Genomic DNA, 114,256 nt, shown 5'->3' with positions numbered 1-114,256 from the left:
GGGAAGGGAACATGTCCAGGCGCGTGGGAGAACGGATGCCGTCCGTGGGTTCCGTTCTTCTGCTTGGAAAACGCCCAGTTCGCCGTTCCCTTTCTCCTGTCCCCTTCCCCCGCAACGCGGGGGAAGGTGCCGCAGGCGGATGGGGGCAAGGATCCGGGCGAAGAGCGCCCCCATCCGGCGCGGGCGCGCCACCTTCCCCCGCAGGCGGGGGAAGGGGACATGTCCAGGCGCGTGGAGGAACCTATGCCATCCATGGGTTCCGTTCTTCCGCTCGGAAAACGCTCAGCTCGCCGTTCCCTTTCTCCCGTCCCTTCCCCCGCAACGCGGGGGAAGGTGCCGAAGGCGGATGGGGGCAAGGATCCGTGCGAAGAGCGCCCCCATCCGGCGCGGGCGCGCGCCCTCCCCCCGCAGGCGGGGGAAGGGACCATCCGATTTGGAAACTGCGAGTTGCGCCTGATCCCTAGTCCGCCACAGGCAACTCAATCCGGATCACGGTGCCCGCACCGACAACGCTGTCCACACCGATGCGGCCACCGGCGCGCTGGATCAGATCGCGCGCCACCGACAGGCCCAGGCCGGTGCCCTCGCCGGCCGGCTTGGTGGTGAAGAACGGGTCGAACGCGCGCGCCTGCACCTCCGGCGTCATGCCGGTGCCGGTGTCGCGGAAGCCGATGGCGACACCGCTCGCGCTGGTGCCGGCGGTGACTTCGAACACGCCGCCGCCGGGCATCGCGTGGTTGGCGTTGGCGGCGATGTTCAGCACCATCAGTTCGAACTGGGTGCGATCAAAGCGGATCGGTCGCAATCCCTCCGCCACGTCCAGGCGGACATCGACCGTCGGGTCGAACAACTGGCGCAGCATCGGTCGCAACTCGCGCAGGCTTTCGCCCGCATCGAACGTCTGCAGATGGGTCTCGTCCTGTCGGGCGAACGCCAGCAGCTTGTGGGTCACCAGGGTCGCGCGGCGCGCGGCCGATTCCACCCCAGCCAGGGCTTCCTTGAGCGCGGCCGGATCGTCCTGCCGCTTGCCGCGCCCGGCATAACCGAGGATCAGCGACAGCAGGTTGCCGAAATCGTGGGCGACGCCGCTGGCCAGCCGGCCCACCGCCTCGACCTTCTGCGCGTGGATAAGCTGTTCCTGCGCGCGTTCGCGTTCGCGCGCCTCCTGCTCCAGCAGGCGGTTGCTCTCGGCCAGTGCATTGCCACGCTGGTTGGCCTCGCGCAGGCTTTCGCGCAGCGCCACGGAACTGCGATCCAGCACCACCGCGATCATCAGGAACATCGCGAAGCGCGCGGCCAGATCGACCAGCCGGTTGTAGACCTCGCCGTCGCGCGCGATCTCCAGCCACATGCCACCGCAGAACGCGACGGCGATGCAGGCGAACATCACCCACAAGGCGCGCCGGCCGATCACCAGGCCCGCGATGGCCATCCAGATCACCAGGATCGGTTGCTCGTAGACCTGCGCGTCGAATCCGGTGGACAGATAGCTGGGCACCACGGTGACCGCGAACACCGCCAGCAGCAGGTAGGACGCCGCACCGAACCTGCCGCGCCGGATCAGCCAGAAGCTGGCGCCGGCCGCGGCGCTCACCGCAAGGCTGAACACCATGCTGGCGATCTCGCCCGGCCGCCAGGGAATGTCCACCGAGGCGCGGTAGATCCAGGCCAGCGGCGGCAACATCGCCAGCAGCAGCGAGATCACCTGGATCATCGGCGCGTTGCGGCGATCCACCGGATCGGCAATCGGCACGTCGCGGAACCAGTCCAGCACGCCGCGCAGGAGCGGCCCGATCAGCGGAATGCGCGCGCCGCGCGTGGAAACGACCGATGGAGAGGGTTCGATCATGGGGGGTCCTCAGGGATGCCTAGCCGCCGACCGGGCGACTGGGACGGCCGCCCTCCCCGGCGCCGTCCGAACATCCCCGGACCGGCGGATTATAGGCCCGGCGCGGGCTTTTCCCCGGTCGCGCCCGCTTGCAGCCTGACTTCGACCCGGCGGTTCGGGATCAGGCATTCGCGCAGCGCCTCGCGCGGCTTCACGCCATCGCAGGCCTGCACCTGTTCGGTATCGCCGCGGAAGGTGTAGCGGATGGCTTCGGCGGGCACTCCTCGCTCGATCAGCCATTCCCGCACCGTGCGCGCGCGGCGCTCTGACAGGCCCTGGTTGTAGTCGTAGCCCCGGCCCTGCAGGCGATCGGCATGCCCCACCAGTTCCACCGACGCCAGGGTCAGGCCTTCCTCGCGCACCCGCGCCAGCTCCCGCTCCAGGCTCTGCAGCGAGTAGGCGCGGATGTCGCCGCGGCCGTCGCGATCGAACTCGAACAACACGTTGGCGGTCAGCACCGCCGGTGCGGCCGGCATGGCGGCCACACCGCACTGGCGCGCCAGCGCCTCGGCGTCGCTCACCATGTCCTCGGCTATCTGGATATAGGGCTTGGAATGGCGCCACTGCTGCTGGTTGAACTCGTTGCCGGCATGCACCAGTTCCACTTCGCCGCAGGCCACCGCCTGCTGCGCGCAGGCGAAACCCGGCGTGCCGTGGATCGCGCCCAGGCGCTTCCACAGGTCCTCGCGCACGCGGGCCGCGCCGTTGACCAGCGGGGTGTCGGTGGGCAGCGGCGAGACGCCCTGCTCCATCCCCACGATCAGCTTCTCCGATTCGGTCAGCGCTTCCTGCGGGAACGCGCTGCGATCGTTGCGGGTGTATTCGTGGAAGGACACGTCCAGCCAGCACTGGGCCTTGGACAGGTGGTAGTCGCGCACCGGGCGGCCGCCGTCGTTGAGCGCTTGGATACGCCCCTGGGTGGCGTCGTAGCCGGACAAATCGGCATGGATGGCCTCGTCGGTGATGCGATCGCGCGGCGGAACCAGTTGGGTCTGCTGCGCGGCGGCCGTGCCGGCCAGGGCGGCCAGGACGGCGGCGGTGATGAGCGTGGACTTGGTGATGGTCATATGGGGTTCCTCAGCGCACCGGATCGCGGTAGCGGGCGTCTTCCCTGCGGAAGAGGTCTTCGTCGAACTTGAAGCGCAGGCGGATGAAGGCGCCCTGCTGGGTGTACTCGTAGCCGGTCAGGTCCTCGTCGCCGCGGAAACCGGTGGCGTTGTAGCCGACCGACAGCCACAGGTTCTGCCGCAGCAGGCGCCCGACTTCCACGCCGAACGCGTACTGGTTGGCGCCGTACTGGCCACGGAAGGTCGAGGCCAGCACGCCGATGTCCCAGTTCTCGGTGATGTCGTAGACCACGCGGCCCGACAGCAGCACCGCGCGGAAATCGTCGTTGACCCGGCCGGTGTCGGCATAGAAGAAGCTGTCCTGCTGCCACTTCGCCGCCACCCGCCCGGTCAGCCACCACGGCCGCGATGGATGCCAGTCGGCGTGCGCGGACACGATGTGCGCGCTGGTGCGGATGTCCTGGCCGGTATCGGAACCGAAACCGGAACCGTCCATGCCGCTCTCGTCCTTCTCCAGCTTGTACTCGTAGCGCGCCAGCGCGTTGATGCGGTTGGTGTCGGTATCGCGGTAGGCCACACCGACCTGGAAGCGATCCTGCAGCACGTCGCCGCGCGCCGCGTAGACCGTGCGCAGCAGGTAGTTGCGTGCCAGCACGGTCCAGTCGCGGTTGAGCTTGCGCGCCGCGAGGAACTGCAACAGGGTGGTGTTGTAGGCCTCGTCCGTCGGGGTTTCGGCGACGTCGTCGGAAATCCGGTGTTCCAGCCGGATGTTGCCGCGCCACAGCGGATTGGCGCTGTAGTCCAGGGCGATGCCTATCCCGGTCGAATCGCCGACGTTGCCGGAGATCACGTTGGTATGCTCCAGCGAGGTGTCCAGGCGCAGTCCCTCGCGCAGGTCCCAGCGGTTGCGCATGCCCGAGGCCGCCTGGATGTCGCGGCCGGCGATGGCGTCGCGCAGTCGATATTCCGAGAACAGCTGGGTATCGCGCAGGAAGCTGGTATCCACGCCCAGTGCCACCGTATCGGCCTCGCGGCCGTCCTGGGTCAGGCCGTTGACACCGCTGATCCCGGTCTGTTTCTCGTAGCGGCCATACAGGCGGCTGCGCTCCCGCAACTGGAAGTCCACGCCGAGGGCGATTCGATTGCGATCCTCGCCATGGATGTCCTGTTCCACCTCGCCGCCCAGGTTCAGGCGATCGCTGGCGCGGTAGCCAACGCCGAAGCGCAGCATGTCCGAGGACAGCTCGGTGCCGACCGGCAGGCCGCTGGCGACATCGTTGGGGTTGCCATTACTGATGATCGGCAGGCCGGTCAACGGGTCCAGCGGCTGCTGGCCGTAGCCCAGCGCGCCGCCACCGGCGCCGGTGGCGTAGCCGCCGGACAGTCCGCCCAGGTTGCCGTAGCCGCTGTTGGTCGCCCAGGTGTAGTAGGCGCCGACGGTTTCGCGGATGGCGCGATAGCCGAAATCCAGGGTCAGCTTGTCGGTCACCTTGACGCGCGTGCCGACGCTGCCGGCGTTGCGCTCGCCGCCGTCGGGATTGCGGTCTTCGCTGCGCAATCCCTCCGCGTACAGCTCGAAGCGCTCGTTCAAGCGGTAACGCGTGGTCAGGCTGTACTCGCCCCGCCCGCCGTACAACGGCGAGGCCTGGTTGTTGAACTCCGGATCCGACTGTCCGGCGAACAGTTTCAGATCCGCCTTCTTGCCGGCATGCCCGAGCTCCACACGCCAGGCGTTGCCTTCCACCAACCCGCTCAGCCCCTGCAACGCGGGCGTGCCGTATTGGTTGATGGAGTTGGTGTTGACCTCGCTGCGCGTGCGCGCCGCCTCGGCCACCAGCCAGGTGTTTTCACCCAGGCGGTAGCCGACGTTGGCGCTGCCCATCTCGAAGCTGGCGAACGGATTGCGGTCGTCCACGTAGGATCCGCCGATCTCGCCGTTCTGGCCGACCCGCAGTTGCGCGTCGCCACCGACCACCCAGAACTTTTCGGTGCCCTGATCCAGTTCGTAGGTGATGCGCAGCGATACCGGATTCAGATCGCCATCGAACGAGGGCAGGAAGCTGTTGAGCAGGATGCGGCCGGAGAACGGCTCGAAGCTGTAGTCCACCAGCCGGGCCAGCGGACGCACCGAGACGATTCGCGAAGGCTGGTTGCGATCGCGCACCACCACCTCGACCCGCTCGCTGCCTTCCAGCACCGCGTTGTTGCGCAGGCCGTAGGGGCCGCTGCCCTGGCTGGGCAGTTCCTCGATGACCTGGCGCAGCGAGTCCTCGATGGCGAACACGTTGCCGCGCACGCGCGCGTTCTCGAAGTGCCAGCCCAGTCCGGTCGCGGTGCGGTTGTAGGTGCCCAGCACGCGCTGCGGCGCACGCTCGCCGAAGCCGACGCCGGTCTGGGTGGCGATGCTGTCGCCGGTCTGGAAATCACCGTACAGCAGGTAGTTGCGGCCATTGTCCACGCGCACGTACAGGCGCTCGGCCGAACGCGCGTCGAAACCGCGCAGCGACGCGTCGCCATACACCGGATAGAACTCCTCCGGCTGGATGTCGCGCAGCAGGCGGGCCCGCACTTCCTTGTCCGAGTCGTAGGCGGCGGTCAGCAGGTACTCGCCCTTGATCCGCCCCTTGACGAAGAACGCCGCGCGCGCCGCGCCATTGGCCTTGCCGTTGTTGAACTGCTTTTCCCAGCGGCGGATTTCCCGCTCGAAACCATCGCCGCGGGTGCTGCCGTCGATCAGGTTGTCGCCCTTGCGGCGAAAGTTGATCACGCCCTCGATGAGGCCGGTCGCGATCATCTCGCGCATTTCCGGCACGAAGCCGACCACGCCCTCGGCGGTCTCGCCGCCGGAGGTCACCCGCAGCAGCACGTCCTGCGGGTCGTGCGGCGCCAGCAGGTCGAACTCGGCGCGGCCGTCGCGCACCGGCACCTGCACGCCGGGCGTGACCTTGTCGGCGTCCAGGTGGCCGGGGCCGAGTTCGTCGGTACGGCCATCGGGCAGCTTGATGCGGCCGCCGGAGTTCTCGACGGTCGCGAAGGCCTCGCCGGCCAGCGGCTTGCCATCGGCGCCGAACAACTGGATCACCACGTGCACCGGCGACTGGCCGTCGGCCGGAACGCCGTCGCGATCCACCTCCACCACCACCCGCTGCACGCCGGCGTTGGCGCGGTAATCGACATTGCCCGGTTGCGCATACAACGGTTGCGAGGTGGCCTGCTGGCTTTGTGGCGATTGCGGGAACAGCGGCGTCGCCTGTCCCAGCACCGGGGTGAAGCGCTGGTCGCCGGAGACGTTCTGGGCCATCGCCATGGCCGGCATCAGCACCAGCGACAGCGCCAGGCTCAGCGGTTTGCGGGAGAAAGGTTGGGGACGCATGGTCTTCCTGGCCTGGCGGACGCGGGCGGGTCGCGGGGTGCGGCTCATGGCTGCACCTCCGTGCCGGCGGCGGGACTCGGGGCGGTCGCCCTCGGATCCACGATCGGGCGCTGGTTCGCCGAGTCGGTGCCCTGCTGCGGGCTGCGCAGCGGCTTGCTTTCGAAACGCAGCGGCGATTGGCCCGGTTCGGTTTCCGGCGCGCGGATCTCGCCCTGGGTGCGGCGTGCCTTGACCTGTTCGATCACCGGGTTGGAGCAACTGCCCTCGATGAAGTCGGCGCGATGCAACTCGCCGTTCTTGAGGTCGATGAACAGGCTGTCGGCGTCGCCCAGGTTGCGGTTGCTGCTGGTGGTCAGGCGCGAGCCGACCGGCAGCGTGGACGCGTCCACCTTCAGGGTGTGGCTCTTCGGCGGCAGGCCGCAGTAGCTGTACTTGCCTTCCGAATCGCTGATCAGCCAGGTGCCGTCCTCGAAGTACATGCGCACGCCGGGGATGCCCAGTTCTTCCTTGTCCTGCACGTGATTGACGTTGCAGTCAACGAACACCTTGCCCAGCACGCAGCCCTCGTCGGCGAACACGCCGCCGCTGACGATCACGCGGTACTCGGCCGGATTGGATGGCACGGTGCCGCCGTTCGGATACGGCGCCAGCGTGTTCGCATCCACGCAGCCGCCGGTGATCGAACAGCCCCAGGCGCGCGCGCGGTTGATGCCGTCGCCCTGCTGGCTGCCCACGCCCACGCGGACGCGGTAGCTCAGCACCTTCTGCGCGCCGACCGCCAGCGAACCGACGTCGAACACCAGGGTCGGTCCGGGCTTGCCGATCGGGTCGGCGATGCCGCTGCCGTCCACCCGCGCGGTACCGGCGATGAAGGTGAAGCCATGCGGCAGGCGGTCGATGACGTTCACCGTGCCCAGCGCGGCGCCCGCGGTCTGGCGGATGGTGATCGTGTAGACCAGGCTGTCGCCCACTTCCACGGTCTTGCGGTCGCCGGTCTTGGTGATGACCAGGCCGGGCGCCACCTGCGGATCCAGCGGGATGTGGTTGTGCACCGGCGCGGCCACGCCCGAACCCAGGTTGACCTCCAGGTAGTAGGTGGTCGCGGTGCCGGCCGGGCCGGTCGGCGCGGTCGCGTTCGTCTGCACCGGATAACCCAGGCCCGGCGTGGACGGCGGCGTCAGCGGCGAGTTTTCCGCCGGAATCATGCCGGACTCGAAGGTATAGCCGGCCGGCGGAGTCACCGCGATCTGGAACCGGCACGACGCCGGCGCGCCCGGCGCCATCAGGAACTGGTAGAAACCGTCGGCGCCGACCGTCATCGAGATCGCGTTGCCCTGCACGGTGTAGCCGCCCATGGCCGCGTTGAGCACGTGCTGTTCCGGCGCATAGGCCGGGCAGCTGCCGATCGGCGTCAGGGTCACCCGCGAGCCCGGGACCGGGCTGCGCGTCACCGCGTCGTAGATCACGCCGCCCGGATTCAGCGGCAGGCTCTGCTGCGGCAGGTTCGCGCCCGGGGCAAGCACCACCGACAGGCGGGTGACGCCGTCGGTGCTGCTCGGGCAGGAACTGGCGGTCCCACCGCCGATCGCGCCGGTGGCGTCGCACGGCGCGGGCGAACCGCCAGCGGTTTCGCCGCTGACCGGCCAACCCCACACCACGCCGGTGGCGGGGTCGCGGAAGCGGATGTCCAGCGGCACGCCGGGAATCTGGTCGGCAATCGAATAGGAACCGTCGACGCCGGTGGTGGCCGTACCCACCACTTGTCCATTGGCGTCCACGACTTCCACGGTCCAGCCACCCAGGCGGCGATCGCCACCGTCGATCAGGCCGAAGTCGCTGCCCTGGTCGAACCACACCGTGCCGGAGACCGACGCGGCCAGTTGCACCGGCGTGGGCAGGCGGCAGGCGTTCTGGGTGATCGCCGGGTCGCATACCGGCAGGTCGTCGACGTTGCCCTCGAAGTTGGCGCGTTCTTCCTGCGTTGGCGTGCGGAACTCGTTCTCGCCGCCGCCCTCGACCAGTACCGCGTTGTTCACCGGCGATGCCGCAGCGGCGGTCGCCGCGACACGCACGCGCGCCACGATGGTGTCGGTCGCGGTGGCGCCGGCGGCGATGACCGTGCTGCTGGCGCAGCGGAAACGGTTGTCGCCGATCGCGCCGGTGCAGTTCCAGCCGGACCCGGCCGGCGTGGCGTCCAGGGTCAGGCCGGCAGGTAGGCGATCCTCCACCACGTATTCGCCCGCGCTCGCCTGCTGGCCGATGTTGCGCACGCGGATGGTGTAGGTGCCCACGTTGTTGACGGTGAAGGTCGCCGGCGTGGCGGTCTTGCTGACCACCAGGTCGGGCGAATCGCCGACCTCGCCGAAGTTGTTGTCGATCGACTGGCCGCCCGGCGGCAGCACGATGCCGCTGATCGCCGACGGCGTGGTCGTCACCGGCGTGGCGGTGCCGGTCGGAGTGCCATCGATGGTGCCCGGCGTGGTGATGCCATTGAGCGTCTCGGCCGGTTGGGTCGGCTCGGTCACCGTGTAGGTGCCCGGACGCAGGTTCTCGAAGCGGTACCGGCCCTCGCTGTCGGTGGTGACGGTGACGTTGACGGTTTCGCCGAGATCGTTGGTGCCGGTCAGCACGACCTGCACGTTCGGGAAGCCGCCCTCGCCCGTGTCGATGACGCCGTTGTTGTTGCCGTCGTTGTAGACCCGGCCCGAGATGGTGCCGGCGGGAACCTCGCCGAAGTTGTTGTTGGCCGCTTCCTCGCCCACGCCCAGCGTGATGCCCTCGATCACCGACGGCGCGGTGGTCGGCGCGGTGGCGGTGCCACCGCCGGTGCCGGGCACGGTGATGCCGTTGAGCGTGCCGGCCGGCTGCTCGGGTTCGGTGACCGTGTAGGTGCCCGGCGGCAGCTCGGTGAACGCGTAGCCGCCGTCCGGCTGGGTGGTGACTTCGCGGGTGATGGTGTTGCCGGCCAGATCGGTACCGGTCAGGCGCACGACCACCGAACCGATGCCCTGCTCCGACGGATCGATGACGCCATCGTTGTCCAGATCGCGCCAGATGCGGCCGCTGATTGCGCTGTTGAGCGGAATCTCGCCGAACAGGTTGTCCTCCGAAGCGGCGCCCGGCGTGGTCAGGTCAATCGCGCTGATCGCACTCGGTACGGTGGTGATCGGCGTGGCGGTGCCGGACGGCGTGCCGCCGACGGTGCCGGCCAGGGTCTGGCCGTTGCTGGTGCCGGTGGGCTGCTGCGGTTCGGTCACGGTGTAGGTGCCCGGACGCAGGCCCTCGAAACGGAAATCGCCGTTGGCGTCCGTGGTCGTGGTCAGATCCACCGCCGCGCCGCTGTCGTCGGTGCCGGTGAGGCGAATGGTCACGCTCTCGATGCCGGTCTCGCTGGCGCCGGCCTGCGCGCCGTCGTTGTTGGCGTCGAAGAACACCCGGCCGGAGACCGACACGCCCAGGGTTTCGCCGAAGTCGTTGCGCACGGAGGACTCGCCCGCACCCAGCGCGATGCCGGCGATGGCGCTGGGCACGGTCGCGATCGGCGTGGCAGTGCCCGCGGGCGTGCCGCCGATATTGCCGGCCACCGTGGTGCCGTTGATCGTCGTCGCCCCGCCCACCACCGGCTGCGCGGCCTGTTCGGTCACGTTGTAGGTGCCGGCCGGCAGGTCGCCGAAGCGGTAGTCGCCGTTGGCATCGGTGACCGCCTCGGCCACCGGATTGCCGAGCGCGTCGCGCGTGCCCGCGGGCAGGCTCACCCGCACGCCACCGATGCCGTTCTCGCCCGGCTCGCGCACGCCGTTGTTGTTGGCGTCCAGCCACACGCTGCCGGACAGCGCGCCGGCCAGTTCGCCGAAGTCGTTGCCGCGCGAACCGGCCACCGGCAGGTTGGTCACCGGGATCTGGTTGAGGCCGTTTTCCTGCCCTTCGGCCAGGCCGGTCGGCTGGGTTTCGCTGATGAGATAGTTCTGGCCGGCGACCGCGCCACCGTAGCTGTAGTCGCCGTTGGCGTCGGTGGTCAGGGTGACCGGCGCCGGATCGTCCGCCGTGCCGAACTGGCCGTCCGGACCGGCGCCCTGGATCACCACGGTGACGCCGGGAATGCCGGCGTCGCCGCCATTGTTGTCACCATCGTCGTTGCGGTCCAGGTACACCGTGCCGCTGATGATGGCGTTGGCCAGTTCGCCGAACAGGTAGCCGGTGGCGTCCTGCCCGGCGGACAGCGCGATGCCGTCGATCACGTTGGCGGTGTTCGCATTGCCCGGGGTCGTCGCGTTGCCCGGCGTATGCCGGCCATCCAGGTAACCGGCCGGCTGCGTTTCGGTGAGCGTATAGCTGGTGCCCGCCTGCGGCGGCAGCAGGTCGGTGAAGCGGTAGGCGCCGCTGCCGTCGGTCTGCACGGTCATGTTCACCGGCTGCCCCAGCACGTCGGTGCCGGTCAGGGTCAGCGTGACATTGCCGATCGGATTTTCGCCGCTGTCGAAAGCGCCGTTGTTGTTGTTGCCGGCGGTGGCCGAGAAGTCCTCGAACACGCTGCCCGCCAGCGATCCCAGCACTTCGCCGAAATCGTTGCCGGCGGAACCGGCGATGGTCAGATTGTTGATCTCGATGACATTGCTCGGATGCTCGCTGCCTTCGCCGTAGCCATCCGGCTGGGTTTCGCTGACGCGATAGCTCTGGCCAACCACCAGGTCGGTGAACTGGTACGCGCCATTGGCATCGGTCTGCAGGATGACCGGCGCGGGATCGTCGCCATTGCCGAACACCCCGTCCGCGCCCGCACCGGTGAGCGTGACGGTGACGTCCTGCAGGCCGCCGTTGGGGCGGGAGTTGACCGTGCCCGCGTCGCCGGCGTCGAAATCGCCGTTGCGGTTGCGATCCAGGTACACGTTGCCGGAGATCGCCGAGATCGCATCCTCGCCGAAGTTGAACTGCACACCATCCAGTCCGGCGCCCAGATCGATGTCGCTGATCCGGTCGGTGGTCGCCGCATCACCGGCCACGCCGGTGGCCGCCGTACAACCGGTCGTGCAGGCCGCGCCACCGATCTGGCCGGGATTCACCGCGCCGGGCCGGTTGCGGTAGTTGCCCGCCGGCAGCGCCTCGCGCAGCGTGTAGGTGATCAGCGGATCGAGTCCGGTGAAGCTGTAGGCGCCGGTGCCATCGGTCGTGGTGGTGCCGATCACCGCGCCGGTCGCCGCATTCAGCAGTTCCACCGTGGCGCCGGCGATCGCGCCGTCGCCACCGTTGCGGGTGTTGTTGTAGTTGCCGTCCACGTAGACGAAGCCGGACAGCGAGGGCAGCCGGACTTCCGGGAAGTTGTAGCGCACGCCCGCCTGGCTGGCGCCGACCGCGATGCCGGTGAACACGGTGTCGGGCGAACCGGTGGCGTAGGCGCCGCCCAGCGACGGTTCGGCACCACCACTGGTCGGCGGGGCGACCGGTCCATCGACGAAGCCGGCCGGCTGCGTCTGGGTCAGCGTGTAGCCACCCGCGCCCGCGGGCGACAGATCGCCAAAGCTGTAACTGCCATCGGCGGCGGTGGTGGTGGTGAGGTTGACCGCGTTTCCGTAGGCGTCGGTACCGGTCAGGCGGATGCTGACGCCGCCGATGCCGGGTTCACCGGCAACGCCCTGATGGGTGCCGCCGTTGGCACCGGCGCGATCCCGATCCTGGAACACCACGCCCGCCAGCGACGAACGCGTGACCAGGATGTCCTCGTCGTCGATGTTGTTGCCCGGATTCGGATCCACCTGCTCGGTGGCGATGCGGGTGGTGTTGACCTGTGCCGCCGCACCGGGATACGAGGTCCAGCGCACCGGGATGATCACGCGCACCTTGCCGGTGACGGTCACGTCGCCCAGGTTGCAGGTCAGTGCCAGCCCGGCGGCCGTGCACGCGCCGGTCCCGTTGGGCTGCTCATCACCGCCCGGCGATGGACCTTTCTTCTGCCACTGGACCGGACCGGTGATCTCCAGCCCGTTCGGCAGGGTGTCGGTGATGACCGTGCCGGTGCCGTTCTGCGGGCTGGTGCCACTGCGATCGCGCGACAGGCTGGCGCCAGGACCGTCATTCGCGCCTTCCAGCACCCAATAGAACGGCTGGCGCAGCGCCACCGTCGTCGCCGGGGCCGCCGGCAGGGCGACATCCGGATCCAGATCGGGGGCGTCGGTGAACACGTGCTTGGCGACGCGCACATCGGCGCGCGCGCGAATCGTGGTCGGTTCGTCGGCCGCGTTGTTCGTCGGGTTGGTATCGGTCTCGGCCAGGGTCGCCTGGACCTGGTTGCGCACGGTGTCGCCGCCGCCGCCGGGCGCGGTCAGGTAGCGGTACTGGACGTATACATAGCTGGTCGCATTGACGCCCAGCGTGCCCAGCACGTTGCTGCCGCTGAAACCGGCGCCGGGCACGTCGCACTCGATGTTCAGCCCGGGGTCGGCGGGCGTGGTGCCCGCGCCGGTGAACGGATTGGCACTGTTGACGGTGCATCCGGCAGTGCTGAAGCCACCCGAGGGGGCGCCGCCGTTTCCGGGCGCGATGCCGACGAATTGGACCTGGCGCCCGTTCGGCGCGCGGAACGTATCGGTGATCCGCACACTGGTGGCCACCGACGGGCCGCGGTTGAGCACGGTGATGCGGTAGGTGATGAGGTTGGCCGCGGTGTTGACCGCGTCGTAGCCCAGCGGATCCACGCCGCCGGTGAAGCCCAGATCGTCCTTGTTGACGACCAGATCCGCCGCGCCCTGCTCGAAGGTCAGCGAGGCGTTCTTCTGGTCGTCGGCAGCGCTGGTGTTGGTGTTGTAGTCGAACGGACCATTGGCATCGCTGCCGCTGGCGCCACCGGTGATGTCGAAGCTGGCGACGTTGGTGAATTGGCGACCGGCCGGATTGTTGTTGCTGTTGACGTTCGGCCGGATCTGCACGCGCAGGCTCTCGGTCTGCTGGAACGCCAGGTTGACCGCCGGACAGGTGACGATCACCTGGGACGGCGAGCCGGTCGGGTTGGCATAGGACATGCCGCCGGCGGTCGCCGTGGCGGTGGTGCCGCCGGCGGCGCTGTGCGTGCACGCCACGGTGCCGGGGGTACGGGTGGCCGACACCAGCACGAAGCCCGTGTCGTTGGCCGGCAGGGTGAAGATGTCCTGGAAGATCACCCCGGGGACCGCCGACGGCCCCTCGTTGTAATAGCTCATCACATAGTTGCTGACCACGCCGACGCGGCCCACGTTGCCCGTGGTGATGTTCTTGGCGGTCGTTCTGACGTTGGCGCGGCGCTCGACCCGCACCCAGTCCCTGGCCTGATTGTTGGCGCCGTTGATTTCGCCCACGGAACTGGAGACATCCGGATCCACCGCCACGCCGGCGATGTTGCAGAACGCGCCGCTGGCCGGCGCGCCCGCGCCGCAGCTGCCCGGACTCTGGCCGATGCTGTCGAAGAACGGGAAGCCCACCGTGATGGTGATGTCGGCCGAGTCACCGACCGCCAGTGCGGTCGTGTCCGAGCGGCAGATCACCGAGGGCCCATCGACCACGCAGTTCCAGCCCGCCGGCGATGTCGTGCTTACGCTGGTGCGATCGACACCCGCGGTATTGCCGTTCACGAAACCCGGAATGGTGTCGTTGACGACGATGCCGCTGGCCGGTACCGCGTCGGTGATGGCGAGGTTGGTCACCCGCAGCGTGTAGCTGTAGCTGTTGGTGCCCAGCGGGATGACGTTGTCGGTGCCGCCGTCGTTGGCGCGGGTCCACTTCTCGATTTGCAGATCGACGCGATCGTTGGTGGTACGGGTGCCGTCGCCGGCGCAATCGTTGGTGGTATTGCGATCCTCGTTGATGCTGCCGGTGCTCGGCTCCAGCGAACCGCCGGAGCCGCCGGTGCAGGCATTGTTGGTCAGCGCCAGATCCGGAGTCCGGGCGCGGGTGACGATCCGCAGCCCCGGCGTGTCGGCATCGCGCGCCAGGTCGTAGCGCGAAGGATCCAGATCGCAGGTGACGACCTGTGCCGGACCGCCCGCGTTCCAGGCGGCCGGTGCCACCGAGCAGATCCATTCGCCGGCATTGCCGCCACTGATGTACTCCTCGCCCGCCGCCAACCGATCCACGACCTGCACGTTGCCGGTCGCCGCGCGCGGCCCGTAGTTGTGCACGTTGATGGTGGAGGTCATCAGGCTGTCGGCGTCTGGGCCGGTGCCCGGCCAGATCGCGACCAGTGCCGGCGTCTTGCGCTTGGCCAGCCCCAGATCCGCGCCATTCGGCATCACGCTGAACTGGACGCTGCCGCTGTTGTTGACGGATACCGGATCCGGGGTCTGCGACGTCACCGTCGCGGTGTTGGTCACATCTCCACTGCTGTTGGCGCCGTTGGAAGGCACCATCGCGGTGATGGTGAAGCTGGTGGACGCGCCCGGCGCCAGGTCACCGGCGTAGCTGCATCCGCGGGTGGTGCTCCCGGCCGTCGTCGAGCAGGTCCAACCCGCCGGCTCGTTGCCGCCGGTGATGGTGAAGCCGGCGGGCAGCACGTCCGTCCAGCTCGGATTGGTGGCCGCGCTGGGCCCCAGGTTGCTGACATTGACCGTGAAGGTGATCGGATCGCCGGAGATGGCCGGCGCGGGGTTGGCGCTCTTGCTGATCGCCATGTCCGCGCCGGGCGTGACCACGGTGGTGACGTCGTCGGTGTTGTTGGCCGGGTTCGGATCAGGCATCGAACCGGCGTTGACCACGGCGGAGTTGATGATGTTGCCGCCACCGACATTCACCTTCGCGCGGAAGGAGAAGGCGCTGCTGGCGCCCGCCGCCAGGGTGCCGGCGTGGGTCGCGGTCATCGTGGCCGGATTGAAACTCCACGCCGGATTGCTGAAGCTGCCGGCCACCAGGCTGACGCCCGCCGGCAGCGTGTCCCGCACGTTGAAACCCGACGACGCGCCCGGACCGTCATTGGTGACGGTCAGCGTGTAGGTCACTTCGTCGCCGCCGATCACCGAAGCCGACGAGGCGGTTTTTTCCAGCCGCAGATCGCCCGACTGGTCCAGCGTGGTCTGCTGGCTGAGCAGGTTGTTGCCGGGTTCGTCGTCGGCGGTGAAGAAACCGTGGCTCGTCGGCAGGTTCGCAAGGGGTTCGCCCGCGCCGGGCTCGGTGGCGCTGGCGCGTCCGACGGCGCCATGGATGAACACCGATCCCGGCGCCATGCCGGTGGTGAGCATCTGGATGTCGAAGCTCGCGGCGGGCTGACCCGCCGACAGCGGTTGCGGCAACGCGCAGCGGATCCGGACCGGGGAACCGCCCAGGTTGCTGCAGAAGGTCGGCAACGTGCCCGCAGCGGCCCCCGCCGGCAGATCGAACAGGACAACCGCGTCGTTGACCGTATCGACATCGCCGTTCTCGACCACGACGTGGTACACGACCGGTGCGCCGACCGGGCTCGGATCGTAGCCGGTGTCGGTCAGGCCGCTGATCTGCAGATCGGCCGCGCTCGCCAGCGTCGGCGGCAGCAGCGTGGCCAGCAGCAGCGCGGCCCTGCGAAGCCACTGCCCGCGTCGCCGCACGCCACGCGGAATGGCGGTGGCCTCGTCCACGTCATGATCAGAGACAGGCGCGCGCGCGCATTCGGCGCCAGGCGCCGCAACGACTTGGAGGACCACAGTTTTCCCCTGTTCCGTACACCGCCTTGCGGGCGGTCCTGGTAGCCGTCGGCGCGAAGAACGGTCCTGGCGGCAGTCGCCGCGATGAACCGGACTTCCCGAAAGACGGTGGCTCTCGCGCCGGAAACGACGCGGCCGCCAAGCGCAGGTTTTGTGCGCTGCAACGGCAGGGGAATCTTATTTTGTGATTCTTATCACCTCAATAACGGAACATCACTCACACTTTCAATCGCTCTCGAACACTCTCGCGCAACACCGCGCACGAACAGGAACGCGCGATGGACTGGGCCTGCTCAGCCGCCCTCGTGCAACCACAGATAGCCGATGCCGCGCACCGCGCGCAGTGGCAGCGCGTGTCCGCTCGCACCCCGTACGCGTTGGCGCAGGCGATGCAGCAGTACTTCGAGCCGATGCGGATCGAAATCAGCAGGCGACTCGGTCATGCCGGCGATCAAGCGTTCGCGTTCCACCGGTTCGCCAGGCTGTTCGAACAACATGCGCAGGAAAACCCGTTCCGCTTCGCCCAGGCTCAACTCCACGCCGTCGGGCGTGCGCAGCTTCCAGCCACCGGCGACCAGCGCCCAACGTGGCGCGGGCTCCGCCGGCACGCTCCGGTCGGAAGCGGACAGGCGACGCCGCAGGCTGGCGATACCCGCGGCCAGTACATCCATGTCCACGGGCTTGACCAGATACAGATCCGCGCCCGTGCTGAGCCCCCGCGCCATGTCGTCGCTCTTCCCGCGCGCGGTGAGCATCACGATGCCGACCGAAGCGATCTGGTGCAGGTGGCGGGCAACCGCGTAGCCGTCCTCGCCGGGAAGACCGATGTCCAGCAGCACGATGTCGCAGGGCTGCACGGCCAGGTGCCGGTAAAGCGCTTCGGCGCTGGCGAACCCCACGGCCTGGAAACCGCGCTCGGCAAGTTCCGACACGAGCAGTTCGCGAAGTTCGTCGTCGTCTTCCGTCACCGCGATGCGGGCGGGCGTCAGGGGGGCTTCGGGCATGGAGTCAAGCAGGTTGGATGCCTAGTGTTGTGATTCGCATTACGCTTTCAGCATATCGGATCCGTCGTGATAACGGTTACCGATCGTGCCCTCCGCCGCATCTGATTTTCCGATGCTCTCCCCTGCTCTCCCATGCTCTCCGAAACTGGCCCCATGCCCGCTCGGGTACGGCCCCGCGGGCAAAAAAAATGCCCGTCCTGGGGACGGGCATTCGGGTGCCGCGGCGATGAAGTCCGGACTCAGTCCTTCCAGGTCTTCCGGATCGGGTGGGCCTCGGTATTGAACACCACCGCGTCGAAGTCCAGCGCGGTCTTGGGCGCGAACAGCAGGTAGTAGTACTTGAAGGTCTCGGCGAACAGGAAGCTTTCCATCGAGTCGTTCTTCTCCTTGCTGCGCACGTCCTTCAGCGCTGCGAAGCCATGCTCGGTGCGGGTGTGGCGGACGAAGTCCTCGAAGAACTCCTTGCCCATGCCGCGATAGCGCGCATCGCCGGTGTAGTGATGCAGGTAGTACGCCGACTCGACGATCTCCGGACGCAGCGGATAGCCCGGCGAGGTCACTTCCATCTTGCCGTAGTCGATCGCTTCCGGCTCGATGCCGTGCAGGCGCCACATCTTCAGGCCGGATTCCTGCAGGCGCTTGGCGCGCTCGAGATCGCCACCGAACGCCAGCAGGCCCGGCATGAACGCGTCCAGCGCGCCGTAGGTGGTCTGGGTGCGCTTGCCGGTGTTCATGTCGGCATAGCCGTACCACAGGTCGCCCTCGCGCACTTCATCGGCCAGGTACTGGTTGATCGGACCGATGCTCTCGTCCCACATGCGCTTGCAGTCGGCATCGCCGAACAGCTTCCAGCACTTGAACAGGTACTCGTAGTACGAGTCGATGCCGCCGGCGATATGGCTGGTCGGATTGGTCCACTCGCCGGTTTCGACGTTGATGTTCAGACCGACCAGGCCGATCCTGGAGCGGCGGTTGAAGGTTTCGGTCAGCGCCCGCTTGGCCTTGTCGTAATAGATCGGATTTCCGGTCAGCTTGCTCAGCGCGCCGAACTCGATCAGCAGGGTGCCGGTCTCGGCCGGATTGCTGACGGTGCCGCGGACCTTGCCGGTGCGCAGGTTGACGTGGGTGTACGGCAGCCCGGTCTTGCTTTCGAACACCGGCAACAGGCGCTTGCCCAGATCCTCGGCCAGCTTGAGCAGGCGCTCGTCGCCGCTGAGCTGGTAGCCGGAGATCAGCCCGCCGAGCAGGCGGATGGTGATCTCGAAGTTCTGCACGTACATGTCGTGATCGAACGAGAGCTGGGTGGCGATCAGCTCGCGCGCTTCGGTCGCTTCCTTGTCCAGGCCCAGCAGGATCAGCGTATCCAGCGCGTCCACCGGCGACATCAGCAGCGACTTCTCGTACCAGTCGCGCGGCTGGCCGCTGATCGGTTTCAGATCATCGTGACCCTTGGCGAACTGCATGTAGCCCTGCCACGCATGGCGGGTTTCGGCCTTGACCTGTTCGGCCAGGCGTGCGGCCTCGGCCTCGTCCACCGCCGGCACGTCCGCGTTCGCGGCCTTGGCGGCCGGCGCCGGTGTTTCGGTGGTCGTGGGCGCGGCCGTTTCGGCCGCCGGCTTCTGATTGCAGGCGGTGCCCGTCACCAGGGTCAGCGCCATCACCACCGCGCCGGCCAGGCGCTGGCCACGCAGGGCGCGACGGGGGGAATTCGTCGGGTTCGATACGTCGTGCATGGGAGTTCCTCTTTGCGGAAAACGATCAGGGAGCCGGCGCGGACATCGCGTCGGCGAGGGATTGAAGGGTCAGCGCCTTGCGCAGCGCCGCCGCGTCGGTCTTCGAGGACACGCGCAGGCTGACGGCTTCGCCCGGCAGCAGGTCCAGCGCGTTGTCGGACAGCGTCGCGTCCAGATCGCCGAAGTCCAGCCACAACGCACGCACGAACACCGGCGAACGCAGGGTCAGCAGATAACCGTCACCGTCGCCATCGGCGGCCAGCTCGGTGTCGATGCGCGGCGCCGGCAGGCGCAGGTCCTTCGGCGCGGTGAAGTAGACCAGTCCGCGCGAAACCGTCTCGCCGCCGCGGACCAGATCGAACACCGCGAACGTGCGCGCGGGATCCGCGCCGCCCAGCAATTCAGCGTCGCCGAACTCGCCGGCCGGCGTGGCCGCCAGCGCCGCGAGCGTGGCCGATTGGCGGCGTTCCTTCAGCACGCGACCATCGAAATCCATCACACGCAGGCGCCATTCGGCCTCCGTCGCGGTGGTCAGGTCGGACAGCAGCGACAACCGGGTCACGCCCTCCTTGCGCAGCGCCGCGACCGCAAGCGGCGCAAAGAACCGGCGCGCGTGGAAGTTCAGCGGCTTCCAGCGTCCGTAGAAGTCCACGCTCGACCACGAGGCGCCCGGCCATACGTCGTTGAGCTGCCAGTACAGCGAACCCATCGTGTACGGCCGCGAGGCGCGGTGATGCAGCGCGGCCAGCCCGATGCCGTCGGCCTGCATCACCCGGCTCAGGTAGACGAAGCCGGGGAAGTCGCGCGGCTTGCCGTACTCGCGCTCGATGTAGAGCGACAGCCGGGTGTTGCCCTCGCCGGCCAGGAACTTCTGGTGCGCCTTGATCACCAGGCTGTCGACCGCCTGCTCTTCCGGCCTGGCGAAGCTGGCGATGGTGCGCATGTCCGGCCACGCCTGCAGGCCGAACTCGGACATGAAGCGCGGGGTTTCGTCCAGGTAGGCCTGCACCGGCTTGGAACCGGCCCAGACGTCCCAGTAATGCTTGTCGCCCTTGCGCGAATCGTTGGCCTTCTCGTCCAGATCGTTGCTGGGTGAACTGGACCAGTACGGCACGCCCAGTCCCTGCTCGCCCACCACCTGGCGCAGATCCTGGCCGAACAGCGCCACGTAGCCCTGCCAGACCTTGTCGGCGAACACCGGATCCGCCGCCACCAGCTGCTTGCGGTGGCCCCAGTCCTTCCACGCGGTCTCTTCCTCGTTGTTGCCGCACCAAAGCACGATGCTGGGGTGGTGGCGCAGGCGGCGGATGTTGTCGTGCGCCTCGGCGACCACGTTGGCCCGGAACGCCGGGTCGTAGCCCGGCTGCATGCCGCCGCCGAACATGAAGTCCTGCCAGACCAGCAGGCCGAGTTCGTCGGCGATCTCGAAGAACACATCGTCTTCGTAATAGCCGCCGCCCCAGTTGCGCAGCATGTTCATGTTGGCGTCGCGGGCGGCGGTCAACGCCGCGCGCACGCGCTTCTCGTCGGCTCGCGGCGGGAACGCGTCGAACGGGATGACGTTCGCACCCTTGGCGAACACCGGCACGCCGTTGATCACGAAGGCGAAGCCCTGGCCCTGCCCGTCCGCGTCGACATCGCGCCTGAGTTCGATCGTGCGCAGGCCGGTGCGGCGCTCGCTGCCCGCCTGCCCGCCCTTGGCCTTCACGGTGGCGCGGAAGGTGTAGCGCGCCTGTTCGCCGTAGCCCACCGGCCACCAGCGACGCGGCTTGGGCAGGGTCATTTCCACCGTCACCGGCTGGACACCGGCGGTCAGCGCGGCCTTGCGGCGCAGGACATCGACGCGGCGCCCATCCGGGTCCAGTACTTCGACCTCCACGTCCGCGGAACCGGCACGCGCGGCATCGACCTCCACCAGCACGGCCAGCCGCGCCTGGCGCTCGTCCAGCGCATCGGTGCGCACGGCCAGATCGGTGATGCGCAGGTCGTTCCAGCTCTCCAGCCGGATCGGCCGCCAGATGCCGGCGGTCACGTAGCGCGGGCCCCAGTCCCAGCCGAAGTGGTAACCGGGCTTGCGCACGAAGTTGCCGACCATCGCGTCCTTCGGCTCGTCGCCATAGGGCGAGGGATAGTTGCCGGCGATCTTGTGCGGCATCGCCTGCACCTTCGGCAGCAGCGTGCGGATGGGCGAACGGAACACCACCCGCAGCTCGTTGCCGCGGGCCTTCAGCCGCCCGTCCACGCGCGCGCGCCAGGTGCGGTGGCTATTGTCCGCCTTCAGCAACGGCTGGCCGTTGAGTTCGACCTCGGCGAAGGTATCCAGTCCCTCGAACACCAGTTCCGCGTGCGGGCGCGCCAGGGTCGCGGCATCGACATCGAAGCGGCCCAGGTACTCCCAATCGGCCAGCCCGATCCATTGCAGCCCGGCTTCCGGCGCGCCGACGTAGGGATCCGGAATCACCCCATTGGCGAACAGATCGGTGTGGACCGTGCCCGGCACCGCGGCCTTCGCCCATCCGGCGGCTTGCGGGTGCGCCGCGAGCTGGGCGTCGCCGGGCAATAGGCGGAAGCGCCAGTCGGCGCTGACCGCCTGTGACTGCGCGGCCGGCTGCGCGATCGCGGTGGTGCCCAGCAACAGCCACGCGACGCAGAGCATCGCGCGCATCCAGGCGGGAACCGTGGCGGCAATGGGTTGGACTCTCATGAACTCGCTCCTCCTCCTCGGCCGACGTGGCTCGGTGCCGTGATGGCACCCGCGTGGCCTGATCCTGCGCCGTTCCCGCCACGCACGCGCGTCGCGGGACCCCGTGCGTCCGTCCGCGACCCGGCATCCCGGATCCGGCCGGACCTCCTGCTTCAATGCCGCAGCTGCGTCGCGTCCAGCGGTTTCAGCGACGCCTCGCCCTTCGCCCAGCTCAGCCCGAGGCCGATATCGCCCGAACGCTGGTAGAAATCCAGCCGCAGCCGGTGCCAGCCGCGGCGCAGCGGCACGCTGCCTTCCACCGGCTGATCGTAGGTCTCGTTGCGCACTACCGCCTCGCCGTCGATGTACAGCGCGGAAGCATCGTCGGCCTGTGCGCGGAAACGGTACAGGCCGTCTTCGGGCACGTGCAGCCAGCCTTCGAACACCAGCCCGAAATGCTCGTGGCGGCCGTAGCCGCGCCAATCGAACGACTGCGCGCTGCCGCTGCGCACCGGCTTGGCCGCTTCCATCTCGGCGAACCGGTCGAAGGTGCCTTCGTAGTAACGGTAGGACACGCCGGAGGCGCGCGCTTCCTTCGGTTCCGGCTGCGCCGGCTTGTAGCGGCGGTTGCGCAGGATCGCGCGGTGGATGCCGCTCTCGCGCCCATCGGCGGTGATCGTCAGCGTGCGCACCGTGACCGCGCCGTCGGCCGGCACGGTGACGCTGACCGGTCCGGTCGCCCGCGGCGAGGCGGTGTTCGGGACGCTGCCGTCCAGGGTGTAGTGGATGCGGCTGCCGGGCACGCGTGGCCGCAGGTCCAGGGTGTACTGATCCTGTTCCACCGCCAGGCCGTCGCGCAGGCCCCAGGGCGCCGGAATGCGGTAACGCAGTCCGGCCTGTGCCAGGCGCGGATACTGGCCGGACAGGCGTCGATCGAAGGCGTCGAAATCGCGCTGCGCCTGCGGCGTCCACGCGATCTCGGCCAGCGCCAGCAGACGCGGGAACACCATGTATTCGACCACTTCCTCGCGCGGCATGCGCTCGGTCCACACGTTCGCCTGCACGCCGAGGATGTGGTGGCGCTTGTCGGCCTCCAGTTCCACCGGCACCGGGTCGTAGGCATAGACCGTCTCGATCGGCAGCTCGCCACCCTTCTGCCACAGTTCGGTGTCCTTGGGACCCTGGCCATAGTCGAGGTAGCAGCAGCGCGTCGGCGACATGATCACGTCGTTGCCGTGGCGCGCGGCGGCGATCCCGCCGGCCTCGCCGCGCCACGACATCACCGTCGCATCCGGGGCAAGGCCGCCTTCGAGGATTTCATCCCAGCCGATCAGGCGCTTGCCGCGCGAGTGCAGGAAGCGCTCCATCCGGCGGATGAACCAGCTCTGCAGTTCGTGTTCGTCCTTCAGGCCTTCGCGGCGGATGACTTCCTGCGCCGCCGCGCTCTGCTGCCAGCGCGTCTTCGGCGCTTCGTCGCCGCCGATGTGCACGTACGGCGCCGGGAACAGCGGGATGACCTCGTCCAGCACGTTCTCCAGGAAGGTGAAGGTCGGCTCGGTCGGGCAGAAAATGTCGTCGAACACGCCCCAGGTGGTGCCGGTCTCGAACGGTCCCGGCGTGCAGCCCAGTTCCGGATAGGCGGCCAAGGCGGCCAGCGCATGGCCCGGCATCTCGATTTCCGGAATCACCGTGATGTGCAGCGACGCCGCGTAGGCGACCACGTCGCGCACCTCGTCCTGGGTGTAGAAGCCGCCGTAGGGTTTGCCGTCGCCGTCGGTTTCCTTGCGCTGCCCGCCCACTTCGGTCAGGCGCGGATAGCGCTTGATCTCGATGCGCCAGCCCTGATCGTCGGTGAGATGCCAGTGGAAGCGGTTGAGCTTGTAGTGCGCCATCCGGTCCAGCAGCCGCTTGATGAAATCAACCGGGAACAGGTGGCGGCCCACGTCCAGGTGCATGCCGCGATAGGCGAAGCGCGGCGCGTCATCGATACGCTGCGCCGGCAGCTCCAGCCGCTGGGCGCGCTCGATGGGCAGCAGTTGCATCAGCGTCTGCACACCATAGAACTGGCCGGCGGCGTCGCCGCGCAGGCTGACGCCTTGCGGCTGCACATGCAGTTGGTAGGCCTCGGCGGCGATGTCCTTGCCGGCGGGCGCCAGCCGGATCACGTCGGCGGTTTTCGCCGATGCCTTGCCGCAATCGCGCAGCGCCCAGCCTTGCCGCTCGCGCAGCCAGGCATTGAACAGATCGGCATTCGCCTGCGCGTCCTTGCCTTCCGCGCACAGCCGCGTGGCAGGCGACAGCCCGAAGGTTCCGGTTTCCGGTTTGACCGATGCCGGCAACGGCACCAGCGAAGGCGCCGGTGCCTGTGCGGATGCCTGTGCGTGCGCGAATCCCGATGCCAGCAGGACCAGTCCTGCCGCCAGCCAACGTTGCATCGATCCAAAACTTGACGCGTGTGTTCCGTGCAAAGCCCTTCCCTCCTCGCTCGGTGTGGTGTCCCGGCTCAGCCGCGCGGGCGCACCACGTTCAGTACCTCATGGCATGCGCCCATGGTGTGGTAGTCCGTCTTGCCGGCCGGACTCTTCTCGTCGCTGTACTTGCGGTTGTCCGCATCCAGGATGCGGTACCACGCGCCGTACCGGTGATCGACGAAGTACTTCCAGGAGTAGTCCCACAGGCGGTCATACCACTGCCAGTAGGACGCATCGCCGGTGCCCTGCGCCAGCAGCGCGGCGGCGGCCAGCGATTCGGCCTGCACCCAGAAATACTTGTCGTCGTCGCACACCGCGCCGTCCGGGGCGAAGCCGTAGTACAGACCGCCACGCGTCTCGTCCCAGGAACGCGCCACCGCGACATCGAACAGGTGGCGTGCGGTCGGCACCAGCCAATCGGCGTCGACATGGCGATCCAGGATCATCAGCAGCTTGGCCCACTCGGTCTGGTGGCCGGGCTGGAATCCCCACGGGCGGAACAGGTGCTTGGGATTGTCGCGGTTGTAGTCCCAGTCGATGTTCCACTGGGTGTCGTAGTGTTCCCACACCAGTCCGTCGGCCTTGGCGGCCTGCCGGCGGGTCATGTGGTCGGCCAGTTGCAGGGCACGCTCGACATAGCGGCGCTCGCCGGTGGCCTCGAACGCCGCCAGCATCGCCTCGCACATATGCATGTTGGCGTTCTGGCCGCGATAGCCGGTGAAGTTCCACTGCGCGTCGGCCTCATCCTTGTACAAGCCGAATTCCGGTTCCCAGAACCGCTGCTCCAGCAGGTTCCAGGTTTCGTCCATCCAGCCACGCGCCTCTTCCACGCCGGCCTTCACGCCGCAGGAATAGGCCAGCAGGACGAAGGCCACGCCGTAGCAGTGGTTCATGTCGTCCTCGACCACGCCGTCGCGCAGCGTCCACGCGTAGCCACCGGTGGCCGGGTTGCGGTGCACCTCGCGCAGGTAGCGCAGGCCGTGCTTCACCGCGTCCAGGTATTCGGCGTTGCCGAATTCGCGGAACGCCATCGCGTAGTTGAAGACGAAGCGCGTGCTGCTGACCAGGTGGCGATGGCCGGCGTCGTAGACGCTGCCGTCGTCGCGGAAGTAATGGAAGAAGCCGCCGGCCGGATCGATGGCGCGCGGATGGTAGAAGGCCATGGTCTGCGCGATGTGTTCGCGCAGGAACGCGGGCGACCGGAAATCCGGCGCGGTATCAGGCGTGCTCATGTTGGTCCTGCAGCAGTTGTTGGACTTCGGCCAGGGTCGGCATGGCGGCGAAGGCGCCCTTGCGGGTCACCGCCAGCGCGCCGACGGCGGCGCCGAAGCGGAGGGTGTCCTCGATGGCCGCGCGGTCGTGGCAGAACGCGGCGAAACCGGCGCCGTCCCCGCCCCGCTCCCCCAGCCGGAACAGCAGGCCGCCGACGAAGGCGTCGCCCGCGGCGGTGGTGTCGCGCGTCTCGACCCGGAAACTGCTCACGCGTCCATTGGCCTGGCGGGTGAACCAGCGGATCGGCGCGGCACCGTCGGTGATGATCAGCAACTGGGCTTGGCCTTCGAACAGGCGCTCGCGCACCCGGGTTTCGCCTTCCGCGCCACCGCCGAACGGACGCGCCAGGTAGTCGAGTTCTTCCTGCGACAGCTTCACCAGGTCCGCATTGCCCAGCGCTTCCCACAGCCGCGGCGCCGGATCCACGCCCGCAGGCCACAAGGCCGGGCGCAGGTTCAGATCCAGGCTGACCACCGCGCCGGCCGCGCGCGCGCGCAGCATGCCGTTGAAGGTGGTCTCGGCGATGGTCGGCTCGGTCAGGCTGTTGGAACAGACGTGGAAGCTGCCGGTACCGTTGAAACAGGCGGGCTGGAAATGCTCGGTGCGGAACAGCAGGTCCGCCGCCGGCGGCCGGTAGAAGCTGAAGCTGCGCTCGCCGGTCGCGTCCAGGGCGACGAAGGCCAGCGCGGTCTTGGCCTCGCCGGTGCGCACGATGCAGTCGGTCGCCACGCCGGCCGATTCCAGGCTCTCGCGCAGGAAGTCGCCGAACATGTCCTCGCCCAGCATGCCGGCGAAATGGGTATCCGCGCCGAGCCGGGCCGCGGCCACCGCCACGTTGGCGGGCGCGCCGCCGGCGTACTGCAGGAACGCCCGCGGGGTATCCGGCGTGGCCGGGGGCTGGGCGAGTAGATCGATCAAAACCTCGCCGAAACAAACGATTTTCGACATTTTGGCCTTACGCTCCCTTGGCCGCCGAGGCGTCCGGGCGCGAACCCGAGAGGCCATAGAAGATGATGTAGCCGTAGCAGAGCAGCGGCAGGATGAAGGAATGATGCAGGCCGATGCGATCGGCCAGCATGCCCTGCAGCAGCGGGATGACCGCGCCGCCGACGATAGCCATGATCAGCAGGCTCGAGGCCTTGTTCGTCAGTGGTCCAAGCCGCTCGATGCTGAGCGCGAAGATGGTCGGGAACATGATCGAATTAAACAGGCCGACACCAATCAGGCTGTAGACCGCCACCATGCCGGTATTACTCATGGTGATCGCCAGCAGCACGATGTTTCCGGCGGCGAAAGTCGCCAACAGCTTGCGCGGCGAGAGCTTGACCATCATGGCCGAACCGGCGAAGCGTCCGACCATCGCCAGGAACCAGTAGGCCATCAGGTACTTGGACGCCTTCTCCTCCGTGATGGCAGCGATTTCCGGTAGCGAGAAGTAGTTGACCATCAGGCTGCCAATGGCAACTTCCGCACCAACGTAGAAGAAGATGCCCAGAACGCCGAACATGACATGGCGATGGCTGAGCGCCTCGCGCAGCGTGTGCTTGCTGTGATCGGCCTGCTCGGTGGTTTCCGTCAGGGCCGGTAGCCGGAACAGGAACACGAATACGGCCAGCAGGAACAGGGCGATGCCCAGCCCCAGATACGGGCCTTGCACGGCCTGCGCTTCCTGCACGCGATAAGCGATCTGCTCGGCTTGCGGCATCACGGCGATCTGTTCTGCGCTCTTGACCGTGCTGGACAGGATCAACACGCCACCGAAGTACGGCGCCAGCGTGGTACCCAGCGAATTCAACGCCTGCGCCAGGGTCAACCGGCTGGAGCTGGTCTGCTCCGGTCCCAGCAGCGCGACATAGGGATTGGCCGCCACCTGCAGCACGGTGATGCCGGTGGCCAGCACGAACAGCGCGCCGAGGAAGGCTTCATAGATGCGCAGTTCGGCCGCCGGCCAGAAGCCCAGCGCGCCGATGCCGGCGATCACCAGGCCAGCGACGATTCCCTTCTTGTAGCCCAGGTGCGCGACCAGCCGGCCGGCCGGCAGCGACATCAGGAAGTAGGCGCCGAAGAAAGTGAACTGCACGAGCATCGCACGCGCGTAGTTCAGCTCGAACACCGCCTTCAGGTGCGGGATGAGGATGTCGTTGAGGCAGGTCAGGAAGCCCCACATGAAGAAGATCGTGGTGACCACGGCCAGGGCCACGCGGGTGTTGACCGCCGGGGCGGCGGCGGAGGTCCGGGGCTGGGGTGTCGGAGCAAAGGCCATGCGGGGGCTCGCCTCAGGGTTCGGTGGATACGGAGAAACGGAAGGACATCATGGGCGCGGCGCCCCGCTGCTTTCGCGGATGCGCAGCTCCACCGATGCGGTGGTGCGCTGCGGCGGGGCCTCGGGTTCGCCCAGGCGGCGCAGCAGCAGTTCAGCGGCCTGCCGGCCACGCTCGCGCGGGTTCACCGCCAGCGTGGTCAGCGGCGGCGACGTCACCGCGGCCTCGGAAATATCGTCGAATCCGGTGACCGCGAAATCGCGCCCCGGATGAATGCCGCGCGACGCCAGGCCCAGCATCAGGCCAAGGGCGACGGTGTCGTTGTAGCAGACCGCCGCGGTAGGGGCCGGTTCGCTGGCGAACAGTTCGCCGGTGTGCGAGGCGGCTTCCAGCCGGTTGGGCGCCGACTCGATCATCCGCCCATCCTCGACCGCCAGGCCGGCTTCCTGCATCGCCTGCGCGTAGCCCGCGCGGCGCTGCCGGCAGGACGACGAATCCGCGTGCCCTCCGAAGAAGGCGATGCGGCGATGGCCCAGATTGATCAGGTGCTGCGTCGCCATGTAGGCGCCGCGCTGGTTGTCCAGCGCCAGGAAATCCCAGTCGGCGCCATCCAGTTCGCGGTTGAACAGCAGCACGTTGCCGTGCGCGCCCAGCACCTGCCGCAACTGCGCGCTGTCGCTGCCCTCGGCGGGCGACAGGATCAGTCCGGCCGGCATGTGTTCCATCAGCGTGGACAGCACCGCCTGCTGGCGTTCGGGCGATTCGGCGGTGCTGCCGAGCAGGGTCACGTAACCACGCGCGCCCAGCGCCTCGTCCACGCCCGCCGCGAATTCGGCGAAGAACGGGTTGGACAGATCGTTGATCACCAGCGCGACGCTGGAGGACGTCTGCCGGCGCAGGTTGGCCGCGCCGCGGTTGTAGACATACCGCTGGCGGCGCAGCTCGGCTTCCACCCGCGCGCGGGTGTCGGCGTGCACCAGCGGACTGCCGCGCAGCACCAGTGAAACGGTCGCGCGCGAAACCCCGATGGCATTGGCGATGTCGGTGACCGTGACCGCCCGCTTGCCGGCCTTCCGGCCCGCGCCTGCGCGGGCACCCTTCCCTGTCGCGGTGGCTTTGTCTTTCATCTGTTCGTAACGTCCCGGGAAGCCGCAAGCCTAAACGATCGCGCGGGGGAAAATGCCATGCCGGCCGCCGGACCGGTGGGAGAGATAGCCGGAGCGGCGGCGGACATGGCGGTAACTCACTGGCCGCCCGCGGACGGAGCGGCGCAGAACGACGCCGGCAGATCGGCCGCGCGGGTGCCCCAGCCGGTGGTCGGCGGCGTGGCGGTCAGCGCGTACTCGATCCGGCCGCCCTGCTGCAGGCGATTCCAGTCCAGCCAGACCGGCGCATACGCCTGCCCGTCCACGCGCACGCCATCGACATACTGCAGCGTGCGGCCGTCGGCGCCCGGCGCGTCGATGCGCAGGGTGCGGCCCTGGCCCAGGTCCATCTCGACCCGGCTGAAGCGCGGCGCATGCAGCAGGAACTGGCCGGTGCCGGGCACGGCCGGATACAGGCCCATCGCGCTGAACAGGTACCAGGCCGACATCGTGCCGAGGTCATCGTTGCCGGTGACGCCGTTGGGCGCGTTGGTGAACAGCTGCTGGGCCGCGCGCAGCACGGTGGTGGTCTTCCACGGCTGGCCGATCAGCGTGTACATCCACGGCGCGTGCAGGTCCGGCTCGTTGTTGGGGTTGTAGCGGTACTGGTTGTAGTAGCTGTACGGGCCGACCACCCACTCCTTGCGGGCCGCGTGCAGCGGATCCTTCACCAGCGCGTCGTAGGCGAAGAAGGTGTCCAGGCGCTTGCCCGCCTGTTCTGCGCCGTGCATCGCCTCGACCAGTCCGGGCACGTCCTGCTGGACCAGCCACTGGTACTGCCAGGCGGTGCCTTCGTGGAAGCCGTGGTGCGAACGCGGGCTGTAGTGGCCGTCGGCCGGCACGTACCAGCCGCCGTCCTCCATGCGCGCGCGCGGGAAGCCGGTGAAGCCGGTTTCCTCGTCGCGCACGTCGGCGTCCCACACCTTGCGCCAGTTGCGGCCGCGCTCGCGCAACACCGCCACGTCCTCGCCCAGGCCCAGGCCGTCGGCCATCTGCGCCAGCGAGCAGTCGGCCAGCGCGTACTCCAGCGTGGCCGAACCGCCGTGGTGCGGATCCACGTCCATGCCCTTGGACGGCCAGGCGCGGTCGTACTGCACGAAGCCGTTGGCCAGATAGCTGGCGTTGCCGGAACGGCCGGCATGGCGCGAATTGGTCGGCGGCATCTCGAAGGCGTTCTGGCGCAGCGCCGCATAGGCCTGCTTCTCCACGCCCTTGAGCGCGCCGAAACGCCACAGGTCGACCATGAACGGGGTGACCGGGTCACCGGTCATCACGTTGGTCTCGAAGTTGGCATAGCCCCAGCGCGGCAACCAGCCGCCCTGCTCGTGGATCGCCAGCAGCGAACGGCCGATGTCGCGGGTGCGCTCGGGGCGCAGCATCGCCAGCAACTGGTTCTGCGAACGGTAGGTGTCCCACAGCGAGAAGTACTCGTAGTAGGTCCAGCCGTCGGCGCGGTGGATCTGCTCGTCGTAGCCGCGATAGCGGCCGTCGGCGTCGCTGCCGGTCAGCGGCTGCAGCAGCGCGTGGTACAGCGCGGTGTAGAACACCGTGCGGTCGTCCCGGTTGCCGCCCTGCACGCGGATGCTGGCCAGTTCCTTGCGCCAGGTGTCCTGGGCCTGCTTGCGCATCTGCTCGAAGCCGAGCAGCTTGCCGCCGCGCATGCCGTCGCTGCGCAGGTTGTTGCGCGCGCCTTCGGCATCGACGTGGGAGATCGCGCTGATCGCGGTGACCGCCTTGCCCTTGCTCGTGTCGAAGCTCAGCCAGGCACCGTTGAGCTTGGCTTCGCCTTCCATGCTGTGGCGCGCGCCCGGCAGGCCGCCAGTCTCGCCCCAGGTACCGAACGCCTTGAACGGGCGATCGAACTCGATGCGGAACCAGGTGGTGTACTGGTGGCCACCGCAGAAGCTGCGGGTGACCAGCTTGCCTTCCACCACGCGATCGCCGACCACGTCGATGGTGCTGCCGATCACCGAATGGCGCTCGTTGGCCTGCGCCACGTTGACCAGCACGTGGCCTTCGCTGGCGCCGGCGGAGAAGGTATAGCGCTCGGCCGCCGCGCGGGTCAGCGCGGTCGCCTCGGCGTCGATGCCGCCGTAATCGAGCAGGCGCACCTTGTAGTAACCGGCCTGCCCCACCTCGCCGTCGTGGCTGTAGCGGGAGGCATAGGTCTTGTGGTTGAAACGCTTGGGATCCTTGGTGTCGAAATCGCCGCCCGGCCCGATCGTGCCGGTGACCGGCAGGACCGAGACCTGGCCGCCCTGCTCCCAGCAACCGGCGCCGGACAGGAACGAATGGCCGAAGCCGCGGATCTTGGGATCGTCGTAACGCCAGCCCGTGTAGTGCTCACCGATGGGGCTGACCTGGATCAGGCCGAATGGCGCCGAAGCGCCCGGGAAGGTATTGCCGTCGTCCTTGCTGCCGATGAAGGTGTTCACTTCGCTCACCGGATCCACCGCCGGTGCGGCGTGGATCATCGGCGTGGCCAGCGCCAGCAGGCCGGCCAAGGCCAGTGCGACGGGACGGGCGCGCGTGGAAACCGGTACTCGGGACGTCGGTGTCATGCGGTCTGATTACCTTGTATGCGTGCGGTCTCGCGACCGCGGGTTGGAGCTTCCTGGAGTCCGGACGGCATCCCTCGGGGAGGATGCCGCCGGATTGTATGACGCGTACTGCGACTAGCTGGAGCGGACGGGAGGGTCCGGCCGTAGCCGGCCCCTCCTGCCCGGACCGTCCCGGAGGACGGAGGAGAACTCCGGTGCCTGCTTAGAACGTGAACACGTATTCCATCGCGACCTCGCGACCCACCGCGCTCAACAGGCGGGTCGGGGCGAAGTCATAGTCGAGCTTGTACGGATCCTTGTGGTTCCAGCTGGCCGCGTTGAACGCGTTGTTCACGTAGAAATTCAGCTTGGCGTGTTCGCTGATGCGATAGCCGACGTTGAAGTTCCAGGTGATGAACGGTCCGACGCGTCCGTAGTAGCGCTTGGTGGACTGACCGGCGTTCGGGTTCGGGTTCGGCTGACCATTCGGCAGCGTGGCCGGCTCGTGGCAGTTCAGCGACGGGTTGTCGCTGGGGACATAGCCATCGGCGAATGGCAGGCAGCCGCCCGGGTTGGTCAGACGATCGGTTCCCCAGTGATAGCGCACGCCCGGCACCGAACCAACGCGATCAGCGTAGATGTTGGCGTTCCAGTCGCCGCGCTGCCAGGCAACGCTGGCACGCAGTTTGCTGCGCAGGTCGCGGTCACGACGCTCCGGGTTCGGATCGTTCTCGTAGCGCTGTTCCTTGGTCGACAACTGGTTGGTGTAGTTGAAACCAAACTGGAAATTGCCCCAGTTGTCGGTGTCCAGACGGTAGCGACCAGTAACGTCCACGCCCTTGACGGTGCGCTGGGCCAGGTTGAACGGACCACGCTCGATCGAGACCAGCCGGCCATCGACGCGCGTCACGCGATCGTAGATACCCTGGCAATACTCGGCACCGGCCGGGTTCGACCATGGCGTGCCATCCATGTTCATGCCGGTTCGGCAACCTGCTTCCGCCGCCAGGATTTCATCGGCGCCGACGTCGACGATCATGTCTTCCAACTTGATCATCCAGTAATCGGCCGAGAACGACAGGTTCTGCAGCGGATCCCAGACGAAGCCAACGGTCCACGACTCGCCCGTTTCAGGCTTCAGGTACGGCGTACCACGACGATTGATGTCGAACGTGTACCAGACATCGGGATTGCCGACACCGCAGTTGTTGGTGAGGTACGCTCCGCTGTCGATGCAGGTGAAGCGATCCGTGGTGGTGACCGCCGCAGAGCTTGGCTGTCCCAGCAGGTAGTGCATGTCCGGGGCATGGAAGCTGGTCGCATAGGAGCCACGTACCAGCAGATTGTCCAACGGACGCCACTCCAGGCCCATGTTCCAGGTGGTTTCCTTCTGGGAACCGATGTCCAGGCCGGCCTCGTTGTTGTAGGCCTTGTAGCTGCCGTAGCGGTCATAGCGCGCCGCCGCGGTGGCGGTCAGCGAAGTCAGCAGCGGCACCTTGAATTCCACGCCCGCCGAATAGCGGGTGCGCTCGCCGCCGCCGCGATCCACGTTCTGTAGATCGAAATCGATACCGGCGCGGGCATCCGGGTTCAACCGATAGCCCTGCTGCGCCGCTTCCACGACCGCCGCGAACCCAATCGGGCCGGCCCAGCCTTCGAACAGATCACCGGAAACATCGAACGAGGCCTGATTGACCCACGATGCGGCGTTGTTCACTGCAACGGTACCAATCTGGTGGTAGACACCCGGTGTGATCGGATTCCACCAGCGTTCTTCATTCAGATCGTAGATGGCTTCGCCATCGGGCGTGGTGCCCAGACGCGGTCCGAGGAAGTAGTCATACGACTTCTGCTCGTCGACCACGTTCTGACGCTCCTCCACGCGGTAGTAGGAACGGCCAATAGACGCATTCCAGTCGAATCGTTCGGCGAAGGAGCCGCGCAGGCCGGCACTCCAGTCCCACGACAACTCGCGGTTGGTATTGCGCAACGTGTCAATGCCGCCGACTTCGTTCGGGGTCAACTGGCGCGAGCCAATCAGGGCACGGCCCGACGGCTGGTCGATGAAGTAGCCATTGGCATCGTCGACCAGATACACGCTTGGCGGTGCGGTGCCCCAGAGCGCCTCGGAATGGAACACGGCCAGGTTCGACCATGCCTGCATGCCGTTGCCGAAATCCCAAGTGGCGTAAAGATTGCCGGACAGGTTCTCGGAACCGCTGGTGAGCAGCCAATTGGCATAGTCGGCACTCATGCCGCACAACTGCCCGGTATTGGTAATCGTATCTGTACCGTAGTTGTAGACCAGGCGATCGGCGGTGTAGTACTCGCCACCGAACTTTTCGCAGGTACCCGTCGGCGGCGCCAGGCGCGTGCCGCTTCCAGCATCAATCAACGCCAGACCAGTGTTCGGGCGGAAGCCGACCTTGCGCTGCTCCATGTTCCAGGAAGAGCGCGGTGCATCCGAATTGTCGTCCATCTCCGGACGATCACGGCCGAACAGCGGATCGCGCTTGTTGTACTGCAGCGCATAGGTGACGCTCCACTGCTGCCCGGTCTTGCCGCCCGCCCAGGAGAGATCCCAGGAATCGCGACCGCCTTCGGTCGAGGAACCACCGCGGAGGCGGACTTCGTCGCCGTCGTAGTTCGTCTTCAGGATGATGTTGACCACGCCGGCGATGGCATCGGAACCATAGATCGCCGACGCGCCGCCGGTCAGCACTTCCACGCGCTCGACTGCGGCTGCGGGAATGTTGCTGTAGTTGGAGAAATTGGTTTCGCCGTTATACGGCAGCGGGTAATCGGCGACGCGGCGGCCGTTGACCAGCAACAGCGTGCGGTTGGGTCCCATGCCGCGCAGGTTCAGGCCGCTGGCATTGGGAGTATGCGAACCCCACTGGGAGTCCGCCTCGACCGTGCCGGTGGCTTCGGTCAGGGTGGTCAACACGTCATAGACGGTGACGAAGCCTTCCTTCTTGATTTGGTCGGCGGTAATCACATTGACCGGCGCCGGACCTTCCACCTGGGCGCGCTTGATGCGCGAGCCGGTGACGGTGACGGTATCGAGTTCCTTGGTGGATTCGGAAGAAGCGGCCTCCTGGGCGGCCACGGACAACGAAGGCAGCATCGCCAGCAGCAGGGCGCTGGACAGGACGTTGCGGCGGTAACGGGTGGACTGAGCCATTTTTGCGAAGTACTCGGGGGTGGTTAGTTGGTGTGGTGTTTGACTTGCGATACGGCGGCGTCCAGAAGGATTTCTCTCGATCTAACCCCGCGCCTGAATCGTTCTAATGGCTCAGGCGCCTCTCTCTGGATCGATCTAAATTAAGCATGCGTAAATGCGGGATGGCATTCCGCAACGCAGCAAATCAGCCAGGCTCGCATTTTGAATCGAGATAAATGTTTCGAATCAATGGCTTGAGGGTGGCGGTTTCAGCCCCCTGCCATGCATCGATGACAGGCGGATGAACAAAGTGCGCAAACTCACCCGCGAGGCCCGCCCGCTGCGCACCTGGCCCCGCGGCTCAGCGCGCGGCGAGTGCCCGCCTGAACGCGGCGACGATCGCCGGATCGGTTTCCTGACGGTCGTACTCGAGCCCGGCCAGCGCCGGGTTATGGAACGCCATTGCCGTGGCGCGCCGCGCCTTGGCCGAGGCATGCACCTCGTTCACGCCGGTCGCCCGCACCAGTCCCGCGACATTGCCCGGCGTCAGCCCGGCCCCGGCCAGGATCCCGATGCGACCGGCCGCCTGCCGCACATGGCCGGCGATCGCCGCGGCACCCAGCACCGCGTCGGCCTGGCCACCCGAGGTCAGCACCCGATCACATCCCAGCGCCACGATCGCTTCCAGCGCCCTGGCCGGATCGCGGACCGCGTCGAAGGCGCGATGGAACGTGACACCCATACCCGATGCCGCCGACACCAACTCGCGGCACAGCGGCAGGTCGATGTCGCCGCCCGCGTCAAGTGCGCCAATCACCACGCCGTCGCAGCCCAGCTGCCGGCAGGCCGCGATGTCATGCAGCATCACCTCGGTTTCTTCCGGGCCATACAGGAAGTCGCCGGCCCGCGGCCGGATCAGCACGAAGATCGGAATCGACAACCGGTCCCGGGTCCTCGCCAGGGTGCCGTAGGAAGGCGTGGTGCCGCCCTCGCCCAGGTTCTCGCACAGCTCGATCCGATCCGCGCCGCCGGCCTGCGCCGCGAGCGCGGACAGGTGCGAGTTGGCGGCGATTTCCAGCAGGCAGCCGTCGGGCTTTTCGTTCATGACTGCGTGGTCGTGTAGACCGAGCCGGATTCGCGCAGATCGTCGCGCTTGCCGGCATCGCATACCGCATAGACGAAACCGCGATGCAGGGCGAACGCCCCGACCTCGCCATGCTTGTTGAGCGCCAGGAAGCACACCTGCAGGTTCTTGCTGGCCTCCGGACGCTTGCGCACCACCCGGTCGATGGCTTCGCGGCAGGCGTCCATCGGCGAGCGGCCCTGGCGCATCAGTTCGACCACCAGGAAACTGGCGGCGTTGCGGATCATCTCCTCGCCCACCCCGGAGGCGGTGGCGGCGCCGACCTCGTTGTCGACGTAGAGGCCGGCGCCGATGATCGGACTATCGCCGACCCGGCCGTGCATCTTCCAGGCCATGCCGCTGGTGGTGCAGGCGCCGGCCAGCCGGCCCTGCGCATCGATGGCGAGCATGCCGATGGTGTCGTGGTTGTCCTTGTTGCCGGGCTGTCCGCGCCGCTCGGCGTTGATCTCCGGCTTGTACTCGGCGGTCTTCAGCCAGTCGCGCCACGCCTTCTCGGCCTGCGGCGTGAGCAGGCGCTTCTTCTCGAAGCCTTCGGCGACCGCGAACTGCTGGGCGCCCTCGCCCACCAGCATCACGTGCGGGGTTTTCTCCATGACGCGGCGCGCCACCGAGATCGGATGCAGGATGTCCTCCAGCGCGGCCACCGAACCGCAGCGGCCGTCGCCGTCCATGATGCTGGCGTCCAGGGTCAGCACGCCGTCGCGATCCGGATTGCCGCAATGGCCGACGGTGGGATTGCACAGCTCGCTCTCGGCCCAGCGCGCCCCGGTTTCCACCGCGTCCAGCGCGGTGCCGCCGCGGGCCAGCACCGGCCAGGCCGCCTGGTTGGCGGGCACGCCGAAATCCCAGGTGGACACCACCCGCGCACCGGGAGCGGAAGCGGCGCCCGCGCGCATGGCGGGCAACGACAGGGCACCGGCGGCCAACAGGCCGGCCTGCAGGAACTGCCTGCGATCAGTCATCGGATCCTCCCTCGGGATGGGCGCGCGCGGCGCCGTGTCGATTCAATCCAGGTGGTGCGAGGCGTACCACGCGGCCGCGCCCATCACGCCAAGTTGGCCGTGATCGACCCGCCACACCGGCACGTGCCGCAGCACGTGGCCGAGCACGCCCTTGTTGAGATAGCGCTCGCGGAATCTGCCGTTGCGCAGGAACTGTTCGATATGGCCGGAGATGCCACCCGCCAGATAGACCGCCTTGGCGCCGAACGCGATCGCCAGATCGCCGGTCAGGCTGCCCAGCCAGCCGCAGAACACCTCGACGGTTTCCACCGCCAGCGGATCCTCGCCCGCCTGCGCGGCGGCGATCAGTTGCTCGGGCGTCTGCCAGCGCGGGGTCCTGCCGCGAATCTCGCACAGGCACGGATACAGGTTCATCAGGCCGTTGCCCGACAGCACGCGCTCGTTGTCCACGTGCGGCCAGCGCTTCATCAGCAGCGCCAGCACTTCCATTTCCAGCGCATTGCCCGGCGCCAGCGCCGCATGGCCGAACTCGCTGGCCAGCACCGGCCGCGTGCCGCCCTCGAAACGCAGCGCCGCCCCGAGCCCGGTACCGGGCCCAAGCACCAATGCCGGCCAATGGAAGGTATGCGGATGCTCGCCGCTCAGCGGCGACAGGCCGTCGGCGTGCAGATAGGGAATCGCGTAGGCGACCGCCTCGAAGTCGTTGATCAGCGAGAGCGTCGCCAGACCGGAGGCCTGCCGGGTGCGCTCCAGCGACACCGGCCACGGCAGGTTGGAATTGACCAGGGTGTCGCCATCCAGCAGCCCGGCGATCGCCACCACCGCGGCATCGGCCGTGGCGTGCTCATCGACGGCGAACCTGTGCAGAATCGCGGCCAGGTCGGGGTATTCGGCGCAGGCGTACTTCTGGTACGCGAGGACGCGCGGCGCATGCCCCGCCGCCACCGCGACCTTGGCCAGCCGGGCGAAGGTTCCGCCGACATCGGCAACGATCAGTTCGCGGCCGGGCGAGGCGTGCGTGGCCTGACTCATTTGCGGCACTTCAGGATTGGCCGGGTACGGTACCGCTGCTGCATTCACGCGTTTGCCCTGGTTTGGATCGATTCAAGCGCCTGGATTCTGTGGCATCGCAGGACGTTTGGAAAGATGCCGAATCCATACCGGGGCGTACTCCGCGGGCGCACAGGGAAGCAACCCGTTCACTTTAACAGGCCGCCCCGGCGCCCGGCGCGATCCGCCTGGACCCGCGTCCAATGCTTATCCGGTGATGTATGCCGCCGCCCGCCGCTGCACATTCACGGGCCGCGCGGTTAAAGTACGTGCCGTCATGTCGCTTCCCTCGCTGCTGCTGCGGATCCTGTTGAGCGTCACCCTGCTGGTCTCGGGGACGGGCAACGCCGTGGCCGCGCTGCAGATGCACGTGGCCCAGGCCGGCCAGGCGCATGCGGGACACGCCATGAACGACTGCGCCATGACGGCAAAGGCCGACCCGGCGGTGTCCGCCACCTGCCACGACGCGGACGGCGTCCCAACCGCTGCCGAACCGGCGCCGGCCCACGACCATGGCCAGCCCGATTGCTGTTCCACCGGCCACTGCGATGGCTTCTGCGCCCAGCAGGCGCCCGCGGCGATGCCGGCGGCGTGGATCGGCAACGGACCGCGCGCCAGCGCCGATCCGGTCGGTCCTGTTCCCGCCGGTCATCCCGCCCCGCCGCTTCCTTCCCCGCAGCGACCTCCCATCGCCTGAATCCGGCCACAGGGCCGTGGATATTCCGCGCCGCCGCGACGTTGCCGTCGCTCCGCGCGTCTTCCCGCAGTTCCGACCCCGGGCTGCCTTCGAATATCGTCAGGAGTTTTCATGTCTTCCGATTCTTTCGGCGCGGGATCCGGTTCCGGATTCCAGCTTTCCCGGCGCCGCTTCGTCACCGGCCTGGCCGTGGGCGGCGTTGCCGCCGGTTTTGGCCTCGCGCGCCTGCCCGCATGGGCGAACACCGCCCATTCGATGTACCAGGCGCCGGTGCTGACCGGCACCGATTTCGATCTCGCCATCGGCACCTCGCCGGTCAACTTCACCGGCCGTACCCGCCCCGCGATCACCGTCAACGGCAGCCTGCCGGCGCCGATCCTGCGCTGGCGCGAAGGCGACACCGTCACCCTGCGGGTCGCCAACCGCCTGGCCGACGCGCACAGTTCGATCCACTGGCACGGCATCCTGCTGCCGGCCAACATGGACGGCGTCCCCGGCCTGAGTTTCGACGGCATCGCGCCGGGCGAAACCTACCAGTACCGCTTCCAGCTCAAGCAGTCCGGCACCTACTGGTACCACAGCCATTCGATGTTCCAGGAACAGGCCGGCCTGTATGGCGCGCTGGTCATCGACCCGGCCGAGCCACCGCCCTATCGCTTCGATCGCGAGCACGTCGTGCTGCTGTCCGACTGGACCGATCTGGATCCTGCCGCGTTGTTCCGGCGGATGAAGAAGATGCCGATGCACGACAACACCTACCAGCGCACGGTCGGTGATTTCGCCCGCGACGTCCGCCGCGACGGCTGGGCGGCGACGCTGTCCGATCGTGGCATGTGGGGACGGATGCGGATGACGCCTTCGGACATCTCCGACATCAACGCGCACACCTACACCTACCTGATGAACGGCAACGCGCCCGCCGGCAACTGGACCGGGCTGTTCCGCTCCGGCGAAAAGGTGCTGCTGCGTTTCATCAACGGCTCGGCGATGACCTACTTCGACGTGCGCATCCCCGGCCTGAAGATGACGGTGGTCGCCGCCGACGGTCTGTACATCCATCCGGTCACCGTCGACGAGTTCCGCATCGCCGTGGCCGAGACCTTCGACGTGCTGGTCGAACCCGGCGGCCAGGACGCCTTCACCATCTTCGCCCAGGACATGGGCCGCACCGGCTACGCACGCGGCACGCTGGCGGTGCGCCAGGGTCTGGAAGCGCCGGTGCCCGCGCGTGATCCACGCCCGCTGCTCACCATGTCGGACATGGGTCATGACATGGGCGGCGACGGCCACGACATGGGCGGCCACAAGGGCATGGAAGGCGGTTGCGGCGCGAACATGTCCGGCCAGAAGGGCATGGAGGGCGGCTGCGGCGCCAGCATGGGCCACGGTGCGCATGGCGGCGGCAAGGCACCAGTGCATGCGCCGAGCGAAGCCGGCAATCCGCTGATCGACATGCAGACGGCGGCCACTTCACCCAAGCTGGACGATCCCGGCATCGGCCTGCGCGACAACGGCCGCAAGGTGCTGACCTATGGCGACATGAAGAGCCTGTTCGACGATCCCGACGGCCGCGATCCGGGCCGCGAGGTCGAACTGCATCTCACCGGGCATATGGAGAAGTTCGCCTGGTCGTTCAACGGCATCCCCTTCGCGGGCGCCGAGCCGCTGCGCCTGAACTACGGCGAGCGCATGCGCATCGTGCTGGTCAACGACACGATGATGCAGCACCCGATCCACCTGCACGGCCTGTGGAGCGATCTGGAGGATGACCAGGGCAACTTCCACCTGCGCAAGCACACCATCGACATGCCGCCGGGCACGCGCCGCACCTATCGCGTGCGCGCCGACGCGCTTGGCCGCTGGGCGTTCCACTGCCACCTGCTGTACCACATGGAAGCCGGCATGATGCGGGAAGTGCGGGTGGAGGAATGATCATGCGCCCCCATCTCCCGCTCGGCCTGCTGGCCGCCGCGCTGACCCTGGCGCTTTCCGCCCAGGTCCAGGCACAACAGCACGACCATGCCGCGCATGCGACACCCGCGCCCGCACGGCAGAAACCGCCGGTCCCCGTCGAGGAAACCCCGAAGACGGATGATTCGAAGACGGATCACTCGCAAATGGATCATTCGAAGATGGACCATTCGCAGAGGGCTCCAACGCAGATGGACCACTCGCAGATGGACCATTCGACGATGGACCACGGAACGGCGGCCAAGGCTCCCACCGATCCGCGCGAACCCATTCCGGCCGTCACCGACGCCGACCGCGCCGCCGCTTTCCCCTCCCTCAAGCCGCATGCGATGGAACATGCGCCGGCGTTCAATTCGTTGGTGATGATCAACCGCCTGGAAGGCTGGGATGCGGACCACGGCACCGGACAGGCCTGGGAAGGCAGCGCCTGGTTCGGCACCGACCTCAATCGGTTGTGGCTGCGCAGCGAGGGCGAACGCGAAGGCTCGCGCACCGAATCGTCCGAACTGGAAGTCCTGTACGGCCGCAGCGTCTCCCCCTGGTGGGATGTGGTGGTGGGCGTGAAGCAGGATTTCCGCCCGGCCGATTCACGCACCTGGGCCGCCTTCGGCGTGCAAGGGCTGGCGCCGTACAAGTTCGAGATGTCCGCCACCGCTTACGTGGGTGAATCCGGACAGGTCATGGCCACGGTGGAAGCCGAGTACGAACTGCTGCTGACCAACCGCCTGATCCTGCAACCGCTGGTCGAAGCGAGCTTCTCGTCCAAGGACGTGCCCGAGTACGGCGAAGGTACCGGCCTCAACAAGGTCGAAGCCGGCCTGCGCCTGCGCTACGAAATCAACCGGCGTTTCGCGCCCTACGTGGGCGTGGTGCACGAACGGCTGTTCGGCGACACCGCCGACTACCGGCGCGGCGAAGGCGGCGACACCCGCGATACCCGCTTCGTGGCCGGTGTCCGCTTCTGGTTCTGACAAACCGGCGGCGGCGAGCGCGCCGCCGCCTCATCCCGATTCGATTGGAAAATGATCCGATGAAAAAACACGTTTCCGCATCCACCCTGATGGCACTCGCCCTGCTGGCCACCCCCGCATTCGCCCAGGATCATGCCGGCCACGGCAGCCACGCCGGTCATGGCACGCCGGCCCCGGCGAAGAAAACCAACACCGCTGGCAACGGCAATGCATCGTTCGAAAGCCTCGACAAGAACCGCGACGGCTTCGTCGGCAAGGCCGAACTGCCCGAGCGCCACCCGTTGTTGCCGCATTTCGGCATGGGCGACAAGAACGGCGACGGCAAGCTGGACCGCAAGGAATTCGCCAGCGCGATGGCGATGCTGTAAACCGTCCGGCGGAATCCGGAAGGATCCCGCCGGCCTTCCGGAGAAGAAACCACCATGAGTTCCCTGCTGAAACACCTCACCGCCAGCGCGTTCCTGGCCGGTTCCAGCGTGCTGCTGGTCGCCTGCGGCGCGGCGCCCGGCGCGGCTTCGGCCAGTGACCGTGTCGCGCTCGCCGCCGTCCCCTCGCCCGCCCAGGCCGCGGCGGAAACCGCGGCCGCTTCCGCGACCGCCACGACTGCCGCAACCTCCTCTGCCGCCACGCCCGCCCACCTGCCGCTGATCCGCGTGCACAAGAGTCCCAGCTGCGGCTGCTGCGGCGTCTGGGTCGACCACGTCCGCACCGCCGGTTTCCCGGTCGAGGTGCACGACACCGAGGACATGATGACGGTGAAGGATCGCCTCGGCGTGCCCGAGCCGATGATGTCCTGCCATACCGCCGAGGTGGATGGCTATTTCGTCGAAGGCCATGTTCCGGCCGAGGACATCAAGCGCCTGCTCGCCGAGAAGCCGAAGGCACGCGGCATCGCCGTGCCCGGCATGCCGCTCGGCTCTCCCGGCATGGAAACGCCGGATGGCCGCACCCAGCCTTACGAAGTGGCGTTGGTCGGCGGCGACGGCACGACCGGGACCTTCTCGCGCCATCCCTGAAAAAAGAAAAGCCCCGGCAGGAGAGACTTCCACCGGGGCAATGGGGTGTTTCCGTCTAGATCTTGAAGTCGTCGTAGGCGATTCGCGCCTCGTCCACGCCCAGCCGCTTCAGCAGTTGCCGCGTCGCCATCAGCATGGCCGGCGGGCCGCACAGATAGAAATCGCAGGCATGCAGATCCGGATGGTCGCGCAGCAGGGTGTGCTCGGCCACCTCGTGCACCAGGCCACGCAGCAGCCCGTCACCGCACTCGGCCTCGTCCGACAGCACCAGGTGCCAGCTGAAGTTGGCGTGCCGTTGCGCCAGCGCCGCCATTTCCTCGATATAGGGCGCGTCGCGCAGGCTGCGTGCGCCGTACCAGAAGTGCATGCGCTCGCCTGCCCCGCCGTCGAGGCAGGCATGGATCATCGCCCGCAGCGGGGCCATGCCCGCACCGCCACCGATGAACACCTTCTCCCGGTGGCCCGGCTTGATCGCGAAATCGCCGAACGGTCCGCTGAAGCGCACCTTGTCGCCGGCCTTCAGCGAGTACAGGTAGGTCGAACCCTTGCCGGTCGGCACCCGCTTCTTCCCTTGCGCGCCCGGATTGAAGCGCGCCAACAGGCTCAGCCGTCCCTCCGTGTTCGCCACCGGCAGCGACAGCGAATAGGAACGCCGCACCGCTTCCTTGTTGACCAGATCGGCCGGCAGTTCCAGCGCTCGCCAGTCGTCGCGATGATGTTCCGGATGCGCCAGATCGTGTGGACGCAGGCGGTAATCCGGCACATGGACCTGCAGGTAGGCGCCGGGCTGGTATTCCTCGCCCAGCGCGGTGTCCGTCTTCAGCACGATCTCGCGCAGGAACGGCGTTACTGCCTCCACCCGTTCGACCACCGCCTCGTGCTCGGTCCACAGGCGGCTGCCGCCCGACACCTCGACGTGGGTGTCCTTGTCGACGTGCAGGTTGCAGGCCAGCCGGTAGCCGAGTTTCAGGCGTGATTCGGGCAGGTGCGCGCGGTCGGCTGCGGTCGCCGGCGGCGGCGTACCGCGGAAGCGAACCTCGCACAGGCCGCAGCTCTGCCCACCGCCACAGTTCGAAGGCAATTGCAGACCATTGCGCGCCAGCGCCAGATAGACGTTGTCGCCATCGGCGGCGGTCACGGTGCGCAGGCAGGTGCCATCGGGATCGTGCACAGCCAGCTCATGGCCGCCGCGCCAGCGACGCGGCACGAACTCGCTCAGTCGGAAGCTCGCGAACAGCAGCCAGACGCCGGTCAGCGCCATCCACAGCCCGCCGATGCCCGCCGACACCACCAATGGATTGTTGAAGTCCACCCGCCCGCTGTAGTCCATGATGTGCAGCATCCAGAACACATCGAACAGCCGCCAGGTGCGGTTGCGGTGCTGCAACACCTGGCCGGTGTCCGCGGCCAGATAGACCGTCGTCTCCTCGGCGTCGTCGAAATCCACCCGCCACAACCGGCCGGGGTGATCGCGCACTTCCAGCGTGCGTTCCAGCAGGCGCGCCGGCGCCGCCTGCCCGGGTCCGGTGTAGGACGCCCGCGCCAGCTGTCCCGCCAGCGCGGCGTCGATGGCCAGGCGTGTTCCCGTCCGCGCATCGACCAGATGCGTGCGGGCGCCATCGAATACCTGGTAGACGGGACGTTCGAGCAACCAGCCCGAAGCAACCGTGAACGCGTCCCCGCCCACCGCCGCCAGCGCCGTGGACGCCGGCCGCGCGTCGGTCGGCCATGCCCGCGGTTCCGCCGCACGCGCGCGGAATTCGTGGCCCTGCACCTTGTCGTGCTCCAGCCAGGCCATCATCAATCCACTCGCCATCCACAGCACGAACTGCACGGCGATGATCAGCCCGACCCACTTGTGTAGTTTCCTCAGCCAGGGCGTCATGCGCTGCGCCTCCGGGTGAAGCTGTAGAACAGCAGCCAGGCGCCGCTCAGCGCGAACAGCAAACCACTCGCCGCCGCCACCCGCAACAGGGTGTTGTTGACGTCCGTGCGCTTCTCGTAATCCATGATGTGGAACATCCACAGGAAATCGAACCAGCGCCACAGGCTGTGCCGGCGCGCCAGCAATTCGCCGGTGTCGGGCGAGAAATACAGCGTGGTCTGGCCGCGGTCGTCGAACCGCACCGCCCACATCGGCACCGGCCGGGTCTGCACTTCGCGGGGCGCGCGGGTGATCCATTCGGCGCCGGTCACGTCCGCCTCGCCCTGGTAGACCGCCTTGGCCAAGGCGACCACGGTCGTGCGTTCCAGCGGAGTGATGCGCTCGCCGGTGCCGGCATCGACCAGGGAGGCGCGATCGCCCTGGCGGATTTCGTAGACCTCGCGATCCAGCAGGCGCTTGATCTTCAGTGCGGTGATATCGGGATAGCGCGTGGCCAGATCCGCCTGCGCCACGCGCGGCGCGGCGGCGACCAGTGGATCAGTGTGGCTGTGCGCCAGGTGATCGCCATGGATGATGTCGAGCGGCACGACGGTCATGTAGACGCCGCTGATCATCCACAGCAGCGCCTGTACTCCGACGATCAGCCCGATCCATTTATGGGCGCGGCGCGCCCAGAAAGCGGGTTTCATTCGAATGTTCCTGTTGGTTGCGGCGTCGCCGCGATCTGCCCGTCCGCCGGCTGGCCGGCGGACGGGTCACGGTTCACCAGCGGTAGCCGAAACGCGCGTACCAGCGCCGGCCCAGCAGGTCGTAGGTCATCGTGTCGGTGTTGCCGTCCGTGTAGCTCTGGATGAACGGCGCCTGCTTGTCCCACAGGTTGTCGATGCCGAACGAGACATCGAACGACTGCCCCACCGGCGCGAACTTCACCTGCACGTTGTGATAGGTCAGGCTCGGCGCGTGATCGCCGGTGAACCCCTTCGTGGCGGTGATGTCGTCGGTCTTGCCGATGTACTGCACGCTGTAGGAACCGGACCAGGCATCGCGCTTGGCCGTCAGCGAGGTGAACGCCCGCCAGTGCGCGTAGCTGCCGCGTCCACCGGTGATCTTGCCGGCATACTCGATCAGGTCCGCGCCCGGGAACGGCCGCACGTCATAGCGATCCAGGTAGGACACATCCATGCTGAAGGTCGAGTCGAAACCCATCGCCTCGAACTCGTACAGGCCGCCCAGATCGATGCCGGAGATTCGCTCGTTGGCCGCGTTGACCGGCTGCGAGGACAGGAAGTCCACTTCGCCGGTGACCGGGTTGCGGGTGAAGTTCTCGCTGCCGCAGAACGGATGCGCCAGGCCGGGGGTGTTGTAGCAGATGGACAGCTTGGTCGACCCGTCGATACGCTGGATCGCGTTGTCGATGCGGATGTTGAAGTAGTCCACGGTCAGGGTCAGGCCCGGCAGGAAGCCCGGCGTCCACACCGCGCCCACCGTCAGCGACTTGGCGTCCTCCGGTTCCAGATCCGGGTTGCCGCCGGAGGTGGTCAGGATGGTGTTGCCCGGCTGCACGTAGCCGGCCGGCACGCCGTAGGCCTGGCAGTTCTGGCGCACGGTCGGATCGATGGTGGTGCTGGTGCTCCAGCCGCTGCACGGATCGGTCGTGGTCAGATTGCCCTCGGCGACGCCGCCGAACAGCTCGGGGATGTTCGGGATGCGGAAGGCCGTGGCGTAGTTGGCGCGGATCTTGAGCGACGGCATCACCTGCCAGTCCAGGCCGACCTTGTAGTTGATGTCCTCGCCGAACAGGTCGTAGTCCGAATAGCGGACGGCGGCGTTGAGGATCAGCGAATCGGCGATGGCGCTGTCCATCAACAGCGGCACGGCGAACTCGACGAAGGCTTCCTTGGCGGTGTACTCGCCGGCGATCGGATCCTGCTGGTTGGTATTGGCGATGCCCATCACCGTCAGCGGATCCGGATCGCGCCAGCCGCGTTCCTTGCGGACTTCGATGCCGGAGGCGAAGCCCACCCAGCCCGCCGGCATCTCGAACAACTGGCCGCTGATGTTGGCGGTGAAGCTCTTCTGTTCGTTGCCGCCATGATCGCGGGTGGTGAACAGGATGTAGTCGAGCACTTCCTGGGTGACATCGCCGTAGCCCAGGTAGTCGGCGCAGGGGATCGCCGCCCCCGGCGCGTTGCTGCAGATCGTGGTGTCGAGGGTCTGGTCCACGCGGTCCAGGTTGGCCACCTTGGTAGAGCCATCCAGGCCGGTGTTGCGGCCCCAGTTCAACGCGGCCGACCAGTCCCAGTTCATGCCCAGCTGGCCTTCCAGCCCGACCACCGCGCGGAAAGTGTTGGTGTCCTGGAAAAACCGGCGGGTACCGGCTTCCTCAAGGCGGCGACGCTGCAACAGCAGATCCTGCCCGGTCGGGTTGGTCGGATGATCCGCGGCGATGTTGATCGGCCGGTACACCCCCAGGCCGCCGGGCGTCGCGAGCTGGTGCGACTGGCGATTGGTGTACATCAGTTCGGTGAACAGGCGCGTGGTATCACTGAGCTGGGTATCGCCGAACAGGCTGAAGCTCAGGCGCTTGATCGGATTGACCGCGTTGAGGGTCGGGTTGCCGTTGTAGTTGTGCTTGGCCGCCGAATACGGCTCGTAGAAGTCGCCGTCGCCGTTCGGATCCTGGTTGAAGTTGACCCGGCTGCCGTCCGCCAGCAAGGCGCGACCGCCGATGGTGGTGGAGCTGCCGGAGCAGACCAGGCCGCCGGTGTCCTCATCCACCGCCAGCCCGCAAGGCGCGCGCGTGGCCATGTTGACGCTGCCGCTTTCGGAATAGCTCAGCCCGGCCATCAGCGAGCCGCGATCGCTGGTGGTGCCCCAGACCAGATCGAAGGATCCGTCTTCGCCGTCGCTCTCGAAGGTCTGGCCATAGCGCATCGCCAGTTCGGCGCCTTCGAAGTTCTTCTTGGTGATGATGTTGACCACGCCGGCCACGGCATCGGCGCCGTAGATCGCCGACGCGCCATCCTTCAGCACCTCGATGCGCTCGATCAGCGCCACCGGGATCATGTTCAGGTCGACCGAACTGTTGGCACCGGTGCCGCCGTTGACCACGCGACGGCCATTGAGCAGCACCAGGGTGCGGTTGATGCCCAGGCCACGCAGGTTCACCTGGGTGGTGCCGTAACCGTTCTCGGCCCAGTAGGCATTGGTCTGGCTGCCGGCGAAACCGGCGGATGCCGGCAGGCGTTGCAGCAGGGTTTCCACCGAAGTGGCGCCGGAACGTTCGATGGTTTCGGCGTCGACGACGCTCACCGGACCGACGCCCGAAATCTGCAGGCGCTTGATGTGGCTGCCGGTGACCTGGACGGTGTCCAGCGTGGTCGCCTGCTCTTGCGGGGCCGATGCAGTGTCGGCGGTGGCGGTGTCCTGCGCGTGCAGGGTGTGGACGAAGCCTGCGCACAGCAGTGCGCCGACGGCCGCGGCCAGCGGATTGGGTTTGAAAAACATGGGCTCTCTCCCCGTGTCGGGTGTCTTGTCTGTTCGGATGGTGTCCCGCGGGAAATGCCCGGCAGGACGAACGGGCCGCGCTCGCGGCCATGACAAGCTCAGCCGATCGGAGGTCGGAACACGCGCGAGACGCCGCTGCGCACTTCCGGCAACAGCGGGGGATTCAGATAGGGCGCATCGAGGACATGCTGGGCGGCGAACAACGGCGCCGTGCGTCCCGGATAGAAGGTGAGCACGCAACTGCACGCGCAACTGGTCGTGCTGCCGCAATCGCAATCATCGTGGTGATTGCCGTTCGTCGGATCGCCGGTCAACCAGCCCACATCGGCGGTGCAAGCGGCTGCGCCGCGGTCCGGCTTTGCCTGTTCATCATGCTGGCGATGGCCGCCCTGCCCGCTTTCGCCGTCGTCGATCGCGGCCAGATCAGCGACCGCCATCCGCGTCGCCGCCCACGCACTGGCCGCGCCGTCCAGGCAAAGGACGGTGATCAGGACCAGTCGCAGGAGCAGGCGAATCGACATCGGGAAAAAACGGGCACCAGGTTGTCTATACGAGAGACTTAACACTTATCGAAAACGGGTGTCAACCGTTTGTGCGCTGCGGCATCGAAATCGCTGGCGGCAGTTGTATAGACATGACATGCTTTTTCCATGGAGACGCCCAAGCCGCATTACCTCAAGCTGAAGCAGTACATCCTCCGCCACATCACCAATGGCGATTGGCCGCCGTTGAGCCGGGTGCCCAGCGAGAACGATCTGGTGGTCAAGTTCGGCGTCTCGCGGATGACCGTCAACCGCGCGCTGCGCGAACTCAGCGACTCCGGCGTGCTCACCCGCGTGCAGGGTGTCGGCACCTTCGTCGCCGGCCCGAAGGCCGAGTCCGCCATGTTCGAGGTGCGCAGCATCCGCGAGGAAATCGTCGCGCGCGGACAGGTCCACAGCGTGCAGGTGCTGATCGGCGAGGCGGTGGTCGCGCGCCCCACCGTCACCAACCAGTTCGGCCTGGAATCCGGTGCCGAACTGTTCCACACCCGCCTGCTGCACAAGGCCAACGGCAAGCCGCTGCAGCTGGAGGACCGCTTCGTCAATCCGGCCAGCGCGCCGGATTATCTGGGCATCGATTTCCAGACCGAGATTCCGCACCAGTACCTGATGCGCGTGGCGCCGCTGGAGCGCACCGAACACGTCATCGAGGCCGAGACCGCCAACAAGCGGCTGGCCGCGCAACTGGAGATCGCCGAGGGCGATCCCGTGCTGGTGCTGACCCGCCGCACCTGGTCGCGCGGCCAGGTCGTCACCTGGGTCCGCCTCACCTACCCCGCTTCCCGCTATCGGTTCGTCGGCACCTTCCAGGTCGGCGCCACCATCACTCCCGGAGGATAACCATGACCGCCACCGATCCCTCGCGCACCGCCGGTGCCCGTCCCGTCCGCGCGCCGCGCGGCACCGACCTGCATTGCCGCAGCTGGCTGACCGAAGCGGCCTACCGCATGCTGCAGAACAACCTGGATCCGGACGTGGCCGAGCGCCCCGACGAACTGGTCGTGTACGGCGGCATCGGTCGCGCCGCGCGCAACTGGGCCTGCTTCGACAAGATCCTGGAAACCCTGCGCACGCTGGGCGACGACGAGACCCTGCTGATCCAGTCCGGCAAGCCGGTCGGCGTGTTCCGCACCCACGCCGACGCGCCGCGCGTGCTGCTCGCCAATTCCAACCTGGTCCCGCACTGGGCCACCTGGGACCACTTCAACGAGCTCGATAAGAAGGGCCTGATGATGTACGGCCAGATGACCGCCGGCAGCTGGATCTACATCGGCAGCCAGGGCATCGTCCAGGGCACCTACGAAACCTTCGTCGAACTCGGCCGCCAGCACTACGGCGGCGACTGGTCCGGCAAGTGGATCCTCACCGCCGGCCTCGGCGGCATGGGTGGCGCGCAGGCGCTGGCGGCGACGCTGGCCGGCGCCAGCAGCATCGTCATCGAATGCCAGGAATCGCGCATCGATTTCCGCATGCGCACCCGCTACGTGGACTTCAAGGCCCGCAGCATCGAGGAGGCGCTGGAGATCATCCGCACCACCGATCGCCCGGTCTCGGTCGGCCTGCTCGGCAACGCGGCCGAGCTGCTGCCGAAGTTCGTCGAGCTGGCGCGCCAGGGCGTGGCCAGGCCGGACGCGGTCACCGACCAGACCTCCGCGCATGACCTGATCAACGGCTACCTGCCGGCCGGCTGGACAGTCGAGCAGTGGGTCGCCGCGCGCAACGGCGGCGACGCCGAGCGCGCCGCGCTGACCAACGCCGCCGCCGAGTCCTGCGCCGTCCACGTCAAGGCGATGCTCGATTTCCACCACATGGGCGTGCCGACGATCGACTACGGCAACAACATCCGCCAGGTCGCCAAGGATCGCGGCGTCGCCAACGCCTTCGATTTCCCCGGCTTCGTCCCCGCCTGCATCCGCCCGCTGTTCTGCCGTGGCATGGGCCCGTTCCGCTGGGTCGCGCTGAGCGGCGATCCGGAGGACATCTACAAGACCGACGCCAAGATCAAGGAACTGTTCCCCGACAACGCCCACCTGCACCGCTGGCTGGATCAGGCGCGCGAGCGCATCGCCTTCCAGGGCCTGCCCGCGCGCATCTGCTGGCTGGGCCTGGGCGAGCGCCATCGAGCCGCGCTGGCGTTCAACGAAATGGTCCGCAACGGCGAACTCAAGGCGCCGATCGTGATCGGCCGCGATCACCTCGACTGCGGTTCGGTCGCCAGCCCCAACCGCGAGACCGAAGGCATGCGGGATGGCTCTGACGCGGTCTCCGACTGGCCGCTGCTCAACGCGATGCTGGCGACCTCCGGCGGCGCCACCTGGGTCAGCCTGCACCACGGCGGCGGCGTCGGCATGGGCTTCTCCCAGCATTCGGGCGTGGTCATCGTCTGCGACGGCAGTGAGGCCGCCGACCAACGCCTGTCGCGCGTCCTGTTCAACGATCCGGCGATGGGCGTGATGCGCCACGCCGACGCCGGCTACGAGGACGCCCTCGCCTGTGCCCGCGAACACCACCTGCATCTGCCTGCCATCACCGGATAAGCCTCCATGTTGAATCTCGTCCCCGGCCAGCTGTCGCTGGCCCAGATCCGCACCATCGCCAACACCTTCGAGCCGATCCAGCTGGATCCGGCCTGCCTGCCGGCAGTGCGCGCCTCCGCCGAGACGGTGCAGTCGATCGTCGCCGCCGGTGCGCCCGCCTACGGCATCAACACCGGCTTCGGCAAGCTCGCCAAGGTGCACATCCCGGTCGACCAGTTGGAACAGCTGCAGACCAACCTGGTGCGCTCGCACGCGGTCGGCATGGGCCCGCTGCTGGACGACGACACCGTGCGCCTGATCCTGGCGCTGAAGATCGCTTCGCTGGCGCGCGGTTTTTCCGGCGTGCGCGAGCGGACCCTGCAGGCATTGATCGCAATGTACAACGCGCAGATCTGGCCGTGCATTCCCTCGCAGGGCTCGGTCGGCGCCTCCGGCGATCTGGCGCCGCTGTCGCACCTGAGCCTGGCCGCGATGGGTGAAGGCCAAGTCCGCGTCAACGGTGAACTGCGCGATGCCGGCGAAGCGCTGCGCGCCGCGGGCATCACCCCGATCAAGCTCGCCGCCAAGGAAGGCCTGGCCCTGCTCAACGGCACCCAGGTTTCCACCGGCATCGCCCTGCGCGCGCTGTTCGCGGCCGAGCAGGTCTACTCGGCCGCGGTGCTGGCCGGCGCGCTGAGCGTGGATGCGGCCTGTGGATCCGACGCGCCGTTCGATCCGCGCATCCACGCCGTGCGCGGCCAGCCCGGCCAGATCGAGGTCGCCGCCGAATACCTGCGCCTGCTGCACGGCAGCGCCATCCGCGAATCGCACCGCCACAACGACACCCGCGTGCAGGATCCCTACAGCCTGCGCTGCCAACCGCAGGTCATGGGCGCCTGCCGCGACCAGTTGCAGCAGGCCGCGCGCACGCTGTGGATCGAAGCCAACGCGGTGTCCGACAACCCGCTGGTGTTCACCGACACCGGCGACGTGATCTCCGGCGGCAACTTCCACGCCGAGCCGGTGGCGTTCGCCGCCGACCAGATCACGATTGCCGTCTCCGAAGTCGGCGCGCTGTCCGAACGCCGCATCGCCCTGTTGATCGACGCCAGCATCTCCGGCCTGCCGGCCTTCCTGGTGGCCGAGCCGGGCATCAACTCCGGCTTCATGATCGCCCACGTCACCGCCGCGGCGCTCGCCAGCGAGAACAAGACCCTCGCCCATCCCGCCAGTGTCGATTCGCTGCCCACCTCGGCCAACCAGGAGGATCACGTCAGCATGGCGACCTTCGCCGCGCGCAAGGCCGGCGACGTGGCGACCAACGTGCGCCGCATCGTCGCCATCGAGCTGCTGGCCGCCGCCCAGGGCATCGACTTCCGCCGTCCGCTGAAGTCCTCCGAACTGCTGGAAGCCGCCCACGCCCGCATCCGCGCGGAAGTCCCGCACTACGGCGAGGACCGCTACCTGGCGCCGGAAATGCAGGCATTGGAAGCGCTGGTCGCCAGCGGTACATTGACCGCCTTCGTCGACATGCCGCTCGGGATATCCGCGTGATTCCAGGCTGGAAAGGCCGCATCGACCCGCCCGGCGACGGCGACACCCGCCGCTGGCACCAGATCGTCGCCACGCCCGAGGCGGGCGCGCCCGCCGGCGTGGCGCTGGTGGGGTTCGCCTGCGATGAAGGTATCCGCCGCAACAACGGCCGCACCGGCGCGGCGCAGGGCCCGATGGTCCTGCGCGCGGCACTGTCGAACCTGCCGGTGCGCGACGACGCCCCGCTGTACGACGCGGGCGACGTGATCTGCGAAGGCGAGGATCTGGAAGGCGCGCAGGCGGCGTTCGGCGCCCGCGTCGCCGCCCTGCTCGACGCCGGCCACCTGCCGATCGGCCTGGGGGGCGGGCACGAGATCGCCTTCGCCAGCTACCAGGGCCTGGTCGGCCACCTGCGCGAGCGCCGCCCGCGCGTGGGCATCGTCAACTTCGACGCGCATTTCGATCTGCGCCGGCAACCGGTCGGCAGTTCCGGCACGCCGTTCCTGCAGGCGCTGGATCACGCCGCCGGCATCGGCCTGGACGCGCAGTACCTGTGCCTGGGCATCAGCGCCTCGGCCAATACCCGCCAGTTGTTCGAGACCGCCCGCCAGCGGGGCGTGCGCTATCTGCTCGACGACGAGATGGACATGCGGCGGCTGGACCTGTGCCAGCAGCGCGTGGCCGACTGGCTGCGCGATGTCGACCTGATCTACCTGACCATCTGCCTGGACGTGCTGCCGCACGCGATGGCGCCCGGGGTCAGCGCCCCCAGCGCCCGCGGCGTGCCGCTGGAGGTGCTGGAGCCGCTGCTGGAAACCATCGCGGCCACCGGCAAGGTCGCGCTGATGGACGTGGCGGAGCTGTCGCCACCGTTCGACCGCGACAACGGCACCGCCCGGGTCGCCGCCCGCTTGATCCACCGCGCGGCGCACGCCATCCGCGGCTGAGCCCGCCAGCGCAACAAAACCCTTGACTCTTGACCAAGGTCAAGGGTGCAGAATGGCGCCATTCCGAACCGGAGAACGCCATGAACATCGGCCAATTGGCACGCCTGGCGGGCGTGCCCATCGATACCGTCCGCTACTACGAGCGCCAGCAACTGCTGCCGCCGCCCAGCCGCAGCCCCGCCGGCTACCGCCGCTATGAAGGCTCGGACGTCACCCGCCTGACCTTCATCCGCCGCGCCAAGGCGCTCGGCTTCACCCTGGACGAGGTCCGCGATCTGCTGGACATCAGCGCCGGACGCGAGGACATGGGCCAGATGAAGGCCGCCGCCGCCAGCAAACTGGCCGTCGTCGAGGAGCGCCTGGCCGAGATGACCCGCATGCGCGACGCGCTGCGCAGCTTGGTCGAGGCCTGTCCGGGCCATGGCGATCTGAGCGAGTGCCCGATCGTGGCCGCCCTCGCCGAGGAACCGAAATGAGCGGGTCCTGCCATTCGCACGACAAGCCGGATGCCAACAAGGCGCAAGGCGGATGCTGCGGTGGTGGTTCCTCGTCCTCCCCGACCGCCGCTGTTCGTGATCCGGTCTGCGGCATGAGCGTGGATCCGGCGACCGCGCCGCATCACGTCGAACACGACGGCCAGACCTATTACTTCTGCTCGGCCGGCTGCCGCGACAAGTTCGTCACCGAGCCGGCGCGGTTCCTCACCGCGCATGCCGCCGAAGAGAAGGCATCGGCGTGCTGCGGCACCGAAAAAGCCGAAGCCACCCGCGCGGCGAAGGCGGATGACGCGTGCCGCCACGATGGTGATGCAGGCCACTCGCACGCGCACACCCACCATCACGCGGCCACGCCTTCCCATGCCGGTCATGATCACGCACACCATCACGCCGCACACGCAGCGGGTACCGTGATCGATCCGGTCTGCGGCATGAGCGTGGATCCGACCACCACCGCTCACCACGCCGAACACGCCGGCCAGGCCTACCACTTCTGTTCGGCCGGCTGCCGCGCAAAATTCATCGCCGATCCACCCCGCTGGCTGGCGCCGAAGCGCGAGCCCGAACCGGCCGTGCCCGGCGCGCAGTACACCTGCCCCATGCATCCGGAAATCGTCCGCGACGGCCCCGGCACCTGCCCGATCTGCGGCATGGCGCTGGAGCCGATGATGCCGTCGCTGGATGACGGCGAGAATCCGGAACTCACCGACTTCCGCCGCCGCTTCTGGTGGACCCTGCCGCTGAGCGTGGCGACCCTGGTGCTGGCGATGTTCGGCCAGTACTTCCACGGCCTGTCGCCGACGACGCGCACCTGGATCGAACTGGTACTCAGCACGCCGGTGGTGCTGTGGGCGGCCTGGCCGTTCTTCCAGCGCTGGGCGCAGTCCATCCGCAACCGCAGTCCCAACATGTGGACGCTGATCGGCACCGGCGTCGGCGCCGCCTACGGCTACAGCGTGGTGGCAACGGTGGCGCCGGATCTGTTTCCCGCCTCGTTCCACGAGCACGGCCGGGTCGGCGTGTACTTCGAGGCCGCCGCGATCATCGTCTCGTTGACCCTGCTGGGCCAGTTGCTGGAACTGAAAGCGCGCTCGCAGACCTCGGCGGCGATCAAGGCGCTGCTCGGACTCGCCCCCAAGACCGCCCGCCGCCTGCGCGAGGATGGGCAGGAAGAGGACATCGAACTCTCGCACGTCCATGTCGGCGATCGCCTGCGCGTGCGCCCCGGCGAAAAGGTGCCGGTGGACGGCGTGGTGATCGAAGGCCGTTCGCACATCGACGAGTCGATGCTGACCGGCGAACCGGTACCGGTGTCCAAGGAAAACGGCGACAGCGTCATCGGCGCCACCATCAACGGCTCCGGCAGCCTGATCATCCGCGCCGAGCGGGTCGGCAGCGACAGCGTGCTCGCCCAGATCGTGCAACTGGTGGCGCAGGCGCAACGCTCGCGCGCGCCGATGCAGCGGCTGGCCGACAAGGTGTCGTTCTGGTTCGTGCTGGCGGTGCTGGCCGCGGCCGTGCTGACCTTCCTGGGCTGGGGCCTGTTCGGTCCGGAACCTTCGTGGACCTATGCCGTGCTCAACGCGGTCTCGGTGCTTATCATCGCCTGCCCCTGTGCGCTGGGCCTGGCCACGCCGATGTCGATCATGGTCTCGACCGGCCGTGCCGCCCAGCTGGGCGTGCTGTTCCGCGACGCCGAGGCCATCGAGACCCTGCGCAAGGTCGATACCCTCATCGTCGACAAGACCGGCACGCTCACCGAAGGCCGTCCGGCGTTCCGCGTCCTGATTCCGGCCAGCGGATTCGAGGAAAACGAAGCGCTGCGGCTGGCCGCCAGCCTGGACGCCGGCAGCGAGCATCCGCTGGCGCACGCCATCGTCGCCGAAGCGCGCGAGCGCGGCATCGCGCTGGCGCCGGCACAGGATTTCGAATCCTCCAGCGGCATCGGCGTGCGTGGCCACGTGGACGGCCACGCGCTCGCGCTGGGCAACACCGCGCTGATGCGGGAAACCGGCGTGGACGTGTCGGCGCTGGATGCCGACGCCCGCCGCCTGCGCGCGGAGGGCGCCAGCGTGATGTTCCTGGCCGTGGACGGCCGCGCCGCCGGCCTGATCGCGGTGGCCGATCCGATCAAGGTCACCACGCCTTCGGCGCTGCGCGCGTTGCAGGCGATCGGCGTGCGCATCGTGATGGCCACCGGCGACGGCGAACGCACCGCGCAGGCGGTGGCGTCGCAGGTCGGCATCGACGAGGTCCACGGCGAAGTGCGTCCGGCCGACAAGGCCGCGCTGGTCGCCCGCCTGAAGGCCGAAGGCCGGGCGGTGGCGATGGCCGGCGACGGCATCAATGACGCCCCCGCCCTCGCCTCCGCCGATGTCGGCATCGCCATGGGTACCGGCACCGACGTGGCGATGTCCAGCGCGCAGGTCACCCTGGTCAAGGGCGATCTGGGCGGCATCGTCCGCGCCAAGGCATTGTCGGAAGCAACCGTGCGCAACATGCGCCAGAACCTGGGCTTCGCGTTCTTCTACAACGCGTTGGGTGTGCCGGTCGCCGCCGGCCTGCTGTTCCTGTTCGGTGGCCCGTTGCTGTCACCCATGCTGGCTGCGCTGGCGATGAGCCTGAGCTCGGCCTCGGTGGTCGCCAACGCGCTGCGCCTGCGCCACCAGTCGCTGCCCACGAGCGCCTGATCCCGTCGATCCCGCGGAACGGATGCGCCGCTAGAATGCGGCGCATCCTTCAGGCGCGGAGTCCGGCGGCATATGGAAGATTCGCAAACCCGGCCCGGCGCCGCCGCCCCTTGGCGCTATCTGCTGCTGGTCGCCGTGCCGCTGCTGGCGGCGCTGCTGCTCTCGCGCTGGCCGATGGCGATGACCGTGCCGTCCGCGCCCGCCGCCGTCGACGCCGCGCACGCCGGTGCGACCACCCCGTTGTCCCTGTTCCTGCTGCAACTGCTGGTGGTGCTGTCCGTGGCCAAGGGCGCGGGCTGGCTGCTGCGCCGCTTCGGCCAACCGGCCGTCATCGGCGAAATGGCCGCCGGCCTGCTGCTGGGGCCGCTGCTGTTCGGCGCGGTGATGCCGGACACCCAGGCCTGGTTGTTCGCGCCCGGCTCGCTCGGCGCGCTTGGGCTGATCAGCCAGTTGGGCGTGCTGATGTTCCTGTTCGTCGCTGGCGCGGAACTGGAACTGTCCACCCTGCACGGCCGCCGCGCCTTCGCCGTGCTGGTCAGCCACAGCGGCATCGCGTTGCCGTTCCTGTGCGGCGTGCTGCTGGCGTTCGCGCTGTTCGATGCGCATGCGCCGGCCGGCGTCGGTTTCCCCAACTTCGCTCTGTTCATGGGCGTGTCGCTCAGCATCACCGCCTTCCCGGTGCTGCTGCGCATCCTGTCCGATCGCGGCATCACCCACAGCCCGCTCGGCCGCATCGCGATCGCCTGCGCCGCGCTGGGCGACGCCAGCGCTTGGTGCCTGCTGGCGGCTATCGTCGCCTCGGTGCAGGCCAACGGCTGGAGCGCGGCGCTGATCAGCCTGCTGGGCACGCTGGCGTTCGCCGCCGCGATGATCGCGCTGGTGCGGCCGTGGCTATCCCGCCAGGAAGTGGCTCCCGAACGCGAAGGCCGCCACCTGATCGGACTGTTGTTGATGGCGCTGGCCGCCGCACTGGTCACCGAACTGCTGGGCATCCACGCCTTGTTCGGCGCCTTCCTGGCCGGCATCGCGGTATCCGGCAATGCCCGCCTGCGCGAACTGCTGATCCAGAAGGTCGAACCCTTCGCCATCTCGCTGCTGCTGCCGCTGTTCTTCGCCATGACCGGGCTGCGCCTGCGCGTGGACGGCTGGCAGGCCGGCGACCTGCTTCTATGCGTGGTCGTGATCCTCGTCGCCAGCCTCGGCAAGGGCCTGGGCACCTGGCTGGCCGCGCGCAGCGCGGGCATGCCGCGAACCGACGCGCTGCGCCTGGGGGCGCTGATGAACACGCGCGGCCTGATGGAACTGATCGTGCTGAATCTGGGCTACGAAATGGGCCTGATCGGCGACCGCCTGTTCGCGGTGCTGGTGATCATGGCGCTGGTCACCACCGCGATGACCGGCCCGCTGCTCAACATCATCGAGCGCCGCGCGCGTTCGGCGCAGCGCACATAGCCCCCTCCCCCGCGCGCGGGGGAAGGAGCAAAAACCTCGCGACGGCACGCACACTGGCCCCCTCCCCCGCCTGCGGGGGAGGGCTGGGGTGGGGGCGAGCGGAAGGATCCCGAGCCATGACAACCAACGTCGGAAATGCACCACTGCAGCGACTGCGAAGGATGGATAACGATCGCTGAAAAGCGCCCCCATCCCAGCCTTCCCCCGCACGCGGGGGAAGGGGCAAAAACCTCGCGACGGCACACACACTGGCCCCCTCCCCCGCCTGCGGGGGAGGGTTGGGGTGGGGGCAAGCGGAAGAATCCCGAGCCATGACAACCAACGTCGGAAATACACCACTGCACCGACTGCGAAGGATGGAAAGCGACTTCTGAAAAGCGCCCCCATCCCAGCCTTCCCCCGCACGCGGGGGAAGGGGCAAAAAACCGACCAGCGACACACGCTGGCCCCCTCCCCCGCCTGCGGGGGAGGGTTGGGGTGGGGGCAAGCGGCAAAACCCCCGAGTCGTGACAACCAACGTCGGAAATACACCACTGCACCGGCCGCGAGGGATGGATGACGACCGCTGAAAAGCGCCCCCATCCCAGCCTTCCCCCGCACGCGGGGGAAGGGGCAGAACATCGCGCTAGGGGCGTGAGTGCTTTCTTCAGCGCCATCCCCTTCGGTCGCCATCGTTGTACGAGCTCACCGCTCGTATCTTCATTCCGCCCTATCCAGAGCCATCCGATACACAACGTGGCTTCGCCGCTTCCGTGACAACGGAAACATTGAATCGAAAACGTTCAAAGTTAGTCGACATCGCGCAAGCGCATCAGCAGACTCCGGCATCAGGAGTTCGAAAAACTCCCACACAGTAGTACTACCTCCGTCATTCCGGTGGTTTTCTTATCACTGAGTGACAGCCGGCGGCTTTCGTCTTCGCCGGGAGGGGGCGAATACAAGACCCGAAAGGGAAATCAGCCCATCCGACCTGTGTGCGGTTTTTCGACTCCCGGCTCCCGGCCGCGCTTTCGCGTGCCGGGATACTTCAACGAAGAAATGGAGGTCCCAATGACCAACCCACGTATGGTCTATCTGTTGGAAGAACAAACGCAGCTCAACATGATCCAGCTGCGTGATCACGTCAAACTGCTGTCCACGCTGTCCAGCCCGTGCTTCCGCAAGGACGAGCACCACTGCCTGCCGATTCCCCTGCAGGCCCTGAGCGACTGCTTCGCCTATATCGCCCAGGACATCAACGACATGCTGGACGCCCTGCGCTACCACTACGGCGAACCCGAAGCGGACGAAGCCGCCAGCAACGCGTAACAAAAAACGCGGGCTGCTAGCGCCCGCGTTCTGAACGCATCATCCAACAAGAAACCTGGCATTCACTGCAGCCGCCGCGGCGGTGACTATTTGTGGCGACCGCAGAAGATCAGGCGCTCGACCGGCTTCTTGTCCGGCGAGATCAGAAAGCCATCCAGATAGTCCGGAACATACCAGTCGTCCCAAGGCGCCAGACCGTAAAACGCGTTTGCAAAGTCCTCTACGAGGCCAGAACCCCTGATCTTTGCGCCGACAAAGCCAGTCGAACGCAGGCGGTCATAGAACTTCATCTCGTTCGGGACTGCGCTCACTCGTTCCCCGAGGACGAGCCAACGTCCTGAGTCCAGATAGTCCTTGGTGGCGAGAATCACGGAAAACACAGCATCTCCCGCAAGCGCAGGAACCTTGTTCTCCTTGGACCAGTTTCCTTTGATGTCAAACAGTGCGACCGCAACACTATTGAGAGCATCCGGCTCCCGATCAATCACTTGACCGATGCAGGCCGTTTCGTCCATTAGAGGCAAGAGAAAAACGCTTCCCGCCGTCCATTGAGCAACGCTTCTACGCGCCATCATTTCTCTTGCGCACGAAAATGAACAAAGCGGTCGCAGCCAACAGCGCCATCCCCCGCCGCACCCAGGAATACTCCACCGATCGCTGTCAGACGGACAGGAAACCAATCCGGGAATACTCCGCAGTCATACCCGCACTGCTCCCAGATCCGACTCGCTCCAATGCATAACGAGATCATCGGGCACAGCAAGAGTATGAGAACGGTCGCCGTCTTCCGCATGATTGCCTCCAAATGCATCATCGACAAACCATTCGCGTCGCGACAGAGCAAGCCCGGCATCTACCGGGCTTCTCTTGACTATCGGGTTCGGGCAACCCTCACTTCACCTTCGCGTAAGTCCCCTTCAGCGCCACGCCCGACATGATGTTGCCGGCGTAGCATTCGTAGTTGGTGGGACTCTTGAATTCGTTCTTCTTGAAGTAGCTGGTGATGTCGACCACCGCGTTGGCGCCGCGCGCCTTGGCGCTTTCCTGGAAGGCCTTGAGCACCGACAGGGCGACCCAGCGGCAGGATTCGACGTCGTTCTTGCCAACCCCATTGGTCTTCTTGTTGGAGACGTCCTCGCCCATGCGCGAGACCACTGCGGGGTGGGTCTGGCCGGCCAGGTAGAAATGCACGCTGCCGTCGATGCCGGCTTCCTTGGCCTGCGGCGAGTCGATCAGTTCCTGCAGCGGCAGTTCCAGGCGGGTGTCGCCGGCGAAGGCGTTCGGCGCGGCGATGGACAGGGTCAGCAGGGCGGCGGTGAGAAGGCGTTTCATCGGGTACTCCTTGTAGTGGAAAAGGCGGTCGTCATTCCTGCCAGCGGCGGAAAATCAGCGAGGTGTTGATGCCGCCGAAGGCGAAGTTGTTGCTCATCACGTGTTCGGCCCGCAGTTCGCGGCCCTCGCCGGTAATGTAGTCCAGCTCGGCGCAGCGCGGATCGCGCGCTTCCAGATTGAGCGTGGGGGCGAACCAGCCCTCGCGCATCATCTGGATGGTCGCCCAAGCCTCGTAGGCCCCGCAGGCGCCCAGGGTGTGGCCGACGTAGCTCTTCAGCGAGCTGATAGGAATGCGCGGACCGAATACCTGCGCGGTCGCGGCGGTCTCGGCGATGTCGCCGTGATCGGTGGCGGTGCCGTGCGCGTTGAGATAGTCGATGGCGTCGGGAGTCAGGCCGGCGTCGGCCAGGGCCAGGCGCATCGCCTCGGCCATGGTGTCGGCGCTGGGCTGGGTGACGTGCTGGCCGTCGCTGTTGGTGCCGTAGCCCACGACCTCGGCCAGGATGTGGGCACCACGCGCGCGCGCATGTTCCAGTTCTTCCAGGATCAGCGAGCAGGCGCCCTCGCCCAGCACCAGCCCGTCGCGGCCGGCGTCGAACGGGCGCGGCGTGCTTTGCGGATCGTCGTTGCGCACGCTGGTGGCGAACAGGGTGTCGAACACCGCCGCGGCGGTGGCGTCGAGCTGTTCGGCGCCGCCGGCGACCATCGCGACCTGCTTGCCGAAGCGAATCGCCTCGTAGGCCGAACCGATGCCCTGGCTGCCCGAGGTGCAGGCGCTGGAGGTGGTGATGACCCGGCCGGTCAGGCCGAAGAACACGCCGATGTTGACCGGCGCGGTGTGGCTCATCATCTTCAGGTAGGTGGTGGCGTTGATGCCTTCGGTGGTGTGCTCGTTGAGCATCCGGCCGAAGTCGCCGATGGCGCTGTGGGTACCGGCGGACGAACCGTAGGACACGCCAACCTTGCCGCTGCCCAGCAGCGGATCGCCCAGCAAACCAGCCTGCTCCAGCGCCAGTTCGGTGGCGCGCACGGCCATCAACGCAACCCGGCCCATGCTGCGGGTGGTCTTGCGGTTGTAGTGCGGCGGCAATTCGAACTCGGCGGCTGGCGCGGCCAGTTTGGTGTTCAGGCCTTCGTAGATGTCCCATTCGTGCATGTGCCGCACGGCGTTGCGGCATTCGCGCAGGCGCAGGTGCACGCTGGGCCAGTCGTTGCCCAGCGGGCTGATCGTGCCCGCGCCGGTGACCACCACGCGTTTCAGTTGGGCGTCGCTCATCCGATCAGACCTCCGTTGACGGAGATGACCTGGCGGGTCACGTAAGCCGCCGCCGGCGACAGCAGGAACGCCACCACCGCGGCGACTTCCTCCGGTTTTCCCATGCGCCGCATCGGAATCAGCTTGAGCGCTTCCTCGGCGACCTCGCCGGCCACCATCTCGGTGTTGATCAGGCCAGGGGCGACGCAGTTGACGGTGATTTCGCGGCTGGCCAGTTCCAGCGCCAGCGCCTTGGTCGCGCCGATAATGCCGGCCTTGGCGGCGCTGTAGTTGGCCTGTCCGCGGTTGCCGACCAGGCCCGACACCGACGACAGGGTGACGATGCGCCCGGGCTTGCGCCGGCGCACCATCGGCATGGTCAACGGGTTGAGCACGTTGTAGAACGCATCCAGGTTGGTGTGGATTACCGCGTCCCAGTCCTCCCCGCTCATCGCCGGGAACGCGTTGTCGCGGGCGATGCCCGCATTGCAGACCACCCCGTAGTACGCGCCGTGCGCGGCCATATCGGCTTCCAGCGCCTGCGCGGCGGCGGCGCGATCGCCCACGTCGAAACCCATCACCCGCGCCTGCCGGCCAAGCGCGCGGATCTCCGCGGCCACGGCCTCGGCTTCCTCCATCCGGCTGCGGTAATGCACCACCACGTCGAACCCGTCCTGCGCGGCACGCAGCGCGATCGCGCGCCCGATGCCGCGGCTGGCCCCGGTGACCAGGACCGTCGAGTCTCCACTCATGCTTGCTCGTTCTCCAGATAGGCCATCGCGTCCGGTGGTTCGAACACCGACACGTTGGCGCTTGCGATTTCGTCCCCGTTCGCCTCGATGCGGCAGGCGAACATCCCCAGGCCATTGTCGCCCAACAGCTCGCGGATCGCCTCCACCCGCAGCAGGGTGCCGGCCGGGAAATGGGTCCAGGCCGACTGATAGCGGCGGGTGCCCAGCAGGAAGCCGATACTCGGCTCGCCGCCGGCCTGGCGGGCGCGACAGCCGGCCCAGGCGGCGATGGCCTGGGCCATGTACTCCACCCCGACCCAGGCCGGCACGCCGGCCTCCTCGCTGAACGGCCCGTCGGCCGGCACCCGCACCTCGACCGCCACCCGGTCCTCGTCCCAGCCCAGCAGGCGGTCGATCAGGCGCAGGGTGCCGCGGTGCGGAATGACCCGTTCGATGTCGTACAGCGGATGCGCCGCATCGGCCGCCGGCAACGGGCGCGCATTGTCCAGGTTCATCATCCGGCTCCCAGCAGCAGGACCGCGTTGCTGCCGCCAAAGGCGAAGGAATGGCTGAGCACATGCCGCAGCGGACGCGCGGCGCGCTCGCCGGGGGCGGCGAAGTGCAGTGGCGCCAAATCCGGATCCGCTTCGCCATCCCACCAGTGCGGCGGCAGGCGGTGCTCGGGATTGGCCGCCAGCGCGAGCCAGGACAGCCCGGCCTCGATCGCGCCCGCCGCGCCCAGGGTGTGCCCGGTCAACGGCTTGGTCGAACTCACCGGCGTGCCGGGCCGCATCGTCGCGGCGACCGCGCGGCTTTCCATCGCGTCGTTCTGCGGCGTGGCGGTGCCGTGCAGGTTGACGTAGTCGATGTCGTCGGCCTGCACGCCCGCGCGCGCCAATGCCTGCCCGATCGCGGCGATGGCGCCGACACCCTGCGGCTCGGGCGCGGAGATATGGTGGGCATCGGCGGTTTCGCCCCACCCCGCCAGCCGTACCGGTCCGGGTTCGCGGGTCATCAGGAACAACGCGGCACCCTCGCCGATGTTGATGCCGTTGCGGTGACGCGAGAACGGATTGCAGCGGGCGGCCGATACCGATTCCAGCGCGCTGAAGCCGTCGATGGTGAAGCGGCACAACGAGTCCGCGCCGCCGGCGATCACCGCGTCGACGATGCCCGCGCGCAGCAGGCGCGCCCCCGAAGCCAGGGCCTTGGCACTGGAGGAACAGGCGGTCGATATCGTCCAGGCCGGACCGTGCACGCCCGCTTCGGCGGCGACGAACCGCGCCGGCGTGCCGATCTCCTGCTGGGCGTAGTGGAAGCCCGCCGGCCAACTGCCGTGTTCGTGCTTGAACGGCAAGGCCTGTTCGGATTCGCCGATGCCGGAGGTGCTGGTTCCCAGCACCACCGCCACCCGGTCGGCGCCATATCGGTCGATGGCGGCGGCCACGGCCGGTGCGATCTGGGTGAATGCGCCGCGCAACAGCGCGTTGTTGCGTCCGCGCAACGGCAGCGGGCAGTCGGACAGATCCGGCAGGACGCCGGTCACCGCGCCCAGCATGAGCGGTCGCCCGGGAGTGAGCGTTTCGCTGACGCGCACGCCGCCAGGCGTATCGGCGGCGAACAACGCGGTCGCCACCGCATCGCGGCCGGTGCCCAGCGCGCAGGTGATGCCGAGTTCGTTGAGGAAGACCGGCGCGGCGCTCACGGATTCGTTTCTCCGCCAACGGTCCGGATGTCCAGCGCGTAGCCTTCGGCCAGGTTGCGCAGCCGCAGGTTGTCCGGCGCGTCGCGGGTCAGCACCAGCCAGGCGGTGCCGTCGCGCAGCAGCCGACGCTCGTGGCCGTCGTCCTCGACCCGCCACCCGGCGGGCAAGGCGCCACGCACGGCTTCCAGCGGCCACAGCGCGAACTGGAGATCGTCCAGCACGCGCTCGCCGCGCACCGCCGGCGGCAGCCAGGGCGCGCGTTGCTGGTGCAATTCGCGGCCATCCCATTGCAGGCGCACGCCGGACTGGCCGAGTGCCTGCACCGCCAGCCGCACTTCCTGCGCGTCCACTTCCAGCAACGCATCCAGATCGCGTTGCCGGGCGCCGAACTGGAAATGCAGGCGCTGCTGCACCGCCAGCGGTTTGCCCAGCGCGGCCGGCGCCAGCCGCAGCGGCGGCAACGCGACCGCCGGTGCCGGCGCGCGGTGCGCGCAGGCCGCCAGCAGGCACAGCATGCCCAACGGGGCGATCAGGCGTCGCACAGTTCCTCCAGCACGCGCAGGCGGCGGCCGGTGTCGGCGACGTACGGGTTGCGGGTATCCCAGGCGTAGCCGGCCAGGATCGAGCAGATCATGCGGCGGATCTCCGGCTGCTGGTCAGGATGGAAAATGATCTTCTGGAAGCCGCCCGCATACCACGCCTCCACGAAACGGCGGAAGGTCTGCACGCCCGCGCGCAGCGGTATCGAGTAGTCGGTTTCCCAGTCCACCGTTTCGCCCGCGTAGCGGCGCCGCAGGCAGTCGGCCGCCAGTTGCGCCGACTTGAAGGCGATGGTCACGCCCGAGGAGAACACCGGATCCAGGAATTCGCCGGCGTTGCCCAGCAGTGCGTAGCCCGGCCCCCACAGCGAGTTCACGTTGGCCGAGTAGCCGGTGATCTGGCGCACCGGCAGCACCGCCCACTCCGCGTCCTTCAGCAGCCGGGTCAGGTTGGGATCCTCGCCGACGATCGCCTGCAGGCGCTCCAGCTCCGTGCCCGGATAGCGGTTGAGGAATTCCATTTCCGCGACCACGCCCAGCGAGCAGCAGCCATTGGAGAACGGGATGGTCCAGTACCATACGTCGACGTGCTCGGGGTGGGTGGTGATCAGGATCTTGTTGCGATCAAAGCCGGCATCCTGCGCGATGTGGTCGCGAACATGCGTGAAGATGGCGCCGCGCACCGGGAAATTCGACGGCGATTCCAGTTTCAGCAGCTTGGGCAGCAGCCGTCCGAAGCCGCTGGCGTCGAGCATGAAGTCCGCCTCGACCTGGTAGGTCTCGCCCTCCGGCGAGCGCACGGTCACCCGCGGGCGCTCGCCCGGTTCGGCGGCCAGCACCTCGTGGCGATAACGGACCTCCGCGCCCATCCGCTCCGCGCCCCTAGCCAGCACGTGGTCGAAGTCGGCGCGCTGCACCTGGTAGGTGGTGCCCCAGCCCGGCGAGAACTTGTCGCGGAAATCGAACTGGGTGGTGCGCTCGCCGCGCACGAACGCGGCACCGTTCTTGTACTGGAAGCCGGCTTCCACCACGTCCTGCAGCAGCCCGGCGGCCTCGATGTATTCCATGCTCTGCGGCAGCAGGCTCTCGCCGATGGAGAAGCGCGGGAACTGCTCGCGTTCCAGGATCAGCACGCGGCGTCCCTGCTGGCGCAGCATCGCCGCCGCCACCGAGCCCGCCGGGCCCGCGCCGATGATCAGGATTTCCGTCTGTTCGATTTTCATTCCTTGCTACTCGTGCTCTTGAGGTGACGGGGAAGCCGCCGGTGGGCGGAACAACGGTGAAACCAGCCAGACCAGGCCGATGCCCAGCAGCAGGGTGAGACCGAAGGCGCGCAATGCCGGTGTCGCCGACAACGCCAGCAGCCCGAACGACAGCCAGGTGCTGGCCGCGCCGATGCATACCGCCATCCAGGCGCGGGCGTCGCCGCGGTGTTCGGTCAGGAAAATGCCGTAGTCGATGCCCATCCCCAGCAGCAGCAGCAGGGCCAGCACGTTGAACAGTTGCAGCGGCTGCCCGGCCAAGCCCAGCAGCGCGACGGTCAACGCGCCGGCCAGCAGGGTCGGCACCATCACCCGCCAGGCGCCGGCGCGATAGCGCCACCACAGCAATGCATACACCAGCACCGCGCCGGCCAGCAGCAGCCCACTCATCAGGTGGCGGTAATGGCGCAGCAGGCGCGAGAAGTCGGCGGTGCGATCGACCCAGCGCACCCCGGGCAGTTGCGCGGCCTGTTGTTCCAGCAAGGCCAGCGCGCCGTCGCGTCCCAGGTCATCGATCAGCACCACGCTGGCCAGTTGTCCGCCCACCTGCCCCAGCCATTGATGGCGGAACGGCGCGGACACCGGCGAAGCCAGCCACGCCTCGGGCCGCAGGGGGCCGGCGCTGAAATCCGGACGCGCCAGCGATTCGCCCAGCGCTTGTCCGACCTGCGCCATCACCGCGCTTTCCACCCGTCCGGTCAACACGGCGTCGGCCTGTTGCCGGCGCAACGACGGCAGCCAGTCGCTGATCGCGCGATGGCCGCCGATGCGGTCATTGGTCTCCAGCTTGCGCAGGCGTTCGGTCAACGCCTCTTCGCGTTGCAGCAGGGTTTCGGCATCGTCGGCGCGGATCAGGAAGAACTGCGCGGGACTCGGCATCCCCAGCAGCCGCCCCACTTCGATCTGCTGGGCCATCACCGTCGGTGGCGAGGATTGCAGGCTGCGAAGGTCGTCATCGCCATGCACGCGCAGCAGGCCGGCGATCAGCACCACGCCCACCAGCACGCCCACCACGATCCCGCCGCGGCTGCGAACCGCGCGCGGCCAACGGTCCAGCGAACGGCCAATCGCCCGCGAGAAACGGGTATCGCGCACCTGGCCGCCATCAAGCCACGGGAACAGGCAGATCACGGTGAGGAACGCGCCGGCCAACCCGACCACCGAAAACAGCGCCATCTGGCGCAGGCCCGGAAACGGCGCCAGCCCCAGCGCCAGATAGGCCAGCGCGCTGGTCGCCAGCGCCAGCCACAGGCCCGGCAACAGGTGGCGCAACAAAGCCCAGCGCCGTTCCGCCGCCACGCCTTGGCGCGAGGCGAACCAGTGGATGCCGTAGTCCTCGGCCACGCCGACCAGGCTGGCGCCGAAAATCAGGGTCAGCAGATGGACCTGGCCGAACACCAGCGCGGTCACCGACAGCGCGGTCGCGCAGCCGATGATCAGCGAAGCGGCCACCAGCAGGATCGGACGCAGCGAACGAAACGCCAGCCACACCAGCAGCAACACCGCCGCCAGCGAGCCCCAGCCGATGGTGTTGATTTCGCGGTTGGCCTGCACCGCCGCCGCCTCGGCGTGCAGCGGCACGCCCGCGCGCAGCACGCGCACCGAGGGCTCGGCCGCGCGCGCGGCGGCGCTGGCGCGGTCCAGCGCGTCCTGGATGACGCGTTCGCCATCGAGCCGGAACGCCGAGGCGCGGGTCTGGAACGCCAGCACGCTCCAGTGCAGGCCATCCTTTTCCAGCAGGCCGTCCTCGCCCACGCTCAGGCCCGACGCGCGCGCGCGCGCCTGCCACCATTGCGGCCACAGGCCGAGCGGGTCCTGCCACCATTCGGTCAACCGGGGTGCGCCCATGGGGCCGTACAGCGCGGCCAGCGCCTGTTCCGCCAGCACGGCGGTGTCGGCCGTGGCGATGCCGACGCGCTGTCCGGGCGTCAGCAGACGATCGCGATACGGCGCGTAGAAAGCCTGCGCCTGCGGAAACCAGTCGGCGGCATTGTCGGCCGCGGTGAACGGCAATCGCGCCGCGTCCTCGCCGGCCAGCGAACGGCGGAACGCCGTTTCGGCCCGATGCGCCTGCTCCGGCGTGGCCGCGCCCAGCACCACCACGATCTGGCGCGCACCGGCATCGGCGATGCGCTCGGTGGCATCGGCCAGCACGCGATCGTCGGCATCGCGCGGCAACAGCGCCAGGATGTCGCTGTCGATCGGCGGGTGCTGCCAGAACCGCCACTGGTGCGCCGCGACCGCGGCCACCGCGAGCAGCCACAGCAGGGCCAGCCAGCGCCAGCCGAAACGCCAGCGGCGATCCCGCGCGTCCAGGCCTTCAGTCAAAGCGGCGCGCCTCGTCCGCCGCCAGCGTGGCCGGCGTGTCCTTCAGCGCCGAAAACCGCAGCAGCGTGCTGTCGCCGTTGGCTTCCTCGATCCGCACCTCGCGCACGTAGCGATCACCACTCAGCTCGATTCTGGCGAACACCTTGGCCAGTGCCGCCGAACGCGGTTTCAGGCCCAGCCGCCAGCCGTTGTCCGGCAACGCCTGCACCCGGGTTTCGAAACGCGAGGACAGCGCGGCGACATCGCCGCTGACCAGCGCGAACATCATCGCGTTGACCGAGCGCAGGGCCGGCTGTTCGCGACCGTCCACCTCGACCCGCTGGCTGCCGTCGCGCTGACGGCTGAGGATGCGATCGCGGGTGATCACCATCTCGGACGGGAACGGCTTTTCCGTCGTCCAGATCACCCCCTTCTGCCGAGCGACCACGAACCGGCCCTGCGAACGCAGCGGGTTCTTGAAGCCGGTGATGCGCTTTTCCTGTTCGAACTGGCCGCGCAACACTTCGACCTGGGCGACGCGCTGCTGGATCACCGCCAGATCGTCCGCCGCGCGCGCGGACGGCGGCCACGCGCCCGCCGCGAGCAGCAGCACCGACGACAACAGGAACCCGGACCACCGCTTCATTCGACCTGCACTCCCAGCCGTTCCCACAGCACCGGCGGACACACATAGAGCATCTCGCCTGAAGCCGCCTCGACCGCCACCTGGAGGGTGTGGGCGCGGGTCAGGACCTGTTGGGATTCGGCGTCGCGGATGACGTATTCCAGCTTCAGCCGGTTTTCCCACTCCACGATTTCGGCGCGCACCACCAGCGGCTGCGCATAGCGCAGGGGACGGATGTACTTGATGCGCGCATCCACCACCGGCCACAGGAAACCCGAGGCCTGCATCTGCGGATAGTCGTAGTCGAACCGTTGCAGCAGCGTGCAGCGGGCGATTTCCAGGTACTTGAAGTAGTTGCCGTGCCAGACCACCTGCATCGGATCGCAGTCGTGGAAGGCTGGCGACAGCGCGATTTCGCAGGACAGATCAGGCGTCTGCATACAGGCCCCAGCGCCGCGCGCGCACGTCCTCGCACAGCGCGCGCAATTCGTTGTCCAGCGCGCGGTCCTCCACGACCAGGGCGATGCGGTCGCGCAGATCCGCGTACATCGCCGCCGCCTGCTCGCCGAACACGGCCGAACCGCCGGCGCGCGCGCGCAGTTCCACCGCCTGGCGGGCGGCGATCAGCATCGCCGCGACCACCTGTTCGGTCAGGGTGATCACGCGCAGGCAGTCGCGGGCGGCGATCGTGCCCATGCTGACCTTGTCCTGGTTGTGGCATTCGGTCGAGCGCGAGAACACCGAGGCCGGCATGGTCAGCTTGAGCGCTTCGGCGGTCCACGCCGACACGCTGATCTGCAACGCCTTCAGGCCGTGGTTGATGGCCGCGCGCGGGCCGGTCGCGGCGGACAGGTTGGACGGCAGGCCGTGGTTGAAGCGGGTGTCCACCAGCAGCGCCAACTGGCGGTCCAGCAGATCGGCCAGGTTGGCGACCGCGTTCTTCATCGCGTCCATCGCGAAGGCGATGTGGCCGCCGTAGAAATGCCCGCCATGCAGGATCTGGCCGCGCTCGGGATCGATCAGCGGATTGTCGTTGGCACTGTTGAGTTCGGTTTCAATCAACTGGCGGAAGAACGGCAGCGCGTCTTCCAGCACGCCGATCACGTGCGGCGCGCAGCGCAGCGAATAACGATCCTGCAGGCGCTGCTCGTTGCGCGGCGGACGATCGCTGTGCAGGTCCCGGCGCAGGCGCGCGGCGGTCCGCGACTGGCCCGGATGCGGCTTGGCGTCGAACAGCACCTCGTCGAAATGGTGCGCGTTGCCGTCGCTGGCGAGCACGTTGAACGCGGTCAGCCGGGTCGCCAGCCGGTCCAGGTAGTCGGCGCGTTCCCAGGCCAGGCAGGCCAGCGCGGTCATCACCGCGGTGCCATTCATGATGGCCAGGCCTTCCTTCGGCCGCAGCTTGAGCGGGGTCATGCCGATCTCCGCCAGCGCTTCGGCCGCGGGCCGGCGCACGCCGGCGTGGATGACCTCGCGTTCGCCGCACAGTACCGCCGCCACGTAGGACAGCGGGGTCAGGTCACCGCTCGCCCCCACCGAGCCTTCGGCCGGAATCAGCGGCAGCACGTCGTGCCGGAGCAGGTTCTCCAGCCCGTCGAGCAGTCCCTGGCTGACGCCGGACATGCCGCGCGCCAGCGATGCCAGCCGCGCCGCGAGGACCGCGCGGGTCTCCTCGGCGTCAAGGAACCTGCCGAGTCCACAGCCATGGTAGGTGTAGAGGTGGTGCGGCAGTTCGGCGACCAGTTCCGGCGGAATGTTGACCGTGCAGGAATCGCCATAGCCGGTGGTCACGCCGTAGATGACGCCGTCCTCGCGCAGCACGCGATCCAGGAAGTCGGCGCCGCGGGCGATGCGCGCGCGGAAACCGGCGTCGTCGGACAGCCGGGCCTCGCGCTGCCGGCGCGCCAGCGCCGTCACGTCCTCGATGCGCAACGGGGCATCGCCGAACCGGACCGCGCCGGTGTCACTCTCGAGGGGAAGCGTCATGCGTAACCTGATCCCAGAAGGGAAAGAAATTGAACCAGTCGTAAGGCGCGCCGACCAACTGGCGCTCCAGCCATTGTGCGAACCGCCCGGCGTGTTCGGCCAGCGCCGCGTCGCGCGAACCGCGTGGCAGGCGGATGTTTTCGGCAAAGGGTTCGAAGCGCACTTCGTAACCATCGCCGGCGTGGGTGCAAGCCATCGTGAACACCGGGCAGCTCAGCGCCGAGGCCAGCGCATAGGCGCCAATCGGAAACGGCGCCGGATGGCCCAGGAACGGCACCCGCACGCTGCGCCCGCCCTGCAAGGGCACGCGATCGCCGGCGATGGCGACGAACTCGCCGGCGGCGATGCGTTCGGCCAGCACCGTGGCGGTGGCCGGCCCCAGCTCGGTCACCTGCATCAGGCGCACGCCGTTGGCCGGGTCCAGCCGTTCCAGCAGGCGGTTGAAGCGCGCCGCGTGCGCGGTGTGCACCAGCGCGGTCAGGCGGAAACCCGGCACCCGGTCGGCCAGCGCCTGGCACAGCTCCAGGCAACCGATGTGCGCGGTGATGATCAGCCCGCCGCGCCGCTGCGCGACCATCGCCATCATCACGTCGCGATGGGTGATCACCCGCTGTTCGGGATAGCGGTTGCCCATCGCCAGGATCTTGTCCAGCAGGGTCTCGGCGAACATGAAGAAATGGCGCAGGCTCTGCCAGCCCCCCGGCTCGCCACCGAACACTCCGCGATCGTGCGCATGCAGCCGGCGCAGGTACTGCAGCGACGCCGCGCGCGCGGTGGCGTTGCCCAGCCAGTGGAAGAACACCACCGGATAGGCGCACAGCCGGAACGGCCAGCGTCCCAGCCAGCGATGCACGCCGCACAGGAAGCGCACACCGGCCACCGAGGTGGACTCGGCGATGTCCGCCCAGTGCGGTTGTCCGGTGGCGCTCACGCGGGCACCGTCCGTCCACGCAGCAGCCAGCGCGGCAGGCGCCGCAGCATGCCGAAGAACAGGCGCGCGTGCATGCGGCTGATCCGCACGTTGTCGCGCCAGACATCGAAATGCGACACGCCGTCGCTGGGATAGGTCACCCGGGTCGGCAGGTTGACCACCGCCACGCCGCGCCAGAACAGCCGCACGATGATTTCGATGTCGAAATCCATCCGCCGGCCAATCGGTTCCTGCGCCATCAGCGCCAGCACCGGCGCCAGCGGATAGACGCGGAAGCCGCACATCGAATCGCGGATGGCGAACGACAGCGTGTTGATCCAGACCCAGACGTGGGTCAGGTAGCGGCCATACAGGCGCCCTTTGGGCACGCTTTCGTCGTATTCGGGCACGCCGCAGATGATCGCCTGCGGTCGCTGCCGCGACGCCTCGGCGAAACGCGGAATGTCGGCGGGATCGTGCTGGCCGTCGGCGTCGATCTGCAACGCGTGGCTGGCGCCCAGCCGCGCGGCTTCGCGGAAACCCGCCATCACCGCCCCGCCCTTGCCCTGGTTGTGCGCCAGCCGCAGCAGCCGCACGCGCGGCGCATGCGCCTCGGCCAAGGCGTCCAGCACCCGGGCGCAGGCCGGACCGGATCCGTCGTCCACCAGCAGGCAGTCCAAACCGGAGGCGAGCACGCCGGTGACCATCGCGCCAATCGCGTGCTCGTGGTCGAACACCGGAATGATCACCATCAAGCGATCGACCGACATGGTTCAGTGTCCTTCCTGCGCCGCGAACACGACCCGGCCACTGGCGTGCGGACCATGCGCGGAGGTGTACTGGAATGCCAGCGTCGATTTTTCCGCCGCCCATTGCAGGTGCAGGCGGATGCGGTCGCCCGGACGCGCGACGCGCTGGAACTTCAGCGCCTCCATGCGCAGGAACCGCGGCGGCAGCGGGAAGGCTTCGCGGCCGAACCGGATCGCCCAGTCCAGTTGCGCCACCCCGGGCAGGATCGTCGCCTGCGGAAAATGACCGTCGAACACCGCCAGATCCACGTCCAGATCCAGTTCCAGTTCGGCGGCCAGCGGTTCGCGCACGCGCCAGTGCGGTTCCGGACGCTCGGGCCGGAACAGCGCGGTCAGCGCCCGCTCGGTGACCTTGCCCTGCGCGTTGACCGGCAGGGCCACCGCGTAACGCCAGCGGCGCGGACGCGCGACCGCGTCGTGGCGGCCGGCCAGATGCTGCGACAACTGCTGCGACAGCGCGCGGCGGCCGTGTTCGCGCAGGTACTCCCAGCCGGCCTCATTGGGCACCACCACCGCCACCAGCGCGTCGCGCGCGCCGGGCAGCACGCAGACGCGGGCTTCGGCCACCCGCGGATGACCGGCGATGTCGCGCTCCAGTCCATCCAGCGACACCCGGCGCTCCTCGACCTTGACGATGCGATCCGCCCGCCCGAGCAGGCGGAACCCGTCTCCGTCGGCGTGTACCCGGTCCTCGCTGGTCCACCACTCCCGCGCCTGGGCCAGGTGCGGCGAGCGCACCTGCAGGCGTCCGTCCTGGACCCGCCAGGCCACCCCGGGCAGCGCGCGCCAGGCCGGTTGTTCGTCGTCCCAGCGCCGCCACGCGATGCCGCCGGTCTCGCTGCTGCCGTAGATTTCGGTGGGGGCCACCCCCAACCAGCGGCGGGCTTCCAGCGCGGCCTCGGCCGGCAAGGCGCCACCGGAGGAGAACACCGCCCGCAATTGCCCGCGCAGCGAGGCCCAGTCCAGTTGCTGCGGCAGCCGCTTCAGGTGCGCCGGGCTGGCCACCAGCAACGCCGGTTGCCCGGCCAGGGCGGCCAGCAGGTCCTCGTGGAAGAAGGTACGCGGCGCGATCGGCCGGCCGGCCGCCAGCGGCCACAGCACCCGGAACAGCAGTCCGTAGATGTGCTGGTGGGACACCGTGCCATGCACCGTCGCCGCGCCGAGGTCCGCGCCGAAAGCGGCTTCCAGCGCTTCCACCTCCCGCGCCAGCTGATCCAGCCGCTTCTCGATGGCGACCGGCTCGCCGGTGCTGCCCGAAGTGAACACCAGCAAGCGGGTCGCGGCCTCGTCCAGCGGCGCCAGGACCGTGTCCGGAACCACGTCGGCGGGCATCACGCCACCATCCGCGAAGTCGCCGGCGAAGCCATCGACCTGCCCGGCCAGCCGTTCACGGGTGGCCGGCAGGTTGTCGGCGCACAGGAATACCCGCTTGCCGGCGTGCCAGGCGCCGAACAGGGCCGCGGCGAAGGCGGTCGCGTCCTCGAAGTACAGCGCCCAGTCACGGCCCCCGGCGCCGGCGAATGCCGCCTGCCAGGCCAGTACTCGGGTCCGGAACGCCGGGTGATCCCAATCCGGACCGACCCACCGTCCGGTCCGGGCATCGACGGCGACGCGGTCCAGCGGCAGCCACTCACTCATGCCGGTGCGCCGCCCGCACGCGCTGCCGCACCAGCCACTCGCCCGCGAACAAGGCGCCCATCAGCAGGTAGGCGATGCCGCCGTTGTAGAGCGCCCAGACGCGATCCGTGGTCCATAGAGCCGTTGCCAGCGCCAGTGCGCCATTGAAGATGAAGAACACGCACCACACCTGGGTGACCCGGCGGGTATAGGCGACCGCGCGCGCCGGCAGATCCGGCTCGCTCACGCGGGCGATCCGCTCCACCACCGTGGGCGGGAAGCGCAGGCTCACCGCGAACACCACCAGCATCACCGCGTTGACCAGCGCCGGATACAGCTTCAGCGGCAGCGCATCGTTGAACACCGTGGTCAGCGCGGCCAGGACCGCCGCCCCGCCTGCCGCCGCCAGCCACACCGGCTGGCGGGTCGCCAGCGCGCGCAGCAGCGCCAGCGCCATCAGCAGGAGCGCCAGCCAGCGCGGCTCGAACCGGCCCAGCGCCAGGTAGACGACCAGCGGATAGGCCAGCGACAGGGCAATGAACAATGCCGCGCGGACCCGGTTCGCCATGAGCGCGCCGCGCCTTGATCAGGCGGCTTGGTCGCGGATCAGGCCATACAGCACGTCGACGACGTCCTGCACCGTGCGGACGGTCTTGAACGCGTCCGGTTGCAGGTTGCGGCCCAGCAGCGGCTTGAGCTGGACGATCAGATCGACCGCGTCGATGCTGTCGATGTCCAGGTCGTCGTACAGGCGCGATTCCGGCGTGATCTTCGCCGGATCGATTTCGAAGGTGTCGTGCAGGATCGTGGCGATCCGGTCGAATAGTTCGTTCTTGGTCATTTCAGTCCCCTCGCCGCGCCCTTCACGCCGCCCGCTGCGACGCGACGAACTCGGCCAGCGCTCGCACGCTGGAAAAATGCTTGCGGGTTTCCTGCGAGTCCGCCGACAGGCTGACGCCGTAGCGCTTCTGCAGGGCCAGGCCCAGTTCCAGCGCGTCGATCGAATCCAGCCCCAATCCTTCGACGAACAGCGGCGCCGCCGTATCGATGTCATCGGGACCAATGTCCTCGAGGGACAGGGCGGCGATGATCAATTCCTTGATCTCGTGCTCAAGTGCCTGCACGCGTTTCCTCTCCAGAAAAATAATGCGTCAAATAGTCGGTGAGCCGCCTGGCGGCTGCCGCGTCCCCTCCGGTTCCGGACTCGGCGGCGTTCAGGAACCGTGCGATCGGCAGGTCTTCCTGAACGTCCACCACCACATGGAACCGGCGCGTGGGCACACGATACCATTTCTCCCCTTTCCCCAGCGTCATCGGCGTGCAGCTCAGCCTGACCGGCGTGATGTCCAGGCGGCCGCGGACGGCGATGTTGGCGGCCCCGCGCTGCAGCTTCGGCGGCTGCCCGCGCACGGTCCGGGTCCCCTCCGGAAAAATCACCAGGTTGCCGCCCGCCTTCACCGCCGCGATGCAATCGTCCACCAGTCCGGCGCCATCGTCGTTGGATACGTAGCCCGCGGCCCGGACCGGCCCGCGCATGAACGGATTGCGCGCCACCGCCGACTTCACCACGCAATCGGCGTTGGGCAGCAGCGAGACCAGGAACACCACGTCGATCAGGGTCGGATGGTTGGCCAGGATCAGCAGGCCGTCGCGTTGCAGGCGCTCGCGATGGCGGATTTCATAGGTCAGCAGGCCCAACCGGCGCATCAGCTCCACGTGCGCGGCGAAACTGCGCTGCACGGCGCGCCGGACCAGCCTCCGCCGGCGCGACGGGTCACGCACGAACCATTGCATCGGCGGGAACACCAGCACCCTCAGCACCAGCCCGCCGACACCAAAGGCCAGGAAACTCAGGCCGGTGCCGAACACCCGCCACAGATGGTCCAGGCGGTCACCCACCGTGGCGCCACTCCCATTGCCGCCCATCGGCCACATGCCGCAGGGTGCCGGAACCGGCCAGCAGGAAACGCAATACCTCCAGACTGTGCGGCAGGACCGCGGCTTCCGGCACGCCCGCCTCCGCCGGCACCGCGCCGCAGCCCAGTCCCACGGCGATGCCGTCGCCGCGATCCGCCGGCGCCACCCGCCAGCACCAGGCGTGGAAAGGATCCGGTTCGTCCCTGAAATCGGCATACACCTCTGGCAGCGCGGCGTCGTAAACCACCACCAGTACTTCGGGCGAACCATCCCCGAGCAGTCCCGCCGCCTCCACCAGCGCCGCTTCCGGCGTGGCGTGTCCGGCGGCGAGCGCCAGATAGTTGCCACGCTCGCCGCGCACAATCGAATACAGCGCGGCGATCGCGTTGTGCACGGAGAGTCCGAAGCTGGTCGGCGACAGGGTTTCGCGACGGCTCAGCGATTCCAGCAGTTCCACCGAGCAGGCCACGTCGCCGTGCCGCGAGGCGAACACGAACGGAATGCCTTCCGCCTCCGCGCGCTGGCACCAATAGGCGGTCTGGATCGCCATCCGCCCCAGGCGATCGATTCGCCGCCGCTGCATCGCCGGTACCTCCCCCAGCGCCGGCGTGCCCTCGCCGTGGGGCGGAAACGGCTGGCGCGCCCATTCGCGCCACGCCTCGGCGGTTTCGAGTCCGGGCGCCCAGGCGGCCCATTCGGCGATGGTGAACTGAATCCTCACGATGCTGCGATCCGCCCGGTTTCTGCGAGCGCCCTATTCCACCGGATGTGCCCCGAATCCGCCACCGTGAAATTTTTTTTTCACGGATGCTTGCAAGTCGGCAAAGCCCCCCCTACAATTTCGCTTCTCCCGCCGCGTGGGGCCATAGCTCAGCTGGGAGAGCGCTTGCATGGCATGCAAGAGGTCGCCGGTTCGATCCCGGCTGGCTCCACCAACTTTCCAGGCATTAGGCCGTCTGGAAAGAAAAATTTAAGCGGCAATGTTTCAAACGCGTCCCCATCGTCTAGAGGCCTAGGACATCACCCTTTCACGGTGGCGACCGGGGTTCGAATCCCCGTGGGGACGCCAATTTTGAAGAAGCAATCAGGGCTCGGGAAACCGGGCCCTGATTGTTTTTGCGTTGCCGGAATAACGGGAAACTGGCTACGGAAAGATTCTGCACGGGCTGACGAAACCCGCCTGGTTCTTACTGTGCGAATGGAATGTTGTACGACTGGTGGTTCGTTACGCGCGCACGCGTTGCACGCTGCCTTGTCCGCATTGCCCGCCTGCGCAGGAATCGGTTTCGACGTGCAGGCCAATCCGAGTCGAACTAGGCCGCGTCGAGCGCGGCGGTTTCGACCGCTTTCAATGTCGCCACGCCATGTCCCTGGTCGGCCAGGTATTCCAGCCATTTGCCCAGGAAGGTATTCATGCGCATGCGATGGCTGATCACTTCCGCCGGCGGCGGATACAGGCCGATCACGTCTTGCCAGCGGCGGCCGACGTAGCAATGCGTGGCCTCGGCCTGGTGGGCGTCGCGGTACAGGCGCACGAAGGCGGAAGGATCCGGTTCGCCGGTCAGCGGATCGCGCAGATCGTAGGTGAGCCTGAGTTCGACCGTGTAGCGGTGGGTCTCGATCACTTCCAGGCGCACGTCCAGGCCGTCGCCGACCGAGGAAATGTAGGTTCCCGCGGTCAGGTGGTCCGGGGCGAACAACCGCATCAGGCGCACGTGGTTTTCCGCATAGAGCGCCATCAGCCAGCCGAAGCGGCTGAGCTTGGGAATGCGTGCCTGGCGGTCGGTGGCGGGAGGTTGCATGGGGCCGATGCTACACGCTGGCCGGCGCCGGCGGCAGCATTGACGGCATCGCCCGGGAAGCCTAAGTTAAGGTTTCCCGCCGCCGGAATTCCGCGGCGCGTCCCGGCCCCTTCCGGCCCGCCTCCCCGCCTCAGAACATCTCGCGCTGCAGCCCCAGCGTGGACAGCACCTTGCTGGAGATTTCCTCGATCGACTTGTTGGTGGTGCTGAGGGTGGGAATGCGCTCCACCTGGAACATCGCCTCGGCCGCGGCGACCTCGCGCTTGCAGGTATCCATCTGCGCATAGCGGGAATTGGGACGCCGCTCCTGCCGGATCTGGTGCAGGCGATCCGGATCGATGGTCAGGCCGAACAGCTTGCGCCGGTAAGGACGCAGCCGCGGTGGCAGGCGATCGGTTTCCAGATCCTGATCGGTCAGCGGATAGTTGGCCGCGCGCACGCCATAGTGCAGCGCCAGGTACACGCAGGTGGGCGTCTTGCCGGCGCGCGACACCGCCACCAGGATGACGTCGGCCTCCTCGTATTCCAGCGCGATGCCGTCGTCGTGGGTCAGGGCGAAGTTCATCGCGTTGATGCGGCGATGGTAGGTCTCGAAATCGACCAGGCCGTGCGCCTGGCCCACCCGCGACTGCCGGGGGGTCCCCAGCTCGCGCTCCAGCGGTTCGATGAACGGCGCGAACACGTCCAGCATCAAGGCGCCACTCTCGGCCAGCACCCCGCTCAGGGCCGGATCCACGCAGGAATTGACCACGATCGGCCGGGCCCCTAGCGCGATCCCGGCCCGGCGGATGCGGTCGGCCGCGTCCCGGGCCTTTTCCTCGTCGTCCACGAAGGAAATCCGGTCGGTCTGGAAGCGGAAACCGGTGAACTGCGTCAACAGACTGTGACCGATGGTTTCGGCGGTGATGCCGGTACCATCGGAGACGTAGAACACCGGCCTGGTCACCAGGCCGCCCTGGTCCGGATTCACCACGAAACCCCCTTCAGATCAAGCTTGTCTGCAATTGGTATTGCATAGCATCATAGCGCCTCTTTCCCCACGGACACGGCCCGGCCGATGGTCTCGGCGCGGCGCACGGTCAGCTTTGGAGCTTAACGCTTGAACGAGAACATCCTCTGGCTGCATGCGTTGCGCCTGTCCGATCTTGCCCGTGTCGGCGGCAAGAATTCCTCGCTTGGCGAAATGATCGGCCACCTGGCCGGCCTGGGCGTGTCCGTGCCGGGCGGCTACGCGACCACGGCCGAGGCGTTCAAGACGTTCATCGCCCACAACGACCTGTCCAAGCGGATTTTCGACAAGCTGGCCACGCTGGATGTCGAGGACGTGCCGGCGCTGACCGCCGCCGGTCGCGAGATTCGCGGCTGGGTCATCGACGCCCCCCTGCAACCGGACCTGGATCAGGACATCCGCACCGCCTACGCGCAACTGTGCGCGGAAAACGGCGGCGGCGAAGTGGCGGTCGCGGTGCGCTCCTCCGCCACTGCCGAGGACCTGCCCGACGCCAGCTTCGCCGGCCAGCAGGAAACCTTCCTCAACGTCACCGGCGCCGATGACGTGGTCCACAAGGTGAAGGAAGTCTTCGCCTCGCTGTACAACGATCGCGCCATCGCCTACCGCGTGCACCACGGCTTCAAGCACGAGGACGTGTTCCTGTCCGCCGGCGTGCAGCTGATGGTGCGCTCGGACGTGGGATCCTCCGGCGTGCTGTTCACCCTGGACACCGAATCCGGTTTCCGCGAGGTGGTGTTCGTCACCGCCAGCTACGGCCTGGGCGAGAACGTCGTGCAGGGCGCGGTGAATCCGGACGAGTTCTACGTCTACAAGCCCACCCTGGCGCAGGGCAAGCCGGCGATCCTGCGCCGCGCCCTGGGCAGCAAGCAGATCCGGATGGTCTATTCGGGCAAGCCCGGCGAGCGCGTGCGCAACGAGGACACCCCGGCGGAACTGCGGAGCAAGTTCTCCATTTCCGATGCCGACGTGCAGGAGCTGTCGAAGCAGGCGCTGGTCATCGAAAAACACTACGGCCGCCCGATGGACATCGAATGGGCGAAGGACGGCGTCAGCGGCAAGCTGTTCATCGTGCAGGCCCGTCCGGAGACGGTGAAGTCGCGCGCCAAGGCCACCCAGATCGAACGCTACGCGCTGGAAAAGCGCGGCACGGTCATCGCCGAGGGCCGCGCGATCGGCCAGAAAATCGGCAGCGGCGTGGCCCGCGTGGTGCGCTCGCTGGATGACATGAACCGCGTGCAGGCCGGCGACGTGCTGGTCGCCGACATGACCGACCCCGATTGGGAGCCGGTGATGAAGCGCGCTTCGGCCATCGTCACCAACCGCGGCGGCCGCACCTGCCACGCGGCGATCATCGCCCGTGAACTGGGCGTGCCGGCGGTGGTCGGCACCGGCAACGCGCTGGACAGCATCGCCGACGGCGTGGAAGTGACGGTCAGCTGCGCCGAGGGCGACACCGGTTTCATCTACGACAGCGCCCTGCCCTTCGAGCGCACGACGACCGATCTGGACAACATGCCGCCGGCGCCGCTGAAGATCATGATGAACGTGGCCAACCCCGAGCGCGCGTTCGATTTCGGCCAGTTGCCGAACGCCGGCATCGGCCTGGCCCGGCTGGAAATGATCATCGCCAGCCACATCGGCGTGCATCCGCTGGCGCTGCTGGAATACGACCGCCAGGACTTGGAAACCCGTCGCAAGATCGACGCCAAGATGGCCGGCTACGCGGACCCGGTGAGCTTCTACGTGGATCGCCTGGCCGAGGGTATCGCTACCATCACAGCTTCGGTCGCGCCGAACCCGGTCATCGTGCGCCTGTCGGACTTCAAGTCCAACGAATACGCCAACCTGATCGGCGGCACCCGCTACGAGCCGCATGAAGAAAACCCGATGATCGGCTTCCGCGGTGCCAGTCGCTACGTCGATGCCTCGTTCGAGCCGGCCTTCGCGCTGGAGTGCCGCGCGGTGCGCAAGGTCCGCGACGAGATGGGCCTGGACAACCTGTGGGTGATGATCCCGTTCGTGCGTACCCTGGAGGAAGGCCGCAAGGTGGTCGAAGTGCTGGCCCGCCACGGCCTCAAGCAGGGCGATGGCGCTACTGGCGACAAGCCGGGCCTGAAGATCATCATGATGTGCGAGGTGCCCTCGAACGCCCTGCTGGCTGACGAGTTCCTGGACATCTTCGACGGCTTCTCGATCGGATCCAACGACCTGACCCAGCTGACCCTGGGCCTGGATCGCGACTCCAGCATCGTCGCCAACCTGTTCGACGAACGGAACCCGGCGGTCAAGAAACTGCTGTCGATGGCCATCCAGGCCGCGCGCGCCAAGGGCAAGTACGTGGGCATCTGCGGCCAGGGTCCGTCCGACCATCCGGATCTGGCCGAATGGCTGATGCAGGAAGGCATCGAGTCGGTGTCGCTGAACCCGGACACCGTGGTCGATACCTGGCTGCGTCTGGCGAAGCGAAAAGCGGCATAATCCGGGCCGCATGGCCCTGATCACCCTTCCCACCAAGACGCCCGCCGCGGCGTCCACGCCCACCGCCACCCGTGCGTTCGACTGGAGTTCGATCGACTGGATGGCGGTGCTCACCAACTGGGCGATTGCCGCGGCCATCGTGCTGCTCGGCTACTGGCTGTCCAAATGGATCAGCCGGATCGTGTACCGGGCGCTGACCCGCGGCGGGGTCGAGGCGACCCTCGCCGGCTTCCTGCGCAATGTCTGCTACGCGGTGATGATGGTGGTGGTGCTGATCGCCGCGCTGCAGAAGATCGGCGTACCCACCACCTCGGTGCTGGCGGTGGTCGGCGCGGCCGGCCTGGCGGTCGGCCTGGCGCTCAAGGACTCGCTGTCCAACATCGCCTCCGGGGTGATGCTGATCGTGCTGCGTCCGTTCCGCGACGGCGACCACGTGCAGGCCGCCGGACTGGAGGGCGTGATCGAGGAAGTGCGCATCTTCCAGACCCGGCTGCGCACCTTCGACAACCGCCTGATCGTATTGCCCAACAGCATGATCACCACCGCGCCGATCATCAATTTCACCGCCAAGCCGCGTCGCCGCGTCGACATCCTGGTGGGCGTTGGCTACGACGACGATCTGAAGCAGGCCAAGGACGTGTTGTTGGCGCTGGCGCATGCCAATCCGCTGGTGCTGGCCGATCCCGCGCCGCTGGTGCTGGTGAGCAGGCTGAGCGAAAGCAGTGTCGACCTGACCCTGCAGGCGTGGGTGAAGACCAAGGATTTCGGCGATGCCCGCAGCCAGCTGACCGAAGCGGTGCGCACGGACATCATCGGCCACGGCCTCAACATCCCGTATCCGCAGCGCGATCTGCATGTCTACCACCACAACGCCGACGGTACCCCACTCACCCACCTCATCACCCGCGCCGTCGCCGATGATGGCGACGTGACGCCGCCGGTGACGCCCGCGCCCTGACCCGCCCGTTCCTGTGGGAGCGACGTAAGTCGCGATTACCTGAGCGGACGACGACAGTCCGGTGTGGACGATCCATCGGGTCGCGACTTACGTCGCTCCTACCGCCAATTGCCCCCTGTAGGAGCGACGTCAATCGCGACCGGATACTCTCCGAATGGGGCGACCATCGCGACTTACGTCGCTCCCACAGGGACGGGAAAAGCGCGGCCTCAGCCGGCCAGTTCGGCCAGGTGCTTGCGGTAGGGGCGTCGTCCCCGTCCGTCGCGGTTGCCTTGCCGGGTCAAGACGGTTCGCTGCCGATGATCTATCGGGTCGCGACTCACGTCGCTCCTACAGCCAACTACCCCATGTAGGAGCGACGTGAGTCGCGACCGGATACTTTCCGAACGGGGCTATCGCGACTCACGTCGCTCCCACAGGGATGGGAAAAGCGCGGCCTCAGCCGGCCAGTTCGGCCAGGTGCTTGCGGTAGTGGCGCAGTTCCTCGATGGAATCGCGCACGTCGCTGAGCGCGGTGTGCGCGGCCTGCTTGCGCACGCCCTCCAGCACCGGCGGGGCCCAGCGGCGCGCCAGTTCCTTCAAGGTGCTGACGTCGAGGTTGCGGTAATGGAAATATTTCTCCAGCCGCGGCATCAGGCGGTGCAGGAAGCGCCGATCCTGGCAGATGGAATTGCCGCACATCGGCGACGCGTTGGCCGGCACCCATTCGTTGAGGAAGGCCACGGTCAGCGCCTCGGCCTGGCCCAGGCTGACCTGGCTGTCCAGGACCCGCTGCCACAGCCCGGACTTGCGATGCTGGTTGCGATTCCAGTCGTCCATGGCTTCCAGCGCCTCCAGCGGATGGGCGATGGCCAGTTCCGGCCCCTCGGCCAGCACGTTCAACTGCGAATCGGTGACCACCGTGGCGATCTCCAGGATGGAGTCTCCGCCCGTGTCCAACCCGGTCATTTCCAGGTCGATCCAGATGAGTCGGTCGTTGTTCGCGTTGCTGGCTGCCATGCACCTGTCCGTCGGGGAATGAGGCCGGGAATCCGGCGCGTTGCGGGAAATCCGCGTGATGTCATCATAACGCAGACGCCCACCACGACCGGCCCATGAACAATTTCGCGCACTATGCCGTCCTGACCGCGATGCTGGCGCCCGCGTTCTTCCTGACCGCCACCGCCTCCCTGCTGCTGTCGGCCAACAACCGCCTGGCCCGGATCATCGACCGCGCCCGCACCCTGCTGCGCGAGCTGGTCGACGTCGAGGACGAGCACGAACGCCAGCTCTACGAGATGCGCATCCGCCTGCAGCGCCGCCGCAGCCTGATCATCCTGCGCGCCGGCCAACTCCTGTACGCCGCGATCAGCTGCTTCGTCGGCACCAGCCTGGCCGTGGCCGTCGACACCTTCCTCGAACACCGGCTGGGTAGCCTGCCCACCTGGCTGGCGGCGGTCGGGGTCCTGGCGATGCTCGCCGCCAGCCTGTTGCTGGCGCGTGAATCCACCCTAGCGGTGACCGCCATCAACGAGGAAATGGACCACCGCCACGTCAAGCGCCGGTAGGGCGGAGCTTGCTCCGCTGACGCGTGGCGCTTCCCTCCCGGACAAGCTGCGGAAAGCAGCGGGGCAAGCTCCGCTCTACAGGAGCGGGCGGCCGCGCTTGGCGCGGAAATAGTTGGTCAAGCGACGGCTGGCTTCTTCTCCCAGCACGCCGCCCTGCACTTCAACGCGATGGTTGTGGCGCGGGTCGGTCAGCAGATCGAACACGCTGCCACAGGCGCCGGTCTTCGGATCGGCCGCGCCGTAGACCACCCGCGCCACCCGCGCATGCACCAGCGCCATCGCGCACATCGCGCAAGGCTCCAGGGTGACGTACAGGGTCGTGCCGATCAGCCGATGGTTGCCCAGCGCCTGCCCGGCGCGACGCATGGCGACGATCTCCGCGTGCGCGGTGGGGTCGTGTTCGGCCAGGTTGCGGTTCCAGCCCTCGCCCAGCACCTGCCCGTCGGCATCCACCAGCACCGCGCCCACCGGAATCTCGTCATCCTCGCGTTCGGCGCGCTCGGCCAGCGCCAGCGCATGCTGCATCCAGCGGATATCGTCGTCGGGCGTGGCCATCTTGCGGGGTGGATTTCGGCGAGAAGTGCGCCATCGTGGTCGAAGCGGGCCACGAACGTCAATGTGATGGCCGGTACGCGGCCCATGGCGCGCGCGCCATGCCATCCCCTATATACGCAGGTATATCCCGGCCAAACCACCGCAGCCTAGGCGTGCCGCGATGGCGCGCGGATAATTCCACCATCACGCAACGGCGGTCGACGACCGCGCCGATGCGTCTCCCGCTTCCGCGCACAGGTGCGCTTCCCGGAGATTTCCCATGGACCCCGACCCTGACGGGCGCTTCGCCGCGTCCCCAACCACATCGTTCCGCACACAACCGGCGCCGCTGCCGGGGTCCCTTCGCGCCTGATCGCCGGTGACCCCGCGGGCGTCGTCCCGGAGGTCACCATGAATCGCACGTTCCTCTATCCCGCGCTGCGCGGCGCCCTTTGCGCACGCGATGTCGTCGCCTTGCGCCGCCTCTATGCAGAGCATGGCGCCGCCGCATTCGCCGGCGCGCTCTCCACCTGTTCCCCGCGCGTCTCGGCCGATGCGTTGTCGTTGCTGCCGTTGCGGGGCCGGATCCGCGTCCTGCCGCATCTGCCGCCGCCAGCCCGCGCGCAGTTGGAATCGCTGTGCCGTCCCACACGCGCCACCGCATTGCCAAACGCGTCCATCCCGCTGTCCGGTGGATATGGCCCATGAAGACGCGCCCCTCGCAGGCGTCCATCGCCCCGCCGAACTTCCATTTCTTCCGTGTCAGCCTGCGCCTGCGCACCGGCTGGAGCGACACGGTCGAAGCCCGCATCCGACGCGCGCGCGGCCTGCATCTCAGATTCGTGCACCGGCGCGAACAGGCCATCGTCCTCGGCATCGACGCGCCCGGGGAAGGACGCCGCGAACTGGCCCGGCTGGTGCGACTCATGTCCTGCCATCCCGGCGTGCGCGCCGTGCGCTGGGAAGTCGTGCCCACCACCGCCGATGCGTTCGAACCCCTCGCCTGAATCGTCCGGCCGACATCGCGTCGTCGTGCGGTTGCCCTTCCCTTCCAGGAGTTTCACATGAACCTGCTCAAGACCTGGTTCGATGCCTTTCTGCGCAGCCGCCGCGCCGCCGGCCTGTTCGGCCGTCGCGCGATGCCCGAGGCCGGCTTCGGCCGAGCCGATGCACGCACGGCGCCCCTGCTTCCGTCCCGGACCCTGTCACAGGTGGCGCGGGACGATCTGCCCGCCGCGCTGTCGCGGCTGGCGTCGCACGAGGACGGCCTGAGCCTGGCCGAAGCCGCGGAGCGCCGCGCGCGCTTCGGTCCCAACGAGGTCGATCACGAAAAGCCGCTGCCGTGGTGGCGCCACCTGTGGCAGTGCTACCGCAATCCCTTCAACCTGCTGCTGACCGTGCTGGCGGCCGTTTCCTACCTCACCGAGGACGCCAAGGCGACCGTTGTCATCGGCATCATGGTGCTGCTGTCCACCCTGATCCGGTTCTTCCAGGAAGGGCGCTCCAACCGCGCGGCCGAGCGACTCAAGGCGCTGGTCGGCAACACCGCCACCGTGATCCGGCGCGACCTGGGCACCGAAGCGGCCGATGTCGCCGAGCGCTACTTCGGCACCCGACTGCAGTCGCGCCGTCCGCCCAGCCGGCAGGAAGTCCCGATCCGCGATCTGGTGCCCGGGGATCACATCGTGCTGTCGGCCGGCGACATGATTCCCGCCGACTGCCGGGTGCTGGTCGCCAAGGATCTGTTTGTCGCCCAGGCGGCGATGACCGGCGAATCGCTGCCGGTGGAAAAATTCGCCGAGGCCAGCAGGGACGAAGGCGGCGCGCTCGAACAGAACAACCTGTTGTTCATGGGCACGAACGTCGTTTCCGGCACCGCCACCGCACTGGTGGTGGCGACCGGTGCGGAAACCTGCTTCGGCGCCGTCGCGCATCGGGTCACCGCCAGCGACCATGCGCCCACCGCGTTCCAGGCCGGCGTCAACAGCGTCAGCTGGCTGCTGATCCGTTTCGCCCTGGTGATGGTCCCGTTCGTGCTGCTGATCAACGGCTTCACCAAGGGTGACTGGATGGAGGCGTTCCTGTTCGCCCTGTCGGTCGCGGTCGGGCTGACCCCGGAAATGCTGCCGATGATCGTCACCTCCACCCTGGCCAAGGGTGCGGTATTGCTGGCGCGGCGGAAAGTCATCGTCAAGCGGCTGGACGCGATCCAGAATTTCGGCGCGATGGAGGTGCTGTGCACCGACAAGACCGGCACCCTGACCCAGGACCGGATCGCGCTGGAACGCCACACCGACGTGTTCGGGAACGATTCGGAGGACGTGCTCAAGTTTGCCTACCTCAACAGCCACTACCAGACCGGATTGAAGAATCTGCTGGATCGCGCGGTGCTGGAACACGTCGAACTGCAGACCGAACTGCGGCTCGCCCAGGACTACCGCAAGGTCGACGAAATCCCGTTCGACTTCGAACGCCGCCGGATGTCGGTGGTGGTGTCCGAACGCGAGGATCACCACGAACTGATCTGCAAGGGCGCGGTCGAGGAAATGCTGGCGGTCTGCACGCAGGTCCGCGACGGCGAAACCGTGGTGCCGCTGGACTCCCGGATGCTCGCGCGGGTCCGCCGGGTCACCCAGGAACTCAACGAGGAAGGCCTGCGGGTAGTCGCGGTGGCGATGAAGGAAACCCCGCCCGCCCGCGATGCCTACTCCGTCGCCGACGAGCACGATCTGATCCTGGTGGGCTACGTGGCCTTTCTCGACCCGCCCAAGGAATCGGCGGCACCCGCTCTGCGCGCCCTGGCCGACCATGGCGTGGAGGTGAAGGTGCTGACCGGTGACAACGAACTGGTCGCCGCCCGGGTGTGCTCGCAGGTCGGCCTGGAAGGCGACGCGGTGATCACCGGTCCGCAACTGGACCGGATGAGCGACGCCAGCCTGACCGCCGCCGTCCAGCGCTACCGCGTGTTCGCCCGGCTCACCCCGCTGCACAAGGAGCGCCTGGTGCGCGCCCTGCGCGGACAGGGCAAGGTGGTCGGCTTCCTCGGCGACGGCATCAACGACGCGCCGGCGCTGCGCGCGGCCGACATCGGCATCAGCGTGGACGGCGCGGTGGACATCGCCAAGGAGGCCGCCGACATCATCCTGCTGGAAAAGAGCCTGATGGTGCTGGAGGAAGGCGTGATCCAGGGCCGTCGCACCTTCTGCAACATGCTCAAGTACATCCGCATGACCGCCAGTTCCAACTTCGGCAACGTGTTCTCGGTGCTGGTGGCCTCGGCGTTCCTGCCGTTCCTGCCAATGTTGCCGCTGCAACTGCTGGTGCAGAACCTGCTGTACGACGTGTCGCAGATCGCCATCCCGTTCGACCACGTGGACGAGGAACTGGTGCGCCGGCCGCTGAAGTGGAATCCGGGCGACATCGGCCGCTTCATGGTGTTCTTCGGTCCGATCAGCTCGATCTTCGACATCACCTGCTTCGTGGTGATGTGGCATGTGTTCGCCGCCGACACCGTGGCCGAACAGGGCCTGTTCCAGTCCGGCTGGTTCGTGGTCGGCCTGCTCACCCAGACCCTGATCGTGCACATGATCCGGACGCCGCGGCTGCCGTTCGTGCAGAGCCTGGCCGCGCCCGCGCTGCTGGCGATGACCGGCGTGATCATGCTTATCGGCGTGTTGCTGCCCATGAGCCCGTTGGCCGGCTACTTCGGGCTGCAGGCCCTGCCGACCGGCTACTGGCCGGTCCTGGTGGCCATTCTGCTGGGCTACGCGGTCCTGACCACCTTGTTGAAGCGTTTCTACATCCGCCGCTTCGGCTGGCAATGAGCGGGCGGCCACGCCGTCCGCGAGCGAGTACGACATGAACCTGGATCCCCGTCTGCCCCCGTTCGACGCGGGAGCGACCCTGAGTTCGCTGATCAGCCTGGGCACGGCCTTCCTGCTCGGCTCGCTGATCGGCTTCGAACGGCAGGTCCGCCAGCGCACGGCGGGCCTGCGCACCAATACCCTGGTCGCGGTGGGCGCGGCCGTGTTCGTCGATCTGGCGGTGCGTTTCCACGCCCTGCACGGGGGCACACCCACACCCTTGCAGGTGGTGGCCTACGTCATCTCCGGCATCGGCTTCCTCGGTGCCGGCGCGATCATGAAGGAAGGCGCGCAGGTCTCCGGCCTGAACACGGCGGCGACGCTGTGGGGCTCGGCCGCGGTCGGCGCCTGCGCCGGCGCCAAGCTGTTGCCGGAGGCGGCGATGGCGGCGCTGTTCGTGCTCACCGCGAACACCGTCCTGCGCCCGGTCGTCAATCGCATCAATCGCCGGCCGGTGCAGGAGGAGTTCAGCGAGGCGACCTACGTCGTGCGCGTGGTCTGCCGGCGCGCCGCCCAGATCGGCGTGCTGCAGCGGACCACCGACATGCTGGAGGCCGCGCACTATCCGATCCGTTCAATCGAGCAGCAGCCCTTCGGCAGCGAGGAAATCGAGCTCGAAGCGGTCCTGTACGCGACGGCCGTCGACGCCGACGAACTGGACGCGGTGATGACGGCCATCTCGCGCCTGCCGGGCGTGACGCAGGCGTTCTGGAACGCCAGCGCCGAGGAATGACCGGGCGAAGCGATGCGCCCGTCCCGGCAAAGGCGCCGATGCTATCCTGCGCCGGCCTGAGCATCGCCACGGGGACACGGACACCGGGATCATGCGCGTCAACTCTTCCCGCCTGGGCCTGGGCGTCGCCGTCGCGCTGGCGGTCATGGCCGCCATCTTCGTCGCCGATACCTCCACCGACTATGCGGTCGCGGCGGCGGGTTTCTATACGGTGGTGATCCTGGCGTCCGCGCGACGGCTGTCGGCGCGCCAGCTGACGATCCTGGCCTGCGCCTGCATCCTGCTGACCCTGCTGAGCTTCGCCCTGTCCGGTTTCGGCAATTACCGGGTGGGCCTGATCAACTCCGGCATCGGCATCGTCACAATCATGGTCACCACCTATCTGGCGCTGAAGATGGAAGCCGCGCGCGCCGACGCCCAGGACGCGCAGGCCCGGCTGCTGCGGGTGGCACGCGCCTCCACTTTGGGCGAACTGACCACCTCCATCGCCCACGAGGTCAACCAGCCGCTGGCCGCAATCGTCACCAGCGGCAACGCCTGCCAGCGCTGGCTGGCGCAGTCGCCGCCGAACCTGGACAAGGCGCGGCAGGCGGTGGAGCGCATCCTGGATGATGCGCGGCGTGCCAGCGACGTCATCGTCCGCGTCCGCGGCATGACCCGCGGACAAGCGCAACAACCGCAGGCCTTCGCCATCAATCCGGCCATCGAGGAAGTCCTGTCGCTGGCGCGCGCGGAACTGGAGCGCCACGGCGTCCCCGTCACGCTGGAACTGTCCGAGGAACTGCCGCCGGTGTTCGCCGATCGCGTGCAGATCCAGCAGGTGCTCGCCAATCTGGTCCTGAACGCGGTGGAGGCGATGTCGGCCACTCCGCCGGGCCGGCGCTCGCTGCGCGTGGGCAGCGCACGCGCGCCCGACGGACGGGTGCGCGTGAGCGTGGCCGACACCGGCAGCGGCCTGCCCGCGGCGATGGATGACCAGCCTTTCGAGGCTTTCTGGACCACCAAGGCCGACGGTCTCGGCCTGGGGCTGAGCATCAGCCGCGGCATCATCCAGGCCAGCGGAGGCAGCATCCGTGCGGCGAACCGCGCGCAAGGCGGTGCCGAACTGGTGTTCGAGCTTCCTCCCGCACCGGGGACGTCCGCATGAGGACAGTGGCATGAATCGAGTCCGCCCTCCCGTCGTCCCTGCTCCGGAGCCGATCGTCCATGTGATCGATGACGATCGCTCGGTGCGCGCGGCGCTGGAGGATCTGCTGGCCTCGGTGGGCCTGCGGGTGCGTGTGTTCGGGTCGGTGAGCGACTTCCTCGCCGCTCCGCGCGAGGATGCGCCCGGCTGCCTGATCCTCGATGTGCGCATGCCCGGACAGAGCGGCATGGATTTCCATCGGCAGATGGGTGAACTGGGCATCGCCATGCCGGTCATCTTCATCACCGGCCACGGCGACATCGCCATGGGGGTGGAAGCGATGAAGAACGGCGCGCTCGAATTCCTGACCAAGCCGTTCCGGGATCAGGATCTGCTGGACGCGATCCAGCGCGGCATCGAGCAGGATCGCGCGCGCCGCACGGAAGAAGGTGCCATCGACGAACTGCGCCAGCGTTGGGCCTCGCTCAACGCGGGCGAGCAGGCGGTGATCCAGGGCGTCGTGCGGGGCCGGCTCAACAAGCAGATTGCCGCGGATCTGGGGGTCAGCGAGATCACCGTGAAAGTCCGGCGCGCACAGTTGATGCGCAAGATGCAGGCCAAGACACTGGTGGATCTGGTGCGGATGTACGACCGCCTGCAGGCGTCCTGAGCTGGGATTGCGCGGCGGCGCTTGCCGGGCAGGCTTCCTCCGGATACGTCGTGGTCATCGACGAAGCGCGGGTTCCCACCCGCTCGCGAAACATGCGCGCACGCGCTTGACCTCAAGTCCACTTGAGGGCCGACACTCGCCTGAAATGCGGCCGCCGGAATTTTGTTTCCGGTACCCGGCCTTGCGCCGGCCGCGCGCTTTCCTCCCTCGCGAAAAGAAACCGAGATGCCGAAGACCGTCGCCGCCCTGCTCGAAAGTCCGATCCTGTGGTTCATCGCCCGCCTGGCCCTGGCGGTGGTGTTCGTCTCCTCCGGCCTGGCCAAACTGATTGATTTCGACGCCGGCATGCAGGAGATGCGCGGCGCCGGCCTGGAACCGGCGCCGTTCTTCAACCTGGCCACCATCGGCGTACTGCTCGGTGGCGCGACGCTGATCCTGCTGGATCGACTCGTGTGGCTCGGCGCGGCGGTACTGTCCGTGTTCCTGATCCTGACCATCCTGATCGTGCACACTTTCTGGAGCCAGAGCGGCGGCCAGGCGCAGTTGTCGCTGTTCTTCGCCCTGGAACACGTCTCGGTCGTCGGTGGCCTGATCGCCGTCGCCATCGCCAGCCACCAGCGGCATCGCGCAAACCTTGCGATGCCGCGCTGAAACAGCGCCGGTGGTTTCAGGCGACGCCGAGCTTCCCGCGCTCCCCCTCGCGAGGCGTCGCCAATTCCTCGGGGCTCACGAAATCGGCCAGATCCGCCGCCTCGTAGAACGGCCGGATTTCGATTTCGCTCGGGCCCGACATCGGCGCGCGCCTCGCCCAGGCCATGGCCTCGTCGATGTCCTTGACCTCCCAGATCGAGAAGCCGGCGATCAGTTCCTTGGTCTCGGCAAACGGTCCGTCGGTGACCGTCAGGTGGGCGCCGTCATAACTGAGGCGCTTGGCCTCGCCGTTGTTCTTGAGGCCTGCGGCGGCCACGAAGATGCCGGCCTGGACGAGTTCCTCGGTGAACCGGTCCATCGCCGCGAAGGCTTCAAGCGCCTCGGGCGTGGGGTCGCCGATCTTGTCGCCGCCCTCGATGGCTTTCACGAAAACCAGTACGCGCATGTCTGTCTCCTGTTGGAGTCCGCCCCATTGGCGGCTCATCTGGACGACGAACCAGCGGAACGGCTATCGACGCACCTCGAAAGCTACTCAGGAACAACCGATAAACCATTGTTCCATAAGGTGGGAGCCGTGCCGCGGATTACTCCCACTCGATAGTGGCGGGCGGCTTTCCGCTGATGTCATAAACGACACGAGAAACACCACGCAACTCATTGATAATCCTGTTGGAAACGGTACCCAGCAGGTCATACGGCAGGTGCGCCCAATGGGCGGTCATGAAATCGATGGTCTCAACCGCGCGCAGCGCGATCACCCACTCGTAGGCGCGGGCGTCGCCGACCACGCCGACCGACTTGACCGGCAGGAACACCGCAAACGCCTGGCTGACCTTGTCGTACCAGTCGGCCTTGCGCAGTTCCTCGATGAAGATGGCATCGGCGCGCGCCAGCAGGTCGGCGTACTCGGCCTTGACCTCGCCCAGGATGCGCACGCCCAGGCCCGGGCCCGGGAACGGATGGCGGTACACCATCGTGCGCGGCAGGCCCAGCTCCACGCCCAGCCGGCGCACTTCGTCCTTGAACAGTTCGCGCAACGGTTCGACCAGGCCCAGCTTCATGTGCTCGGGCAGGCCGCCGACGTTGTGGTGGCTCTTGATGACGTGGGCCTTGCCGGTCTTGCTGCCGGCCGACTCGATCACGTCCGGATAGATGGTGCCCTGCGCCAGCCACTTGGCGTTCTTCAGCTTGTTCGATTCTTCCTCGAAGATTTCGACGAACAGGTTGCCGATGATCTTGCGCTTGGCTTCCGGATCGCTGACGCCTTCCAGCGCCTTGAAATAGCGCTCGGCGGCATTGACCCGCACGATCTTCACGCCCATGTGCTCGGCGAACATCGCCATCACCTGGTCGCCTTCCTGCCAGCGCAGCAGGCCGGTGTCCACGAACACGCAGGTCAGCTGTTCGCCGATGGCCTTGTGCAGCAGCGCGGCCACCACCGAGGAATCCACACCGCCGGAAAGGCCGAGGATGACCTCGTCGGAGCCGACCTGCTCGCGCACGCGGGCAATCTGGTCGTCGATGATGTTGGCGGCGGTCCACAGGGTCTTGCAGCCGCAGATTTCGGCGACGAAGCGGCGCAGCAGGGTCTGGCCCTGCTTGGTGTGCGTGACTTCCGGATGGAACTGCACGCCGTACCAGCGCTTTTCCTCCAGCGCCATCGCGGCAACCGGAATGCGGTCGGTGACAGCGGTAATCGTCCAGCCCGGTGGCGCCTTGGCAACGTGGTCGCCATGGCTCATCCACACGTCGATGCGCGGATCGCCATCATGGTCGGTCAGCCCGCCCAGCAGCGCGTCATGCGCCACCAGCTCGACTTCGGCGTGGCCGAACTCGCGGGCGTCGGCCGCTTCGGTGGCGCCACCCAGTTGCGCGGCCAGCGTCTGCATGCCGTAGCAGATGCCGAGAATCGGCAGGCCGGCGTCGAACACCTGCTGCGGCGCCTTCGGCGCACCCGGCAGCGTGGTGGATTCGGGGCCGCCGGAAAGAATGATGCCCTTGGCACCGAACTTCGCGATTTCCTCGGGATCATGATCCCAGGCCCAGATTTCGCAGTAGACACCGATCTCGCGGATGCGCCGGGCAATCAGCTGCGTGTACTGCGCGCCGAAATCGAGGATGAGGATTTTGTCGTCGTGAAGCCGGGATTGGGGATTGGAGATTGGGGATTCGGAAACGCCGGACATACTTCCTCGCACTGGTACTGGTTCTTTTATCGAATCTCGAATCCCGAATCACCTCATCCCATCGGATGGGTTCACCCCATCCGATAGTTCGGCGGTTCCTTCGTGATCTGCACGTCGTGGACGTGGCTCTCGCGCTGGCCGGCGCCGGTGATCACCACGAACTTCGGCTTGCTGCGCATCTCCTCAATGGTCGCGCAACCCACGTAGCCCATGGTGGCGCGCAGGCCGCCCACCAGCTGATGGATGATGCCGCCAACCGAACCGCGGTACGGCACGCGGCCTTCGATGCCTTCGGGCACCAACTTGTCGGCGTCGCTCGCATCCTGGAAATAGCGATCCTTGGACCCCTTCTCCATCGCGCCCAGGCTGCCCATGCCACGGTAGCTCTTGTAGCTGCGGCCCTGGAACAGCTCGACTTCGCCCGGGGCTTCCTCGGTGCCGGCGAACAGGCCGCCGATCATCACCGTGGACGCACCGGCGGCGATCGCCTTGCCGATGTCGCCGGAATAGCGGATGCCGCCGTCGGCGATCAGCGGGATGCGGTCCTGCAGCGCCTCGGCGACCATGTCGACCGCGGTGATCTGCGGCACGCCCACGCCGGCGACCATGCGGGTGGTGCAGATCGAACCCGGGCCCACGCCGACCTTGACCGCGTCGGCGCCGGCGTCCATCAGCGCCAGCGCGGCGTCGCCGGTGACGATGTTGCCGCCGATGACCTGCAGCGACGGGAAGCGCTTCTTGACCCAGGCCACGCGATCCAGCACGCCCTGTGAATGGCCGTGCGCGGTATCGACGATGACGACGTCAACGCCGGCCGCCACCAGGGCTTCCACGCGCTGATCGGTATCGCCGCCCACACCCACCGCGGCGCCGACGACCAGGCGGCTGGCGCTGTCCTTGGCGGCGTTGGGATTGTCGGTCTTCTTCTGGATGTCCTTGACGGTGATCAGGCCACGCAGTTCGAAGCCGTCGTTGACCACCAGCACCTTCTCGATGCGGTGCTTGTGCAGCAGTTGCAGCACTTCGGCGTCGCTGGCACCTTCGCGGACCGTGATCAGCCGGTCCTTCTTGGTCATGATGTGGCGGACCGGATCGTCGAGCTTGGTCTCGAAGCGCATGTCGCGGCTGGTGACGATGCCGACCAGCTGGCCGCCGTCGACCACCGGCACGCCGGAAATGTTGCGCGCGCGGGTCAGCTTGAGGACTTCGGCGATCGTCGTCTCGGGGCCGACGGTGAACGGTTCCTTGATGACGCCGGCCTCGAACTTCTTGACCTTGGCCACTTCCGCGGCCTGCTGTTCGACGGTCAGGTTCTTGTGGACGATGCCGATGCCGCCCATCTGCGCCATCGCGATGGCCAGGCGGGCTTCGGTGACGGTATCCATGGCCGCCGAGACGATCGGCAGGTTCAGGCGGAGTTCGCGCGTGAGGCGCGTCCCCAGGCTGACGTCTTTCGGCAGGACGATGGAGTGGGCGGGGACGAGCGAGACGTCGTCGTAAGTCAGTGCTTCAGCCTGGATGCGCAGCATCGGCGGACCCGGAGTGTGGGGAAGCGCGATATTGTAGCCCGTTGCGGCCCTGATTGTCAGCGGCCAGCGGGATTCAGCGTGCCGCCAGCGCGGCTTCCGCCGCTTCCAGGGTGTTCTGCATCAGCGTGGCCACGGTCATCGGTCCCACCCCGCCCGGTACGGGCGTGATCCAGCTGGCCCGCGCGGCGGCGGCGTCGAAGCCCACGTCGCCCACCAGGCGCCCGTCGTCGAGCCGGTTGATGCCCACGTCGATGACCACCGCGCCCGGCTTGACCCACTGCCCCGGAATCAGTCCCGGCCGGCCCACCGCCACCACCAGGATATCGGCGTCGCGGACCCGCGCTTCCAGCACGTCCGGCGGGGTGAACTTGTGGCAGCTGGTCACCGTGCAGCCGGCGATCAGCAGTTCCAGCGCCATCGGCCGGCCGACGTGGTTGCTGACGCCCACGATGGTGGCGTTCTGGCCGCGCACCGGCCGGTCGGTGTAGGCCAGCAGGGTGGTGATGCCACGCGGCGTGCACGGGCGCAGGCCGAACTGGCGCAGGGCCAGGTGGCCGACGTTGGCCGGATGGAAACCGTCCACGTCCTTGCGTGGGTCGATGCGCTCGATCAGCCGGCTGGCGTCGGGGATGCCCGGGAGCGGCAATTGCACCAGGATGCCGTGGATCTTCGGATCCGCGTTCAACTGGTCGATCAGCGCCAGCAGTTGCGCCTCGCTGGTGCCTGCGGGCAAATCGTAGTCGTAGGCATGGATGCCGACCTTTTCCGCCGCCCGGCGCTTGTTGCGCACGTACACGGTGGAAGCGGGATCGCCGCCCACCAGCACCACCGCCAGCCCCGGCCGGTCGCCGCCCGCGGCCAGGCGTGCGTCCACCCTCGCCTTCAGTTCGTCGAGCAGGTTTTCGGCAACGCGGCGGCCGTCCAGGATTCGGGCAGTCATCGGGATCGGAGGGGATCGGAGCGGTGTAGAGTCCGCATATTCTCCCCGATTCCGGCATTCCTGTGTGAGCGGCGACGCGGCCGCCCCGCGGAGACGCCATCACAGGAACCCGCATGAACGACACCACCGCCATCGAAGCCGCCGCCTTCCGCCGCCTGCTCCAGCACCTGAACGAGCAGCGCCCGGACGTGCAGAACATCGATCTGATGATCCTGGCCGGCTTCTGCCGCAACTGCCTGGCCGACTGGTACCGGGAGGCCGCCACCGAGCACGGACAGCCGATGGACAAGGAGCAGGCGCGCGAGCGCGTCTACGGCATGCCGTTCGCCGAATGGAAAGCGCGCCACCAGCCGGAGGCCACGCCGGAGCAGCTGGCGGCGTTCGAGGCCGCCAGGAAGCGGCATGGCTGACGCGCGGAGGCGCCGCATGTGGCCGTGGCTGGCCCTCGCCGCCCTGCCCCCGCTGCTCTGGTTGGCACTGTGCGCCGGCATGTACGCGCAGCAGCGCCATTTCATCTATTTCCCGCAGGCCACGCGCACGCCGGTTGCCGGCACCGATTTCGAACTGCGGCGCGGCGATCTGACCCTGCACGGATGGCACCTGCATCCCGGCCAGGCCGACGCGCTGATCTACTTCGGCGGCAATGCCGAGCGCGTGCAGGACAACGCCGCCGATTTCGACCGTGCGCTGCCGGACTGGAGCGTCTACCTGCTGCCTTATCGCGGCTATGGTCCCAATGCCGGTACTCCGGACGAAGCCACGCTGGTGGCCGACGCGCTGGCCCTCCATGACGAAGTCCGCAAACGTCATCCAAACGGCCGCATCGCGGTGATCGGGCGCAGCCTCGGCAGCGGCATCGCGGTACAGGTCGCGGCGCGGCGGCCGGTCGATCGGCTGGTGCTGGTCACGCCCTTCGACAGCCTCGCCGCGGTCGCCGGCACGCACTACCCCTGGTTGCCGGTGCGCTGGCTGCTGCGTGATCGCTACGAGTCGGTCCATCACCTGCCCGCGCATCGGGGCGAATGGCTGCTGCTGCGCGCCGGGCACGATGCCGTGGTGCCGCCCGCGCACACGGACCGGCTGATCGCGGCGGCAGCGACCCCGCCGCGCGTGATCGCATTCGCCGATGCGGGACACGATGATCTGTCCGCATCGCCGCGCTACTGGTCGGGCATCGCCGATTTCCTGCGTGAAGGCACGCAGGCCCCCGTGCGCCGGGAAACTACTCCTCTTCCTCTTCGCCGATGACCTGCGCGGCCTCGTCGTTGAGCGCCCGCGCCTCGCGCCGGGGCGGCGTGAACGGCGTGGGGCTCGGCTTGAACGGCTGGTTGCCGCGCATCAGCGGGATGCCGGCGCGCACGTCGCCCGCGGCTATTTCCAGTTCGAACCGCTCGGCGTCCAGCCGACGGACTTCCGCGGCGATCTCGGCGGCTTCGTCCTCCGGCACGCCCAACTGGATCAGGGCCGCTTCGCCGAAGTTCACGGCGGACTCGAAGGTCTCGCGGATCTGGTAATCGACGCCAGCGGCGACCAGCGCCAGCGAATGCTCGCGATCGAACGAACGCACCAGCAGCTTGGCCTGCGGAAACTCCTGCCGGGCCAGTTCGACAATCCGGCTGGCAGACTCGCGCTTGTCGATGCAGACCGCGATGGCGCGGGCGCTGTCGGCTCCGGAGGCATGCAGCACATCCAGGCGGGTGCCGTCCCCGTAGTAGATCTTGAAGCCGAACTCCTCGGCGCTGCGGATCATCTCGATGTCGTTGTCGATGATGGTCACGTCCACATCTCGCGCCAGCAGCGACTGGCTCATGACCTGGCCGAAGCGGCCGAAGCCGATGATCAGCACGCTGCCGCTCAGGCCTTCGGCCTTGTCCACGCCTTCCAGGTTGGCCTGGGTCTTGGGCGCGAAGCGGCGGAACAAGGTGGCGAACAACGGTGTCAGCGCCATCGACAGCACCACGATGGCGGTGAGGTTGGCGGCGATCTCCGCATCGATGACATGCGCCGCGGCGGCGGCGCCGAACAGCACGAACGCGAACTCGCCGCCCTGCGCCATGACCACCGCGCGGTCCAGCGCTTCGGCATGGCAGGTCCGGGTCAACCGCGCGACCACGTAGATGGCGATGGCCTTGACCAGCATCATCGCCAGCACCGCGCTCAGGATCAGCGGCCAATGGCCCCATACCACGCCCAGGTCCAGGGCCATGCCGACGCCGAGGAAGAACAGGCCCAGCAGGATGCCGCGGAAAGGCTCGATGTCCGCCTCGATCTGGTGGCGGAAGGTGGATTCGGACAGCAGCACGCCGGCGAGGAATGCCCCCATCGCCATCGACAGGCCGCCCAGTTGCATCAGCAACGCCGCGCCCAGCACCACCAGCAGCGCGGCCGCGGTCATCACTTCGCGCGCACGCGCCGCCGCCAGGATCCGGAACAGCGGGTTGAGCAGCCAGATGCCGGCCGCAACCAGTCCGGCCACCGAGGCCGCCGCGATACCGATACCGATCCAGCGGGATTCGCCGCCACGGGCAGCGACGTCCGGCGACATCAGCGCGACCACCGCCAGCAGCGGAACGATCAGCAGGTCCTCGAACAGCAGGATCGACACGATGCGCTGTCCGCGTGGCAGCGCTATGTCGCCACGCTCGCCCAGCAACTGCATGACCACCGCGGTGGAGGTCAGCACGAAGCCCATCGCGCCGATGAAGGACACCGGCAACGAATACCCGAACGCCAGCCCCACGCCGGTCAGCGCGACGCCGCAGGCCAGGATCTGCAACGTGCCGAGTCCGAAGATCTCGCCGCGCAGGCTCCACAAATGCGAGGGCCGCATCTCCAGACCGATCACGAACAGGAACATCACCACGCCCAGTTCGGCGACGTGGAGGATGGCCTGTGCGTCGGAGAACCAGCCCAGCCCGAACGGACCGATCAGCAGGCCGGCGGCGAGGTAGCCGAGCACGGAGCCCAGGCCGAGGCGACGGAAGATCGGCACGGCGACGACGGCCGCGCCCAGCAGGGCGACGACCTTGACCAGGTCGCTGGTGGTGGATTCGACTGACATGTGCGCCAGTCTAGCCGCACTCCGCCGAATCAGGATCCCGCGATAGGCGTGGCCGCCCTGCCCCGGCGCAACGCACGCGTCTCCCATACCGCCACGATCACTATCACCGCCGTGGTGCCGATGCCCAGCGCCAGCGCAGAGGGATGCGCCCACACCGCCCAACCGGCCATCAACGCCAGCAGGACGAGTCCGGCCAGGTGCGACAGCGGCGGGAAGCGCCGGTCCCAGGTCAGCCACTTGAACAGCGCGTTGCCGGCCAGGTACAGCGCGGGTCCGCCGAGGATGGCGACGACGCCCGCCGGGGTGGCGTGATCCGGATGCATCAGCACCAGTTCGTCGGCCACCGCGCACACGATGATGCCGGCGACGATCAGCAGATGCACGTAGGTATAGGCGATCCGCGCGATCCGGCCCGGATCGTCGGAACCGGCGATGCGATGGCTGCCGTGTTCGGCGCCCGAGTCGAAATAGATCCACCACATGGCCACGCTGCCGAGGAACGCGGCCAGGAAGGCCGCCATCGTCGGCGGCGTCCACGCCAGTTGCGAGAAGGTGGCGCCGGTGACCAGCAGCGATTCACCGAGCGCGATGATCACGAACAGCATGCAGCGTTCGGCCAGGTGCGCGCCGTCGACGTTCCAGTCGCTGGTCCGGGAGCGACCGAGTCCGGGAACCCGGAAGTAAAGCGCGGGCGAAACGTATTCGATGCCCAGCGCGACGCACCAGCAAAGCACGCGCGCCTGTCCCTCCATCAAGCCGCCGGCGAGCCAGAACGCCCCCGACACCAGCAGCCACAAGGCTACCCGCAGGAAGTTGTCGCGTTGCTCCCGGTGTCCGCGAAAGGCGCGCACCATGAACAGCGAGCGTCCCACCTGCATGATCGCGAACAGCAGTCCGAACGCCAGCCCCGCCGCGCCGAATGCCTGCGGAATCGACGAGGACAGCACCAGCCCGCCCAGCATCAGCGCGAACAGCAACAACCGCACCGCGGTCGTATCCGGATTCAGCCAGTTGGTGCACCACGAAGTGAAGATCCACAGCCACCAGACCGCCAGGAACAGCACCGACGTCCGCAGGAACCCGCCCAGATCCAGATGCTCGAGCAGGGTGTGCGACAGCTGGGTCACCGCGAACACGAACACCAGATCGAAGAACAGTTCGGTCATCGAGACCTTGCCGCTGTCCCGCTGGCCACGCGTGCGCAGCCATGACCCGTTCGTTTCCATGCGGCGCGGCCTCGATGGGTTCAGTGGGGACGCGTGCGCAGCCACCACGCCAGTGCCGCGGCGACGGGCACGGCATAGATGAGCAACTGGATGGGCAGTTCCTCGCCCAGCGAGTAGCCATGCGACAGGCCGGTGCGCAGGTTCCAGCCCACCACGCCCAGCCAGGCCAGCGCGAAACCGCCGGCCCACAGCCCCCGCTTGGCGGTCGGCGCGAAATGCATGGCCAACGTGGCCAGCACCAGTCCCAGCACGATCAGGATCAGCGTACGCATCCCGTTCCCCTTCGAAGTGGAGATTGCCGTGACCGGCCGTGGCGTCCGCCAGGCCCCCACGGCGCGAACATAACCCAAGGTCCACCGCCGCGCCACGGCCGGGGCGGCGGACCTTGTCGGCGCGTCAACGCGTGGTGTAGCCGCCGTTGGCGAAGATCGTCTGGCCGGTGATCCACCAGCCGTCGGTGACCAGGAAGCGCACGATCGGAGCGATGTCCCCGATATCGGTCAGGCCCTTCTTCGAGTAGGCGCTGAGCGCCGCCGCGGTGCTGTGATAGGCGGTGGACTCGGCGGTTTCCTGGCCGTAGAAGAACGGCGTGTCCATCGGTCCCGGGCCGATCGCGTTCACCGAGATGCCGCGTGCGCCGAATTCCTTGGAGGCGGCGCGGGTGTAGTGTTCCACCGGCGCCTTGCTGCCCGGATAGACCGCATAGAACGGGGTATAGGCGGCCAGCAACGAACTGACGATGGTGACGATCTTGCCGCCGTCCGACAGCGACTTGCCGGCCTGCTGGATGAAGAAGAAGGCCGCTTTCGAGTTGGCGGCGAAACTGCGGTCGTAGTCGTCTTCCGTGACCTCCAGGATCGGCTTCTTGATGACCACGCCAGCGGTATTGACCGCGATGTCCGCGCGACCGAAGTGCTGCACGGCGCGCTCGAACAGTTCGACATTGTTGCCGACCACCGACAGATCGCCCTGGAACAGGATGGCATCGGTGCCGCCGGCTTTCAGCTCGTTGGCCGTGCGCTCGGCGTCGGCGCGGGAAGCATCGCTGTTGTAGTGGATGACGATGCCCGCTGCGCCCGCTTCCGCGAACTGGCGGGCAATCAGGGCGCCCAGGTTCTTGCCGCCGCCGGCGATCACGGCGACCTTGCCTTGCAGGGAATGGCTCATGACGTGCTCCAGGAGTGAGGGGAGCCGGCAGTTTGAATTCTCGGATTTCTCTGATAAACAGAGCGGAATCTCAAAGTCTTTTCGGCGCGACCGAACAATCGATCATGGACCTGCTCCAATCCCTGGCGATCTTCCAGCGCGTGGCCGAGACCGGCAGCTTCACCCGCGCCGCTGACGGCCTGGGCCTGGCGACCTCTTCGGTGTCCGCCGCCATCCAGAAACTGGAGGAGCGGCTGGGCGTGGGCCTGTTCCAGCGCACCACCCGCCGGGTCCGCCTGACCGGCGAGGGCGAACTGCTGTACGAACGCGCCGGCCGCCTGCTCTCGGAAGCCACCGAGGTCGATGGCCTGTTCCGCGCCGAACAGCCGCCCGAAGGGCTGCTGCGGGTGGAGGTGCCGGCGCGCATCGCCCGCCGCCTCATTGCGCCGGCGCTGCCCGACTTCCTGCGCCGCTACCCGGATGTCCGCCTGGAGCTGGGCAGCACTGACAAGTTCAGCGATCTGCTGGAGGAAGGCATCGACTGCGTGCTGCGGGTGGGCGAATCAGGCGAGCAGGATCTGGCCAGCCGCCCACTGGGTCGGTTGCCGCAGACCACCTGCGCCAGCCCCGCGTTGCTGGCCGAACACGGCATGCCCACCGATCTGCCAGGACTGGCCCTGTTGCCCGCGGTCCATTTCGGCCGCGTCGCCGCGGGCAAGCCGGAGCTCTGGGAGTACCTCGACGACCGGCACGGTCGCATGCACGAACTGGCCATGCATGGACGCGTCGCGGTGAGCAACGCGGAGGCTTACATCGCCTGCTGCCTGGCCGGGCTGGGCGTCATCCAGGTACCGCGCTACGACGTGGCGCACCTGATTGCGCGCGGCGAACTGCGGGAAATCCTCATCCCCGGCTTCCAGCCGCCCAGCCTGCCGATCGCGGTGCTGTATCCCCCGCGCCGGCGCCAGTCACGGCTGCTGCGGCTGTTCGTCGACTGGCTGGAGTCGCAGATTTCGCCGCATGCCCAGCCGCCCTCCTCTTCCGGTTACACCCGTTGAACCCGCGGCGCCACCGCGCTATCTGGGTGGTGCGCGGTCACCCCACCCCGCAGAACCTGGCGTAGTCGATGTAGCCGGGGAACGCCACGCCGGGCGCACAGACCGGGCAATGCGGATCGGCGCGCAGACGGGTCTCGCGGAACCGCATGCCGAGCGCATCGAAATGCAGCAGCCGCCCGCTCAGCGGTTCGCCCGCGCCCAGCAGCAGCTTGATCACCTCGGTGGCCTGGAGCAGTCCGATGACCCCCGGCAGGACGCCGAGCACGCCGGCCTCGGCGCAGTTGGGGGCGAATTCCGGCGGTGGCGGTTCCGGGAACAGGCAGCGGTAGCACGGCGCCTGTCCGCGATGGCGGCCCGCATCGAACACGCTCACCTGCCCCTCGAAACGCTGCACCGCGCCGTAGACGAGCGGCTTGCCCAGCTTCACGCAGGCGTCGTTGAGCAGATAGCGCACCGGGAAGTTGTCGGCGCCGTCCAACACCACATCCACGCCTTCCAGCAGGCGCTCGACGTTGGCCGAAGTGACCCGTTCCTGCACCGCTTCAATCCGGGTGCCGGGATTGAGCGCGTTGAGCGTGACCTGCGCGGAATCGACCTTGGCCTGGCCGATGCGCGCCTCGGTATGGAGAATCTGCCGCTGCAGGTTGCTGCGATCGACGACGTCATCGTCGGCGATGCGCAGGTGGCCGATGCCGGCCGCGGCCAGGTAATAACCGGCCGGCGAGCCCAGGCCCCCGGCCCCGATCATCAGTACCCGCGCCTCGCGCAGGCGACGCTGCCCTTCCACCCCGACTTCCGGCAACAGCAGGTGGCGCGAGTAGCGGTCGTAGAAATCGGCGGCTTCCGCGTCGAGTTGCGGCTTGACCACCGGCAACCCATCGGCGATCCAGCGCCCGGTTCCGCCGGCGACCGACAGCAATCGCGCGTAGCCGGCTGCCTGCAACGACCTGGCCGCATCCATCGAGCGGCCGCCGCGCTGGCAGATCAGCACGACCTCGCGTTGCGGATCGGGAAGATGGCGGGACGGGTCGGCCAGCAGGTCGCCCTTGGCCAGGCCGATGGCGCCTTCGGCCTGGCCGCCCACCCGCTCGTGTTCCTCGCGCACGTCGATGAAGACGGCGCCGTGGGACAGATGTTCGCGCACCTGTGCCGGGGTGATTTCACGGATGTCCATGCGCGGATTATCGCGCAGTTCGCCGACTCCGGCGTCCGCGCCGGTCAGTACGGCAGGATTTCCACCACGTCGTCCACGGCGTACTCGCGCTCGCCTTCCGGCAGCACGATCAGCGCGTTGCTGTCGGCGGCGCCGCGCAGTCGATGCGAGGCATCGGCGGCGTTCGGAACCACGCGCAGCACCCCATCCGCATCCGGTTGCAGCCGGCCTCGCAGGAACTCGTGGCGAACGTGGTTTTTCCGCCAGGGCGCGGCCAGTCGCGCATGCCAGCGTGGCCGGGCTTCGCTTCGACCTTGCAGGCCGTCCAGCAGCGGAACGCCCAGCGCAAGGAAGGTCGCCAGCACCGAGACCGGATTGCCCGGCAACGACAGGAATACCGCCTGTTCCCGTTCGCCGAACAGGACCGGCATGCCCGGCTTCATCCGCACCCTCCAGAAATGGATCCGTCCGCTGCCGGCGAGGAAACCGGGCAGGAAATCCTTCTCGCCGGCGGAAACACCGCCGCAGGTCAGCACGACATCGAATGCCGACGCGGCGTCTTCCAACTGGCTGCGGACCCGTTCGGGGTCGTCCGGCAGGGTCGGCCACGCGGTCGGTTCGAGTCCTTGCTGACGGAGCAATCCCATCAGCAGTTCGCGATTGCTGTTGTAGATGCGCCCCGGCGGCAGCGGCATCCCCGGTTCGACCAGTTCATCGCCGGTGGTGAACACCGCCACCGTCGGCCGTCGCCTCACCGCGACATCCGCGATGCCCAGGGCCGCCAGCAGGCTGGCCCGGACCGGGCTCAGCACCTGTCCCGCGGCCAGGATCGGTTCGCCGGCCGCGACATCCTCGCCCGCGCGCCGGATGTCCGCTCCCACGACCGGCACATCCGCCAGTTCAATCCACCCGCCGTCCTCACGGACATCTTCCTTGATGACGACCGTGTCCGCGCCGGCCGGCAGCGCCGCGCCAGTGGTGATGCGGACGCAGGTGCCCGCGGCGATCGCCGCATCACCCAGGCCGGCACCGGCGTATTGTTCGCCGGCGATGCGCAGGCGCGGCGGCTGTCCGGTGCCGGCAAGATCGGCATGACGCAGCGCGAATCCGTCCATCCGGCTGTTGTCGAATGGCGGCAGCGCGATGGGCGCGGTGATGGGTTCCGCCAGGATCCGGCCTTCGGCGCGGCGGACCGGGACGCGTTCGGCCCCGAGCGCACGCGCCATGGCCACCGTGCGGACGATCGCCAGCGCTTCATCGAACGCGAGCCGGCCGGGAATGTCCGCAGGCATGCCGGGAATGGCCTACTTGCCGCGCTTGACGTGCCGGATCAACCGGCGCTTGCGCGCGATCTGGCGATCGGTCAGCTCGTTCTTCTTGCCCTCGTAAGGGTTGGTGCCTTCCTTGAACACGAACCGCACCGGCGTGCCGACCAGCTTGAAGCGTTTGCGGAAGAAGTTCTCCAGATAGCGCTTGTACGAATCCGGCAACACCTTCAGGCGGGTGCCGTGGACGACGAAGGTCGGCGGATTGCTGCCGCCCGGATGCACGTAGCGCAGCTTGGAGACATGGCCGCGGATGCTCGGCGGCGGATTGGACTCGTATGCCACCTCCAGCGCCTTGTTGATCTCGCTGGTGGCGAATTCGCGGGTGGCCGAGGCATGCGCGCGATGGACGGCGCGGAACAGTTCGCGCAGGCCGGAACCGTGCTTGGCGGAAATGCGCACCGCCTCGGCCCATTCGACGAAATTCAGCTTGCGCGACAGCAGGGCTTCGGCCTGCTCGCGCTGGTAGGTGGTCAGCCCGTCCCATTTATTGATCGCCACCACCAGCGCGCGGCCGGCGTCGAGGATGGCGCCCAGCACGCTGGCATCCTGATCGGTGACGCCTTCGCTGGCGTCCAGCAGGAGCACCGCGACCTGGCACTGCTCGATGGCCTGCAAGGTCTTGACCACGCTGAACTTCTCGACCGCCTCGTCGACGCGCGACTTGCGGCGCAGGCCGGCGGTGTCCACCAACCGGTACTGGCGCCCGTCGCGCTCCAGGTCCACCGCGATCGAATCGCGGGTGGTCCCCGGGACCTCGGAAGCGATCATCCGCTCCTCGCCCAGCAGGCGGTTGACCAGGGTCGACTTGCCCACGTTGGGACGGCCAACGAACGCCACCCGCATCCGGTTGGGATCGTTGTCGAGGGTTTCGGCTTCGCCCTCTTCCGGCAATCGCTCCAGCACGTGTTCGAGCAGATCATCGATGCCCTGCCGGTGCGCGGCGGAGATCGTCATCACGTCATCGAAGCCGTAGCGGGCGAACTCGGCGCGCGCACCGGGTTCGTCCACACCGTCGATCTTGTTGATTATCAGCAGGGTCGGCCGTGCCGCCTTGCGCAACCAGCGCAGGATGTCATCGTCCAGCGCCGACGGCCCCTCGCGGCCATCGACAATGAAAAGCACCAGATCCGCCTCCTCGGCCGCCGCGCGCGCCTGCCGCGCGGTCGCTCCGGCCAGGCCTTCTTCCTCACCGGCGATGCCGCCGGTATCGACCACCACGAAGGACTGCTCCGCATCGGGTCGGCAGACGCCGTAGTGGCGGTCGCGGGTCACGCCCGGCTGGTCGTGGACCAGGGCGTCGCGACTGCGGGTCAGCGCATTGAACAGCGTCGATTTACCGACATTGGGACGGCCCACCAGGGCGACGAGCGGAAGCATGGATTGAACCGGAAAAGGATGGGAAGGCAGGAATACGGGGATGAAGGGCGGCGGGGCCGAAGCCTTCCGGCTCCTGCCGGGCCGGTTCCGCATGATGCCGAGCCGGCCCGGAAAAGGGAACTCGTAAACGGAAAGCGGCCCGGTGCATTCGCTCCGGACCGCCCTGGTTCGGCACCGCGCTGGGGCTTACTTGAAGCGGAACGCGGTCAGCTCGCCCTCGACGTTCTGGATGAGCAGGATGCCGTCGGCCACCACCGGCTTGGCGCGGATGGCCTTGCCGCCGGCGCGCGCGCGCGCGGCTTCCTCGCCATTGTCGAGCTTCAGCCAATGCACGTAGCCGTCGAAATCACCCACCACCGCAAAGTCGCCATGAATCGACGGCGCGGTCAGCGAGCGACGGAGCATTTTCGGGTTGGACCAGGTGGCGTTGCCGCTGTAGCGGTCCAGGCCCCACACCGTGCCGCCCTGATCGGCGACCACGACATGGCTGCTGGTCACGCCCAGGCCACCCGGGCCACCGTTGTCACGCTGCCACAGCGGCCGCCCGCTGGGACCCTCGATGGCGACGGTTTCCTTCTTGTAGCTGGTGGCGAACAGGGTGGTGCCGTCCAGTACCGGCGGACCGTCGACGTCCGCCATGCGATCCAGCTCGCTGCGACCATCCGGGCTGCCCACGGTCTGGCTCCAGACCTGGCGACCATCACGCAGCGACAGCGCCGCGACCGTGCCGTCGTCGTTGCCGACGAACACCACGCCCGGCCCCAGCGTCACCGGCGCATTGCCACGCACGGTCAGGCTGGGCAGTTCGCTGGTCCAGAACCAGCGGCGTTCGCCGCTGGCGGCGTCGAACGCGCTCACCCGGCCGTCATTGGTGCGCACCAGCACATAGCCCTGGCCGATCGCCGGTGCCGTGATGACCTCGTTGGGCACCTTGGCGCGCCACTTCTCGGTGCCGTTGCTGGCGTCCAGCGCGATCACGCGGCCGTCCAGCGTGCCGATCACGACCAGTCCGTCGCCCGCGCCGGGACCGCCGGAGAAGCGCCATTCGATCTTGCGCTTGGCCGCCTTCTTGGCCAGCTTGGCGGCTTCCTTGCGGGCGCGCTTGGCGGCCTTGGTTTCCTCTTCGCCCTGCGCCGGTTCCTCGGCGACCTGATCGGGCTGGGCGGCATCGCCGGCCCGGGTCTTCTCCGGCTTGAAATGCCAGACTTCCTTGCCGGTCTGCAGGTCGAGCGCACGCACGCCGCCTTCGACGGCGGCCGCATATACCCGGCCATCGGCGACCACGGGTGCCTGCTGCAGGCCCAAGCGATCCTCGCCCTTGCCCACGTTGGCGCTCCAGACCTTGGTCACTTCCACCGACGGGGTGAACTCGACCAGTTCGGCCGGCTCGGTCGGCTTCTCGTCCTTCTTGTTTCCGCCGAACCAGCCCTTGATGGTGCTGCAGCCCGACAGGACCAGCACCAGTGCCGCCACCGCCAGCAACCGCTTGCCCGTTGCGTTCCTCGCCATCATGCAGACTCTCCGGTCTTCGGCGGAGTGCCGCCCGCGTCGGTCAGTTTCAGTTCCACCAGGCGGCGCTGCGGCGAGGCCACGTCGAGACTGGTCAGCGCCTTGGTATAGGCATCGCGCGCCTCGGCCTGCTTGCCGCCGGCCATCAGCGCGTCGCCACGGATCTCCAGGCTGGTCGAATCCTTGGCATCGGCCAGCAGCTTCAAGGCCTCATCGTGCTTGCCGGCGTCCACCAGCAGTCGCGCCAGCCGCTGCTGGACAATGGCATGAAGGGAGGAATCGGCCTGGATCGCCCGCAACGTGGTGATGGCGGCATCGCGTTGTCCGGCGTCCACCTGGGCCTTGGCCAGCTGCAGCGCGGCCAGGTCGCCATAGACCCCGTCCTTGCCGCCCAGCGAGGCGACCGCCGCTTCGGCCTTCTTCAGATCGTTGGCGGCAATGCCGTCGATCGCCTTCTCGTAATTCAGGTTGGCCTGCTCGTCCTGCTGCTGGCGGTTCTTCTGCCACCACTGGCCGCCGAAAATCACCGCCAGTCCCAGCGCGACGCCACCAATCAATCCGGCGCCATTGTCCCTCAGCCAACTGCGGACGCGTTCGCCCTGTTCGTGCTCGTCGAGCAGATCATCAATCGCCATGCGTACTCTCGCCCCGTCCGAGCGGGGTCTTGATTTTGGTTGGACAAACCCGCGCTCGGGTCAGTCGGCGACCGGTGCGAGGGAACCGTCAGAGGATACCGTAAAGCGCGCGACATTCGCGCGCCGGTACGGCGTCAGGTCCACCGTACTACCGGCTTGCTGAACCTCGACCGCCGCCGCGTTGCCCAGGACAATCCGCCCGACCTGGCCGGCTGGATAGCTGCGCTGGTCCCCGGCTTTCAGCAGGGCCTGCTCGATGCCGCTGCCATCCGGAGCGACGATCTGGACCCAGCTGTCGCCCTTGAACACCAGGCTGAGCGCTGCCTCCGGTGCCCGGCTGATGGGTGGCGTCAACGACGCCACGTAAGGCGTCGCGGCCGGACGCTGCGCGGGCGCCGCGGTACCACCCGCGGTCCCCGTGGCGGCCGGTTTCTGCGGGATCACGTCCAGCGATGCGGTGGTCTGGCCGCCGTTGCCACCCAGGTGCGGCCGGGTCGCCATCCATACCGGCGTGGCGATGACCGCGGTGATGACCACGTACACGGCCCGCCGCTTGGCGCTTTCGAACAGGCGCTGCGCCTTGGGCGTGTAGCTGTGGCTCACCAGTTCCGCCGGACGGACGGTTTCCAGGTCGGCCTGCGCCAGGAAGGGATCGATGTCGACCTTCAGCAACCGCGCATAGCTGCGCAGTTGCCCGCGGACGAACACCGGTGCCCCGAGCTGCGACCACTGTTCCCCTTCCAGGGCCTGCAGCACCTTGAGCGGCATCTTCAGCCGATTCCCCACGTCCTGCAGGCTGAGACCCGCCTTCTCGCGCGCATCCCGCAGGAACGCGCCGCAGCCCTGCAGGCGCTGCGTATCAATCGAGTTGGAACCCGTCATTGTTCTGCCTTTCCCCCAGTTTGAGCGTCTGACGCGTCGGGGAACTCCGCCCGAAGTTGCTGAACATATCGACCGGCAGCAGTCCTGTCGCCGAGTCTTTCTTCGATTTGTGATGCAAGTTTTAGCACGTCGGCGCTGGCGGGTGCAGCCGCCAGCCTGCGTTCGACGAACGCCCGGGCTTCGAAATAACGCCCGGCGCGGTACTCGTGTTCGGCCATGGAAAGCAGCCCGAAGGCATTGCGCGGATCCAGCGCCAGCGCCTGACGCAGATCGCGCTCGGCCCGCTCGCGCTGCCCCGCCTTGTCGGCGCAACCGCCGGCGTTGGCGAGCACCGCGGCCGGAGTCTCGTACTCGCTGTCCTGCAGTGCGCGGTCAAACCACACCAGCGATTCGGCCGGATAGCCGTTCGAGCAGAGCCAGGCACCGTAGTTGTTCTGCTCGGCGCCCCGCCCCGGTGCCAGTTCGGTGGCCCGCCGGTAATGCTCGCCCGCAGCCTTGGCCTGGCCGCGCTGCTCGGCCACGACGGCCAGGATGGTCTGCGCGTCGGCGGACTGGGGATCGGCCTTCATCGCGGCCCGGGCGCCGCGCTCGGCGACATCGAGGTCGCCGGCCTGCAGCCGCTGGGTCGCCAGGGCCAGGGCACGTTCGACTTCCATCCGGCGCTTGGTCTCGGCGCTGTCGCTGACCTGGTAGGTCGGCGCGATCTGCTCGCCGTCCTTGCGTTCCATCTTGGGTCTTATGAAGGTCAGCCGGCTGCAGCCGGTCGCCACCAGCACCACGGCCAGCAGCAGCAGCCAGGGCTTATGCCGCCGCATCACCGATGCCCTGTTCCTGCAACTGGCGGCGGAACTCGGCCTGGCGACGGGTGCGATCCATCACCTGCCCCTTCAGCTGTCCGCAGGCCGCATCGATGTCGTCGCCGCGGGTCCGCCGGACCATGGTCAATACATGCGCGTCCAGCAACAGCTTCTGGAAGGCGCGGATGTCTTCCTCGCCCGAACGCTCGTAGCGCGTGCCCGGGAAGGGGTTGAACGGAATCAGGTTGACCTTGCCCGCATCCTTGAGCTGGGTCGCGTTGCTGAACTTGCGCATCAACTGGGCGAGCTGGCGCGCATGCTCGGGCTGATCGTTGACGCCCTTCATCAGCGTGTACTCGAAGGTCACCGAGTCGCGCTTCTTGTTGGCCCGCAGGTAGCGCGCGCACGACGCCATCAATTCAGCGATCGGATACTTACGGTTGAGCGGCACCAACTGCTCGCGCAGCGCATCGTTGGGCGCATGCAGCGAGACCGCGAGCGAGACGTCGGTTTCGGTCGAAAGCCGATCGATCATCGGCACCAGTCCGGACGTCGACAGGGTCACGCGCTTGCTGGCCAGGCCGTAGCCCAGATCGTCGCGCATGATGTTCATCGCACGCACGACGTTGTCGAAATTGAGCAGGGGCTCGCCCATGCCCATCATCACCACGTTGGTGAGGCGACGGTTCTGCGCCGGCACGTTGCCCAGGTGGCGCGCGGTAATCCAGACCTGGCCGATGATCTCGGCGGTGGTCAGGTTGCGGTTGAACCCCTGGGTCGCGGTGGAGCAGAACGTGCAGTTGAGGCCACAGCCCACCTGCGAGGACACGCACAACGTGCCGCGGTTCTTGTCCGGGATGTAGACCGTTTCGACGGCATTCTTGCCGTCAACGCCCATGCCCAGCAGCCATTTGTGGGTGCCGTCGGCGGAGGGCTTGTCGAACACGATGCCGGGGACGACGACCTCGGCATGTTCCTGCAGCTTCGCGCGCAGGTTCTTGCCGAGATCGGTCATCTGCTCGAAATCGGTGACGTAGCGGTGATGAATCCACTTCATCACCTGGTGGGCGCGGAACTTCTGCTCGCCGAGTTGTTCGACGAAGAAACGCTCCATGCCGTCCCGATCGAGGTCCAGCAGGTTCTGTTTCGCAGACACGCCCGCGCCGCTCACCGCCGGCTGCGCATCCGCGGCCAGCTTCAGTTCAATCGGCGCGAGTTCGTGGCTGCTCATCGCTGGCTCAGCGCGAGAACACTTCGGTGGCGGCGAAGAAGTACGCGATCTCGATGTTCGCGTTCTCGACCGAATCCGAACCGTGCGCCGCATTGGCGTCGATGGAGTCGGCGAAGTCGGCGCGGATGGTACCCGGCGCGGCTTCCTTCGGATTGGTGGCGCCGAGGATCTCGCGATGCTTGAGCACCGCGTTCTCGCCTTCCAGCACCTGGATGGCGACCGGACCGGAGATCATGAATTCGACCAGCGCGTTGAAGAACGGACGCTCGCGGTGCACGGCATAGAAACCTTCGGCCTCGCGACGCGACAGGTGCTTCATCTTCGCGGCGACGATCTTGAGACCGGCCTTTTCGAAACGGGCATAGATTTCGCCGACGACGTTCTTGGCAACGGCATCGGGCTTGACGATCGACAGGGTGCGCTCCAGCGCCATGGGGATTTCTCCGTTGGGCGGGCCACTTTCGGCCCAAGGTTAACATGAAAAAACCCGCGTCGAAACACGGGCTTAGCCTGAATTGCGGAGCGAGATTCTAACGTATTGGCCGCAATTGCGCACCTGGCCGGAGACCGGATTGCTGCAAGGCAGCATGACAACCATACGTGAGCGGATGGACAATCAAACAAGCGTTTGATTAGCAGGACCGACCGCATGGGCAACACCCCCCACTTCTCCACCAAGGAGCGCATCCTCGGCGCCGCCGAGGAACTGTTCGCCCAGTTCGGCTTTGCCGGCACCTCCCTGCGGCAGGTGACCAGCCGGGCCGACGTCAACATCGCCGCCGTCAACTACCACTTCGGCTCCAAGGAAAACCTTGTCAACGAGGTCTTCCGGCGACGCATGGACGAAATGAGCGGCCAGCGGCTGGGCCAGCTTCGGGCCGCCCTGGAGCAGCATCCCGGCGAACTGGAGCCGATCCTGGCCGCGTTCGTCGAGCCCGCCCTGGCCCTGGCCCAGGACCGCCACGGCGGCGGAGCCTTCGTCCGGGTCATCGCCCGCGCCTATGCCGAGAAGAACGACGGCCTGCGCAAGTTCCTGTCAGACCACTATGGCCATGTCCTGCGCGAGTTCGGCAAGGCCATCGCCGGCTGCGTGCCCGGCCTGAGCAAGGAAGAGCTGTACTGGCGGCTGGATTTCCTGTCCGGCGCGCTGACCTATGCCATGGCGGACTTCGGGCTCATCAAGCGTCCCCATGGTGTCACCGAGGCGGTGCACCGTGAGCGGGCCGCCCGCGAACTCATCCGTTTCGCCGAGGCCGGCCTGCGCGCCGACCACGTCAAATAACCCCCTGACATCCAAGGATTCCCGAAATGTCCAATCCATTGCTTGTGCGCAAGGCGGCCGTGCTTGGTGCCGGCGTGATGGGCGCGCAGATCGCCGCCCACCTGACCAACGCCGGCGTCGATACGGTGCTGTTCGACCTGGCCGCGAAGGAAGGCCACCCCGACGGTGTTGTCCTCAAGGCCATCGCCAACCTGGGCAAGCTGAGCCCCGCCCCGCTCGCCAGCAAGACGCTGGCCGAGGCGATCAGCCCGGCCAATTACGATACCGGGCTGGACCAGCTGAAGGACTGCGACCTGATCATCGAGGCCATCGCCGAACGGATGGACTGGAAGCAGGACCTCTACAAGAAAATCGCCCCGTTCGTCGCCGAGCACACGGTGCTGGCGAGCAACACCTCGGGCCTGGGCATCAACAAGCTGGCCGAAGTACTGCCGGAACAACTTCGCCATCGTTTCTGCGGCGTGCATTTCTTCAACCCGCCGCGCTACATGCACCTGGCCGAACTGATCCCGGCCAGGACCACCGACGGCACCGTGCTGGAAGGCCTGGAAACCTTCCTGACCACCACCCTGGGCAAGGGCGTGGTCTACGCCAAGGACACCCCGAACTTCATCGGCAACCGCATCGGCGTGTTCTCGATCCTGGCCACCATCCACCACACCCAGCAGTTCGGCCTGGGCTTCGATGAAGTCGACGGCCTGACCGGGCCGCTCGTCGGTCGCCCCAAGTCGGCCACCTACCGGACCTCCGATGTGGTCGGCCTGGACACGATGGCCCACGTCATCAAGACCATGGCCGATACCCTCCCCGAGGATCCCTGGCACGCCTACTTCAAGTCGCCGGCATGGCTGGATGCGCTGATCGCCAAGGGCGCGCTCGGCCAGAAGGCCGGGGCCGGCATCTTCCGCAAGGTCGGCAAGGACATCGTGGTGCTGGATCTGCAAAAGCAGGACTACCGTCCCGCCGACCGTGCCGCGGCACCGGAGGTGGTCGAGATCCTCAAGCTGAAGAACCCGGCCGAGAAGTTCGCCCGCTTGCGCGAGAGCCAGCATCCGCAGGCACAGTTCCTGTGGGCCGTGTTCCGCGACCTGTTCCATTACAGCGCCTTCCACCTGGCCGACATCGCCGAAACCGCACGCGACGTCGACCTGGCCATCCGCTGGGGCTACGGCTGGTCGCTGGGTCCGTTCGAGACCTGGCAGGCCGCCGGCTGGAAGCAGGTCGCCCAGTGGATCGCCGACGACATCGTTGCCGGCAAGAGCATGAGCAATGCGCCGCTGCCGGACTGGGTATTCGATGGTCGCGAAGGCGTGCATGCCGCCGACGGCAGCTACAGCCCGGCGCGCAACGCCAAACTGCCGCGTTCGGCGCTGCCGGTGTATCGCCGCCAGCGCTTCCCGGACCCGCTGCTGGGCGAATCCTTCCCGAGGGGCGAGACGGTGTTCGAGAACGACGGCGTGCGCCTGTGGACCGATGGCGACGGCGTGGGCGTGGTCAGCTTCAAGACCAAGATGAACACCGTGTCCGATGCCGTGCTGGAAGGCGTGCAGCAGGCCGTGGCCATCGCCGAGCAGAAGTTCAAGGGCCTGGTGATCTGGCAACCGAAGGAGCCTTTCTCCGCCGG

Annotated in this window: 90 protein-coding genes and 2 tRNA genes (1 of these 92 running past the window's edge); 30 read left to right on the top strand and 62 right to left on the bottom strand. The window is 67.7% G+C overall.

Annotated features, from left to right (window positions below; genetic code table 11):
* Positions 1-460: 460 nt before the first annotated feature.
* The 17 genes from IQ458_RS08295 to IQ458_RS08215 form a co-directional block, all read right to left on the bottom strand.
* Positions 461-1,849 (bottom strand): sensor histidine kinase, encoded by a 1,389-nt coding sequence (locus tag IQ458_RS08295; protein ID WP_203322502.1) that lies wholly within the window; start codon positions 1,847-1,849, stop codon positions 461-463.
* Positions 1,850-1,938: 89 nt separating this feature from the next.
* The gene (locus tag IQ458_RS08290) at positions 1,939-2,955 is read right to left on the bottom strand and encodes an OmpA family protein (RefSeq protein WP_203322501.1); all 1,017 of its coding nucleotides are present in this window, start codon (positions 2,953-2,955) and stop codon (positions 1,939-1,941) included.
* A gap of 10 nt (positions 2,956-2,965) precedes the next feature.
* Complete coding sequence (locus IQ458_RS08285; RefSeq protein ID WP_203322500.1) at positions 2,966-6,328, bottom strand: hypothetical protein; 3,363 nt, start codon at positions 6,326-6,328, stop codon at positions 2,966-2,968.
* A gap of 44 nt (positions 6,329-6,372) precedes the next feature.
* Entirely contained in the window at positions 6,373-15,897 is a 9,525-nt protein-coding gene (locus tag IQ458_RS08280) for an SdrD B-like domain-containing protein (RefSeq protein ID WP_203322499.1), read from the bottom strand.
* A 359-nt stretch (positions 15,898-16,256) separates the two neighbouring features.
* Entirely contained in the window at positions 16,257-16,967 is a 711-nt protein-coding gene (locus IQ458_RS08275; protein WP_192198656.1) for a response regulator transcription factor, read from the bottom strand.
* Between the two features lie 239 nt (positions 16,968-17,206).
* Positions 17,207-18,700, bottom strand: coding sequence for a glycoside hydrolase family 47 protein (locus tag IQ458_RS08270; RefSeq protein ID WP_235996666.1), 1,494 nt, complete (start codon positions 18,698-18,700; stop codon positions 17,207-17,209).
* A 25-nt stretch (positions 18,701-18,725) separates the two neighbouring features.
* On the bottom strand, positions 18,726-21,404 hold the full coding sequence (locus tag IQ458_RS08265) for a beta-mannosidase (protein ID WP_235996665.1): 2,679 nt from the start codon (positions 21,402-21,404) through the stop codon (positions 18,726-18,728).
* Between the two features lie 152 nt (positions 21,405-21,556).
* Positions 21,557-23,818: a family 20 glycosylhydrolase gene (locus IQ458_RS08260; protein ID WP_203322498.1), complete on the bottom strand. Its 2,262-nt coding sequence runs from the start codon at positions 23,816-23,818 to the stop codon at positions 21,557-21,559.
* Positions 23,819-23,886: 68 nt separating this feature from the next.
* Complete coding sequence (locus tag IQ458_RS08255; RefSeq protein ID WP_203322497.1) at positions 23,887-25,086, bottom strand: AGE family epimerase/isomerase; 1,200 nt, start codon at positions 25,084-25,086, stop codon at positions 23,887-23,889.
* Positions 25,073-26,074, bottom strand: coding sequence for a carbohydrate kinase family protein (locus tag IQ458_RS08250; RefSeq protein WP_203322496.1), 1,002 nt, complete (start codon positions 26,072-26,074; stop codon positions 25,073-25,075). Before IQ458_RS08250 ends, IQ458_RS08255 begins: the two co-directional genes overlap by 14 nt.
* A 7-nt stretch (positions 26,075-26,081) precedes the next feature.
* Entirely contained in the window at positions 26,082-27,389 is a 1,308-nt protein-coding gene (gene fucP, locus IQ458_RS08245; RefSeq protein WP_203322495.1) for an L-fucose:H+ symporter permease, read from the bottom strand.
* Positions 27,390-27,437: 48 nt separating this feature from the next.
* On the bottom strand, positions 27,438-28,514 hold the full coding sequence (locus IQ458_RS08240; RefSeq protein WP_203322494.1) for a LacI family DNA-binding transcriptional regulator: 1,077 nt from the start codon (positions 28,512-28,514) through the stop codon (positions 27,438-27,440).
* A 116-nt stretch (positions 28,515-28,630) separates the two neighbouring features.
* Positions 28,631-31,006 (bottom strand): GH92 family glycosyl hydrolase, encoded by a 2,376-nt coding sequence (locus tag IQ458_RS08235; RefSeq protein ID WP_235996689.1) that lies wholly within the window; start codon positions 31,004-31,006, stop codon positions 28,631-28,633.
* 289 nt (positions 31,007-31,295) lie between these two features.
* Positions 31,296-34,256, bottom strand: a complete 2,961-nt coding sequence (locus IQ458_RS08230) for a TonB-dependent receptor plug domain-containing protein (RefSeq protein WP_203322492.1) — start codon at positions 34,254-34,256, stop codon at positions 31,296-31,298.
* Positions 34,257-34,596: 340 nt separating this feature from the next.
* A complete protein-coding gene (locus IQ458_RS08225; protein ID WP_203322491.1) occupies positions 34,597-35,340 on the bottom strand; it encodes a copper homeostasis protein CutC in 744 nt (247 codons plus the stop codon).
* Positions 35,337-36,341, bottom strand: coding sequence for a glycosylasparaginase (locus IQ458_RS08220; RefSeq protein WP_183636551.1), 1,005 nt, complete (start codon positions 36,339-36,341; stop codon positions 35,337-35,339). Before IQ458_RS08220 ends, IQ458_RS08225 begins: the two co-directional genes overlap by 4 nt.
* 42 nt (positions 36,342-36,383) lie before the next feature.
* Positions 36,384-37,373 carry a glucokinase gene (locus tag IQ458_RS08215; RefSeq protein ID WP_183636555.1) on the bottom strand — a complete coding sequence of 330 codons (990 nt, stop codon included), beginning with the start codon at positions 37,371-37,373 and terminating at the stop codon, positions 36,384-36,386.
* Between the two features lie 295 nt (positions 37,374-37,668).
* Between IQ458_RS08215 and IQ458_RS08210 the strand changes: the two genes are divergently transcribed.
* From IQ458_RS08210 to IQ458_RS19870, 5 genes are all read left to right on the top strand, one after another.
* A complete protein-coding gene (locus tag IQ458_RS08210; RefSeq protein WP_203322490.1) occupies positions 37,669-38,088 on the top strand; it encodes a CopL family metal-binding regulatory protein in 420 nt (139 codons plus the stop codon).
* Between the two features lie 111 nt (positions 38,089-38,199).
* A complete protein-coding gene (locus IQ458_RS08205) occupies positions 38,200-40,020 on the top strand; it encodes a copper resistance system multicopper oxidase (protein ID WP_203322489.1) in 1,821 nt (606 codons plus the stop codon).
* Positions 40,017-41,030 (top strand): copper resistance protein B, encoded by a 1,014-nt coding sequence (locus IQ458_RS08200; protein WP_425504657.1) that lies wholly within the window; start codon positions 40,017-40,019, stop codon positions 41,028-41,030. The genes IQ458_RS08205 and IQ458_RS08200 overlap by 4 nt, the downstream gene beginning before the upstream one ends.
* A 59-nt stretch (positions 41,031-41,089) precedes the next feature.
* Positions 41,090-41,398, top strand: coding sequence for an EF-hand domain-containing protein (locus IQ458_RS08195; RefSeq protein WP_203322487.1), 309 nt, complete (start codon positions 41,090-41,092; stop codon positions 41,396-41,398).
* A 54-nt stretch (positions 41,399-41,452) separates the two neighbouring features.
* A complete protein-coding gene (locus IQ458_RS19870; protein WP_203322486.1) occupies positions 41,453-42,046 on the top strand; it encodes a DUF411 domain-containing protein in 594 nt (197 codons plus the stop codon).
* Positions 42,047-42,101: 55 nt separating this feature from the next.
* Here the strand turns inward: IQ458_RS19870 and IQ458_RS08185 are convergent, their stop codons facing one another.
* The 4 genes from IQ458_RS08185 to IQ458_RS08170 all read right to left on the bottom strand — a co-directional run bounded on the left by IQ458_RS08185 (position 42,102) and on the right by IQ458_RS08170 (position 47,959).
* Positions 42,102-43,931 (bottom strand): 2Fe-2S iron-sulfur cluster-binding protein, encoded by a 1,830-nt coding sequence (locus IQ458_RS08185; RefSeq protein WP_203322485.1) that lies wholly within the window; start codon positions 43,929-43,931, stop codon positions 42,102-42,104.
* Positions 43,928-44,620: a PepSY domain-containing protein gene (locus IQ458_RS08180; protein ID WP_183636575.1), complete on the bottom strand. Its 693-nt coding sequence runs from the start codon at positions 44,618-44,620 to the stop codon at positions 43,928-43,930. Before IQ458_RS08180 ends, IQ458_RS08185 begins: the two co-directional genes overlap by 4 nt.
* Before the next feature lie 73 nt (positions 44,621-44,693).
* The gene (locus IQ458_RS08175) at positions 44,694-47,438 is read right to left on the bottom strand and encodes a TonB-dependent receptor (RefSeq protein WP_203322484.1); all 2,745 of its coding nucleotides are present in this window, start codon (positions 47,436-47,438) and stop codon (positions 44,694-44,696) included.
* Positions 47,439-47,536: 98 nt separating this feature from the next.
* The gene (locus IQ458_RS08170; protein WP_203322483.1) at positions 47,537-47,959 is read right to left on the bottom strand and encodes a CopL family metal-binding regulatory protein; all 423 of its coding nucleotides are present in this window, start codon (positions 47,957-47,959) and stop codon (positions 47,537-47,539) included.
* A 129-nt stretch (positions 47,960-48,088) separates the two neighbouring features.
* On the opposite strand from IQ458_RS08170, the gene hutC reads away from it, so the two are divergent.
* The 8 genes from hutC to IQ458_RS08130 all read left to right on the top strand — a co-directional run bounded on the left by hutC (position 48,089) and on the right by IQ458_RS08130 (position 58,923).
* Positions 48,089-48,820, top strand: coding sequence for a histidine utilization transcriptional repressor HutC (hutC, locus tag IQ458_RS08165; RefSeq protein WP_192198675.1), 732 nt, complete (start codon positions 48,089-48,091; stop codon positions 48,818-48,820).
* 2 nt (positions 48,821-48,822) lie between these two features.
* Positions 48,823-50,517, top strand: a complete 1,695-nt coding sequence (gene hutU / locus IQ458_RS08160; protein ID WP_183636586.1) for a urocanate hydratase — start codon at positions 48,823-48,825, stop codon at positions 50,515-50,517.
* A gap of 6 nt (positions 50,518-50,523) precedes the next feature.
* Positions 50,524-52,050: a histidine ammonia-lyase gene (gene hutH / locus IQ458_RS08155; RefSeq protein WP_203322482.1), complete on the top strand. Its 1,527-nt coding sequence runs from the start codon at positions 50,524-50,526 to the stop codon at positions 52,048-52,050.
* Positions 52,047-52,976, top strand: coding sequence for a formimidoylglutamase (gene hutG, locus IQ458_RS08150; RefSeq protein ID WP_203322481.1), 930 nt, complete (start codon positions 52,047-52,049; stop codon positions 52,974-52,976). Before hutH ends, hutG begins: the two co-directional genes overlap by 4 nt.
* Positions 52,977-53,056: 80 nt before the next feature.
* Positions 53,057-53,452, top strand: a complete 396-nt coding sequence (locus IQ458_RS08145; RefSeq protein WP_183636593.1) for a heavy metal-responsive transcriptional regulator — start codon at positions 53,057-53,059, stop codon at positions 53,450-53,452.
* Complete coding sequence (locus tag IQ458_RS08140) at positions 53,449-56,163, top strand: heavy metal translocating P-type ATPase (RefSeq protein WP_203322480.1); 2,715 nt, start codon at positions 53,449-53,451, stop codon at positions 56,161-56,163. Before IQ458_RS08145 ends, IQ458_RS08140 begins: the two co-directional genes overlap by 4 nt.
* Positions 56,164-56,235: 72 nt before the next feature.
* Positions 56,236-57,615 (top strand): cation:proton antiporter domain-containing protein, encoded by a 1,380-nt coding sequence (locus IQ458_RS08135; protein ID WP_203322479.1) that lies wholly within the window; start codon positions 56,236-56,238, stop codon positions 57,613-57,615.
* A gap of 1,050 nt (positions 57,616-58,665) precedes the next feature.
* Complete coding sequence (locus tag IQ458_RS08130; protein WP_203322478.1) at positions 58,666-58,923, top strand: XAC0095 family protein; 258 nt, start codon at positions 58,666-58,668, stop codon at positions 58,921-58,923.
* 86 nt (positions 58,924-59,009) lie between these two features.
* Here the strand turns inward: IQ458_RS08130 and IQ458_RS08125 are convergent, their stop codons facing one another.
* The 20 genes from IQ458_RS08125 to IQ458_RS08030 form a co-directional block, all read right to left on the bottom strand.
* Entirely contained in the window at positions 59,010-59,495 is a 486-nt protein-coding gene (locus tag IQ458_RS08125; protein ID WP_203322477.1) for a hypothetical protein, read from the bottom strand.
* Between the two features lie 319 nt (positions 59,496-59,814).
* A complete protein-coding gene (locus IQ458_RS08120) occupies positions 59,815-60,255 on the bottom strand; it encodes an excinuclease ATPase subunit (RefSeq protein WP_203322476.1) in 441 nt (146 codons plus the stop codon).
* 31 nt (positions 60,256-60,286) lie between these two features.
* Entirely contained in the window at positions 60,287-61,531 is a 1,245-nt protein-coding gene (locus IQ458_RS08115) for a beta-ketoacyl-ACP synthase (protein WP_203322475.1), read from the bottom strand.
* Positions 61,528-62,262: a 3-ketoacyl-ACP reductase FabG2 gene (locus tag IQ458_RS08110; RefSeq protein WP_203322474.1), complete on the bottom strand. Its 735-nt coding sequence runs from the start codon at positions 62,260-62,262 to the stop codon at positions 61,528-61,530. The genes IQ458_RS08115 and IQ458_RS08110 overlap by 4 nt, the downstream gene beginning before the upstream one ends.
* Positions 62,259-62,756, bottom strand: coding sequence for a hotdog family protein (locus tag IQ458_RS08105; protein WP_183636610.1), 498 nt, complete (start codon positions 62,754-62,756; stop codon positions 62,259-62,261). The genes IQ458_RS08110 and IQ458_RS08105 overlap by 4 nt, the downstream gene beginning before the upstream one ends.
* On the bottom strand, positions 62,756-63,946 hold the full coding sequence (locus tag IQ458_RS08100; RefSeq protein ID WP_203322473.1) for a beta-ketoacyl-[acyl-carrier-protein] synthase family protein: 1,191 nt from the start codon (positions 63,944-63,946) through the stop codon (positions 62,756-62,758). Before IQ458_RS08100 ends, IQ458_RS08105 begins: the two co-directional genes overlap by 1 nt.
* Entirely contained in the window at positions 63,943-64,488 is a 546-nt protein-coding gene (locus IQ458_RS08095) for a DUF3261 domain-containing protein (protein ID WP_203322472.1), read from the bottom strand. Before IQ458_RS08095 ends, IQ458_RS08100 begins: the two co-directional genes overlap by 4 nt.
* Positions 64,476-65,708: an NAD(P)/FAD-dependent oxidoreductase gene (locus IQ458_RS08090; RefSeq protein ID WP_183636616.1), complete on the bottom strand. Its 1,233-nt coding sequence runs from the start codon at positions 65,706-65,708 to the stop codon at positions 64,476-64,478. Before IQ458_RS08090 ends, IQ458_RS08095 begins: the two co-directional genes overlap by 13 nt.
* Before the next feature lie 6 nt (positions 65,709-65,714).
* Positions 65,715-68,075: an MMPL family transporter gene (locus IQ458_RS08085; protein ID WP_203322471.1), complete on the bottom strand. Its 2,361-nt coding sequence runs from the start codon at positions 68,073-68,075 to the stop codon at positions 65,715-65,717.
* On the bottom strand, positions 68,068-68,700 hold the full coding sequence (locus tag IQ458_RS08080; protein ID WP_203322470.1) for an outer membrane lipoprotein carrier protein LolA: 633 nt from the start codon (positions 68,698-68,700) through the stop codon (positions 68,068-68,070). Before IQ458_RS08080 ends, IQ458_RS08085 begins: the two co-directional genes overlap by 8 nt.
* Positions 68,697-69,119: an acyl-CoA thioesterase gene (locus tag IQ458_RS08075; protein ID WP_203322469.1), complete on the bottom strand. Its 423-nt coding sequence runs from the start codon at positions 69,117-69,119 to the stop codon at positions 68,697-68,699. Before IQ458_RS08075 ends, IQ458_RS08080 begins: the two co-directional genes overlap by 4 nt.
* Positions 69,106-70,665, bottom strand: a complete 1,560-nt coding sequence (locus tag IQ458_RS08070; RefSeq protein ID WP_203322468.1) for an HAL/PAL/TAL family ammonia-lyase — start codon at positions 70,663-70,665, stop codon at positions 69,106-69,108. The genes IQ458_RS08075 and IQ458_RS08070 overlap by 14 nt, the downstream gene beginning before the upstream one ends.
* Positions 70,643-71,596, bottom strand: a complete 954-nt coding sequence (locus tag IQ458_RS19865; protein ID WP_203322467.1) for a lysophospholipid acyltransferase family protein — start codon at positions 71,594-71,596, stop codon at positions 70,643-70,645. The genes IQ458_RS08070 and IQ458_RS19865 overlap by 23 nt, the downstream gene beginning before the upstream one ends.
* Complete coding sequence (locus IQ458_RS08060; RefSeq protein WP_203322466.1) at positions 71,593-72,345, bottom strand: glycosyltransferase family 2 protein; 753 nt, start codon at positions 72,343-72,345, stop codon at positions 71,593-71,595. Before IQ458_RS08060 ends, IQ458_RS19865 begins: the two co-directional genes overlap by 4 nt.
* A gap of 3 nt (positions 72,346-72,348) precedes the next feature.
* Entirely contained in the window at positions 72,349-74,022 is a 1,674-nt protein-coding gene (locus IQ458_RS08055; protein WP_203322465.1) for an ApeI family dehydratase, read from the bottom strand.
* Positions 74,015-74,569, bottom strand: a complete 555-nt coding sequence (locus IQ458_RS08050; protein ID WP_203322464.1) for a COG4648 family protein — start codon at positions 74,567-74,569, stop codon at positions 74,015-74,017. Before IQ458_RS08050 ends, IQ458_RS08055 begins: the two co-directional genes overlap by 8 nt.
* An 18-nt stretch (positions 74,570-74,587) precedes the next feature.
* Complete coding sequence (locus IQ458_RS08045; RefSeq protein ID WP_141452713.1) at positions 74,588-74,842, bottom strand: acyl carrier protein; 255 nt, start codon at positions 74,840-74,842, stop codon at positions 74,588-74,590.
* Between the two features lie 22 nt (positions 74,843-74,864).
* Positions 74,865-75,125: a phosphopantetheine-binding protein gene (locus IQ458_RS08040; RefSeq protein WP_141452712.1), complete on the bottom strand. Its 261-nt coding sequence runs from the start codon at positions 75,123-75,125 to the stop codon at positions 74,865-74,867.
* Positions 75,112-75,927: a lysophospholipid acyltransferase family protein gene (locus tag IQ458_RS08035; RefSeq protein WP_183636643.1), complete on the bottom strand. Its 816-nt coding sequence runs from the start codon at positions 75,925-75,927 to the stop codon at positions 75,112-75,114. The genes IQ458_RS08040 and IQ458_RS08035 overlap by 14 nt, the downstream gene beginning before the upstream one ends.
* Positions 75,893-76,639, bottom strand: a complete 747-nt coding sequence (locus tag IQ458_RS08030; RefSeq protein WP_328805130.1) for a beta-ketoacyl synthase chain length factor — start codon at positions 76,637-76,639, stop codon at positions 75,893-75,895. The genes IQ458_RS08035 and IQ458_RS08030 overlap by 35 nt, the downstream gene beginning before the upstream one ends.
* 138 nt (positions 76,640-76,777) lie before the next feature.
* Here IQ458_RS08030 and IQ458_RS08025 point away from each other — a divergent pair.
* Both IQ458_RS08025 and IQ458_RS08020 read left to right on the top strand, forming a co-directional pair.
* Positions 76,778-76,853, top strand: a tRNA-Ala gene (locus IQ458_RS08025).
* Positions 76,854-76,911: 58 nt separating this feature from the next.
* Positions 76,912-76,987, top strand: a tRNA-Glu gene (locus IQ458_RS08020).
* Between the two features lie 244 nt (positions 76,988-77,231).
* On the opposite strand, the gene IQ458_RS08015 is transcribed toward IQ458_RS08020, so the two are convergent.
* Positions 77,232-77,720, bottom strand: a complete 489-nt coding sequence (locus IQ458_RS08015; RefSeq protein WP_141452711.1) for a DUF1249 domain-containing protein — start codon at positions 77,718-77,720, stop codon at positions 77,232-77,234.
* Positions 77,721-77,850: 130 nt separating this feature from the next.
* Complete coding sequence (gene ppsR / locus IQ458_RS08010) at positions 77,851-78,669, bottom strand: posphoenolpyruvate synthetase regulatory kinase/phosphorylase PpsR (RefSeq protein WP_183641052.1); 819 nt, start codon at positions 78,667-78,669, stop codon at positions 77,851-77,853.
* A gap of 150 nt (positions 78,670-78,819) precedes the next feature.
* Here ppsR and ppsA point away from each other — a divergent pair, with 150 nt between their 5' ends.
* Together ppsA and IQ458_RS08000 are read left to right on the top strand one after the other, a co-directional pair.
* Positions 78,820-81,210: a phosphoenolpyruvate synthase gene (gene ppsA / locus IQ458_RS08005; protein WP_203322463.1), complete on the top strand. Its 2,391-nt coding sequence runs from the start codon at positions 78,820-78,822 to the stop codon at positions 81,208-81,210.
* Between the two features lie 10 nt (positions 81,211-81,220).
* Positions 81,221-82,168 (top strand): mechanosensitive ion channel family protein, encoded by a 948-nt coding sequence (locus IQ458_RS08000; protein ID WP_203322462.1) that lies wholly within the window; start codon positions 81,221-81,223, stop codon positions 82,166-82,168.
* Between the two features lie 438 nt (positions 82,169-82,606).
* On the opposite strand, the gene orn is transcribed toward IQ458_RS08000, so the two are convergent.
* Positions 82,607-83,167: an oligoribonuclease gene (gene orn, locus IQ458_RS07995; RefSeq protein WP_183636651.1), complete on the bottom strand. Its 561-nt coding sequence runs from the start codon at positions 83,165-83,167 to the stop codon at positions 82,607-82,609.
* A gap of 95 nt (positions 83,168-83,262) precedes the next feature.
* Here orn and IQ458_RS07990 point away from each other — a divergent pair, with 95 nt between their 5' ends.
* Positions 83,263-83,715: a DUF2721 domain-containing protein gene (locus IQ458_RS07990; RefSeq protein WP_183636655.1), complete on the top strand. Its 453-nt coding sequence runs from the start codon at positions 83,263-83,265 to the stop codon at positions 83,713-83,715.
* A 75-nt stretch (positions 83,716-83,790) separates the two neighbouring features.
* Here IQ458_RS07990 and tadA read toward each other — a convergent pair whose 3' ends face one another.
* Positions 83,791-84,270 (bottom strand): tRNA adenosine(34) deaminase TadA, encoded by a 480-nt coding sequence (gene tadA, locus IQ458_RS07985; protein ID WP_183636658.1) that lies wholly within the window; start codon positions 84,268-84,270, stop codon positions 83,791-83,793.
* Between the two features lie 390 nt (positions 84,271-84,660).
* Between tadA and IQ458_RS07980 the strand changes: the two genes are divergently transcribed.
* The 7 genes from IQ458_RS07980 to IQ458_RS07950 all read left to right on the top strand — a co-directional run bounded on the left by IQ458_RS07980 (position 84,661) and on the right by IQ458_RS07950 (position 91,292).
* A complete protein-coding gene (locus IQ458_RS07980; protein ID WP_203322461.1) occupies positions 84,661-84,957 on the top strand; it encodes a hypothetical protein in 297 nt (98 codons plus the stop codon).
* Positions 84,954-85,256 (top strand): hypothetical protein, encoded by a 303-nt coding sequence (locus IQ458_RS07975; RefSeq protein WP_203322460.1) that lies wholly within the window; start codon positions 84,954-84,956, stop codon positions 85,254-85,256. Before IQ458_RS07980 ends, IQ458_RS07975 begins: the two co-directional genes overlap by 4 nt.
* 57 nt (positions 85,257-85,313) lie before the next feature.
* Positions 85,314-88,073: a magnesium-translocating P-type ATPase gene (mgtA, locus tag IQ458_RS07970; protein ID WP_203322459.1), complete on the top strand. Its 2,760-nt coding sequence runs from the start codon at positions 85,314-85,316 to the stop codon at positions 88,071-88,073.
* 34 nt (positions 88,074-88,107) lie between these two features.
* A complete protein-coding gene (locus tag IQ458_RS07965) occupies positions 88,108-88,845 on the top strand; it encodes an MgtC/SapB family protein (protein WP_203322458.1) in 738 nt (245 codons plus the stop codon).
* A 91-nt stretch (positions 88,846-88,936) separates the two neighbouring features.
* Positions 88,937-89,992, top strand: a complete 1,056-nt coding sequence (locus tag IQ458_RS07960; RefSeq protein WP_203322457.1) for a sensor histidine kinase — start codon at positions 88,937-88,939, stop codon at positions 89,990-89,992.
* 10 nt (positions 89,993-90,002) lie between these two features.
* Positions 90,003-90,641, top strand: a complete 639-nt coding sequence (locus IQ458_RS07955; RefSeq protein WP_203322456.1) for a response regulator transcription factor — start codon at positions 90,003-90,005, stop codon at positions 90,639-90,641.
* Between the two features lie 225 nt (positions 90,642-90,866).
* Positions 90,867-91,292, top strand: a complete 426-nt coding sequence (locus IQ458_RS07950) for a DoxX family protein (protein WP_183636680.1) — start codon at positions 90,867-90,869, stop codon at positions 91,290-91,292.
* A gap of 16 nt (positions 91,293-91,308) precedes the next feature.
* On the opposite strand, the gene IQ458_RS07945 is transcribed toward IQ458_RS07950, so the two are convergent.
* The 4 genes from IQ458_RS07945 to folD all read right to left on the bottom strand — a co-directional run bounded on the left by IQ458_RS07945 (position 91,309) and on the right by folD (position 95,947).
* A complete protein-coding gene (locus tag IQ458_RS07945) occupies positions 91,309-91,737 on the bottom strand; it encodes a YciI family protein (RefSeq protein WP_183636683.1) in 429 nt (142 codons plus the stop codon).
* Positions 91,738-91,876: 139 nt separating this feature from the next.
* Positions 91,877-93,478: a glutamine-hydrolyzing GMP synthase gene (guaA, locus tag IQ458_RS07940; protein ID WP_183636685.1), complete on the bottom strand. Its 1,602-nt coding sequence runs from the start codon at positions 93,476-93,478 to the stop codon at positions 91,877-91,879.
* A gap of 71 nt (positions 93,479-93,549) precedes the next feature.
* Positions 93,550-95,007 (bottom strand): IMP dehydrogenase, encoded by a 1,458-nt coding sequence (gene guaB, locus IQ458_RS07935; RefSeq protein ID WP_183636688.1) that lies wholly within the window; start codon positions 95,005-95,007, stop codon positions 93,550-93,552.
* Between the two features lie 73 nt (positions 95,008-95,080).
* On the bottom strand, positions 95,081-95,947 hold the full coding sequence (gene folD, locus IQ458_RS07930; RefSeq protein WP_192198705.1) for a bifunctional methylenetetrahydrofolate dehydrogenase/methenyltetrahydrofolate cyclohydrolase FolD: 867 nt from the start codon (positions 95,945-95,947) through the stop codon (positions 95,081-95,083).
* A 113-nt stretch (positions 95,948-96,060) separates the two neighbouring features.
* On the opposite strand from folD, the gene IQ458_RS07925 reads away from it, so the two are divergent.
* A complete protein-coding gene (locus IQ458_RS07925) occupies positions 96,061-96,357 on the top strand; it encodes a DUF1244 domain-containing protein (protein ID WP_192198706.1) in 297 nt (98 codons plus the stop codon).
* Between the two features lie 16 nt (positions 96,358-96,373).
* Positions 96,374-97,195, top strand: coding sequence for an alpha/beta hydrolase (locus IQ458_RS07920; protein WP_203322455.1), 822 nt, complete (start codon positions 96,374-96,376; stop codon positions 97,193-97,195).
* Here the strand turns inward: IQ458_RS07920 and IQ458_RS07915 are convergent.
* The 4 genes from IQ458_RS07915 to IQ458_RS07900 all read right to left on the bottom strand — a co-directional run bounded on the left by IQ458_RS07915 (position 97,170) and on the right by IQ458_RS07900 (position 101,401).
* A complete protein-coding gene (locus tag IQ458_RS07915) occupies positions 97,170-99,008 on the bottom strand; it encodes a monovalent cation:proton antiporter-2 (CPA2) family protein (protein ID WP_203322454.1) in 1,839 nt (612 codons plus the stop codon). The genes IQ458_RS07920 and IQ458_RS07915 overlap by 26 nt on opposite strands.
* Before the next feature lie 29 nt (positions 99,009-99,037).
* The gene (locus IQ458_RS07910) at positions 99,038-100,234 is read right to left on the bottom strand and encodes a low temperature requirement protein A (RefSeq protein ID WP_203322453.1); all 1,197 of its coding nucleotides are present in this window, start codon (positions 100,232-100,234) and stop codon (positions 99,038-99,040) included.
* Positions 100,235-100,254: 20 nt separating this feature from the next.
* Positions 100,255-100,506 (bottom strand): hypothetical protein, encoded by a 252-nt coding sequence (locus IQ458_RS07905; RefSeq protein ID WP_203322452.1) that lies wholly within the window; start codon positions 100,504-100,506, stop codon positions 100,255-100,257.
* 124 nt (positions 100,507-100,630) lie between these two features.
* Positions 100,631-101,401, bottom strand: coding sequence for an SDR family oxidoreductase (locus IQ458_RS07900; RefSeq protein ID WP_203322451.1), 771 nt, complete (start codon positions 101,399-101,401; stop codon positions 100,631-100,633).
* A 104-nt stretch (positions 101,402-101,505) separates the two neighbouring features.
* Here IQ458_RS07900 and IQ458_RS07895 point away from each other — a divergent pair, with 104 nt between their 5' ends.
* The gene (locus tag IQ458_RS07895) at positions 101,506-102,438 is read left to right on the top strand and encodes a LysR family transcriptional regulator (RefSeq protein WP_203322450.1); all 933 of its coding nucleotides are present in this window, start codon (positions 101,506-101,508) and stop codon (positions 102,436-102,438) included.
* Positions 102,439-102,475: 37 nt separating this feature from the next.
* On the opposite strand, the gene moeB is transcribed toward IQ458_RS07895, so the two are convergent.
* The 9 genes from moeB to ndk form a co-directional block, all read right to left on the bottom strand.
* A complete protein-coding gene (gene moeB, locus IQ458_RS07890; protein WP_203322449.1) occupies positions 102,476-103,612 on the bottom strand; it encodes a molybdopterin-synthase adenylyltransferase MoeB in 1,137 nt (378 codons plus the stop codon).
* 44 nt (positions 103,613-103,656) lie between these two features.
* Positions 103,657-104,883 carry a molybdopterin molybdotransferase MoeA gene (locus IQ458_RS07885; protein ID WP_203322448.1) on the bottom strand — a complete coding sequence of 409 codons (1,227 nt, stop codon included), beginning with the start codon at positions 104,881-104,883 and terminating at the stop codon, positions 103,657-103,659.
* Positions 104,884-104,895: 12 nt separating this feature from the next.
* The gene (gene der / locus IQ458_RS07880; protein ID WP_203322447.1) at positions 104,896-106,296 is read right to left on the bottom strand and encodes a ribosome biogenesis GTPase Der; all 1,401 of its coding nucleotides are present in this window, start codon (positions 106,294-106,296) and stop codon (positions 104,896-104,898) included.
* 186 nt (positions 106,297-106,482) lie between these two features.
* A complete protein-coding gene (gene bamB, locus IQ458_RS07875; protein WP_235996664.1) occupies positions 106,483-107,805 on the bottom strand; it encodes an outer membrane protein assembly factor BamB in 1,323 nt (440 codons plus the stop codon).
* Positions 107,805-108,440, bottom strand: a complete 636-nt coding sequence (locus IQ458_RS07870) for a YfgM family protein (RefSeq protein ID WP_203322445.1) — start codon at positions 108,438-108,440, stop codon at positions 107,805-107,807. Before IQ458_RS07870 ends, bamB begins: the two co-directional genes overlap by 1 nt.
* Before the next feature lie 60 nt (positions 108,441-108,500).
* Positions 108,501-109,322: a helix-turn-helix domain-containing protein gene (locus IQ458_RS07865; RefSeq protein WP_203322444.1), complete on the bottom strand. Its 822-nt coding sequence runs from the start codon at positions 109,320-109,322 to the stop codon at positions 108,501-108,503.
* Positions 109,319-110,137: a type IV pilus biogenesis/stability protein PilW gene (gene pilW / locus IQ458_RS07860; protein WP_203322443.1), complete on the bottom strand. Its 819-nt coding sequence runs from the start codon at positions 110,135-110,137 to the stop codon at positions 109,319-109,321. The genes IQ458_RS07865 and pilW overlap by 4 nt, the downstream gene beginning before the upstream one ends.
* Positions 110,124-111,350, bottom strand: coding sequence for a dual-specificity RNA methyltransferase RlmN (gene rlmN, locus IQ458_RS07855; RefSeq protein ID WP_192198719.1), 1,227 nt, complete (start codon positions 111,348-111,350; stop codon positions 110,124-110,126). Before rlmN ends, pilW begins: the two co-directional genes overlap by 14 nt.
* 7 nt (positions 111,351-111,357) lie before the next feature.
* The gene (ndk, locus tag IQ458_RS07850; protein WP_141452680.1) at positions 111,358-111,783 is read right to left on the bottom strand and encodes a nucleoside-diphosphate kinase; all 426 of its coding nucleotides are present in this window, start codon (positions 111,781-111,783) and stop codon (positions 111,358-111,360) included.
* 216 nt (positions 111,784-111,999) lie between these two features.
* Between ndk and IQ458_RS07845 the strand changes: the two genes are divergently transcribed.
* Positions 112,000-112,632 (top strand): TetR/AcrR family transcriptional regulator, encoded by a 633-nt coding sequence (locus IQ458_RS07845; RefSeq protein WP_183636735.1) that lies wholly within the window; start codon positions 112,000-112,002, stop codon positions 112,630-112,632.
* 26 nt (positions 112,633-112,658) lie between these two features.
* Positions 112,659-114,256: the 5' portion of a 3-hydroxyacyl-CoA dehydrogenase/enoyl-CoA hydratase family protein gene (locus tag IQ458_RS07840; protein WP_203322442.1), read on the top strand. Its footprint extends 775 nt past the window's final position; only the first 1,598 of its 2,373 coding nucleotides appear in the window; the start codon lies at positions 112,659-112,661; its stop codon lies beyond the right edge, outside the window.

This window comes from Pseudoxanthomonas beigongshangi (genome assembly GCF_016820515.1).
GTDB lineage: Bacteria > Pseudomonadota > Gammaproteobacteria > Xanthomonadales > Xanthomonadaceae > Pseudoxanthomonas_A > Pseudoxanthomonas_A beigongshangi.
Note: the sequence above shows the minus strand (reverse complement) of the source record. Positions and strands in the feature narration are given on the sequence as shown.

What these genes read in the sequence shown, in the direction of transcription:
- IQ458_RS08050 (WP_203322464.1), bottom strand. Translation starts at nt 74,569, where the DNA reads ATGGCGAACCGGGTCCGCGCGGCATTGTTCATTGCCCTGTCGCTGGCC.
- IQ458_RS07945 (WP_183636683.1), bottom strand. Translation starts at nt 91,737, where the DNA reads ATGCGCGTACTGGTTTTCGTGAAAGCCATCGAGGGCGGCGACAAGATC.
- IQ458_RS08180 (WP_183636575.1), bottom strand. Translation starts at nt 44,620, where the DNA reads ATGAAACCCGCTTTCTGGGCGCGCCGCGCCCATAAATGGATCGGGCTG.
- IQ458_RS08070 (WP_203322468.1), bottom strand. Translation starts at nt 70,665, where the DNA reads ATGACGCTTCCCCTCGAGAGTGACACCGGCGCGGTCCGGTTCGGCGAT.
- fucP (WP_203322495.1), bottom strand. Translation starts at nt 27,389, where the DNA reads ATGGCCTTTGCTCCGACACCCCAGCCCCGGACCTCCGCCGCCGCCCCG.
- IQ458_RS08240 (WP_203322494.1), bottom strand. Translation starts at nt 28,514, where the DNA reads ATGAAAGACAAAGCCACCGCGACAGGGAAGGGTGCCCGCGCAGGCGCG.
- IQ458_RS07965 (WP_203322458.1), top strand. Translation starts at nt 88,108, where the DNA reads ATGAACCTGGATCCCCGTCTGCCCCCGTTCGACGCGGGAGCGACCCTG.
- orn (WP_183636651.1), bottom strand. Translation starts at nt 83,167, where the DNA reads ATGGCAGCCAGCAACGCGAACAACGACCGACTCATCTGGATCGACCTG.
- IQ458_RS07960 (WP_203322457.1), top strand. Translation starts at nt 88,937, where the DNA reads ATGCGCGTCAACTCTTCCCGCCTGGGCCTGGGCGTCGCCGTCGCGCTG.
- folD (WP_192198705.1), bottom strand. Translation starts at nt 95,947, where the DNA reads ATGACTGCCCGAATCCTGGACGGCCGCCGCGTTGCCGAAAACCTGCTC.
- IQ458_RS08045 (WP_141452713.1), bottom strand. Translation starts at nt 74,842, where the DNA reads ATGACCAAGAACGAACTATTCGACCGGATCGCCACGATCCTGCACGAC.
- IQ458_RS07865 (WP_203322444.1), bottom strand. Translation starts at nt 109,322, where the DNA reads ATGACGGGTTCCAACTCGATTGATACGCAGCGCCTGCAGGGCTGCGGC.
- IQ458_RS08260 (WP_203322498.1), bottom strand. Translation starts at nt 23,818, where the DNA reads ATGCAACGTTGGCTGGCGGCAGGACTGGTCCTGCTGGCATCGGGATTC.
- bamB (WP_235996664.1), bottom strand. Translation starts at nt 107,805, where the DNA reads ATGGCGAGGAACGCAACGGGCAAGCGGTTGCTGGCGGTGGCGGCACTG.
- IQ458_RS08270 (WP_235996666.1), bottom strand. Translation starts at nt 18,700, where the DNA reads ATGCACGACGTATCGAACCCGACGAATTCCCCCCGTCGCGCCCTGCGT.
- IQ458_RS08105 (WP_183636610.1), bottom strand. Translation starts at nt 62,756, where the DNA reads ATGAACCTGGACAATGCGCGCCCGTTGCCGGCGGCCGATGCGGCGCAT.
- IQ458_RS08115 (WP_203322475.1), bottom strand. Translation starts at nt 61,531, where the DNA reads ATGAGCGACGCCCAACTGAAACGCGTGGTGGTCACCGGCGCGGGCACG.
- ndk (WP_141452680.1), bottom strand. Translation starts at nt 111,783, where the DNA reads ATGGCGCTGGAGCGCACCCTGTCGATCGTCAAGCCCGATGCCGTTGCC.
- rlmN (WP_192198719.1), bottom strand. Translation starts at nt 111,350, where the DNA reads ATGAGCAGCCACGAACTCGCGCCGATTGAACTGAAGCTGGCCGCGGAT.
- IQ458_RS08135 (WP_203322479.1), top strand. Translation starts at nt 56,236, where the DNA reads ATGGAAGATTCGCAAACCCGGCCCGGCGCCGCCGCCCCTTGGCGCTAT.
- IQ458_RS08250 (WP_203322496.1), bottom strand. Translation starts at nt 26,074, where the DNA reads ATGTCGAAAATCGTTTGTTTCGGCGAGGTTTTGATCGATCTACTCGCC.
- IQ458_RS08000 (WP_203322462.1), top strand. Translation starts at nt 81,221, where the DNA reads ATGGCCCTGATCACCCTTCCCACCAAGACGCCCGCCGCGGCGTCCACG.
- IQ458_RS08235 (WP_235996689.1), bottom strand. Translation starts at nt 31,006, where the DNA reads ATGATCCACGCCGCACCGGCGGTGGATCCGGTGAGCGAAGTGAACACC.
- IQ458_RS08110 (WP_203322474.1), bottom strand. Translation starts at nt 62,262, where the DNA reads ATGAGTGGAGACTCGACGGTCCTGGTCACCGGGGCCAGCCGCGGCATC.
- IQ458_RS08060 (WP_203322466.1), bottom strand. Translation starts at nt 72,345, where the DNA reads ATGTCGGTCGATCGCTTGATGGTGATCATTCCGGTGTTCGACCACGAG.
- IQ458_RS07925 (WP_192198706.1), top strand. Translation starts at nt 96,061, where the DNA reads ATGAACGACACCACCGCCATCGAAGCCGCCGCCTTCCGCCGCCTGCTC.
- IQ458_RS08125 (WP_203322477.1), bottom strand. Translation starts at nt 59,495, where the DNA reads ATGGCGCGTAGAAGCGTTGCTCAATGGACGGCGGGAAGCGTTTTTCTC.
- IQ458_RS08230 (WP_203322492.1), bottom strand. Translation starts at nt 34,256, where the DNA reads ATGGCTCAGTCCACCCGTTACCGCCGCAACGTCCTGTCCAGCGCCCTG.
- IQ458_RS08145 (WP_183636593.1), top strand. Translation starts at nt 53,057, where the DNA reads ATGAACATCGGCCAATTGGCACGCCTGGCGGGCGTGCCCATCGATACC.
- pilW (WP_203322443.1), bottom strand. Translation starts at nt 110,137, where the DNA reads ATGCGGCGGCATAAGCCCTGGCTGCTGCTGCTGGCCGTGGTGCTGGTG.
- IQ458_RS07950 (WP_183636680.1), top strand. Translation starts at nt 90,867, where the DNA reads ATGCCGAAGACCGTCGCCGCCCTGCTCGAAAGTCCGATCCTGTGGTTC.
- der (WP_203322447.1), bottom strand. Translation starts at nt 106,296, where the DNA reads ATGCTTCCGCTCGTCGCCCTGGTGGGCCGTCCCAATGTCGGTAAATCG.
- IQ458_RS07910 (WP_203322453.1), bottom strand. Translation starts at nt 100,234, where the DNA reads ATGGAAACGAACGGGTCATGGCTGCGCACGCGTGGCCAGCGGGACAGC.
- IQ458_RS07905 (WP_203322452.1), bottom strand. Translation starts at nt 100,506, where the DNA reads ATGCGTACGCTGATCCTGATCGTGCTGGGACTGGTGCTGGCCACGTTG.
- IQ458_RS08195 (WP_203322487.1), top strand. Translation starts at nt 41,090, where the DNA reads ATGAAAAAACACGTTTCCGCATCCACCCTGATGGCACTCGCCCTGCTG.
- IQ458_RS07915 (WP_203322454.1), bottom strand. Translation starts at nt 99,008, where the DNA reads ATGTCAGTCGAATCCACCACCAGCGACCTGGTCAAGGTCGTCGCCCTG.
- IQ458_RS08015 (WP_141452711.1), bottom strand. Translation starts at nt 77,720, where the DNA reads ATGCAACCTCCCGCCACCGACCGCCAGGCACGCATTCCCAAGCTCAGC.
- IQ458_RS08035 (WP_183636643.1), bottom strand. Translation starts at nt 75,927, where the DNA reads ATGGGCGGCAATGGGAGTGGCGCCACGGTGGGTGACCGCCTGGACCAT.
- IQ458_RS07990 (WP_183636655.1), top strand. Translation starts at nt 83,263, where the DNA reads ATGAACAATTTCGCGCACTATGCCGTCCTGACCGCGATGCTGGCGCCC.
- IQ458_RS08220 (WP_183636551.1), bottom strand. Translation starts at nt 36,341, where the DNA reads ATGACTGATCGCAGGCAGTTCCTGCAGGCCGGCCTGTTGGCCGCCGGT.
- IQ458_RS08140 (WP_203322480.1), top strand. Translation starts at nt 53,449, where the DNA reads ATGAGCGGGTCCTGCCATTCGCACGACAAGCCGGATGCCAACAAGGCG.
- IQ458_RS08130 (WP_203322478.1), top strand. Translation starts at nt 58,666, where the DNA reads ATGACCAACCCACGTATGGTCTATCTGTTGGAAGAACAAACGCAGCTC.
- IQ458_RS08200 (WP_425504657.1), top strand. Translation starts at nt 40,017, where the DNA reads ATGATCATGCGCCCCCATCTCCCGCTCGGCCTGCTGGCCGCCGCGCTG.
- IQ458_RS08290 (WP_203322501.1), bottom strand. Translation starts at nt 2,955, where the DNA reads ATGACCATCACCAAGTCCACGCTCATCACCGCCGCCGTCCTGGCCGCC.
- IQ458_RS19870 (WP_203322486.1), top strand. Translation starts at nt 41,453, where the DNA reads ATGAGTTCCCTGCTGAAACACCTCACCGCCAGCGCGTTCCTGGCCGGT.
- IQ458_RS08185 (WP_203322485.1), bottom strand. Translation starts at nt 43,931, where the DNA reads ATGACGCCCTGGCTGAGGAAACTACACAAGTGGGTCGGGCTGATCATC.
- tadA (WP_183636658.1), bottom strand. Translation starts at nt 84,270, where the DNA reads ATGGCCACGCCCGACGACGATATCCGCTGGATGCAGCATGCGCTGGCG.
- IQ458_RS07885 (WP_203322448.1), bottom strand. Translation starts at nt 104,883, where the DNA reads ATGCCTGCGGACATTCCCGGCCGGCTCGCGTTCGATGAAGCGCTGGCG.
- IQ458_RS08225 (WP_203322491.1), bottom strand. Translation starts at nt 35,340, where the DNA reads ATGAACGAAAAGCCCGACGGCTGCCTGCTGGAAATCGCCGCCAACTCG.
- IQ458_RS07980 (WP_203322461.1), top strand. Translation starts at nt 84,661, where the DNA reads ATGAATCGCACGTTCCTCTATCCCGCGCTGCGCGGCGCCCTTTGCGCA.
- IQ458_RS08275 (WP_192198656.1), bottom strand. Translation starts at nt 16,967, where the DNA reads ATGCCCGAAGCCCCCCTGACGCCCGCCCGCATCGCGGTGACGGAAGAC.
- IQ458_RS07955 (WP_203322456.1), top strand. Translation starts at nt 90,003, where the DNA reads ATGAATCGAGTCCGCCCTCCCGTCGTCCCTGCTCCGGAGCCGATCGTC.
- hutC (WP_192198675.1), top strand. Translation starts at nt 48,089, where the DNA reads ATGGAGACGCCCAAGCCGCATTACCTCAAGCTGAAGCAGTACATCCTC.
- IQ458_RS07920 (WP_203322455.1), top strand. Translation starts at nt 96,374, where the DNA reads ATGTGGCCGTGGCTGGCCCTCGCCGCCCTGCCCCCGCTGCTCTGGTTG.
- IQ458_RS08205 (WP_203322489.1), top strand. Translation starts at nt 38,200, where the DNA reads ATGTCTTCCGATTCTTTCGGCGCGGGATCCGGTTCCGGATTCCAGCTT.
- IQ458_RS07845 (WP_183636735.1), top strand. Translation starts at nt 112,000, where the DNA reads ATGGGCAACACCCCCCACTTCTCCACCAAGGAGCGCATCCTCGGCGCC.
- IQ458_RS08265 (WP_235996665.1), bottom strand. Translation starts at nt 21,404, where the DNA reads ATGAGAGTCCAACCCATTGCCGCCACGGTTCCCGCCTGGATGCGCGCG.
- IQ458_RS08075 (WP_203322469.1), bottom strand. Translation starts at nt 69,119, where the DNA reads ATGCAGACGCCTGATCTGTCCTGCGAAATCGCGCTGTCGCCAGCCTTC.
- IQ458_RS08210 (WP_203322490.1), top strand. Translation starts at nt 37,669, where the DNA reads ATGTCGCTTCCCTCGCTGCTGCTGCGGATCCTGTTGAGCGTCACCCTG.
- IQ458_RS08255 (WP_203322497.1), bottom strand. Translation starts at nt 25,086, where the DNA reads ATGAGCACGCCTGATACCGCGCCGGATTTCCGGTCGCCCGCGTTCCTG.
- IQ458_RS08090 (WP_183636616.1), bottom strand. Translation starts at nt 65,708, where the DNA reads ATGAAAATCGAACAGACGGAAATCCTGATCATCGGCGCGGGCCCGGCG.
- guaB (WP_183636688.1), bottom strand. Translation starts at nt 95,007, where the DNA reads ATGCTGCGCATCCAGGCTGAAGCACTGACTTACGACGACGTCTCGCTC.
- IQ458_RS07870 (WP_203322445.1), bottom strand. Translation starts at nt 108,440, where the DNA reads ATGGCGATTGATGATCTGCTCGACGAGCACGAACAGGGCGAACGCGTC.
- IQ458_RS08120 (WP_203322476.1), bottom strand. Translation starts at nt 60,255, where the DNA reads ATGAAACGCCTTCTCACCGCCGCCCTGCTGACCCTGTCCATCGCCGCG.
- IQ458_RS08215 (WP_183636555.1), bottom strand. Translation starts at nt 37,373, where the DNA reads ATGAGTCAGGCCACGCACGCCTCGCCCGGCCGCGAACTGATCGTTGCC.
- mgtA (WP_203322459.1), top strand. Translation starts at nt 85,314, where the DNA reads ATGAACCTGCTCAAGACCTGGTTCGATGCCTTTCTGCGCAGCCGCCGC.
- IQ458_RS08175 (WP_203322484.1), bottom strand. Translation starts at nt 47,438, where the DNA reads ATGTTTTTCAAACCCAATCCGCTGGCCGCGGCCGTCGGCGCACTGCTG.
- IQ458_RS07975 (WP_203322460.1), top strand. Translation starts at nt 84,954, where the DNA reads ATGAAGACGCGCCCCTCGCAGGCGTCCATCGCCCCGCCGAACTTCCAT.
- guaA (WP_183636685.1), bottom strand. Translation starts at nt 93,478, where the DNA reads ATGTCCGGCGTTTCCGAATCCCCAATCTCCAATCCCCAATCCCGGCTT.
- IQ458_RS07895 (WP_203322450.1), top strand. Translation starts at nt 101,506, where the DNA reads ATGGACCTGCTCCAATCCCTGGCGATCTTCCAGCGCGTGGCCGAGACC.
- IQ458_RS08170 (WP_203322483.1), bottom strand. Translation starts at nt 47,959, where the DNA reads ATGTCGATTCGCCTGCTCCTGCGACTGGTCCTGATCACCGTCCTTTGC.
- hutU (WP_183636586.1), top strand. Translation starts at nt 48,823, where the DNA reads ATGACCGCCACCGATCCCTCGCGCACCGCCGGTGCCCGTCCCGTCCGC.
- hutH (WP_203322482.1), top strand. Translation starts at nt 50,524, where the DNA reads ATGTTGAATCTCGTCCCCGGCCAGCTGTCGCTGGCCCAGATCCGCACC.
- moeB (WP_203322449.1), bottom strand. Translation starts at nt 103,612, where the DNA reads ATGGACATCCGTGAAATCACCCCGGCACAGGTGCGCGAACATCTGTCC.
- IQ458_RS08295 (WP_203322502.1), bottom strand. Translation starts at nt 1,849, where the DNA reads ATGATCGAACCCTCTCCATCGGTCGTTTCCACGCGCGGCGCGCGCATT.
- IQ458_RS08285 (WP_203322500.1), bottom strand. Translation starts at nt 6,328, where the DNA reads ATGCGTCCCCAACCTTTCTCCCGCAAACCGCTGAGCCTGGCGCTGTCG.
- IQ458_RS07900 (WP_203322451.1), bottom strand. Translation starts at nt 101,401, where the DNA reads ATGAGCCATTCCCTGCAAGGCAAGGTCGCCGTGATCGCCGGCGGCGGC.
- IQ458_RS08080 (WP_203322470.1), bottom strand. Translation starts at nt 68,700, where the DNA reads ATGAAGCGGTGGTCCGGGTTCCTGTTGTCGTCGGTGCTGCTGCTCGCG.
- IQ458_RS08055 (WP_203322465.1), bottom strand. Translation starts at nt 74,022, where the DNA reads ATGAGTGAGTGGCTGCCGCTGGACCGCGTCGCCGTCGATGCCCGGACC.